Source organism: Achromobacter pulmonis, from assembly GCF_021733725.1.
GTDB classification, from domain to species: Bacteria; Pseudomonadota; Gammaproteobacteria; order Burkholderiales; family Burkholderiaceae_B; genus Achromobacter; species Achromobacter pulmonis.
Window position 1 is genome coordinate 5,314,068 of record NZ_JAIFOT010000001.1, and the last position, 114,251, is coordinate 5,428,318.

The window sequence follows — 114,251 nt, forward strand, 5'->3', positions numbered from 1 at the left end:
AGTGCAGTTGGCGCGTGGCAACGCCCAGGCCGCTGCCACCGCCATCAGCAGCGGCGCTGCCGTGGTGCAGGCGGCGCTGACCGCCAACGACGCCATCGCCACTGCCCGCGCGCCGGTGGCCGCCACCGCGCTGCAGGCCGAAGCCGCCGCCGCCAAGGCCAGCCGCGATGCGCAGGCCGCGCAACCGGTGGTCACCGCCGCCATCAAGCCCGGCTCGACGCCCGCCGTGGCCGCCGTGCCCGCCCAGGCCGCGCCCGCCGCCGAACTGCCGCGTCCGGCGCCCGAGGCCGCCGCCCCGCGCGCCGTCAACGCGCGCGCGGCCACGGCAGAAGCCGCGCCAGCCCTGCCGCAGCATGCACATGCCGAGGAAGACCCGGCCGCGCCGCTGCTCAGCACCGCACAGCAATTCCAGGTGCCGCAGCACGCCGCCAATGCCCAGGATCACCTGGCGCAGGCGATCGCCGCCGCCAGCCAGCGCCAGCAGCCGGCCCCCATCTCCAACCCGGCCAGCGTCGCCGTGCCCAATGTGCCGGTGATGCTGCAGGTCGCCACGCCCGTCGGCGGCACCCACTGGGGCACCGAATTGGGCCAGCAGATGGTCGTCATGAGCAACAACGCGCGCCAAGGCACCCAGACCGCCGAACTGCGCCTGGACCCGCCCGACCTGGGTCCGCTGCGCGTCAGCATCAACCTGGCTGACGGGGTCGCGAGCGCCTCGTTCGTCTCGGCTCATGCCTCGGTGCGCCAGGCCATCGAAACCGCGATTCCGCAACTGCAGCAGGCGTTGGCCCAGGCCGGCATCTCGCTGGGCCAGACCAGCGTCGGCGAACAGGCCGCGCAGCAGGAATTCGCCCAGCAGAACGGTGGCGGTTCGCAACGCCAGGGCGGTGGCAATGGCGCCGCGGTGGCCGACGGCGCGATCGATGGCCAGACGGCCACTGTGACGGCCTCGCGCAACGCCAATGCGCTGGTCGACACCTTCGCGTAACAATCCCGCGGCCCGCGGCCGGTAACGGTTGCGGGCGGTGCAGCAATAGCTTGAGATACGCGGCTTTCGCCCTGTTTTTCGCCTCCAAGCGGGGGCGTGATTTCGGGCAGAATGCTTTCATCCACTAAGAATCCGTTTTCATCAGCGGCAAAACACGCATCGACACCGAGATGGCGACTTCCAAACCCACAACCATGCCGCCGCGCGGCCCGCTTCCGACACGCTCCGGCGGCATTGGCCGCATCCTTCGTCCGTTGCTCATGATCTTGGTGCTGCTGCTGGTGGCTGCCGCCAGCGCCGGCGCCACCTGGTTCATCAGCCAGCGCATGCAGCCGCAGGGCGGCGCGCCGGTGCAACTGGGCGTGGGCCAGACCGGCAACCAGCCGGGCCAGCCCGGCGCCGCCGGCCCGCAAGCCACGCCGACCACCTTCGTCGCTCCGCCCGCCACGCCGGCCGCGGTGCCCGCGCCGATCTTCGTGCCGATCGAGGCCTTCACCGTCACGCTGCAAAATGCCGACACCGAGCGCATCATGCACGTCGGCCTGACCCTGCGCGTCAGCGATGAGCAGACCCGCATCCGCCTGGAAAAATACATGCCTGAAGTGCGCAGCCGCATCCTCATGGTGCTGTCCGCGCAATCGCCCATTGCAGTGCAGACGCAGCAGGGCAAGACCGACATGGCCAACGCCATCAAGCAAGCCGTCAACCGCCCGTTCGCGCCCCTGCCGGACGGCCAGTATGTCACCGACGTACTGTATACGGCGTTCGTGGTGCAATAAGCATGGCCTACGAGGCGTTTCTTTCGCAGGACGAAGTCGACGCGCTGCTGGCCGGCGTCACGGGCGAGAGCGACAGCAAAAAGGAATCCGCGGGCCCCAACGACGGCGCCCGCGCCTATGACCTGAGCTCGCCCGACCGCGTGGTGCGCCGGCGCATGCAGACGCTGGAGCTCATCAACGAGCGTTTCGCGCGCCAGATGCGCAGCGTGCTGTTGAACTTCATGCGCCGCAGCGCCGACATCACCGTCGGCTCCATCAAGATCCAGAAGTACGCGGATTTCGAACGCAACCTGCCGGTGCCCAGCAACCTGAACATGGTGCAGATGAAGCCGCTGCGCGGCACCGCCCTGTTCACCTACGACCCGAACCTGGTGTTCCTGGTCATCGACAGCCTGTTCGGCGGCGATGGCCGCTACCACACCCGGGTCGAGGGCCGTGACTTCACCACCACCGAACAGCGCATCATCCGGCGCCTGCTCAACCTGACCCTGGAAAGCTACGGCAAGTCCTGGGATCCGGTGTATCCGATCGAGTTCGACTACGTGCGCTCGGAGATGCACACCAAGTTCGCCAGCATCACCGGCAACAATGAAGTGGTGGTCGTCACGTCGTTCCATATCGAATTCGGCGCGACCGGCGGCGACCTCAACATCTGCCTGCCCTACTCCATGATCGAGCCGGTGCGCGACCTGCTCACGCGGCCGCTGCAGGAGACCACGCTCGAGGAAGTCGACCAGCGTTGGTCGCAGCAGCTCTCGCGCCAGGTGCGTAGCGCCGACATCGACGTGGTCGCCGAATTCGCGCGCATTCCGTCCAGCATCCGCGAGCTGATGCGCATGAAAGTCGGCGACATCCTGCCCGTGGACGTGCCGCAGACCGTCATCGCCCATGTCGACGGCGTGCCGCTGATGGAATGCGGCTACGGCGTCTTTAACGGCCAGTACGCCCTGCGCGTGCAAAACATGTTTACCTACGATACCGATTCAAACGAGGCCCCCGACCATGACTGACAAGAACGAGCCCGGCTCCGGCTCGTCCCCGGCCGACGACTGGGCCGACGCGCTCGCCGAACAATCCCGCGCCAATCCGCCCACCCAGGCGGACGGCCTGAAGCCCGCCCAGGACGACTGGGCCGCCGCCATGGCCGAGCAGACCGCCGCCACGCCGCCCGAGGCGCCCGCGCCCTCTCCCGCAGCCGCCGCGCCGTCGCCGGCCGCCGCGCCGGCCGCCACCGCCGCGCCCGCCCAATCGGCGGCGCAGTCGGTGTTCAAGCCCCTGGCCGGCTCCGCTTCCGGCGCCGGCACCGACATCGACCTGATCATGGACGTGCCCGTCCAGCTGACGGTCGAGCTGGGCCGCACCCGCCTGACCATCAAGAACCTGCTGCAACTGGGCCAGGGCTCGGTGGTGGAGCTGGACGGCCTGGCCGGCGAACCGATGGACATCTTCGTCAACGGCTACCTGATCGCCCAGGGCGAAGTGGTGGTGGTGGAGGACAAGTACGGCATCCGCCTGACCGACATCATCACCCCGTCCGAACGCATCAATCGCCTCAACAACCGCCGTTGAAGACGCGCACGTGATGAACGAGTCCGCCCTGCTGCGCGTCGTCATCGGCCTGGTGCTGGTGCTGGCGGCCATCCTGGCCGCGGCTTGGCTGGCGCGCCGCGCCGGCCTGACGCAGCGCGGCGGCGGCAACCTGCTCAAGCAGGTCGCCAGCCTGCCGCTAGGCGCACGGCAGAGCATCGTCGTCGTCGAAATCGAGAACACCTGGGTGGTCGTGGGCGTCAGCCCCGGCCAGCTCACCCCTCTGCATACCCTGCCCGCCGGCGAATTGCCGCAGGCCGCGCCCTTGCCCACCGCCGCCTTCGCCGCCAAGCTGGGCCAGGCGCTCAAGCGCCGCTAGGCGGCGCGCGTTTCCCCACCATGAGCTTGCCCATCTCTCCTCGCGCCCGTCGCAGCGCGCTGCCCCTGCTGGGCGCCGCCGCATTGCTGGGCCTGGCCCTGTTCCCCGCTGGCGTGGTCGCCCAGGCCACCTTGCCGGCGCTGACCGCGACCCCGGGTCCGGGCGGCTCGGAAACCTATTCGCTCAGCATGCAGACGCTGCTGCTGATGACGTCGCTGTCGTTCCTGCCGGCGGCGTTGCTGATGATGACCGGTTTCACCCGCATCATTATCGTGCTCGGCCTGCTGCGCAGCGCCATGGGCACCGCCATGTCGCCGCCCAACCACGTGCTGATCGGCCTGGCGCTGTTCCTGACCTTCTATACGATGTCGCCGGTGTTCGACAAGATCTACACCGACGCCTACAAGCCCTTGTCCGAAGGCTCGATCCAGTTCGAGGCCGCGGTCGAGCGCGCCGCGGGGCCGCTGCGCACCTTCATGCTGCACCAGACCCGCGAGAACGACCTGGCGCTGTTCGCCAACCTGGCCAAGCAGCCGGCGCTGGAAGATCCGTCGCAGGTGCCGCTGCGCATCCTGGTGCCGGCCTTCATCACCAGCGAACTCAAGACCGCTTTCCAGATCGGCTTCACCATCTTCATTCCGTTCCTGATCATCGACCTGGTGGTCGCCAGCGTGCTGATGGCGCTGGGCATGATGATGGTGCCCCCGGTCACCGTGGCGCTGCCGTTCAAGCTGATGCTGTTCGTGCTGGCCGACGGCTGGAACCTGCTGATGGGCTCGCTGGCCCAGAGCTTCTACCAATAGGGAATCGCCATGACCGCCGAAACCGTCATGACCATGACCTACCAGGCGATGAAAGTCGCGCTGGCGATGGCCGGCCCGCTGCTGGTCATCACCCTGATCGTCGGTCTGGTGATCAGCATCTTCCAGGCCGCCACCCAGATCAACGAAATGACGCTGTCGTTCATCCCCAAGCTGCTGGCCATGTGCGGCGTGCTGGTGCTGCTGGGCCCGTGGCTGATCGGCATCATGGTCGACTATATCCGCCAGCTCATCGGCCAGATCCCCGGCCTGGTGTCATAGCGGCGCGCGCCGCCATCCGGGACGCGCCGCCATGTTTTCCTTTACCCTCGAACAGCTCAATGGCTGGGTCGGCCAGTTCCTCTGGCCGTTCGTGCGCATCCTTGCGCTGGTGGGTACCGCGCCTCTCTTTTCCGAATCCACCGTGCCGGTCAAGGTCAAGATCGGCCTGGCATTCGTGCTGGCCGTCGCCATCGGTCCGGCGCTCGATCCCGCGCCGCCCATCGCCCCGGGCTCGTTCGCCGGGCTGTGGATGGTGATGCAGCAGGTGCTGATCGGCATCGCCATGGGCTTCACCATGCGCCTGGTTTTCGCGGCGGTGCAGACCGCCGGCGAATTTGTCGGCCTGCAGATGGGCCTGTCGTTCGCTTCGTTCTTCGATCCCGGCACGGGCGCCAATACCGCGGTGCTGTCGCGCCTGTTCAATATCGTGGCGATGCTGACCTTCCTGGCGCTGGACGGCCACCTACTGGTGCTGGCGGCGCTGGTGCGCTCGTTCGACACCTTGCCGGTGGCCGCGATCCAGCTGCATCAGAACGGCTGGGGCGTGATCGTGGAATGGGGCAAGACCGTGTTCGTGTCCGGCCTGCTGCTGGCCCTGCCGCTGATCTGCGCGCTCTTGACCATCAATCTGGCGATGGGCATCCTGAATCGCGCCGCGCCGCAGCTATCCGTGTTCTCGGTCGGCTTCCCGGTCAGCCTGATCGTCGGCGTGGTGCTACTGACCGTGGTGCTGCCCAACTCCGGCCCGTTCCTGGAATCGCTGTTCGAATCCGGCCTGTCGGCGATGAGCCGCGTGGCCGACGCGCTCGCCGGCAGATAGCCGGCCGCCACCCACGCTCCGCACAGCCGCGGCGCAAAAAAAGCCGGCTCACTGAACTGACCCGGCGCATGCTGGCGGCCCGGTCCGTGACGCAGCGCATGTCACGCAGGGCAACTGCCTGGACAATGCCGCCATGGAAAGCTTCTTCGGCACGCTCAAGGCCGAGCGCTTCCCCCTGAACCGCTTCGAAAGTCTCGACCCGTTGCAGGCCGGCATCCGGCGGTACATCCGTTACTACGATCACGACCGCATCAAGCTCAAGCTAAAAGGCCTGAGCCCGGTGCAATACCGAACTCAGGCCTTCGGGCTTTAGCTGAACGTCCAACTTCTGTGGGGCAGTTCAGCCAGACCGGGTTTTTTCACGTTCAGGCGCAAGCCTATTGCTGCCCCGTCAACCGGAACACCCGGATGGTCTCGCGCAGCGTGCCGGACTGGTTGCCCAGCTGCATGACGGCACCGCCCAATTCCTGCACCAGCGCCGTGTTCTGCACCGTCATCACATCCATCTGCGAAACGGCGCTGTCGACTTGCTCGATCCCGCTGGACTGCTCCTGCGAGGCCTGCGAAATCTCGCCAATGATGTCGGTGACGCGATGCACCGCCGCGACGATCTCTTCCATCGTCGCACCGGCCTGCTCGGCCTGGGCCGAGCCTTCGGACACGCGCTCGACCGAATCCTCGATCAAGCCCTTGATCTCCTTGGCTGCCTGGGCGCTCTTTTGGGCCAGGCTGCGCACCTCGCCCGCGACCACTGCGAAACCCTTGCCGGATTCGCCGGCACGGGCCGCTTCCACCGCCGCGTTCAGCGCCAGGATATTGGTCTGGAAGGCGATGCCCTCGATGATGCTGACGATGTCGACGATCTTGCGCGAGCTCTCGGAAATACCGTGCATGGTGTTGACCACTTGGCCCACCGCCACGCCGCCGCGGCGCGCCACGTCCATGCTGCTGGCGGCCAACTGGTTGGCCTGACGCGCATTATCGGCATTCTGCCGCACGGTGGACGTCAGCTGTTCCATGCTCGCCGCGGTCTGCTGCAACGATGCGGCCTGTCCTTCGGTGCGCCCGGCCAGTTCCTGGTTGCCGCGCGCGATATGAACCGCCGCCTGGGTCGTGCCTTCGATACCGCGGTATACGTCCTGGGCAATGCCGACCAGGCTCTTGCGCATGACTTCCAGCGAGAAATTCAGGCTGCCGACCTCATCATCCGATTCGGCCACGATCTGCGTGGTCAGGTTGCCGGCGGCCACTTGCCGCGCCATGTTGGCGGCCTCGACCATCGGATCCAGCAGCGAACGGCTCAGATGCCAGCCCAACGCGAAAATCGCGACCACGCCCAGGCCCAACAGCCCGCATGCCAGGCCGGCGCCGGCCGTGCCCAGCGTGTCCCAATTGGCGCTCAGCCCATACACGCCCGCCGCCACCACAATACTCGCCGACAAAGCGGCATGGCGGAACATGCGGCCACGCAGGTTGCGCCGGAATGGAAATGCCAGCAGATCCAGGCCGCGTCGCCAGCCCGCCCGCACCGGCCGGCCCTGCCGGATGCGTACGCCACGGGCGCGGCCTTCGCGCATGCGGGCATAGAGCGCCTCGGCCATCTCGACCTGCTCATCGCTCGGGCGCACGCGCACCGACGAATACGCCACCACTTCGCCGTTCTCGACGATCGGCGTGGCATTGGCCAGTACCCAGTAATAGCTGCCGTCCTTGCGGCGGTTCTTGACCAGGCCCAGCCATGACTCACCTGCCTGCAGCGTGCGCCACAGATCCTCGTAGGCCTCGGGCGGCATGTCGGGGTGGCGCACGATGTTGTGGGCCTTGCCGATCAGCTCCTCGCGCGAGAATCCACTGACCTCGATAAATGCCGGGTTCGCGTAGAGGATGCGGCCCTTGGTATCGGTGCGCGAGATCAGGTATTGATCCTCGCGCAGCTTGATTTCCAAATCATTGACTGGAAGGTTTACGCGCACAGCTTGTCTCCGGTTGCATCATAGGTCGCGGCGAACGATTGATAGCGGTCTGTCCGAGGTCCTGGCGCCCCGCAGCAGCCCGTCCCCCCCGCCCGGTGCTCGCAGGCGCGCGCATGATGCGCGCCGCCGCCGGAACCGGTTCGCCCCGATGTGGGACGTTACGCCCAATAACGGTAATATTTTCGAAAACTTAACCCGTTCACTAATCGAGATCACGGATGGCAATCGACCCGGCGGCCGCGAAGGGGCGCCGGGTCGGCTGGAGCCGTGGCCAGTGACTGGCCACGCTCCACTGGCGAACGGGGGCCGGCCCCGCGCCGATCAGTCCTGCGTCAGCGTCGGTGCCTGATAGCCACCCAACTGTTGTGCCGGCACCTCGATCACTTCGCCGGCATTGATCTTGAACACCGCCACCGCTTCGGCCAGGCGCTGCGCCTGCTCCTGCAGCGAACCGGCCGCGGCCGCCGCCTCTTCCACCAGCGCCGCGTTCTGCTGCGTCACTTCGTCCATCTGCGACACCGCGCGGTTGACCTGGTCGATACCGCTGGACTGCTCTTCCGAGGCCGCCGAGATCTCGCCCATGATGTCCGTCACGCGCTTGACCGAGGACACGATCTCCTGCATCGTCGCGCCCGCGCGCTCGACCTGCTGCGAACCGGCGCCCACCTTGCTCACCGAGTCCTCGATCAGGCCCTTGATTTCCTTGGCCGCCTGGGCGCTACGCTGCGCCAGCGAGCGCACTTCGCCCGCCACCACCGCGAAACCCTTGCCCTGCTCGCCCGCGCGCGCCGCTTCCACCGCCGCGTTCAGCGCCAGGATGTTGGTCTGGAACGCAATCCCGTCGATCACCGACACGATCTCGGAAATCTTGCGCGAGCTGGCAGAAATGCCCTGCATCGTGTTGACCACCTCGGCCACCGCCGAACCGCCGCGCTCGGCCACGTCCGAGGCGCTGGCCGCCAGCTGGTTCGCCTGGCGCGCGTTGTCCGCATTCTGCTTGACCGTCGAGGCCAGCTCTTCCATCGACGCCGCCGTTTCCTCCAGCGAGGCCGCCTGTTCTTCCGTACGGCTGGACAGGTCGGTGTTGCCGGCCGAAATCTCGCGCGAACCCACCGTGATCTCATCGACCCCGCGACGCACCGTGGCCACCGTGCGGGTCAGGCTTTCCTGCATGCGCTTGAGTGCGGCGAACAACTGGCCGATCTCGTTGTGCGAACGCACTTCGACGCGGCTGGTCAGGTCGCCCGCGGCGATCTTGTCAAAGTGCTGGCCAGCCTCGACCAGCGGACGCACCACCAGGCGGCCAAACAGCACGCGGCAGAACACCATCAGGAGCAACGCCAGGGCCACGGCCACGCCCACCGCCACCAGGGCGCGATTGAAATTGGACTCGGCCTGGTCGATCGTGGCCCGCTGCTGATCGTCAATGTACTTGCTGAACTCGGAAATGGCCTCAATGAAGGCCGCGCTGCGAGGCGTACCGTATTCGTTGTTCACCATGTAGAAGGTGGAATAATCCTCGCTGCGCAGCGCTTCGACCATGGTGTCGACGCCGTCATCGATATAGGAGCGGTAGCGGCGCACCAGATTCATCGACAGTTGGCGGCCGGTATCGTCCTGCAGCATGTTTTTCTGGAAGTCAGAGAAACGGCTGCGCACGCCCGTCAGCAGGTCGGTGGCCGCCTTCAGGGCGGCGGCGGCGTCGCGCGCCGAATTCTCGCCACTGCCCCAACCGGATTCCTGCAGATGGCGCGCGGCCACCATCAGGCTGACGCGGGCGCGCAGCATGTCGGTGTTGATCACTTCCACCTGCTTGGCGCGCTCGGTCAACGCGTTGACCTCGCGGATGGATTCGTAATTGTGCTGCAGGAAGAAGGCGGCCATGCCACCCACCGCCGCGATCAGCACGGCGAAGAATGCCATGACCCACAGCAGCATCGTGCCGACGCGGGCATCGCGCAGCCGCAGCTTGCGCTTCACCTTCGGCGCGCGCGCGGCCTTTTTCTTACCGACCCTGCCTGATTTCGCTCCGGATTCCAGACTCGCTTCCATATTCTTTCCCCATCCCTCAGGTACAGCCCTGACCAAATGAAAACCCACCCCGGCAAACCGTCCATGCGGACCGCGTTCGCATCGGGGCGACGTACATGGCGGTCCAGGGACCGCCGCGCATTCCGCGGGAACCGGGGCCTACCGCCCCTGGCCCATCGGCTCGGGCGGCGCAGCCGGCACCGGTATGACGATGGTTTCCACCTGGGGCGGCGGCGCGGGCTGCGGCGCCCATTCCTGACCGGGGTCGGGTATGGGTGCAGGGCCCAGCAATTTCTGGCGTTCCCAGGGTTCCAGCAGAATATTGGTGCTGTCGACGAGGCGCATCAGCCGGCCGTCCGGGCCGAACTGCAGCAACGCCTCTTTGCGGCTGTAAAGGCCGTCCGCGACAAACGTGATCTTGAAGGACCAGAGGGCCAGAAAAGTGCCGTCGGTCTGTTTGTAGAATTTGTCAGGCGGGGCCGTGAGCGCCCGCGAGGCTTCTTCCAGCGTGGTCTGGCCCGGGGTCAGGGTCGACAGCTTGCTGGGGTCGAAATTGTGGCCCGTCGCCGCGCAGCCCGCGATCAGCGCCGCAAACGCCGCCATGACCAGAAGTTTTAGATAGCCTCGCATACCTGCCCATTTACCGGTCGGAACCGGCGTCAAAAAGATTCCCAATCATCGTCCGCCGGCGCCTGGCGGCGAGAGGCCGCCGGCGCCGGCTTGACGTCCTTCACTGGCGCGGCCGCGCGGGGCGCAGGCCGGCGCAGCGGTCGCGCCGCGCTGGCGCCTTCGGTCGGCGCCGACGACGACGTGGCCCGAGCAGCATGCGTCAGGCGCGCCGCTGGCGCGGCCGGCGCCACGGGTGCGACGGCCTTTTGCTGTGCCGGCGGCGTCTCTTCGGCCCTGGGCGGGCTGACGCGCGGCGCACTGCGTTGCTGCGCCAGCTGACGCGCCGGCACCTCGATCACTTCGCCGGCATTGATCTTGAACACCGCCACCGCTTCAGCCAGGCGCTGCGCCTGCTCCTGCAGCGAACCGGCCGCGGCCGCCGCCTCTTCCACCAGCGCCGCGTTCTGCTGCGTCACTTCGTCCATCTGCGACACCGCGCGGTTGACCTGGTCAATACCGCTGGACTGCTCTTCCGAGGCTGCCGAGATCTCGCCCATGATGTCCGTCACGCGCTTGACCGAGGCCACGATCTCTTGCATCGTCGCGCCCGCGCGCTCGACCTGCTGCGAACCAGCGCCCACCTTGCCCACCGAGTCCTCGATCAGGCCCTTGATTTCCTTGGCCGCCTGGGCGCTGCGCTGCGCCAGCGAGCGCACTTCGCCCGCCACCACCGCGAAACCCTTGCCCTGCTCGCCCGCGCGCGCCGCTTCCACCGCCGCGTTCAGCGCCAGGATGTTGGTCTGGAACGCAATCCCGTCGATCACCGACACGATCTCGGAGATCTTGCGCGAGCTGGCAGAAATGCCCTGCATCGTGTTGACCACCTCGGCCACCGCCGAACCGCCGCGCTCGGCCACGTCCGAGGCGCTGGCCGCCAGCTGGTTCGCCTGGCGCGCGTTGTCCGCGTTCTGCTTGACCGTCGAGGCCAGCTCTTCCATCGACGCCGCCGTTTCCTCCAGCGAGGCCGCCTGTTCTTCCGTGCGGCTGGACAGGTCGGTGTTGCCGGCCGAAATCTCGCGCGAACCCACCGTAATCTCATCGACGCCGCGACGCACCGTGGCCACCGTGCGGGCCAGGCTTTCCTGCATGCGCTTGACGGCGGCCATCAGGGTCCCGATCTCATTGGTCGAGTGCACCTCGACGCGGGTGGTCAGGTCGCCGCCGGCGATGCGATCGAAGCTCTCGCCGACCACGCGCAGCGGACGCAGCACGGCGCGGTTCACGAACAGGAACGCGCCCAGCGAAACCGCCAGAATGACCAGCAGCAAGCCCAGATAGACATAGGTCATCACCGCGCTCTGCGAGCGCGACGTGGCGACCTGCTGTGCGCTGAATGTATTGATGGTGTGCGCGAATTCGGTCAATTGCTTGGAGAATGCGCCACTGGCCGCGGCGGCCCGGGTGTTCTTGAGGTTCAGGTACTCCGCATTGTCACCCCGGTCCAGCGCGGCGAGCATGGCCTGCAACCCCTCGGAAAAGCCATTGAATGAAGCCAGCAACTGACCTTCCGCGGCACGGCCGATATCGGTGTTTTTCGGAACTTCCTTGAAGCGCTCCAGCTTGGCTCGGCCATCGCTCAGCAGTTGCTGCACGATGCGCGACGTTTCGGCAGCGCCGGCCTTGTCACCGGCCGCGCGCTGCGCCGCGGCAATATCGGCGCGGATGGTGGCGCGCAGCATCTGCACATAGGCGTCCTTGACCAGACTGCTCTGCTGGACGCTCAAATTATCCAAGGCATCGATCGCTTCGGCGTTGGATCGCATGCTGCTCCAACCGAATGCAATGGCAACCAGCGCAGCCACGGCGACAGCCAATTGGGCAAGCATCAAGCCCGTGCGCACCTTCAGATTGCTTAACATTTTCCGATATTTCCAGTAACCGTCGAGGCGACATGCGGGCCGCCTCGACGTAAAAGAGAGGGGTTTGTTACTGCGACTACCTGTTCAATGCGGCGGCTTGCGTGGTCAGAAGGACTCCCAGTCATCATCCGCCGGCGGCGCGCGCCGCGCGGCGGCCGGTGCGGGCTTGATCGGTTTGGCATCGGTCGCATCGCTGGTCCGGACCACCGGACGGCGCGGCGAACGGGCTGCGGTGGCGCCACTGTTGGCCGTGGGCCGGGCACGGGCCGGCTGGGCCAGGCGCGCGGCGGCGACCGGAGGCTTCGCCGGCGCCTGGGCCGGCTGGGCCACGCCTTCCGGGGCAGGTGCCGACACGGCGGCCTCGGCGGACGCTTCCTCGACCTTTGGCGGGCTGACGCGCGGCGCACTGCGTTGCTGCGCCAGCTGGCGCGCCGGCACTTCGATCACTTCGCCGGCATTGATCTTGAACACCGCCACCGCTTCGGCCAGGCGCTGCGCCTGTTCCTGCAGCGAACCGGCCGCGGCCGCCGCCTCTTCCACCAGCGCCGCGTTCTGCTGCGTCACTTCGTCCATCTGCGACACCGCGCGGTTGACCTGGTCGATGCCGCTGGACTGCTCTTCCGAGGCCGCCGAGATCTCGCCCATGATGTCCGTCACGCGCTTGACCGAGGCCACGATCTCTTGCATCGTCGCGCCCGCGCGCTCGACCTGCTGCGAACCAGCGCCCACCTTGCCCACCGAGTCCTCGATCAGGCCCTTGATTTCCTTGGCCGCCTGCGCGCTGCGCTGCGCCAGCGAGCGCACTTCGCCCGCCACCACTGCGAAACCCTTGCCCTGCTCGCCCGCGCGCGCCGCTTCCACTGCCGCGTTCAGCGCCAGGATGTTGGTCTGGAACGCAATCCCGTCGATCACCGACACGATCTCGGAGATCTTGCGCGAGCTGGCAGAAATGCCCTGCATCGTGTTGACCACCTCGGCCACCGCCGAACCGCCGCGCTCGGCCACGTCCGAGGCGCTGGCCGCCAGCTGGTTCGCCTGGCGCGCGTTGTCCGCATTCTGTTTGACCGTCGAGGCCAGCTCTTCCATCGACGCCGCGGTTTCCTCCAGCGAGGCCGCCTGCTGCTCGGTGCGGCTGGACAGGTCGGTATTGCCGGCCGCGATTTCACGCGAACCGACGTTGATTTCGTCCACGCCTCGGCGCACCGTGGCCACCGTGCGGGTCAGGCTTTCCTGCATGCGCTTGACGGCGCCGAACAGTTGGCCGATCTCGTTGTTGCTGCGCACGTCGATGCGTCCGGTGAAGTCACCGCCGGCGATCTTCTCGAAATGATCGCCCGCCTCATGCAAGGGGCGCAGCACCGTGCGGCTGATGAAAATCCAACAGCCGATCGCCAGCAGCGCGGCAATCACCAGCAGCGCGATCGTGACGGCGCGCGAGAAGTCGTGGTCCGCCTGCGCCTGTGCCGCCAGCTCATCGGTGCGCTTGTCGACGAAATCCAGGTAGCCGTCGATCGCTTCACGGAACTTGGTGTTGGCGCGACTGGCGGCGTCATTGAGATTCAGATAGTCCTGGATCGCCAGGTTAGACAGTGCCGTCGCCTGGGCCCTGAGGACCGAGTCGTATTCCTTCTGCGCCGTGTCCAGGGCCTGGCTCAGGGCTTGCGCGCCGGACAGCTGCGGCGCCTTGTTGAAGTCCTCCATCATCTTGAGCGCTTCCTGCTTCAGGTCCGCGGAACGCTTGGCCTGCTCGGCCGCCTGTTCGGTCTTGCCCTGTTGCATGTCCATCAGCGAGGTGGAAAGCAGCAGACGGGAGCGCAGGAATACCGTGTAAGCGCGGTTCAGCGGTACCCCTTGGTCGGTGTAGATGGCGTTGATCTGGTCCAGCTTGTTGTTGCTGGAATTCAATCCCATCCATGCCACGCCGTTCGATACGAACATGGCACCGGTGAATAGGAAAAGCACCAGGATGATGCAGGTGCGAACTTTCAAATTGACAAGCATGAAATATCCGAGCGTTATTGAAACGACAAAATTCCTACCCTGTACGCACACACGGACGCTCCGGCGTGTCACCGGAAGCGTCCGTAAGGGCGCAACATGCCGCGCCCCTGCGGAGCACGGCCTATGGACTCACCGTATTACTTGCGGCTGAAAAGACTCGACCCCTGGATGGTCATGAACGCCGCGGACGCCGCCTGCAAGGCCACCTGGCGCAAAGCCAGCTGGCTGGCGCCCGAGTAGTAGTCCAGGTCTTCGAGATCCGACAAGGACTTGGAATAGCCCAGGCCCTTCTGGGTGCCCGTGGCGTCCAGCGCCTCCAGTTCGTTCATGCGGGCGCCCACCGAGGCGGAGACGGTCTGCACGTTGTCGTAGTTGGTCGACAGCTTCTTGTTGGCCGTCGCCAATTCGTTGTTCAGCTTGGCCAGCGCCACCGGATCGCCGGCGATCGGCGAGTCGAGCGTCTTGATGAGGCTGTCCAGCGTATTGAAAATGTCGACGTCGGCGGACTGCACGCTTTCCACGTCGATCACGTCGCCGTTCTGCGGCGTGCCCTTGACGACCACCGACACCCCGCCAAAATCAATGGAGGCGTCGGGCGTATAGACCGAGGGCGCGGCCGGCGGCGCCGGGTTGATGACCGGCGGTACCGGCGGGTTGGCGTTGGGGTCGGTCGTGATGACCCGATAACCCATGTTGCCGGTGGCCGGGTCGGATTCGAATTGCAACTTGAAGTTCTTGCCGATGTTGGGGCTGCCCGGCGTCACCGAGACCGTGCTGAACTGGGCGGTGCCGGTATTGGCCTCGGCGGCGGTGCTGACATAAGCCTGCGAACCGGGGTTGGCGCGGTTGAAGATGTCGCTGCCGATGTCGCTGGTGGACATCTGGCGCGACTGGTCGACCTGCACCGTGCGATCGCCGGTGGCGCCGCTATAGACGATCTTGCCGTTGGCGTCCTGGGCATAAGGCACCACGCCGCCCTGGTAGCCCGAGAACAGGTATTGGCCGTTGCCGTCGGTGCTGTTCGCCAGACCGAGCAGCGCTTCCCGGGCGTTCTTCAGCGCGGTCGACAGGGCCTGGCGGTCGCTGTCGGCAAACGTGCCGTTACCGGCCTGCACCACGCGGGTACGCACGTCCGCCAACGCCGTGGTGACGGAGTCGAGGATGTTGCTTTCCTGGCCCAGGTTGGTCTTGGCGGTGTTGCGGTTGAGCAGGTACGTGGCGTTCATGCTCTGGGTCTGCGCCACATTGATCGCCAGCGATGCCGACAGCGGATCATCGGCCGGCGTCAGGAACTTCTTGCCACTGCCCACCTGTTCCACCAGGCGGTTCATGTCGGATTCCTGAGAGAGAACGCCCTTCAGGCCGTTCGAATACATCATCGAGGTGCTCAGGCGCATGGGGAAGCTCCAAATAGGTCTTGATAGGTCACGATTTCAGCGATCCGGATCAGCCGCGCAGGCCAAGCAGCGTATCGAACAGCGTGCTGGCGACGTCGATGATGCGGGCGCTGGCCTGGTATTGCTCCTGGTAGAGCGACAGGCTCACGTATTCTTCGTTCAGGTTCACGCCCGACACCGACTGCTGGGCCGCGGTCTTCTGGGCAACGAGATTCTTCTGGGCGGTGTTGGCCGACGCGATCTGCGCGGTCTGCACGCCGACGGTGTTGACCACCTGGCCGAACATCTCGGTGATGCTCATGGTGCCGTGGCCCAGCACCTTGGTGTGCTGCAATTGCGCCAGCAGCAGCGCGTTCTTGCCGTTGGCATCGCCGCCGTCGGCGTCGGCCGCCGCAACCTTTTCCGGGTCGGTGATCAGCACGTTGATGTCGCGGGCGGCATCGCGCGTCGGCGACAGCGACCACTTGTCGCCGGCTTGCGGCGGCGCGTCGATCGTCAGCGACACGCCCATCTCGTCGGTCAGGTCCAGCGTGGCGGTGGGCGGCGTGCCGGTGGCCGGGCCGTTATATACCTGGGTGCCTTCCGGCTGGCGCGTCACGCGGTAATTGGCGCCGTCGAAACTGATTTCGTAGTCCTTGGCGTTGATGTTGTCCACGTTCGTGAACGTACCGCTGAGCTGCGCGCCGCTCTTGTTGTTGGCATTCGGCACGCCCTGGGGGCTGCCGATGCTGAAGAAATCGGTGCCGGGGTTGCCGGCGGAGTCCAGGCCCTGGCGGTGCTGTTCGTTGAACGACATGGCCAGCCCGACCGCCATCTGGCCCAGTTGGGCCTGCATGAAGTCCAGCGAACTGGCGCGGAACTGCAACAAGCCGCCCAGCTTGCCGCCGGTGACTTCGGCGTCGTTCAATTCGACCGAGACGGTCTTGCCGCCGGAACCGGCCGGCAAGGTGTAGGCGATGACGGTGCGGCTGACGTCCTTGGCGGACGACACGGCCTGCAACGGGTAGACGGTTTCGCCGGACAGCAGGGCCTGGCCACCCGAGGCCAGCGAGATGTTGAGCTTGTCGCCCTGCTCGTAGGTGGTGATGCCGATCAGCTGGTTCAGCTCGGAGACGGCCTGGTCGCGCTGGTCCATCAGGTCGTTCGGCGGATTGCCGGCGCCCTTGCCGCGCGCGATGGCGATCTGGCTGTTCAGGTCGTTGATGCGGGACAAATAGCTGTTGACCTGCTCGACGGTGGTGGTGATCTGCGTATTCAGGCCCAGGCGCTGGTTCTGCATTTCCTGGTAGGCCGAGCGGATCTGGGTGGAAAGGCTGTTGGCCTTGCCCAGCAGATCCTGGCGCGCGGCGGGATCCGCCGGCTTGCTGGCCACGGTGTTCATGCTGGTGAAGAAATTGTTCAGGCCCGGCGCAATGCCCACGGTGCGGTCGGCGAACAAGTTGTTGATCTGCGAGACCTGATCCAGCTGGGTCTGCAACTGGGCGCTGCTGCCCTGGGCGCCGACCAGTTGCTTGTACAGGAAGCTGTCGTAGCTGCGCACGACGGTGTCGACCTGCACGCCGCGGCCGATGAACCCGTTGCTGGTGGCCTGGGCGCCGGCGGTCGAGATCATGACGCGCTGGCGGTTGTAACCGACCGTGGTGGCATTGTTGATGTTGTGACCGGTGGTGGCCAGTCCCGCCTGGGATGCGTTCAACCCGCCCAACGCCATTTTGTACAGATTCATGCTGACAGTGCCCCGTATGTAACCGTGACTGATATTTCTGGATACCCGATTAACGGCACCAGGTAATCCAAATTTAGAGTCCTTCCAACATCTGGCGCGAAATATCCACCTTGGCGGCCGCCCCGCGCAGCTGGCCCATGACGCCGATGAGTTTTTGCGCGTACTGCGGATCGGTGGCGTAACCGGCGCTCTGGATGCGATGCGCCGCCTCGATCTCGTTGCGCGCCTGCGTCACGGCCTCGTAGCGCGGGCTGTTGCCGATCAGGCGGGCATAGTCGGCGAACGATTCCTCGTAGGACGAATAGGCCCGGAAAGGCTGCGTCACCTTTTTCGCGACGCCGTCTTCGTACTCGGTGGTCAAGACATTGACGACCTTGCCCTTCCAGCTCGGGCCGGCCTTGATGCCGAACAGGTTGTAGCTGGTGCGGCCGTCCTCGTGCTTGATCTCGCGCTGGCCCCAGCCCGATTCCAGGGCCGCCTGACCCATGATCAGGCGCGCCGGCACACCGCTCTGTTGCGAGGCCAGCATGGCCGCGCGCGACATCTTGGACACGAAATTGATGACATGCTCGGGCGCGCCTTCGGCCGCGGCCAGGGCGCGATCGCTGGCGCGGTTGTTGCGCATCACGTCCATCAGCGCCGACACCTGGCGCGACCCGCCGGTCTGGAAATCCAGGTCGGTGCCCTGCCCCAGCCGCTGCACGGCCTCGGTCGGCAGGTCGCCCGGCTTGCCCTGCTGCATCTGCGCCAGGATCGACTGCGACAGGCCGATGCCTGGCGTGGCCAGGTGCAGCGCCAATTGCTCGTCGGCCATCGATTGCAGCATCTGGGTCTGCTGCGAGTCGAACAGGCCCTCTTTGGGCGTGGCTTCGCGCATCCGCTTGAGCATCATCTGCAGGAACAGGGCCTCGAACTGCTTGGCGACCTGCTTTTGCTGCTCGGTGCCGGGGTGGGCCGGATCCTTGGTCACTTCCCGCTTCAGGTCCGACAGGCGCCCCATGTCGAACACGGAGTCCTGGCGGCTGCCCAGGCGCGTGGAGGGGCTGGTGTAGGCCATGGCGGTCAGATGATTTCCAGTTCGGCGCGCAATGCGCCAGCGCTCTTCATGGCCTGCAGGATCGCCAGCAGGTCCTGGGGCGTGGCCCCCAGTGCGTTCAGCCCCTTGACCACGTCGGCCAGGTTGGCGCTGGTGGTCACGCGTTGCAGCGAGCCGTTGTCCTGCCGCACTTCGATCTGGGTATTGGGCACTACCACCGTCTGCCCCTCGGTGAAGGGCGTGTCCGGCTGCGACACCTGGTTCTGGCGGTTGATGACGACCGACAGGTTGCCGTGCGCCACGGCGGCCTCTTCGATCATGACCGTACGGTTCATGACCACCGACCCGGTGCGGGCATTGATGATGACCTTGGCCACGGTCGGCGCGCGCGTCACCTGCAGGTCTTCGACCTGCGACAGGAAGCGCGCCTGGGCCGACAACTCCATGGGGCTGCGCACTTGCACCACGCGGCCATCCAGGGCGGTGGCGGTGCCCTGCCCGAACTTGCGGTTCAACGCCGTCACCACGTTCTGGGCGGTGCCGAAGTCGGTATTGTTCATTTCCAGATAGATGTAACCATCGCGCGCGAAGGTGGTGGGCACGCCGCGCTCGACGATCGCGCCGCCGCTGATGCGGCCGCCGTTGAGCTGGTTGATCTGCACGCTGGAGCCGCCGGCGGAGGCGCCCGCGCCGCCGACCAGGATGTTGCCCTGGGCGATCGCGTAGACCTGGCTGTCGGCGCCCTTGAGCGGCGTCATCAGCAGCGTGCCGCCGCGCAGGCTCTTGGCGTTGCCCATGGAGGACACCACCACGTCCAGGGTCTGGCCGGGCCGCGCGAAGGCAGGCAGGGTGGTCGTCACCATGACCGCGGCCACGTTCTTGAGCTGCATGTTGCTGCCGGCGGGCACGGTGATGCCCAGCTGCGACAGCATGTTGGTCAGGCTCTGCTGCGTGAACGGCGTCTGGCGCACCTGGTCGCCGCTGCCGTCCAGGCCCACCACCAGGCCGTAACCGATCAGCTGGTTGCCACGCACGCCCTGGATGGATGCCAGATCCTTGAGCCGCTCGGCATGCGCCGCCGAGGCGCCGGCCAGCAGCCCCGCCACGACACAGACACGCGCCAGCAGGGACAGCAAGGCGGAAATCGGAGTGGGATGTTTCATGATCAGAACGGCGAAACGAGCAGGAAGAAGCGTTGCAGCCAGCCCATGGTCTGGACCTCGTCCATGACGCCCTTGCTGCGGTATTCGATGCGGGCGTCGGCCACCTGGGTCGAGGACACGGTGTTGGTCCCGGTGATCGAACGCGGATCGACCACGCCCGAGAAGCGCACGTATTCACTGCCCCGGTTGATGGCGATCTGCTTTTCGCCCGCCACCTGCAGGTTGCCGTTGGACATCACGCCCACCACCGTGGTGGTGATGGTGCCGGTGAAGGCGTTGTTGGCGGTGCTGTCGCCCTTGCCCTGCGCCACGTTGCCGCCCTTGGCGTCGGTGTTCAGGTTGGCGTTGGCCCAGCTGTTCATGAAGGACGGCGCCGCGGCGATGCCCAGGCTGGCGCTGCCGCTGCGGTTGGTATTGGTAGCGACGTTCTTGGAGGCGTTCGTCTTCTCGTTCAGCACGATGGTGACGATATCGCCGACGTTGCGCGGCCGGCGGTCCTCGAACAACGGGTAGTTGCCGTAAGTCGTGGGCTGGTAGATCGAGCCCGAGGGCTGCGCCGCCGGCATCGGCGGCGGCGGCGGCGGCGCCGTCGTCGGCCCGGTCACGATGGGCTCGGGCGGAATCATGGCGCAACCGGCCACCAGCAACGCCAGGGCCGCGCTCGAAACCAGACGCAAGACAGGCATAGGCATCACAGTTGGGTCAGGCGGGCCAGCATTTCGTCCGAGGTCTTGACGGCTTTGCTGTTCATTTCGTAGGCGCGTTGGGTCGTGATCATGTTGACCAGTTCCTCGGCCACGTTCACGTTGGAAGTCTCCACGTAGTTCTGCATGAACGTACCCGCGCCATCGATGCCGGGCTGCAACAGGTTGGCCGGGCCCGAGGCGTCGGTTTCCAGGTACAGGTTCTCGCCCACGCTCTGCAAGCCGGTGGGGTTGATGAAGGTGGCGATCTGCAACTGGCCGATCTGCACATTGACGCCGGCGGCGCCCGGCTGCGTCACCGAGACGATGCCATCCTTGCCGATGGAGATCGACAGGGCGTTGTCGGGCACGTTCATGGGCGGCTGGATCACGTAGCCGCTGACCGTGGTCAACTGGCCGTTCTGGTCGCGCTGCAGCGCGCCGTCGCGGGTGTAGGCCTGGGTGCCGTCCGGCAGCTCGACCTGCAGGAAGCCGCGGCCGTTGATCGCCACGTCCAGTTCACCGCCGGTGTTGTTCAGGCCGCCGGTGGTGTGGATGCGCTCGGTGGCGGCCACGCGGGCGCCGGTGCCCAGCTGCAGGCCCGACGGCAATTGCGCGGCGTCGCCCACCTGCGCACCGGGTTGGCGCAGGGTCTGGTACATCAGGTCCTGGAACACGGCACGGCCGCGCTTGAAGCCGTTGGTCGAGACGTTGGCCAAGTTGTTGGAAATCACGTCCATCGAGGTCTGTTGACCTTCCAGGCCCGTCTTGGCAATCCACAGTGAACGCATCATGATGAAGTACTCCTGGTGCCGCGGCCCGGCCGCGCGCGAAAAATATTGTTCGGATCAGCCAACCGGATCAGGCCACCGACAGGATGCCGTTGGCGCGCTCGGCGTTGCGGTCCGCCTGCTGCACCACCTGCATCTGTTGCTCGAAGCGGCGGGCATTTTCGATCATGCCCACCATCGACGCCATGGGATTGGTGTTGCTGCCTTCCAGCACGCCCGACAGCACCCGCAGGCTGGGGTCGGCGGGCTGCGGGGGGGCCGGCTGGCCATTGACCGGCGCCAGGCGGAAAACGCCGTCGTCACCATGCACCAACTGCGTCTCCGGCGGATTGACGAGCTTGATGCGGCCCAGGTTGAGAATATTGTTGGGGGCATCGCCGGCACCGATGGCGGTAATCGTGCCATCCGAGGTGATAGTCAGCGATGCCTGGTCCGGCACGTCGATGATGCCGTTCTGGTCGGACATCACCGGCTGGCCCAGCGACGTCTGCAGCAGGCCGTTGACCCCCACCTGCAGGCTGCCGGCGCGGGTGTAGGCCTCGCCCTGCGGGGTCTGCAGGGCGATCCAGCCATTGGAACTGGCCAGGGCCACGTCCAGGTCGCGCCCGGTGGTCTGCATGTTGCCCATTTCGAAGTTGTTGCGGGGCGTCGACGCCACCGTCGAAACACGCGTCGGCAGGCTCACGCCGTCGTTCACCGGAACCGACCGGTACAGCGCGATCTGCTCGCGAAAACCCGGCGTGTTCACGTTGGCCATGTTGTTGGAGAGCGCGGCCTGGTGCTCCGTGATCCGCGCTGCGCCATTCATGGCGGTGTAGATGATTCGATCCATTGCCTATTCCGTCGGTGTCGTCGCGTGCCCGTCAGGCATTACTTCAGGTTCATCAGGACTTGCATGATCTCGTCCTGGGTCTTGATGGTCTGCGAGTTGGCCTGGTAGGTGCGCTGGGCAATGATCATGTTGACCAGCTCCTTGCTCATGTCGACGTTGGACGACTCGGTCGCCTGGCCCACCACCTTGGACAGGCCGTTGCTGCCCGGCTGGCCGAGAATCGGCTGGCCCGACGAGGCGGTTTCCTTCCAGGCGTTGTTGCCCACCGGCTGCAGGCCTTGCAGGTTGGCGAAGTCGGCCAGCACGATGGTGCCGACGATCGAAGTTTCGCCGTTGGTGTATTGGGCCACCAGGCTGCCGTCGGAACCGATGTTGATGCCGCTGAATTCGCCCGAGGTGTAGCCGTCCGGCTGGTTCTTGAGCGCATAGGCGCTGCCGTACTGCGTGGTGCCGGTGTAGTTGATGGCGATGGCCAGGGGATCGGCCGGCGTGGTGTTGCCGCCGGGCGTGGCGAACGACAGGTTGACCGTGTTGGCGCTGGTCATGGCGCCGGCCTTGTTGAACGTGAACTGCGTCGGGTTGCCCCACACGCCGGCCGCCTCGGTGGTGGGCGCCATGGCCTGGCCATCGATCGTGTAGTAGACGTCGTAGACGCTGTTGCCCGCGGCGTCGGCAGCGCGCTTGACGAAATACTGCATCACCTGGTGCGAGTTGCCCAGCGAGTCGTACACCGTCATGGGCGAGGCGTTGGTGTAGCTGGAGGTGACCTTGGGGTCGAACGGCTTGCCGACTTCGGTCACGGCGGCGGTGTAGTCGACGAAACCGGGGATGACGTTGAGGTTGCCAGCGGTGACCTGGCCGGCGCCGTCGATCGTCACGGTGTCGGGCGCGGTGCCGTAGACGCCGGCGGGCGGGTTGCCCGGGGTCCAGGTGATGACGCCGCCCCCTGCCCTGGTGAAGGTGTACGGAACGCCACCCAACGTCACCGAGCCGGGCACTTCCGGCGAGGTGACGGTGTCGACCTGGTAGATGACCTTGGCGTTGGCGTCCAGGTTGGCAACCGTGGTGGCCGTGGTGGTGGCCTTGGGCGCGACGTTGGCGGTGGGCAGTTGCAGTTCGACCGGGTTGGCGCCGATGCCGCCGGCGGGGTAGCCCGTCAGGCGGTAGCCCTGCGCATTGACGATGAAGTTGTTCTTGTCGACCAGGAATTCGCCATTGCGGCTGTACATGACCGCGCCGCTCTGGTCGGTGACGCGGAACATGCCCTTGGCGCCGTCGATGGCGATATCGTATTCACCGCCGCCGCCGTTGACCGTGCCCACCGTGAAGCGCTGGGTGATGCCGGCCACCTTGGTGCCCAGGCCGACCCGCGAGCTGGCGTAGACGTCGGCGAACGAGGCGGTCGACGATTTGAAGCCGACCGTGCCCGAGTTGGCAATGTTGTTGCCGATGACGTCCAGGTTCTGCGCCGCGGCGTTCAAGCCGCTCAATCCTTGTCCGAAGCCCATGTGTTCTCTCGCTAATCTCTAAATTTGGAAACCGCCGCCGTGGCGCCGGCTGATCATCAAACCGGCTGGCCTCAGCCGATCACCTTGCGCACGTCCAGCATGCTGGTCTGGCCATCCAGGCCCATGTCCAGGCGCAGGCCGTTGGTGGAATAGGCCACGCTCTTGACCTTGCCGTACTTCAGCACTTCGGCTGCCACCTTCTTGTCGTCGCCGTCGGTGGCCAGCACGGAAACCGTGTACGCGCCCGCATCCAGCGCCACACCGGCGTCGTTCTTGCCGTCCCAATCCAGGGTGTAGACACCGGCTTTCTGCTCGCCCAGTTCGATGGTGCGCACCACCGCGCCGTTGCTGTCGGAAATGCGCACCTGGACCTTGGCCGCATCATTCTGCAGGTCCAGGCCGTAGGGCGTGACCACGCGCTCGGCGGGGTTCTCGGCATCCACGCCGACCTTGACGCCAGAGCCCGGCACCAGCACCCCCTTGCCGATCATCGCCACGGCATTCATCGACTGCGACACATCGATCTGGCCGCTGATGGCCAGCATGGTGTTCTTCAGGTTGGTGATGCCTTCCACCGTGGAAATCTGCGCCAGTTGCGAGGTCAGCTCGGCGTTCTGCATCGGGTTCAGCGGATCCTGGTTCTGGAGCTGCGTCACCAGCAGCTTCAGGAACTGGTCCTGCAGGCCCTGCGCGGTGCTCGAGCCGCTGGCGCCGACTTGCGCCAGGCCCAGGCCGGTCTTGCTTGTGGTTTGATCGACGGTGGTCATGAGTTCACTTCTTCAAAAACTTCCGCGCGGGCGGCGCGGCGCGCGGAATCAGGAGAATCAGGATTGGCCGATGGTGAGGGTCTTCTGCATCAGGCTCTTGGCGGTGTTCAGCACCTCGACGTTGGCCTGGTACGACCGCGACGCCGCGATCATGTTGACCGTCTCGGCCACCGGGTCGACGTTGGGCATGCTGACGTAGCCCTGGGCGTCGGCCAGCGGATGCTTGGGGTCGTAGACCATCTTGAGCGGCGACTGGTCCACCACCACGCCCGCCACCCGCACGCCACCGATCTCCCGGCCCAGCGCCTGGCCGGCCGGCGGGTTGACCTGGAACACTACCTGGCGGGCCCGGTACGGCTGGCCGTCGGGGCCGACCACGCTGTCGGCGTTGGCCATGTTGCTGGCCGCCACGTTCATGCGCTGCGACTGCGCGCTCAGCGCCGAACCGGCGATATCGAAAATACTCAACAAGGACATTGCCTGCAGTTCCCTATGAAAATCAATCCTGGATGGCGGACATCATGGAGCGGATGCGCCCCGACAGCAGTTGCATCGTGCTCTGGTAGTGCAAGGTGTTATCAGCGAACTGCACGCGCTCGACGTCCATGTCGACCGTGTTGCCGTCCAGGCTGGGCTGATACGGCAGGCGATACAGCATCTGGGTGGGGCCTTCGGATACGGCCTTGGCCGGGATGTGGCGCGCCGAGGTCAGCGTCAGCGACGTGTCGGGCAGGCGCATGGAGCCTTCGATGGCGTTCTGCATCGCCGCCTTGAAATCGAAATCGCGCGCCTTGTAGTTAGGCGTGTCGGCATTGGCGATGTTGGAGGACAGCACTTCCTGGCGCTGCGCGCGCAGCGCCAGTGACTGCTGGAAGAAGCGGAAATCTTCATTAAGCCGGTCTAACATCGGATCGCCTTCAGTACGGATGAAACCCGGGACGACGGACACACCGCTATCCCATTGGATGACGGCATCATAGGGTTCGGCGGCACAACACAATCAACCAAATAACCCATCATTTCTCATCCAATTCACGTATTGCCGAGTGGCGCGGGCTTCTACAATCCAGTCATCATGAAATGCCTCGCTACCCACCGCGCGCGCGCCGCCTGCCTGGCCGCCCTGCTGCTGCCCCCCGTCGGGGCGGCTTGGGCGCAGGACACCCCGACGCAGGCGCCTGAAGCCATCATCGCCGCCGCGCAGACATATCTGCTGGAACAACTGGCCGCCCTGCCCGGCCAGCCTTCGGTGGCGATCGACCCGCCGCGGGTCGAGCGGCTGGCGCCCTGCGATGTCATGTCCCCATTTATGCCGTCCGGCATGAGACTGCGCTCGCGCATGACCGTGGGCGTGCGCTGCAACGCCCCCAAGGCCTGGACCACCTACCTGCAGGCCACGGTCAGCGTGCCGGGCCACTACTATGTTGCGTCGCGCATGATCGCGGCTGGCCAGGCGCTCACCCCGGCCGACCTGATCCCGCGCGACGGCGATCTGGTGGCCCTGCCGCCGGGCGCGATCACCCGCCCCGAAGCCGTGATCGGCATGACGGCGGCCTACCGCATCCACGCCGGCCAACCGGTCAAGAGTACGGCGCTGCGCAACGCCCAGTCGGTGCTGCGTGGCTCGAATGTGCGCATTAACGCCCGTGGCAACGGCTTCGTGGTCAGCAGCGAAGGACAGGCCCTGGACAACGCGGCGCCCGGCGCCACCGTGCAGGTCCGCACCGCCAGCGGCCAGGTGGTGAGCGGCGTGGTGCGTAACGCCGGTCTGGTCGAAATACAACTTTAGGTCATGTTACATATCGCGTTGCGGCAACCGCCCGTCTGCCCTAAAGTTCTTTCCGGCCCTGTCGTTACAGAGGCATAAGTAGGCGGACCCGTCGCAAACCGACCCAGGACGCCCTGCGGAGAAAACCTTGAAAATCAATTCGACCACCAACCGGCCCATCTCGCCCGACGCCGTCAGTCCTCGCGCCGAGTCCGCGGTCGCTCAGGCCTACGGCGCCGGCGGCGCCAGCGGCGCCAGCAGCTCGCAAGTCGCGCTGAGTTCGGCTTCGCGCAAAATGCTCGCGCTGCAGGACGGCTCGAACGACATCAACGTCGAGCGTGTCGCCGCCATCCGCGCCGCCATCGCTTCCGGCCAGCTCAAGATCGATACCAGCCGCATCGCCGACGGCCTGATCGCCAGCGCCCGCGACCTGCTGAAGTAATCCGCCGTTTTCGCGACTTTCGCTTCCCGACCCGTTCCCGCATGACCATGAGCCCTGTCGAGTCCCTGCAAGCCTGCCTGAAACAGGAAGACGTCCTGATCACCGAATTCTCTTCCATCCTGGAGGAAGAAACCAAGGTGCTGGTCGGGCCTGGCAACGTCGACGCGCTGCATGACATCACCGAGCGCAAGGGCAGTGTCGCCCGGCAACTGGTCGACCTGAGCAACACCCGCGATGACCTGCTGGCCGAGATCGGCTTGCCCGCCGGCCACGCCGGGACCGAGCAGGCCGCCGTGCTGCATCCGCAATTGTCCGGCGTGTGGCAGGCCCTGCTGTCCAAATCGGCCTCGGCCAACGAGATCAACATGCGCAACGGCGCCCTGATCGACGTGCACCTGCGCTATACCCAGCAATCGCTGGACGCCCTGCGCCAGATCGGCGGCCTGGGCGGCACTTCCACCTATGACGCCCACGGCCGCGGCGCCCGCAGCGCGCCGGGCCGCAAGCCCATCGTCGCCGGCTAGGCCGCCCCGCCCTCCCCACCCGCGCCAACAAAGCAAACAGCCCGCGATACGCGGGCTGTTTGCTTTGTCATGCCGGGGTTTCGCGCCGGCTCCGCTAGACGCCGCCGGCCATCTCCAGCATCGCGAACATCTTCAGCAGTGCCACCGGCAACAGGCGCCCGGACAGCTTGCGCTCGGGGCTGACAACGCCGGCCAGCGTCGCCCGCACGGCATCGGCCGTCGGCGCATGCGCCAGTTGCCAGCAAGCCGCGCCCAATTGGCCGGCCATGAGCGATTGCCGCGCCAGCGTATGCGAGCCGTCGACCGCGGGCAGCGCCTGCCAGGCATTAGCCATGTAGCGGAATCCGGCGCGCGCTTCGTCCTGCAGCACCAACCAGCGCGCCACCGTCGCGGCGTCGGCCTGACTGGCCGCCAGGTTGGTCAAACCGAACAACTGACCGGCGACCTGGCCACTGACCGTGTCGATCAGGCGCGCGCATACCAGCCGCAGCCGGGCCTCATCGCCGCGCCCGGGCAGACCGATCTCGGTGCCCGAGGCCCACAGGGCCAGCGGCGCCGGCCGGGAGCCGGGCACCGCGCGCAAGCCCGGCATGTCGCCCGGCTGGCCGACCGGCAGATAGCCGACGCTCTTGCCGACCGCATTCAGGTTGGTCGGGCAATCATCCTGGATGACACGCATGCCGCCCGGACTGCGCGCCACCCACGATACGCCCTGCTCGCTGAGACTTTGCCACAGCGCCGAGGTGCCGGCCTCCAGCATGTGCACGGCTGGCACGCCCGACAACTGCTGCCCCAGCCAGCGCACCCGTTCCTCCAGCGCCAGCGCCGTATCCGGCTGGGCCGCGGCGGCCGGGGCGAACGAGGACAGCATGCCGTGCGGCAACACCAGTTGCTGCGCCGGCGCGGCCAGGGCCGCGCCGCGATCGCTCATCAGCACCGCGCTGAGCAGCGTGCCGCCCGGCAGCGCCTCGCCCTTCATGCTGGTCTTGCCATGCATCACCAGCAGATTGCGGCTGCAGGCGCGGGAAAATTCACGCCGCACCATCGCCAGCGGCGTCTCGCCCAACGCCGCCAGGCTCGAACCGGCGCCGTCGCTGACATACTCGCGCCACGAGGCGCGCGCCTGCACGCTGGCCGGATCGGTATCGAGCCAGCCCAGGGTGTCATCCAGATTCTGCGCGGCCTCGATCGAGCCGGCGCCGCCTTGCGGGCGCAGGATGGCCGAGGCCAGCAGCTGGCGACGGCGGGCCGGGTCGGCCGCCTCGGCTTCGCGCGGTGTCGACCACAAGGACGCCATGTCGGCCTCGCTCGGCGAGTACAGGGCGCGGGCGCGCTCCACCATGGCGAAGGCGCGATCGATCAGCGCATCGGCGCGCGCCAGCTCCAGATGCTCCGGCACCTTCTGGCCAATCGACGAATAATGAATCGGCAGCCGATGGCGGATCGCCGTGTCCAGCGCCGCCCCCAGGCGCGAGGCCTCGTCGAGCTTGGTGATGATGCAGCCGGCCACATCTTCGCCCACGCCGTTGCGATAGGCGTGCGCCACTTCGTCCAGCGTATCGCCCTGGCTGGCGGCATTGAGCACCAGCAGCCGGCGCACCGGCTTGCCGGCGTTGCACAGCATTGCGGCCTGCTCGGCGACCTGGCGGTCGCGCTGGCTGATGCCGGTAGTGTCGATCAGCACGATCTTGCGGTTGCCCAGCTCCCCCAGGATGCGGCGCAGCTCGCCGGCATCGCGCACCGAGTGCGCCGGCACGCCCATCAGGCGGCCGTAGATCTGCAACTGCTCGAGCGCCCCGATCCGGAAATTATCGGTGGTCAGCATCGCCACCTGCTCGCGCCCCTCGCGGGCCACGCAACGCGCCGCCAGCTTGGCCAGCGTGGTGGTCTTGCCGACACCAGTGGGGCCGACCAGCGCATACACGCCGCCGCCCAGGAATTCATCTTCCGAGCCCAGCACCGGCAGATGCGTGACCAGTTCATTGCGGGCCCAGGCCAGCGCCGCGTCGGACGTGATGCCTGCCGGCATGCGCTCGACCAGTGTGCGGACCAGCTTGGTGCTGAAGCCCGCATCCAGCAGGCTGCGGAACAATGCCGCGCCCGCCGGTTCGCGCCCAGGCCCCTGGCGCCCGCCCCAGAGCAGGCCGTCCATGCGGCTTTCGAGCGCGCCACGCAAGGCGCTGATGGCGTCCTGCAGCCCGGCCGCGGCATCCCCGGGCAATGCTGCCGGCGGCACCACCGGACCATTGCGCAACGGCGCATCGGGCATGCGCGCCATCGTCGGCGCCGCCGGCGCCAGTTCGCGTGCCGGCGGCAAGGCCGGCATTTCCATGCGTACGGGCGCTGCCGGCGCGGCGGGCGCAGCCACGGCCGCCGCCACGCCCATGGGCGGCGGCGCCACCGCCGGCGCCGGGCTGGCCGCGGGCGGCGCCGGGCGAACGGCGGGCTCGACCAGCGCCTCATGCGCCGGCGTGGCCGGCGCGGCGTAGGCCGACTGATAGGCGGCAATGGAGCGCGACGGCACGGCATAGGCCGGCGGCGGCGTCATGGGCGGCGGCGAGGCCGGCTGCGCGGCGGTGCCACCGTCATAATGCGGCGCGACGCCCGCGCCATGAGCCGGTCGCGGCGCGGGCGCTCCATAGGCAGGCTGCGGCGCCGCCTGCGCCTCGTGCGCCAGCGGTGCGCGGGGCGCCTGCGCGTGACCGTCGGCATAGGCACGCGGCGCGTGCTCCTGCGCATGCCCGGGCGCGTCGTCGAACGCGCCATCGACCGTGGCCAGCACCTCGATACCCCCATCCACGCTGCGGTTCGACACGATCAGCGCGTCCGGACCGAGTATCTGGCGCACCTGGCGCATGACCTCGCGGCTATTGGCTCCAAAGAAGCGGCTTATTTTCATTGACCATTACCTCCGCCGATGAGGGCGGTCACGCGGACCATGCGCTCATCCGGAATCTCCGTATTCGACAACACCCCCAACTGCGGCAGATGGTGGCGCAGGAAGCGCGACAGCGGCGCGCGCAGCACCGGCGACACCAGCAGCACCGGGGCATTGCCCTGCGACTCCTGGCGCTCGACCGCCGCCTGGGTTTCGCGCAGCAGTGTATCCGCCAGACCCGGTTCCAGACCGCCGCTAGTGGTCAGCGCCTGCGACAGCACCCGCTCGAGTTTGACGTCCAGGCCGATCACGCGCAGCTCGCCCTCGCCCGGGAACCATTGCTGGGTGATGGCGCGGCCCAGCGAACGGCGGGTCAGCGCGATCAGTTCGTTGATATCGGGCTGGCCGCCAGTGCCGGCCGCCAGCGCCGCCAGACGCGGGCCGTGTTCGGACAGCGTATCGATGATGGTGCGCATGTCGCGGATCGGCACTTCCTCGGCCAGCAAGCCCTGCAGCACCTTCTGCAGCGCGGTGAGCGACAGCGTCTTGGGCACCAGGTCCTCGACCAGCTTGGGCGCGTCGCGGCCGATGCGGTCCAGCAACTGCTGCACTTCCTGGCGGCCGAGCAGGTTGGAACCATGGCGGTGCATCAGGTGGTTCAGGTGGGTCGCCACCACGGTGCCGGCATCGACCACGGTGTAGCCCACCACCTGGGCCTGGTCGCGCAGGCTGCCGTCGATCCACAGCGCCGGCAGGCCAAAGGCCGGATCGGTGGTGGGCGTGCCCTTGATCTGCATGGTCACGCCGCCCGGATCGATCGCCAGCCACTGCCCCGGCATGGCCACCCCGTGGCCGATCTCCACGCCCGACAAGAGGATGCGGTAGTCGTTGGGCTTGAGCTCCAGGTTGTCGCGGATGTGCACCACCGGCGGCAGGAAGCCGACGTCCTGGGCGAATTTCTTGCGCAGGCTCCGGATGCGGTGCAGCAGCTCGCCGTTCTGGGCATGGTCGACCAGCGGAATCAGGCGGTAGCCGACCTCCAGGCCTAGCTGGTCCACCATCGACACGTCGTCCCAGCTGGCTTCGGCGGCGGCGGCCTGCGCCTGCGTCACAGCCTGCTGCGGCGCCTCGGCGGCGGCCTCCTCGGCCGCCTTGCGCCGCTGGAGCATGGCCCAGCCGCCCCAGGCCAGGGCGCCGGCCAGGGTCAGAAAGGCCACGTGCGGCATGTTCGGGATCAGGCCCATGATGCCAATGATGCCGGCCGTCAGGAACATCACACTGGGATTGGAGAACAGCTGGCTGATGATCTGCTGGCCGATGTCCTGGTCGGTCGACACGCGCGACACCACCACGCCGGCGGCGGTCGAGATCACCAGCGCCGGGATCTGCGCCACCAGGCCGTCGCCGATGGTCAGCAGCGTATAGACGCGAGCCGATTCGCTCATCGACATATCGTGCTGGGCCACGCCCACGATCAGGCCGCCGATGACGTTGATCACCATGATCAGCAGGCCGGCGATGGCGTCACCGCGCACGAATTTGCTGGCGCCGTCCATCGAGCCGAAGAAGTCGGATTCCTGCGACACCTCGGCGCGGCGCTTGCGGGCCTCGTCCTCGCCGATCAGGCCGGCATTCAGGTCGGCGTCGATGGCCATCTGCTTGCCCGGCATTGCGTCCAGGGTGAAGCGCGCGCCGACTTCGGCGATGCGCCCCGCGCCCTTGGTGATGACGATGAAGTTGATGATGGTCAGGATGACGAAGACGATGATGCCGACGGCGAAGTTGCCGCCCACCAGGAAGTGGCCGAAGGCCTCGATCACCTTGCCCGCGGCGTCCGGACCGCTGTGGCCGTTCAGCAGCACCACGCGGGTCGAGGCGACGTTCAGCGACAGGCGCAGCAGCGTGGCGAACAGCAGCACCGCCGGGAATGCGGCGAAATCCAGCGGCTTGCGGGTGAACATGGCCACCAGCAGGATCATCACCGACAGCGCGATGTTGAAGGTGAACAGCAGGTCGAGCAGGAAAGTGGGCAGCGGCAGCACCATCATGCCCAGCACCATCACGATCAGGATGGGGCCGGCCAGCAGGCGCGCATGCGTGCCTCCAGTGCTTTTCAACATGGTGAGCAGAGCGCTCATTCCTTAAACTCCTTGTGCTGCGGATTTGGCCTGCGGGTCCAGCTCGGCCGGCACGGCCAGGGAGGTGGGCGCCGAGGGTTCGGCGCCCCATCCCGAGCGCCACGAGCGCAACTGGAAGACCCACGCCAGCACTTCCGCGACGGCGGTATATAGCTCGGCCGGGATTTCGTGCCCCAGCTCGACGTGTTGATACAAGGCGCGCGCCAGCGGCGGCGCCTCAAGGGTGGGAATGCGGTGTTCGGCGGCCAGCTCGCGGATCTTGGCGGCAACCAGCCCGGTGCCCTTGGCCAGCACCCGCGGCGCGCCGTTCCTGTCTTCCTCGTACTTCAGCGCAACGGCGTAGTGGGTCGGGTTGGTCACCACCACGTCGGCCTTGGGAACCTCGGACATCATGCGCCGGCGCGCCGCCTGGCGCTGCTGCTGGCGGATGCGGGCCTTGGTGTGCGGATCCCCTTCGCTTTCCTTGTGCTCCTGGCGCACGTCTTCCTTGGACATGCGCAATTTCTTCAGATGGCTCCAGATCTGCCACGGCACGTCCAGCAGCACCACGATCAGCAGCGAGGCGACGATGAAGGCGCAGCACATCGCCACCAGGCTCAAAGCCTTGGTCAGCGCCGCCGACGGCGCCACGTGCATCAGGCTGAGCATGTCGTCGTGATAGCGCCACAGCACCCACACCGCGACCCCGCCCACCAGCAGGGCCTTGGCCAGCGCCTTGATCAGTTCGACCACGGTCTGCGACGAGAACATGCGCTTGAGCCCGGCGAACAGGCTCAGCTTCGAGAAATTCGGCGACAACGGCTTGCCGGAGATGACGATCCCGCCCAGCAACACGCTGGACAGCACCGCGACCACCGCCAGCAGGCCGAAGATCGGCAACACCACCAGCAGCGCGTGGCCAAAGCCATCGACGGCCTGCTCGACCATGACGCCCGGATCGGACACCACGCGCTGGTCGAACGCCAAGCCATTGCGCAGCACGCCGTTCAGTCCCTGATAAATCGAAGCCCCGGTGGCCCAGATCGTCCCGACCCCGACGGCCAGCATCATGAACGTGCCCAGCTCCCGGGAACGCGCAATCTGCCCCTCCTCGCGCGCCTTTTCCAGGCGCCTGGGAGAGGCGGCTTCGGTTTTCTCGAGGTCGCTTTCTTCGGCCATGCTCTGCGGTGTCGTTGCGGCTCGCGGATTGACGGATTACGAGCTGCCCGCCGAGATTCTAGGAGGCATGGCCATTTGGCGATAAGCCAAGAAACGGGGGGAAAGCGGCGCTATTCCCGGATGCGCCCGTGCCCTGCCGGCCACCGGCATGCCCGGGAGCGGCCGCCAGGGCCGGCCGGCGCGCCCGCCGGCTGAGGGGCCGCCGCCCCGCCCCGCGGTCTTTCACCCTGCCACGGCCGCCGTCCTGGCAGCCTGTCCGGCGTCCTCAAGCGCGGCCTGGAAACGCACATAGTCCAGGCCGATACGCACCGCGCCCCAGTGCTCGCCATCCAGGAACAACGGCACGGAAATGTCATTGACGATCTCGCCGGTGTCCCGCGAATAGGTCTGGAACAGCAGGGTTTCGGTGTTCGCGGCCAGGCGCGCGCCCACCGGGTCGTCGAAAATCCGCTTGTGGCGCACCCGCGCGATGTCCTGCGCCGGGTCGCCGCTGGGCGCATGTGAATACCGGCTGTTGTGCGCCGGGGCGTAGCCACGCGCGTCCACCAGCAGCGCATAACTGCCGCCCGGCACCGCCGCCAGCACACCGTCCAGCAGCCGCGTCAGGGACTCGTCAATGGCCCGGTCGTAGGCCGTGTGATAGCGCGGCGGCTCGCTGCCCGCGATGCGCTGGTAATGGCGGTCGAACACGTCCAGGCCGCGCGCGCGGGCATGCCCCAGCAGCCGCGCCGCCGCCGCACGGAAGGCCTCCAGCGTCTCCGACAGCCGGTCGAACGCGGTATTGCCGGTGCGCATGTCCGACAGAACCTCCTGCACGCTCTCGGTCTGGCGCCGGATGCGGTCGATCTCGCCCGACATGCTGGCCACCCGTTCGCGCACGTCGGCGCTGAGCGCCGCGATCCGGCTCACGTCCTGGCTCATGCCGTGGTTGGTGGCATCGACTTCGCCGATCGCCTGCACCACTTCGCCCACCTGGCGGTTCATGCTGTCGAAATCCCGCACAAAATGCTGGAAATCCTGGCGGGTCTTGTCCAATACCGCGCCGGAGGCGTCCACGTCCTCGCGCAATGTTCCCGTCTGTCGCTGGGTCGAATCGACCAGTTCCAGCATCTCGCCGGTATGGCGGCCGATGTCGCTGGTGGCGGCATTGACCCGCTCGGCCAGCCGGCCGACCTCGCTGGCGACCACCGCGAACCCGCGCCCCGCATCGCCAGCGCGCGCCGCCTCGACGCCGGCATTCAGCGCCAGCAGTTGCGTCTGCAGTGCGATGTCCTTGATCAGCTTGCTGATGTCGCCCACCGAACGCGCCCGGTCCGTCAACTGGCCCACCACGTCGCTGAAGACCGCCATCTCACGGGTCATGCGATCGACCCGCTCCTTGACCTCGCACAGCTCCGCCAGCGCCTGTTCGGCCGCACGCAGGTTCTGCCCCGACACCTCGGCGATGTCGCGCACGTGGGTCGACGTGGAAGCGGACAGCGCCGCGATCTGGGCGCCACTGGCCGCCAGCGCCTCGGCCGCGCGCGCCTGCTCCTGCGCCATCTGCGCGCAACGCCCGGCCTGGAACTGGGTACGGGCCGCGTTCAGGGCGATTTCGATGCTGGATTGCCGCACCGTGGCGATGCGGCCACGGATACCCGCCAGGAAGCGGTAAAGCGGCCAGGCGGCCGGGCTGAGGGACAAGGGGCGTTCGGACAACGTCGCGCGGCCGCGATTGAGCCGGCGCAGCAAACCCCAGATGCCTCCGAATCGGAATACGGATCTGGCCAAGATAGCACCTCCTTGTGCGGCCCGGATCGCCTTCTGCGGGCATCCGTTGCCTTGGGCGCGTGGCCGCGCCCTGTCTCCTGCTGCTGGCCCCGATTCTTATTGTTGCAGTCTACCCAAGGGCAGGCTTTCACACCCTTAGGGAATACGACCATGCCCGGCGGCCGGGCATGGTCGCGTGCGATTGCCGCCGGTTCAAAAGCCCAGGCTGGCGAGCAGGTCGTCGACCTGATCCTGGCTGGTGACCACGTCGGCCTTGCCCTGCGGACTGACCTGCGGACCATTGAGCAGGCTGTTGGCTTCGTCGCGGCGTTCCTGCGGCACGTTGTCCAGCAGCACCTGCAGCAGTTCGCGCTCGATCGCGCCGACCACATCCATCATGCGCATGATGACCTGGCCGGTGAGATCCTGGAAGTCCTGCGCCATGATGATTTCCATCAGCTTGGACTGGGTCTGCTGCGTCTGCTTGGGCACATCCTGCAGGAACGCGCGCGTATCCTTGACCAGCTCGCGGGCCTCAGGCAATTCCAGCGGCTGGTCGTACCATTGCTGCCAGCGGCTATCCAGCGCCTGGGCCGAGCGCGACATGCCGTCCTGGATCGGGCCGGCGGCCTCGGTCGCGTTCAGCACGCGATTGGCGGCCTGTTCGGTCATCTGGGCCACGTAGCGCAGGCGGTCGCGGGCATCGGGGATGGCGTTGGCCGCATCCTTGATCGCCTGGTCCAGCCCCAGCTCACGCATGCTGTCGCGCAGCATGCGCGTCAGCGAGGCGATGCGGTGAATCAGGTCAGGCGAATCAGTCGGGTCTTCATTCTGCGTCGAACTCATTGCACACCTCAGCCGCCGAGTTTTTCGAAGATCTTGACCAGCTTCTCTTCCAGCGTCGCCGCGGTAAAGGGCTTGACCACGTAGCCATTGGCGCCGGCCTGGGCCGCCGCCACGATGTTCTCTTTCTTGGCCTCGGCGGTCACCATCAATACCGGCAGCGAGGCCAGGCTGGCGTCGGCGCGGATCTGCTTGAGCATTTCCAGGCCGTCCAGGTTGGGCATGTTCCAGTCGGACACGACGAACTGGAAGCCGCCGTTGCGCAACTTCTCCAGCCCGATCGCGCCGTCTTCGGCTTCATCCACGTTCTCGAAACCCAACTCCTTGAGCAGGTTGCGGATGATCCGCCGCATGGTGGGGAAATCATCCACCACCAGAATCTTGATGCCCTTGTCTACCATCTTTTACTCCAGAAGAAATTTGCTTGGGACCGATCGGGACGACATCCGCGTCAAACGCGGTGTCCCCGGTCGCCCAGGCGAGTCAGAATGCGCTCACTCATCGCCGACAGCGGCACCACTTCATCAGCCGCGCCGAGCGCAATGGCCTCCCGGGGCATGCCAAAAACCACGCAACTGGCCTCATCCTGCGCAATGGTATGAGCGCCGGCGCGATGCATGGCCAGCATGCCGGCCGCCCCGTCCTTGCCCATTCCGGTCAGGATGACACCGATGGCGTTCTTGCCCGCCGCCACGGCCGCGGAATTAAACAACACATCCACCGACGGGCGGTGGCGATTGACCGGCTCGCTGGCTTCCAGCTCGATCACGTAGTTGGCGCCGCTGCGGCCCAGGCGCATGTGCATCTCGCCGCCCGGCGCCAGGTACACGTGGCCCGGCAGCACGCGCTCGCCGTGCACGGCCTCGCGCACCGTCACCGCGCACAGGGCATCCAGGCGCTGCGCGAACGAACGCGTGAAGCCAGCCGGCATGTGCTGCGTGATCAGGATCGCCGGGCTGTCCGGCGGCAAAGGCTGCAACACTTCACGAATGGCTTCCGTGCCGCCCGTGGAGGCGCCTACGATCACCAGCTTTTCCGAGCTCGCCAGCGGCCGGCGCAACATCGGCGCCGGCGCCGCCGGCGGCGCATGCGGGCTGGGCGCGCGCAACTTGGCACGCGAGGCGGCGCGGATCTTGTCGGCGATGATCTCGGTGTATTCCAACAGACCGTCACGAATGCCCAGCTTGGGTTTGGTGACGAAGTCGATGGCGCCCAGTTCCAGCGCGCGCAACGTGATTTCACCGCCCCGCTCGGTCAGCGAAGACACCATCACCACCGGCATCGGCCGCAGGCGCATCAGCTTTTCGAGGAAGTCCAGGCCGTCCATGCGCGGCATTTCCACGTCCAGCGTCAGCACGTCGGGATTGTGCTTTTTGATCAACTCGCGCGCCACCAGCGGATCGGGCGCGGTCGCAACCACTTCCATATCCGGCTGGCTGTTGATGATTTCGGTCATCAGTCCGCGCACCAGCGCGGAATCATCCACACATAAGACTCTGATTTTCTGCATTGTTTATCGCCTCGGTCCGACCGCAAGCTTGCCGCGAGGGCCCGCCTAGGCCCTGCCCGCGCATTCGTACACTGTCTGCCCGCGCAGACGGAAATCCCGACTGATATAGGTGAAGTTCTCGGAATGGCCCGCGAACAGCAGGCCGCCCGGCTTGAGCAGCGGCACGAACCGCTCAAGGATCTTCGCCTGGGTCGGCTTATCGAAATAAATCATGACGTTGCGGCAGAAGATCACGTCGAACTTCTCGCTGATCGGCCACGTTGGCGCCAGCAGGTTCAAGGTTTCATACCGCACCATATCGGCGATCTCGGGGCGCACCCTGACCTGCCCGGCGTTGGCGCCGCGGCCTTTCAGGAAGAAGCGCTTGAGCCGGCTTTCTTCCATCTTGGCCACGCGCTCGGCGGGGTAGACCGCGCTGCGCGCCCGGTTCAGTACGTTGGTGTCGATGTCGGTGGCCAGCACCGTGCAGCCGCTGGCGCGCGGGCCCAGGGCTTCGGCCAGCGTGATGGCGATGGAATAGGGTTCCTCGCCGGTGGAAGCCGCACAGCACCAGACCGACACGGGACCGCCCCGCTGCTGCGCGAAGTCCGCCAGGATCGGGAAATGGTGCGATTCTCGGAAAAACGCGGTCAGGTTGGTCGTCAACGCATTGACGAAATCTTCCCATTCCGGCGCATCCGGCTCGTTCTCGAGCTGGTCCAGATAGCTGGCGAAGTCCTGCCGGCCCAGCGCGCGCAGGCGCCGCGCCAGGCGGCTATAGACCATCTCGCGCTTGTGCGCGCCCAGCGAAATGCCGGCACGCGCGTGGATCATCTTGCGGACGCGGGAAAAATCCGCGTCCCGGAAATCGAATTGGCGGTCCACCGGAATGGACGGCGCCATGTTTGCTGCTGTCGCCACTGCCGCCCTCAATGTCCAAGCGCAAGCGCATCAGGCGCTTGCAACCGCGAATCGTCGGCAGCGGGCCGGCCCGAGGACAGGCGCTGAGCCGGCACCTCGATCACTTCGCCGGCATTGATCTTGAACACCGCCACCGCTTCGGCCAGGCGCTGCGCCTGTTCCTGCAGCGAACCGGCCGCGGCCGCCGCCTCTTCCACCAACGCCGCGTTCTGCTGCGTCACTTCGTCCATCTGCGACACCGCGCGGTTGACCTGGTCAATACCGCTGGACTGCTCTTCCGAGGCCGCCGAGATCTCGCCCATGATGTCCGTCACGCGCTTGACCGAGGCCACGATCTCTTGCATCGTCGCGCCCGCGCGCTCGACCTGCTGCGAACCGGCGCCCACCTTGCCCACCGAGTCCTCGATCAGGCCCTTGATTTCCTTGGCCGCCTGCGCGCTGCGCTGCGCCAGCGAGCGCACTTCGCCCGCCACCACCGCGAAACCCTTGCCCTGCTCGCCCGCGCGCGCCGCTTCCACCGCCGCGTTCAGCGCCAGGATGTTGGTCTGGAACGCAATCCCGTCGATCACCGACACGATCTCGGAGATCTTGCGCGAGCTGGCAGAAATGCCCTGCATCGTATTGACCACCTCGGCCACCGCCGAACCGCCGCGCTCAGCCACGTCCGAGGCGCTGGCCGCCAGCTGGTTCGCCTGGCGCGCGTTGTCCGCATTCTGCTTGACCGTCGAGGCCAGCTCTTCCATCGACGCCGCCGTTTCCTCCAGCGAAGCCGCCTGCTGCTCGGTGCGGCTGGACAGGTCGGTATTGCCGGCCGCGATTTCGTGCGAGCCGGTATTGATTTCATCGACGCCACGGCGCACCGTGGCCACCGTGCGCGTCAGGCTTTCCTGCATGCGCTTGAGCGCGGCGAACAACTGGCCGATTTCATTGGTGTTGCGGACCTCGACACGGGCGGTCAGGTCGCCGCCGGCGATGCGGTCGAAATGATGGCCCGCTTCCTTGAGTGGCTGCAGCACGCGGCGGCGCAGGAACACATAGGTCGCGAACACCAGCAGCGCCGCGATCACGCCGCCGGCGCCGACCGCCATCAAGACAAACTGGTAGCGCACCTGGGCCACCTCGAAGGCATCCAGCATCTTGCTGGCGCGCCAGAAATCGAATCCCTCGACGGCACGCGCGAAGCGGCCTTCGAGCGCGTCCTGCACTTTCTGCACCTGGGTCTGGTAGGCCGGCATGTCGGCCTTCTCGAGCGCGGCGGTCAGCGGCAGCACACCCTGCTGTATCAGGATGCCATAGGCATCCTCGACTTCCTTGAGGGACTCGGCCGCCTCGGCCGGCCGCGGCAGCGTCTTGAAATACTCGAATTCGGCCTGCCCTTTGTTCTGGGCCGCTTTGGCGCGCTCCAGCAGGCCCACGGCCTCGGTCGACAGGCCCTGGCTCAAGAGCGTGGGCTGGCCGACGTTGCGCACGATGTCGGCATAATTGGCCGACGCGGTACGTCCCAGCCCATTCAGGGTGTCCTTATAGCTGGAAACGACACGGCCAAGCGCGTCGTTCAATTCCTGCGATTGCTTGATCTCCGCCAGGGTCATGTTGCTGATACGCAACGACAGTACGCCCAGCGCCGCTCCGATCACCAACATGAATGAAAAGAACGCCAGCACCCACAACAGGCTGCTGCGTATCGTCATGTTCGCGAAAAACTTGCGCATCACAAGCACCACTCCCGAATGCAATCGTTAAGGAAAAGCGCCATATCGATTCCACAATATGGCGCGCCCATCTCCCTGGGAAGTCTCGGCCATCGCGCGCTTGCCACGGTGGCCGCTGTCCGGGTCCAGCCGTTCCGATCAGGAAGCGACTTTCTCCACCAGGGCCATTTCATCGCTGGTCATCATCTTTTCGATATCGACCAGGATCAGCATGCGTTCATCGACCGTGCCCAGGCCCGTCAGGTATTCCGTGGACAGGGTGGCGCCGAATTCCGGCGCCGGGCGGATCTGGCCGGCGTTGAGCATCAGCACGTCCGACACGCCATCGACCACGATGCCGACCACGCGGCGGTCGAGGTTCAGGATGATGACGACGGTCTGCTCGTTGTATTCGACGCTGCCGAGGTTGAACTTGATGCGCAGGTCGACGATCGGCACGATGATGCCGCGCAGGTTGGTCACGCCCTTGATGAACGGCGGGACGTTGGCGATGCGGGTCACGGTGTCGGCGTCATAGCCGCGGATTTCCTGCACCTTCAGGATGTCGATGCCGTACTCTTCATCGCCCAGCGTGAAGACCAGGAACTCGTTGCCGACATCTTCATTGCGCGCGGCTTGCGCTTGCGGTTTGGCTGCCATGGGGCTATTTCTCCATCAATTCAGAATGGCTTCGGGCTGCGACCAACGCTCACGGTTGGCGCGCGCAAGCGCAAATACGTCGACGATCAGCGCCACGCTGCCATCGCCCAGGATGGTGGCGGCGGAGATGCCGGGGACCTTGCGGTAATTCGACTCGAGATTCTTGACCACCACCTGATGCTGGCCGATCAGGTGATCCACCAACAGCGCGAAACGGCGGTCCTCGGCCTGCATGATGACCGCGATGGCCTGGGTCGGGTCGGTCTGGGCCTCGCCGACCGAGAATACGCGGTGCATTTCCACCAGCGGCAGGTATTCGCCGCGCACGTGCATGACGCGCTCGTTGCCGGCCACGGAATAGATCTGGTCGTTGGTCGGCTGCAGCGATTCGGTCACGTGATTCAGCGGCAGGATGAAGGTTTCCTCGCCGACCCGCACCGACATGCCATCCAGGATCGCCAGCGTCAGCGGCAACACGATGCGCGTGGTGGTGCCGTTGCCCGGCTCGCACGACAATTGCACATGACCGCCCATGTCCTGGATATTGCGGCGCACCACGTCCATGCCGACGCCGCGGCCGGAAATGTCGGTGACCTTTTCGGCCGTGGAGAAGCCCGGCGCGAAGATCAGTTGCCAGATTTCGTCGTCCGGCGAATTCTCGTTGACAGGCAGCCCCTGGGCCATGGCCTTCTTGAGGATCTTCTCGCGGTTCAGGCCGGCACCGTCATCGCTGACTTCGATCACGATGTTGCCGCCGTTGTGCTGAGCCGACAATACCAGCTGGCCCACCGGATCCTTGCCGGCGGCGACACGTTTTTCGGGCGTCTCGATACCGTGGTCCAGGCTGTTGCGCACCAAGTGCGTGAGCGGGTCGATGATACGTTCGATCAGGCTCTTGTCGAGTTCGGTGGCGCGGCCGTAGGTCTGCAATTCGATCTGCTTGCCCATCTTGCCGGCGATGTCGCGCACCAGACGCGGGAAGCGGCTGAAAACGTAGTCCATCGGCATCATGCGGATCGACATGACGGCTTCCTGCAGGTCGCGCGCATTGCGCTCGAGCTGCTCCATGCCATTGAGCAGGCGGTCGTGCAGCACCGGGTCCAGCGTCGACGCGGTCTGCGCCAACATGGCCTGGGTGATGACCAGTTCGCCCACCAGGTTGATGACCTGGTCGACCTTCTCCACGCCGACGCGGATCGAGGTCGATTCCTTGTCGACGTGGGCCGGCGCAGCGGCGCGGCTGGTGCGCGCCGCTTGCGAGATGGCCTCGGCGGCGGCGGCGGATTCGGCCATGGCGGGCGCGGCGGCGGGCGGCGCGGCCTCGAGCGCTGCGGCGGCCGGCTCGGCGGCCACAACGGGCGCCGCCACGGTTGGCTCGGCAGCAGTCGCCGGCGGCGCTTCGCGGGCAATGTTCAGTTGGTCGGCATCGACAATGAAGCAGCAGACGGCCTCGATGTCGTCCGGTGTGCAGGTGCTGTCGACCCAGACGGTCAACACGCCGTTGGCGCGCTGGCTGGCCTTGACCTGGCCGAGGTTGCCCATTTCTTCGAGCAGCGCCTCGGCGTCCTTGTCCGACACCTTGGTGATGCGCACGCGCAGCGGCAGACCGGCAGCGTCGGCGGGCTCGGCCGCCGGAGCCGCCTCGACCGCAGGCGCGGGGGCCGCCTCGACCACGGGCGCGGGAGCGGGCGCGGCCTGAACCACCGGAGCGGGAGCGGGAGCAGGCGCCGAGGCAGCCGCCGCGGGATCCTTGTGCTCCAGGGCGAGCTGCCTCAATACCGCGCAGATACGCTCAAACACGGCTTCATCGGGCTCTTCGGAGGCCCGGTAGGCATCCAGTTGGCTTTTGAGCACGTCTTTCGTTTCCAAGAAAATATCAATCATGTCCGTGCGCAGCGCCATTTCGCCGCGACGGATCGCGTCCAGAAGGTTTTCGAGCAAGTGGGTGGTGCCCGCCAGCTGGTTGAAACAGCCAAACGTCGCGGCGCCGCCCTTGATCGAGTGGGCTGCGCGGAAGATGGCGTTGAGCTGCTCGATGTCCGGCGCGCCCACGTCGAGCTCGAGCAACAACTGCTCCATTTGCGCGAGCAGCTCGTCCGCCTCGTCGAAAAAGGTCTCGTAAAACTGACTGAGGTCCAATCCAGAACTCATGACCCGTACGCCTTCATAAATGAACTTGCCTACGCGCCGGACTGCTCATCGAGCAGCTCGGACGCCAATTCCACCAGCACATCGGGATCGACCGGCTTCGAGAGCCAGCCGCATACACCGAGGTCCCGGGCGGCCATTTTGCTGTCCACGTCATCCTCGGTGGTCAGCACCAGTACCGGCACATCCAGGTACTGTTCCTGTTCGCGCAAGCCCTGGATCAGTTGCAGCCCGCCCATCACGGGCATGTTCCAGTCGCTCACCACCAGGTCCACCGGATGGCTCCTGGCCACCTCCAGCGCTTCCTGGCCGTTGCCGGCCGTCAAAACCTTCCATCCCGCGCCCGTCAGCGTCGCCTGGACGATCATTCTCATCGTCGCCGAATCGTCCGCCACCAGAATCGTTGCCGCCATTGCTATCGAGCCCCTTCAGCGGGCGGCGTTGCCGCCGCGTCGCCATGCTTAGTTGCCGTCGTGGCCTTGGCTGCGGCATTCGCCGCCTCCACGGCCGTCCCAACCTCGCGGGCATCCTTGGCGCTGACGTCCGCTGCCGCGGCGTTCTCGCTTTCGATGCGCCGCTGGGTGCTCTGGTTGAGCACCACTAGGCTGATACGCCTATTAACGGCCGCATACGGATCATCTTTAACCAGACTCATGCTCGAGGACAGGCCCTGGATGCGCATGACCTTGCTTTCGTTCATGCCACCGGCCACCAATTCCTGGCGCGATGCGTTGGCCCGGTCGGCCGAGAGTTCCCAATTGCTGTAGGCGCGTTCGCCGCGGGCATACTGCGACGCATCGGTATGCCCGGAGATGCTGACCTTGTTAGGCAGTTCGTTCAGAACCGGCCCCAATTCCCGCAGGATGTCGCGCATATAGGGCTGCACTTCGGCGCGCCCGGTGGCGAACATGGGGCGGTTCTGGTTGTCGATGATCTGGATGCGCAGGCCTTCGGTGGTCATGTCGAGCAACAGCTGGGGCCGGAAGCTCTTGAGCACCGGACTGTTCTCGATGACGTTTTCCAGCCGCCGCTTGAGGTTTTCGAGGCGATGCTGGTCGCGGCGCTCGGCGTCGCCCATCGGCTGGGCCTCGACCCGGTTGCCCTGGCCGCGACGCTCGTCGCCGTCGCTGCGCAGGGGATCGCGGCCGCCGCCGGGAACCGCGCTGGTCTCGGCCGAGCTGCTGGGGCCGCCGGTCAGGGCCACGCGCAGGGGCATGCGGAAGTACTCGGCGATACCTTTCAGTTCCTCGCGTGGCACGATGCTGATCAGCCACATCACCAGGAAGAACGCCATCATGGCCGTGATGAAGTCGGCGTAGGCGATTTTCCAGCTGCCGCCGTGGTGTCCGCCGCCATGGACCTTCTTGCGGCGGATCACCACGCGGTGGTTGTTTACGGTGCTCATGGCCCGCTCCGTCAGGCCTTGGCGGTGGACTTGGTCTGCCGGACGTGCTCTTCCAGCTCACCGAAGGTCGGACGCACCGACGAATACAGCACCTTGCGACCGAATTCCACCGCCAATTGCGGCGGGTAGCCGTTCATGCTGGCCAGCAGCGTGGTCTTGATACATTCCAGCACCTTCATCGCCTCGTCCGTGCGCCGCTCGATGCGCGAGGCCAGCGGACCGACGAAGCCGTAGGCCAGCAAAATGCCCAGGAAGGTGCCGACCATGGCCTTGGAGATCAGGTCGCCGAGGATGGCGGGAGGCTGGTCGACGGCGGCCAGCGCCTTGATCACGCCCAGCACCGCGGCCACGATACCGAACGCCGGCAGGCCGTCGGCCATCTGCCGGATCATGCTGGCGGGCACTTCGCGCTCGTGGCGGTAGGTTTCGATTTCCTCGTCCATCAGCGTTTCGATCTCGAACGAGCTCATGTTGCCGCTGATCATGATGCGCAGGTAGTCCGTGATGAACTCCATGAGCTTGTCGTCTTTGGCGATGCGCGGGTACTCGCTGAAGATCGGGCTGGAGGCCGGATCCTCGATGTGCGATTCGATGGCCATCAGGCCCTCGCGGCGCGCCTTGTTCAGCAGCACGTACAGGAGCGCCATGAGCTCCATGTAGACGTCCTTGCCGTAGCGCGAGCTTTTCAGCGTGTCAGGCAGTGCCTTCTTGACCAGCATCAGCGACTTCTTGCTGTTGCCGGCCAGGAACGCGCCGAAGGCCGCGCCGAAGATCAGCGTCAGCTCGAACGGCTGGTAAAGCGCGCCGAGATGACCGCCGAGCGCTACGAAGCTGCCGACGACCGACACGATCACCACGAGAAAACCGATAACAATCAACACATCAGGCCCCTGCCAACGAAGTCTAAAACCGGCGTCAATGATCCCCTGTTCCCCCCGTCCCAAAAAGGCGGGTTACGGGGAGTTTTCCAGGGCTTTTGATGTATTTGGACGCACCGCTCAGGAACGGGCGGCGTCTACGGCTGGCGCGGAACGGGTGCCCGCCCGCGCCTTGGCGGCGGCGCGAGTCTTGCCGGCGCGGGGGGGCGGACGGCAGATCGCGCACACGAAATCCGACTGCGGGTCATGCGCATGGGCAATGAAATGCCCGCCGCACTGGCGGCAGGCGGAGAGCTGCAGCATGCCGCTGTCGAAGAACCGCACCAGCATCCAGGCGCGGGTGAAGCTCAGGACGGGTTCGGCGGACTCGGCGTTGTCGACGCCGGCGTTCTCGAGATAGAGCCGGTAGGCGTCGATGATGGCGCGGATGCCCTTGCTGCTGGTACGCGCATTCAGGAACGAATACACGTTGTAGAAAAGCGAGGAGTGGATGTTCGGCAACCAGGTCATGAACCAGTCGACCGAAAAAGGCAGCATGCCCTTCGGTGGCGAGCAGCCGCGGATCTCGCGGTACAGACGTGCCAGGCGGTCGTGGCTGAGACTGGTTTCAGCCTCCAGCACCTGCAACCGCGCCCCCAGGGTAATCATGGAGCTGGCGAGCAGGATGTCATCCGCTTCCTGCGAAACGCTCTTGGTGGCCATTACACGTGTCCGAAGTGGGCGTCGACCGGCCGTCAGGCCAGTTCTTCGACAGGTTGCTTGGCCAGCAGGATCGTCGCATGCGCTTGCTGCAGCGCACCACCGAGCACGTCGTGCGTCAGCGCCGACAGCAGGCTGTAGTCATCGAAACGGAAACGGCACAGGAGCGAGCTGGAACTGGCCAGCTTGACCAGCTGGGCCGGGGAAAGCCGCATCAGGATGTCGGCAACTTCGTTGCTGAATCCCAGGCGGAACATCGATGCGGCATAGTCATCGCGCAGCATGCGCTGGGCGAGAAGTAGATAAGACAGATTCACTTCGCGGATATCTGCCAGCAAAGAATTTTCGACTTGTTGCACGCCCGACTCCCTATTCCCTATCCCACCGAAGGGGCTTGATAACCAATGACATGCGCAACATTGTTGCGCCCGCCCGCTGCATCCTGTTTTAATGCGAAATGTATCATTTGTTCGCAATTTAAGTAAAATTTACCACAGGTCATGTCATTTTCTATGACTTATATGACAAATCTTTGTTGATATTGCGCAACGTGATGCTATAGACACACCTTGACATATAAATTCCTGACAAATGTACGTCAATTTGGCAAATAAGCATTCAAAACATTGCGTGCTTTAGCGAATGAAATGCCGTCTTTTGCCGACAATGGCGCCTTGCCGATCACAAAATCTTGCTAGCCTTAGCGTAGCCGCGCGTTTGTCGACAATGTCGTAAATTGACAACAACCGACAATGCGTCACGATGGACACCGCCCGACATTTCCGCAATGCCCCACGCAGATGACAGCTTGGTCGAATATGCCCCGCTAGTGCGGAAGCTGGCCCTGCAATTGCTCGCCCGGCTGCCGGCCAGCGTCGAGCTCGACGACCTGATCCAGGCCGGCATGATCGGACTGCTGGACGCCGTGCGGCGTTACCAGGAAACCGCCGACGCGCAGTTCGAGACCTACGCCACCACCCGCATCCGCGGCGCCATGCTCGACGAGCTGCGCGGCCAGGACTGGCTGCCGCGCAGCGTGCGCGCCAAGGCCCGCAAGATCGAACAGGCCATCCAGCAGTTGGAGCAGCGCCTGATGCGCGCCCCCAGCGAAGCCGAGATCGCGCAGCAGATGGAAATGCCGCTGAGCGAATATCAGACGCTTCTGCATGACGCCCAAGGCGTGCAGATCGTTCATTACGAAGATTTCGCCACCGAGCCGGACACCGCCTCGGGCCAGTCCGACTGGGCCGCCACGCTGAACCACGGCGCCGCCGGCGGCAATCCGCTGGACTCGCTGCTGGCCGGTGACTTCCGTCAGGCCCTGATCCACGCCATCGACACCCTGCCCGACCGCGAAAAGCTGCTGCTGTCGCTGTGCTACGAGCAGGGCCTGAACCTCAAGGAAATCGGCGCGATCATGAACGTGACCGAGGCCCGTGTCTGCCAGCTGCGTTCACAGGCCACCGCCCGCATCCGCGCCAAGCTGCGCGAACAGGCCTGGCAGCACCTGCCCCAGGACGGGCAGATCGCGCAGATCATCTGAAGCACAGGGCCGCAGCCTTGCGGCCCGCGCCCGACCCGCCATGCCGTCGGGCGGGAATTCCAGGGAAATCCAACGCTATTCGCGCCATTGCGCCCCGCCCATCCTTGTTAGCCTAGCAAGCTGACCCAATGAGGTGCGCAGGGCGATCCGTCGCCAGATACGCACCGCGACCCCTGGAATTTCGCCATGAGCGCACCCGACCTCCTGACGCAGGCCATTTCCGACGCCTACGACGAAACCCCGTATATCTCCCTGCCGTTTTCCTACACCTCGCCCGGCCATCTGCGCGCGGTCGCGCACCTTTACCGGCTCGAGGCGCCCGCGCTGGAGCAGGCGCGGGTATTGGAACTGGGCTGCGCGGCGGGAGGCAATCTGTTGCCGTTCGCGCTGGCCCACCCGGGAGCCCAGGTCGTGGGTATCGACCTGTCGCCCGAGCAGATCAACGCCGGCCGGCAGGTTGCCGAAGCGGTCGGCGCGCGCAATCTGGATCTGCGCGCCATGAGTCTGACGGATATCACCGCCGCGTTCGGCACGTTCGACTACATCATTTGCCACGGCGTGTTCAGCTGGGTGCCGCCGGACGTGCGCGACGCCATCCTGCGCGTCTGCCGCGAGAACCTGGCGCCGCAAGGCATCGCCTACGTCAGCTACAACACCTACCCGGGCTGGAAGGCGGCGGATGTGATCCGCGACGCGATGATACTCAACAGCTTCGGCGCCCAGACGCCGCAGGAGAAAATCGCCCGCGCCAAGGACATGCTGACGCTGATCGAGAGCGGCCTGTGGCATAACAATCCGCTACGCACGGCACTGCAGCCAGCGGCGCAGAAACTGCGCGGCCAGACCGACCACTACCTGCTGCACGAGTACCTGGAAGCCATCAACACGCCCTGCTATTTCCTGGAATTTGCCGCCGCCGCGCAGCAAGCCGGGCTGGCCTATGTCACGGACGCCGAACCCCAGCAGACGTTTCCCTCGACTTACGGCGGCACCGTGGCGCTGGGCCTGAACGGCTTGTCGGTCAACGCCAACCGGGAAATGCGCGAGCAATACCTCGACTTCGCGGTGGGCCGCCAGTTCCGCAAGAGCCTGCTGGTGCATGCCGAACGGGCCGGCGAGATCCTGGAGCAGCCGCAGGGCGATGCCTTCACCACCATGCACTTTGCCGCCGACCTGACGCCTCTTCCGGCGCCGGCGGGCGCGCCCGCGGGCCAGCGCCAGTTCCGCACCGCGGCCAATACCAGCATCACCACCCAGGACCCGGCGATGGCCGCCCTGATGGAGGGGTTGGCGCGGACCTGGCCGCAATCGCACAGCTTCGATGCGCTGTGCGACAGCGTGCGCCACGTGGCGGGCGACCAAGAGGCCGGCGCCCTCTCCGACGCGCTGATCGGAAATCTGGTCACGCTGCTACAGGCGGGCGCCCTTCACTACCGGCGCGAGCCCGCGCCTTATGACACGCCGCAGTCGCGGCCGCAATTGCTGCCGGGCGCCGTCCAGTTGCTACAACAAGTAACAAAAATAGGGTGCCAGGTCGGCATGCACAACGCTTGGCATCACCCCGTCACGCCACCGACCGCCCCGCTGCACGGCTACCTCCTGAGCCAGATCGATGGCCAGCGCAGCATCAGCGATCTGCGCACGCTGGCCCGCGATGCCCTCACGGCCGGGCGCTTCCCGCATCCTGACGGCAAGTCCTATAAAGGTGCGCGCAACCTCGACCCGGTAGCCCAGGATATCGTCACCAGCCTGCTCGCCGGCCTGCGCCACGCGGGCCTGTTACTGCATTGAGCGACCTCCGCGGCGGTTGCGCCGCGGCCCCGGATTGGTCTGAATCTGCGTCAAACAACATTTTGCGAATGCCAAAAAAAGCCCTAAAGATTGATTTGCGACTGCCGTAATCCTTGCAACGGAGAAATTCGAAGACGCAAGAAATCGAATTCTTCCCGTTACAACGATGGGCGGCCCAGCTGCCCGGTTTGAAGAAGCCTTTCTCTCTTGGGAGCCTAAACATGGCTGCAGTTATCAACACCAACTACTTGTCGCTGGTTGCTCAGAACAACCTGAACAAGTCGCAATCCGCCCTGGGTACCGCCATCGAGCGTCTGTCGTCCGGCCTGCGCATCAACAGCGCCAAGGATGACGCCGCCGGTATGGCCATTGCCAACCGCTTCACCGCGAACGTCAAGGGCCTGACCCAAGCCGCCCGTAACGCCAACGACGGCATCTCGCTGGCCCAGACGACGGAAGGCGCCGCCTCCGAAATCAACACCCACCTGCAGCGCGTTCGCGAACTGTCGGTGCAAGCCGGTAACGGCAGCTACTCGCAAGAGCAGCTGAACTCGATGCAAGACGAAATCAACCAACGTCTGTCGGACATCGACCGCATCTCGCAACAAACCGACTTCAACGGCGTGAAGGTCCTGTCCTCCAACGCCAAGCCCCTGACGCTGCAAGTCGGCGCCAACGACGGCGAAACCATCACCCTGAACCTGACCGAAATCAGCGTCAAGACCCTGGGTCTGGACGGCTTCAACGTCAACGGCTCGGGCGTGACCCAGAACCGCACGGCCACCGTGTCCGACCTGCAAGCTGCCGGCGGCACCTCTGTTGGCAACGACTGGACCGTGACCACGAACCACGCCAGCGCCACCGCTGACCAAGTGTTCGGCAAGCTCGAAGGCGGCAACAAGGTCACCGTGGGCACCGGCGCCGGCGCCACCGTCTACACCTACGACGCCAGCAACAAGAACTTCACGTTCACCGACAAGTCGGCGTCGAACGCCGCTGCCGTGACCGCCCTGGCCAACTCGCTGCGTCCGGCCACCGGCACCACCACCGCCACCTACACCCACAGCAACGGCTCCGCTTCGACCTCGTTCGAAGTCGACGCCACGGGCAAGGTCACCGTCGGCGGTCAAGCCGCCTACCTGGATGCCGCCGGCAACCTGACCACCAACAGCGCCAGCGCCACCGCTGCCACGCTCGACTCCGTGATGACGGCTGCTTCGAACAACACCGGCGCCGCCGGTTCGTCGTCGGTCGCCATCGGTGGCAAGACGTACTCCAACACGGGCACCGCCAACCAACTGACGTTCACCAACACCATCGCCTCCGATGCGCTGCTGGCCAACGTCAAGGCCGCCGCCAACTCGTCGATCCAACTGGGCCAGGGCATCACCAGCGCCACGGTTACGCTGGTCAACGGCACCTCGACCGACACGTACGTCGACGACAAGGGCTCGTTCACGACCACCAAGACCTTCGACACCGTGTACACGGTTGATCCCAACACGGGCAAGGCCACGGTCAAGAGCGGCACGGGCACGGGCGACTACGCTCCCCAAGTGGGCGCCACCGCCTACGTCAGCGCCTCGGGCAAGCTGACCACGGACACCACCAGCAAGGGTACGCTGACGACCGATCCGCTGAAGACGCTGGACGCCGCCTTCACCAAGCTGGACAAGCTGACCGGTGAACTGGGTGCCGTGCAGAACCGTCTGGAATCGACCATCGCCAACCTGAACAACGTGGTCAACAACCTGTCCAACGCCCGTTCGCGTATCCAGGACGCCGACTACGCCACGGAAGTGTCGAACATGTCGAAGGCCCAGATCCTGCAACAGGCTGGCACCTCGGTTCTGGCGCAAGCCAACCAAGTGCCGCAAACCGTGCTGTCGCTGCTGCGTTAATTCGCGGCTCGCAGCCCGGACGGGCGGGGAAGCCCTGGTTTCCCCGCCTGGCCAGCCGGCCACGGCCCTTCGCACCGTGGCCTACCATCCAAAACCCGCCTCCTGGCGGGTTTTTTCATTCCCGCCGGCTTCGCGCGGTTTCATCCAAACTGGCGGCGAATTGGCATGCTGATTCGCTGAATGAGCCGGTGCCCGCCTCCCTAGAATTACCGCAATCATTCCCCGGGGCCCGCCCCTCCTTCGCACGCCACATGTCTTATCCGGCCCACACCCAACGACAGACCGCCGCTGATCCCGGCCCCCTCGCCCCCAGCCATTCCCCCGAACGGCTGCGCGCCACCGCCCACCTGTATGGGGTCGAGACAGTCCCTCTGGACAGCGCCCGGGTGCTGGCCATCGGCTGTGGCGACGGCGCCGGGCTGCTGCCCTTCGCCCTCGCCCACCCGCAGGCGCAGGCGGTCGGTCTCGACGGGTCCGAGGCCCTGGTGGCACAAGGCACCGAGACCGCCCGGCGGCTGGGCGCGGCCAACCTCACGCTGTATGTGGGCGAGGCGGCCGACATCGGCACCCAGCTGGGCCTGTTCGACTATGTCATCGTCACCGGCCTGTACAGCTACTTGCCCGCGCCTGCCCAGCAGGCATTGCTGCAGGCTTGCGCGCAATTGCTGAGTCCGCGCGGCATCCTGTATCTGGATTGCCATGTCTATCCCGGCGCCAAATCGCTGGAAGTGGTGCGCGATGCCATCCTGCTGCACGGTCACGCCGCCCAGAACGGCGACGAATTGCGCCAGAGCGCCCGGGCGGCGCTGTCCCTGTTCAAGGACGGCATGGCGGCGGCCAATCCGCATGCCGCGTCCCTGGCGGCCGCGGCGGATCAGTTCGCCCGGGCCCTAGACAACGCCAGCGGCGCCGATCCGCTGGCCTGCAATCCCAGCTATTTCGTGGAATTGGCCGGCGCGGCCGGCCAGGCCGGCCTGGCCTACCTGGGCGACGTGCAGCCCCTGAGTGAATTGCCGCTCTCGTTCGGCCAAGGCGTTTCCCTGAACCATAGCCTGGTGGCAATGGGACAACCCGCCACCGTGCGCCAGCAGTATCTCGATTTCGCCACGGGTCGCGCGTTCCGCCAATGCCTTTGGCTGCGGGAGGAACGGGCGGGTGAAGTCCAGCGCCCGGACCTGGCCCGGCTGCATGACCTGCGCTTCGCCGCCGGGCCGATCCGGCTGGCCGCCAATGGCCAGGAAGAGGGAGCGACCTATGTGAACCACCTTGGCCGCGCCCTGGTCACGCACGACCCCGACACGGTGACCGTGGTGGATACGCTGGCGCATGCCTGGCCCCGCTCGCTCCCCTACAGCACCCTGCTGGCCGTCCTGCTCTATCGCAACCAGATCGACAATGACGCGGCCGCCAAGATCCTGCAACGCACGCTGCAAACCTTGCTCGAGCATGATCTGGTGCACTATTGCCTCGACCCCGGCCCCTACGAAACCGAGGGCGACGACAGCTTGCGCCTGCTGCCCTTCCTGAGCACCGCGGCGGCGGACGACGAACCCGCGCTACCGCGCTTCAACCTGTGGCACGAAACCGTCAATTACGTGCCGCCTGCGCAGCAGGCGGCCATCCTGGCCAACCTGGCGGCGGGCCGCCTGCCCAGCGCCGCGGCCGGCGATGCCCCGCCGCCCCTGCCCGCGGACGTGGCGGAAACCCTCTCGCTGGTCAAGCGCTATGCGCTGGCCCAGGGTAGCGCCAAGGCCTGGGCCGACCTGCTGCGCCGCACGCTCGAGGCAGCCGGAGAGGACTACATGCCGCTGGCCGGCATGTATGCCAGCGCGCTGGCCTGCCTGAGCCTGAATTCGCGTGTGCTGCAGGCCAGCGGACACCAGTCCGTCCCGCCTGCCGGCCTCACGGCTCAGGTCAAGCGCATGCACGAACTGATGATGCGCAAGGCCTACCTCGAGGCCGAGCCGGTCGCTCGGCAGCTGACCAAGCTGGCGCCGCGTTTCTGGGACGCCTGGGAAGCGCTGAGCATCGCCCTGTTCAGCACCTTTCGCAGCCCCCAGGCGCTGCAGCCCACGCTCACCATGATGAATCTGGCGCCGGCCGATGCCCAGAGCCACATCGTGCTCGCCGCCGTCCTGACCCAGCTCGGACGCACCGCCGAGGCGATCGGCGTGGCCCGCCGCGCGATCGAGCTGGACCCGCGCAGCCCCGAAACCCATTCCGCCCTGGCCGATGCGCTGGCCGCCGAGCGCCGCTACAAGGAAGCCGAAGCCTGCAACCTGACGGCGCTGACGCTCGATCCGACCCACCGCAAGGCGCTCATCAACCTGAGCAAGATCTACATCGACTCGGGCGAGGTGACTCAGGCCGAGGCAATGACCCGCAGGACCCTGGCCCACTACCCGACCGCTGCGGTGGCGCGCAACAACCTGCTGTTCGCCATGAACTATTCGGACGACCGCACGGCCGAAGAAGTGTTCCAGGCCTATCGCGATTACGACACCGACCTCTGCCTGCCGCTGCGTTCGACCTGGAAGCCGCACAACAACAACCGTGATCCGCAGCGCAGGCTCAGGATCGGCTACGTGTCGCCCGACTTCCGCCAGCACTCCGGCAATTACTTCATCGAGCCGGTGTTCGCGCACCATGATCGCGAGCGCTTCGAACTGACCGCCTACGCGGAACTGGTCGCCGAAGACGCCACCACGCCGAGGCTGAAGGCCTACTTCGACCACTGGGTCCCCACGGCGTCGATGAGCGATGCGCAGCTGGCCGAACGCATCCGCGCCGACGGCATCGACATCCTGATCGACGTCGCCGGCCACACCGCGGGCAACCGGCTGGGCGCGTTCGCGCGCAAACCCGCGCCGGTATCGCTGACGTGGCTGGGCTTTGGCTACACCACCGGGCTGTCGGCCATCGACTACATCATGACCGACGACGTGATGCTGCCGGCGGGCTATGAGCACCTGTTCTCGGAAAAGCCCTGGCGCCTGGCACAAAGCAATTTCATCTACCGGCCGGGCACCACCATGGGCGACCCCGGCCCGCTGCCGGCGCTGACCAACGGCTACGTGACGCTGGGAACGCTGACCCGCGCCATCCGCATGAACGACCGCACCGTCAAGGTGTGGTCCGAGATCCTCCGGCGCCTGCCGCAGGCGCATCTGGTGGTAAACAGCACCAGCTACCGCGACGGGCCCATGCGCGAACAGCTGATCCGCCGCTTCGAGGCGCACGGCATCGAACGCCAGCGGCTCGAAGTCGGTTGCACCAGCCCCCCCTGGGACGTGCTGCGCGGCATGGACATCGGGTTGGACTGCTTCCCGCACAATTCCGGCGTGACGCTGGTCGAAACGCTGTACATGGGCGTGCCTTATGTAACGCTGGCCGATCGTCCCAGCGTCGGCCGTATTGGCGCTTCCGTTCTGCACGGCATCGGTCGTCCCGAATGGGTGGCCGATGACGAAGACGCCTACATCCGCAAGGTGGTGGAACTGGCCAGCGATCTCCCCGCCCTGCAGGCAGTACGCAACACGCTGCGCGATGAAATGCGCGCCAGCCCCTTGATGGACGAACCCGCGTTCGCCCGCAAGTTCGAAGCCGCCCTGCGCGGCATGTTCACGAATTGGTGCGAGAACCAAGCATGAAAGCAATCATCCTGGCCGGTGGCCTGGGCACCCGTATTTCCGAAGAAACGCATACCCGGCCCAAGCCGATGATCGAAATCGGCGGCCGGCCCATCCTGTGGCACATCATGAAGACCTACTCCGCCCATGGCGTGAACGACTTCGTGATCTGCTGCGGGTACAAGGGCTACATGATCAAGGAGTACTTCGCCAACTACTTCCTGCACATGTCCGACGTCACCTTCGACATGGCCGACAACCGCATGGAAGTCCATCAGCGCAAGGCCGAGCCGTGGCGCGTGACGCTGGTGGATACCGGCGAGAACACCATGACCGGGGGCCGTCTCAAGCGCGTGGCCGATTACGTCAAGGAAGAGGAAGCGTTCTGCTTCACGTACGGCGACGGGGTGGCCGATATCGACATCAGCGCGCTGATCGCGTTCCACCGCCGCCATGGCGGCAAGGCCACGGTCACCGCGGTGCAGCCGCCCGGCCGTTATGGCGCGCTGCGCCGAGAAGGCGACCGCGTCACCGGTTTCACCGAGAAACCGCGCGGCGACGGCGGACTGATCAACGGCGGCTTTTTCGTGCTGTCGCCCAGCGTGCTGCCCCTGATCGCCGGAGACGACACCAGCTGGGAAGCCGAACCGCTCGAAACCCTCAGCCGCGAAGGGCACCTGCACGCCTACGAACACCTGGGTTTCTGGCAGCCGATGGACACGCTGCGAGAAAAGAACCTGCTCGAATCGCTGTGGAACGCGGGACAGGCGCCCTGGAAGGTCTGGTGAAGCCGATCGCGCTATTTGATCAGCAGGCCCTGCCCGGTGGGTAATTCCAATACCCGATAGCCGCGTCGCGCAAACCACGGGTCCTCTGCCTCTTTCTGGGCGCGATACGCCAGCCAGCCATAGTCATCCAGGATCAGCACCGCCCCCGGCACCATGCGATCGAACAGTGTTTCCAGCGCGCCGATTTCCGCATCCGCGTTGTTCAGGTCGAGATGCATGAAGGCGATCTTGGCGGGCGCGACATCCTGCAGCACCTGCGGCACCTGGCCTTGTGTGACGGTGACGTTGGGCAGATCGGAGAACCGCTGCCTGACCTGGAGATACAGCTCCTTGCCGTGCTCCGGCATGGCGTGATGCGGCTGGGAGGGATCGTGATCGAACAGGTCATACAGATAGTAGTGGCGGTCCGGGTGGGATGAAAACTCGACCGCATCGCAAACGATCCGCGCCGTCGTGCCCTTGTAACAAGCACACTCGACGAAATCGCCCTCCAGGCGCAGGCCCTGGCGCACGCCCCAAAGGACCACCGAAATCCGCCACAGCACGGCCTGCTCGATCTCGGTGCCCGCGTGGTCGCCGAACGCCTTCATCAGGGCCGGGTCGTCCAGAAAGCCCAGATTGCGATGATAGGTAAAGAGATTGTCGCCCGCGTAGGCGCCTGCGATGCCCTCGATTGCATCGAGGGCGGTCTGGAGCCCTTCGTAGAACATTGTGGGGTTCCGCAGTCCGAAAAACACCGTTTTCAGATGATTCTTGCTCATTTTCGATGGCTTCCCGACGGATATGAAACGCGATCACGCCATCATCCGCGAGGCGAGAGGCCGCGGGCCGGCGTTTCCGCCCACGGATATCTCAAAAAGCGCCACGTCCCACCACACTCCGACCTTGCCCGAAAACTAGGGGTCGATCTCCGGACTGATCCCCCTATTGCGATGCAGGCAAGTCTTTAGAATCCTCCGTGTCACGGACATTACCCCCTCCCGAAACGCCTCCCGCCCCGAACGCCGCCGATCCCATTTGGAACTCATGACCGGGTCCTTCCTGCCATCCCCCGCCTTCTGGCGCCACAAGCGCGTTCTGTTGACCGGCCACACGGGCTTCAAGGGCGGCTGGCTGGCGCTATGGCTGCACCGGCTGGGCGCGCATGTCACGGGCATCGCGTTGCCGGCGGACACGACGCCGGCCCTCCACCAGGCGGCCCGCATCGACGAGCTGGTCGAAGGCCGCCATTGCGATATCCGTGACGCAGCGGCATTGCGCCAGCTCGTCCTGGCGGCGCGGCCTGAAATCGTGCTGCACCTGGCCGCGCAGGCCCTGGTGCGCCCCAGCTACGCCGAGCCGGTCGCCACCTTCGCCACCAACATCATGGGCACCGCGCACCTGCTCGATGCCCTGCGGTCGGCGCCGGACACCCGGGTGGCGGTCATGGTCACGACCGACAAGGTCTATCGCAACAATGAATGGCCTTATCCGTACCGCGAAAACGACGCGCTCGGCGGGCACGACCCCTACAGCGCCAGCAAGGCGGCCAGTGAACTGGTCATTGCCTCGTATCGCGACGCGTTCCTGAAAGAACAGGGCCTGGCGGTCGCCAGCGCCCGCGCCGGCAATGTGATCGGCGGCGGCGACTGGTCGGTCGACCGCCTGTTGCCTGACGCCGTACGCGCCTGGCGCGACGAAGGCGAACTGCAGGTGCGGCGGCCGCAATCGGTGCGGCCATGGCAGCACGTGCTGGAACCGCTGGCCGGCTACCTGGCGCTGGCGCAGGCGCTATGGCACGACCCCGCCCTGGCGGATGCCTACAACTTCGGACCGGATGCCGCCGAGGCGGCGCCGGTGCGCACGGTGATCGACCTGGCGCAGGCGGCCTATGGCCGTGGCCGCGTCGCCTACGCCGCGCAGCCCGAAGGGCCGCACGAGGCTGGCCTGCTGATGCTGGACACCGCCAAGACGCGCGCGGTGCTCGGCGCGACGCCGCGCTGGCCATTGGCCATGGCGGTCGCCCGCAGCATGGATTGGTACCGCCGTTTCGATGCGGGCGAGGATGCGCGGACGCTGTGCCATGCCGATATCGACCGCTACTCGGAACCGCAATGAGCCTTGAGATCCACGACACCCCTCTGGCCGGGCTGAAACGGGTGCAACGGCGCCCGCGCGGTGACGCGCGCGGATTCCTGGCGCGCCTGTTCGACGCCGAGGCCCTGCGCGCCGCGGGTTGGGAAGGCGCCATCGCCCAGGTCAACCACACCCATACCGCCACACGCGGCACGGTGCGCGGCATGCACTACCAATTGCCTCCCCATGCCGAGATGAAGCTGGTCAGTTGCATCCGCGGCGAAGTCTGGGATGTCGCGGTGGATCTGCGTCGCGGCTCGCCCACTTTCCTGCGTTGGCACGCCGAGCGGCTGTCCGCCGACAACGGCTGCGCCCTGCTGATCCCGCAGGGCTTCGCGCATGGCTTCCAGACCCTGTGCGACGACGTGCAAATGCTGTATTGCCATTCCGCCGCCTACGCCCCGCAGGCCGAGGCAGGCCTGCATTTCCAGGATGCCCGCCTGGGCATTGCCTGGCCCTTGCCCCCTACCCTGGTATCCGAGCGCGACCTGCAGCATCCGCGCCTGGACGCCGCTTTCCCCGGAGTCGCGCCGTGAAGTGCCGCCACTGCCAGGCCGACCTGCGCCTGCCGTTCCTCGACCTGGGCCATGCCCCGCCGTCCAATGCCTATCTGACCGCCGACGCGCTGCGCGGGCCCGAGACCTGGTTTCCGCTGCGCCTGCTTGTCTGCGAATCGTGCTGGCTGGTCCAGACCGAAGACCACGCGGGCCGCGAAGCGCTGTTCACCGACGATTACGCCTACTTCAGCTCGTTCTCTTCGTCATGGCTGGCGCATTCGCGCCGCTACGTCGACGCCATGGTTGCCCGCTTCGGGCTCGGCCCCCAGAGCATGGTGTGCGAGATCGCCGCCAATGACGGCTATCTGCTGCAATACGTCAAGGCCGCCGGCATTCCCTGCTATGGCGTGGAACCCACCGCCAGCACGGCCCAGGCCGCGCGCGAGCGCGGCATCGACATCGTGCAGCGCTTCTTCGGCGTGGCGCTGGGCGACGAACTGGCCAGCACCGGCCGCGCCGCCGACCTGATCGCCGCCAACAATGTGCTGGCGCACGTGCCGGACATCAATGATTTCGTCTCCGGTTTCGCAGCGCTGCTCAAGCCGCAGGGCGTGGCCACTTTCGAATTTCCGCACCTGCTGCGCATGGTGCGCGAAAACCAGTTCGACACCGCCTACCACGAACACTATTCCTATCTGTCGCTGACCGCCGTCTCGCGCATCTTCCAGGCCAATGGCCTGCGCGTTTTCGATGTCGAGCCCCTGCCCACGCACGGCGGCAGCCTGCGCGTGTATGCGCAGCGGCTCGATACCGGCAATCACGAGGCCACGGCGGCGGTGACGCGCACGCTCGACGAAGAGCGGCAGGCCGGCATGACCGGCGCGGCGTTCTATTCCCGTTTCCAGGAACAGGCCGAGCGCATCAAGAACGACCTGCTGGCGCTGCTGCTGGAGTTGCGCCGCAATGGCAAGCGCGTGGCCGCGTACGGCGCGGCAGCCAAGGGCAATACCCTGCTGAACTTCGCTGGCGTGCGGCCCGACCTGCTGCCCTATGTGGTGGACCTGAATCCGGCCAAACAGGGCAAGCACCTGCCGGGCAGTCACATTCCCATCGTCGCCGAAGACGTGCTGCGCCAGGACCGGCCCGAATACATCGTGGTGCTGCCCTGGAACCTGAAGGCCGAAGTGTCGCAGCAACTGGCCTATGCCCGCGAGGGCTGGCATGCCAAGCTGGTCACCGCGGTGCCGGCCCTGGCGATCGACGGCGGCCAGGACGCATGAACACCCCAACGGTCACGGTCCTCGGGGCGACGGGCTTCATCGGCCGCCACCTGCTGGCGCGCCTGCGCGCCGACGGCGCGGACTGCGCCGGGCCGGCGCGCGACGAGCCCGGCTTGTTCGAGCGCCCGCTGGGCCACGTGATCTACGCCATCGGCCTGACCTCGGACTTCCGCAGCCGGCCGCTCGATACCGTGGAGGCGCATGTCTGCCTGTTGCGGCGCCTGATCGCCGCCGGCAATTTCGACAGCCTGACCTACCTGTCCAGCACCCGGGTTTACGCCGGCTCGCACGACACCCGCGAGCAGGCGGCGCTGACGGTCAATCCGAACGCGCCTGGCGACCTCTACAACCTGTCCAAGCTGATGGGCGAGTCGCTGTGCCTGCATGGCGGACATCCGCTGGCGCGGGTGGCCCGCCTGTCCAACGTCGTGGGGCTGCGCGATTCCGCCGACAGCTTCATCGATCAGCTGCTGGAGGAAGGCGCCAGCAGCGGCCGCATTGCCCTGAAAACCACGCTGTCCTCCCGCAAGGACTACCTGTATATCGACGACGCCGTCGCCCAGATCCTGGCGCTGGCCCGATCTGACGCCACCGGCATCTTCAACCTGGCCCAGGGCCATGGCGTCGAGAACCGCGCCATCGCCGAATGCCTGCGCTCGGAACTTGGCTACGTCGTCACCGAAGCCGCCGACGCTCAGCAGTGGGCCTTTGCCGATATCGATACGCAGCGCTTCCAGACCCGTTTTGGCCTCACGCCACGCGCATTCTCCGATTATTTCCCGCATTTTCTGGCGCAGTTCCGCCAACGCAAAGGAATCTGAATGTCCTACCTTGAAACCACGCCCGACGCGCATCCCGAATACCGCCAGGAAAAAGCCGCCCGTATCGGCGCATTCGCGACCGACCAGGAATTCCGCGAGCTGTCGATCGCCTGGCGCCAGATGGCGCTGGAACGCAAGTACATGAACAACTTCTCGTGGGCCGGTCGGCCGCTGATCCAGCTGCCCATGGACGCCATGGCCATGCAGGAACTGATCTGGGCGGTCAAGCCTGACCTGATCATCGAGACCGGCATCGCCCATGGCGGTTCGCTGATGCTGTCGGCCTCGATGCTGCAACTGCTGGGCGCCGGCGAGGTGGTGGGCGTGGACATCGAGATCCGCGAACACAACCGCCGCGCCATCGAGGCCCATCCGCTGGCCAGCCGCATCCACCTGATCGAGGGTTCCAGCATCGACCCGGCCACCATCGCCCAGGTACGCGCGCACGCCCAGGGTAAGAAGAACATCATGGTGTGCCTGGACTCGAACCACACGCACGACCACGTGCTGGCCGAGCTGAACGCCTATGCCGACCTGGTCAGCGTGGGCAGCTACTGCGTGGTGTTCGACACCTTCGTCGAAGACATGCCGGCCGACTACGAGTGGCCGGGCCGCCACTGGGGCAAGGGCAACAACCCCAAGACCGCAGTCTGGGAATGGATCAAGAGCCATCCGGAATTCGAGATCGACCGCTCGGTCGAAGACCGCTTGCTGGTGACCTCGGCGCCCGACGGCTTCCTGCGCCGCAAGGCCTGACCACGCCAAGGGCCGCACCATGATCGAGATCGCCCCGAGCGCCCGCGTCTCGTCGCTGGCCGACATCGAGGATTCCACCCGCGGCACCCGGATCGTGATCGGCCCGGGCGCCGTGGTGGACGCCTTCGTCAAGATCAAGCCTGCCGGCGGCGCGGGCGACGTCATCATCGGCCCTGATTGCGTCATCAATTCCGGCTGCGTGCTCTATACCGGCAACGGCATCCGCATGGGCGCGCGCGTGGCGGTCGCCGCCAATTGCACCTTCGCGCCCGCCAACCACGAGTTCCGCCGGCGCGACCTGCCGATCCGGCAACAGGGGTTCCGCCCCAGCAAGGGCGGCATCCTCATCGAAGACGACGTCTGGATCGGCGCCAACTGCGTGCTGCTGGACGGCGCCATTCTGCGCGAAGGCTGCGTCATCGCCGCTGGCAGCATCGTGCGCGGCGAAATCGCCGCCTTCTCGATCCAGGGCGGCAACCCCATGAAAGTGCTGGGCTGGCGCGAAGAGACCGGCGGCTGAGCCGCGCCGACGCCAGGCAATCCCTCCGTACAAACTGAAACAGAAAAGCGAACGGACTTATATGCGCGAAAGATTCGAAGCCGACGGCTATCTGGTCCTGAAGAACTTCTGGAAGCACGGCGAACTCGACGAGCTGGAAGACCAGTTGGGCGAGCTGGGGCGGCGCATCGTCGGGCCGCAATTCGATGTGCACGATTTCAGCCGCTATACGCTGGACGCGGCCACGCAGTCGCTGCTGTATGACCGCCTCAAATACCTGCCCGCGCTGTCGCGCCTGTCGGGCAGCGCGGCCGTGGACCGGCTGTGCCGCGAACTGGGCCTGGCCCACCCCGGCCTGATGGGCTGCTGCAACATGCGCCTGGACAAGCCGGCCGATGCCCGCCACCTGTTCGCCTGGCATCAGGACACGCTTTACCTGCTGGGCTCCGAAAACGCGGTGACGCTCTGGATACCGTTCCAGGACGTCAGCCTGGCGTCCGGCACGATCCAGGTCATTCCCGGCAGCCACAAGCGCGGCCTATATCCCTTCAAGCGCATCAGCGACAAGGTGATCGCGCCTTACGTGCCATTCCTGCAGCGCGACCTGAGCCTGGACTATGACGTGACGGAACCCCCCGAAACCGTCACCGCCGCTCGCGGCGACGTGGTCATCTTCAAGCAATTGCTGCTCCACCGCAGCACGCCCAATCTGGGCGACCAGATCCGCTGGACCACGCAACTGCGCATCACGGACCTGGCCGACGCCGAATACCGCCGCCAGCGCTACCCCACCGGCGACCGCAGCAACATCTTCTATGTCGACTACCCCGGGCACAATGCCCAACGCCGTCGCGAACAGGAATCCGAGAGAACCGCAACATGAACGACACCACCGATCCCTCCCGCTTCCGCCAGGATGGCCGCAGCACCACCCGCGAAGTGGGCTACCGTGCGGAACTGGGCGCGTTCTTCGATGCGGCCGGCGGCAGCACCGTCGAAAAGCTCGAGAACTTCGCCAGTTTCGTGCCGCGCCAGAGCCTGGCGCGCTTCCTGTGCCTGACGGAACTGTTCAAAATGGCCTTGCACGTGCAGGGCGACATCATGGAATGCGGCGTCAACTGGGGCGGCGGCCTGATGACCTTCGCCCAGTTGAGCGCCACGCTCGAGCCGGTCAACCTGCAACGCCGCATCGTCGGCTTCGACACCTTTTCCGGGTTCACCGGCATTGCCGACGAGGATCGCCATGCCGTCGTGCAGACCACCGAGCGCCGCGAGCACGGCTACCAGGCCGACAGCTACGCCGATCTGCAGCGCGCCATTGCGCTGTTCGATGCCAACCGCTTCATCGGCCACATCCAGAAGGTCGAGCTGGTCAAGGGCGATGTCGCCCACAGCGTGCCGGAATACCTGGCGCGCGAACCGCAGACCGTGGTGTCGCTGCTGCACCTGGACCTGGATCTGTACGCGCCCACCAAGATCTGCCTGGAGCATTTCCTGCCGCGCATGCCCAAGGGCGGCGTCATCGTCTTCGACGAACTGAACAACCGGACCTGGCCGGGTGAAACCCTGGCCGTGATGGAGAAGCTGGGCCTGAATCGGTTGAGAATCCAGCGTTTCACCTACGAACCGCACATCAGCTATGCCATCCTGGAGTAACCAAGCCGCCCGAGCCACGGCATGATTGAGCGGAAGCCGGCATTTTTGCCGGCTTATTCCTTTTTTGCCCGCTCTGGCAGGCGGTCATAATTGCGTTCGTACAATTTTGTATCTATATTTTTCGCAACATGACCACCACGCCTCCCGATCCACTCGCTACGCGGCATGACGGCACCCCGGATCCAGACGACCAGGCGCCGGTGGATGCGCAGACCCAACGCCTGCGCGACGAAAACCGTGCCCTGCGCGAGTTGCTGGCCGCGCAGGTCCAGGCCTCCTTACCGCGCCCCGGCCCGCTCAAGCGCCTGGCCTGGTGGCTGATCAGTGCGCCCGGCGCCGCGCTGGTCGGCTGGCGCAGCCTGGTGAACCGCGAGGACGCCACGCCGATCACCGGCAAGCGGGTCGGTTACGCCACGCTGACCGTGCTCTACACGCTGGCGATCTATGGCGCATTGGTACTGCTGGTGGTGTCGTGGAGCACGCCGAATGCGGGCCATTCGGACGTCTCCGCCGCCGGCCCCGTGCGCGTGCCGTTGACCCCGCCGCCCGGCGCAAACCCCGGCCCCACGCCCGCGCCGGTGCAGGGCGATGCGGACGCCGCGCAGGCCACCGATCCGGCAGCCAATCCGCCCTCCTCCCCGGCCGACGCGCCGGCGAGGTCCGCGCCCTTGCCAGGATTGCCCGATGTGTCCGGCCCCGCCGAGTCGGAGCCAGCCGCCAACCCGCCGCCCGCGGCGGCCGACAAGAACGCCGCCGCAAACGCCGACCCGGCCAACGATCCAGACACCGTCAGCGCCGCGCCGTCTGGCGACGCGGCCGCGACCGCCATGCCTGAGCCGACGCTGCGCATCACAGAAATCCCGGCTGAAAACCCGCACGCCTGGGTCGACAGTCTGAAAGCCGAACTGGCACGCTGCGCGACGCTGGGATTTTTCGAGCGCCCCAACTGCGCCTGGGCCGCCCGCAGGCAATACTGCGGCCCAAACCAGGGTTGGGGGGCGATCAAGGAATGTCCGTCACAACCTTGAAGCTGGGGCGGCAGGTGTCCGAGAATTTCGCCATGTCCCGGGAAACTGCGCGATAATCCCTCACAATCCTCTCGTTCCGGACACCGCTCCGGCATGTCTTGCCACAGGACCCCGCCCCATGGATCTTTCCGTCAGCAACACCGTGAACACCGGCCTGGCCATGCGCGATGCGCAATTGATGCAGGAAGTCCAGGCCCGCGTCACCAAGAAGGCCATCAACGCCCAGGCCGACACCGTCGCCACCTTGATGCAATCGCTGCCGGTGGTGGCCATCGACGGCAAGATCGGCACCCGCATCAACACCCAGGCGTAGCGCGGCGCCACACGCGCGGCACCAGGCTCCGCCATGCGGCAGGCCGTCAGGCCGTCAGGCCTCCAGGTGCCTGCGCATCAATTCCTCGAACCATTCCAGGAACACCGCCAGCCGGCGCGAGCGCTGCCGCCGGTGCGGATACAACAATGCCACGGGCATGGGCGCGGCGCGTTGCGCCGGCATGACTTCCACCAGTTCACCCGCTTCCAGCAGATCCTGCACGTCGAAACGCGGAATCTGGATCAAGCCCAGGCCGGCCAGGCAACAGGCGATGTAGCTCTCGGCATTGTTCACCACCACCCGGCTGGGCACCGCGACAGACCGGCGGCCGTCGCCGGCAGCCACCTCCCAGGGCAGTTCGCGACCCGTGGTCGGCGAGGCGTATCCCACCATCCAATGGCCTTTCGGCAACTCGTCCGGCGCATGAGGCAGGCCGTGCTCACGCAGATAGGCCGGACTGGCGCAATTGACCAGCGCAATACTGCCCAGCGGGCGCGACACCAGACTGCTGTCGTGCAAGGCGCCGACGCGCACCGCGCAGTCGACGCCTTCCTGGATCAGGTCGATGGCGCGGTCGCTCGACCCCAGCGCCAGTTGCAAGCGGGGATGGCGGCGCAGCAGGCCCGGCAATGCCGGAGCCACCAGGCGCCGGGCGATGCGGCTGGGAACATCCACGTTCAAGCGCCCCGCCACCTGGCGCTGGCTCTGCTGGAACAATTGGTCGATGTCCTCGACATCGGCCAGCAAGGGGCGCACCCGCTCGAGCAATTGCGCGCCATCGGCGGTCAGGCGCACCTGGCGCGTGGTCCGGTGCAGCAGCCGCGCGCCCAGTTGGGTTTCGAGCTGCTGCACCGCGGCGGACACGGAAGCGCGCGGCAATTCCAGCGCATTGGCGGCCTTGATGAAACTGCCCATCTCGGCCACTTGCGCGAAGACGCGGTACTGTTCGAATCTGTCCATGCTTGCTGGTTCCCGGTATCACCGGCGGTACCCTTCCGCCAGTGACAGCATAGCCGCTCGATCGGTACCTGCGCCTGGCGCGGGCCAGCGCGCCAGCGCCATGGCGGCCGACCGCGGCCCCCCCCCGCGGCGCCTACTTGGTGGTGTAGCCGCCGTTGATCAGGATGGTCTGGCCAGTGATCCACCAACCGTCGCTGACCAGGTGGCGGATGAACGGCACCACGTCCTCGATGTCGGTCAGGCCGGTCTTGGAGAACGGCGACAGCGCGGCGGCGGTCTTGTGGTACGCCACGGCGTCGGCGCCTTCGGCCGGATAGAAGAACGGCGTATCCATCGGGCCCGGCCCGACCGCCGTCACCGAGATGCCGCGCGCGCCGAATTCCTTGGCGGCCGCGCGGGTGTAGTGCTCGACCGGCGCCTTGGTGCCGGCATAGGCGGCGTAGAACGGCGTGAACGCGCCCAGCAGCGAGGTCACCAGGGTGCAGACCTTGCCGTTGTCATTGACGTGGCGGCCGGCCTCTTTCAGGAAGAAGAACGCCGTCTTGGCGTTGACCGCGCTCATCTCGTCGTACTCGGCTTCGCTGATCTCGGTCAGCGGCTTCTTGAGCACCTTGCCGACGGTGTTGATGGCGATGTCGGGCCGCCCCACCGCCGCCGCCGCGTCGGCGAACAGCTTCTCGACTGCGCCAGCGGTGGTCAAGTCGGCCTGCAGCGCCACCGCCTTGGCGCCGGCGGCCTCGATCGCGGCCACGGTGGCGTCGGCGTCAGCCTTGGACGCCGCGCTGTTGTAGTGGATGGCGATGGCCTTGGCGCCCTGCTGCGCCAGGTCGCGGGCGATCAGTCCGCCCAGGTTCTTGGCGCCGCCGGCGATGAGCACAACCTTGCCCTTGATGGAATGGTCTGCCATGGAAAGTCTCCCGCATGTGTGTCGATGGAGATTCGATTCTAGGCAGCGGCGTGGCCGGGATCAGCCGGGTGTAGCCGGATAGATTATCCAGAAAAACGCCCCAATGCCCACGGCTGTCGGGCGCCGGCCGCGCAAACGCCCTTGATGAACCGGCGGGATCGGATAGCTGCCGAAAGCGGGCCGCAATGAAAACAGCCCGAAGGCCGGGAGGCGCTTCGGGCTGCGATGCCTGCGTCCGGATGCGTACATCCGGTCATCCAGGGCGATTTACTTCTTCTTCATCGGCGGCAGGTCGGTGCAGACGCCCTCGGCCACCTCGGCCGCCATGCCCACCGATTCACCCAGGGTCGGGTGCGGGTGGATGGTCTTGGCGATGTCGATGACGTCCGCGCCCATTTCCACGGCCAGCGCCACTTCGCTGATCAGGTCGCCGGCATGGGTGCCGACGATGCCGCCGCCCAGGATGCGGTGCGACTCGGCGTCGAACAGCAGCTTGGTGAAGCCTTCGTCGCGGCCGTTGGCGATGGCGCGGCCGGAGGCGGCCCAGGGGAACACGCCCTTCTCGACCTTGATGCCCTGCTTCTTGGCTTCGTCTTCGGTCAGGCCGACCCACGCCACTTCCGGATCGGTGTAGGCCACCGACGGAATCACGCGGGCGTCGAAGAACGACTTCTGGCCAGCCGCGGCTTCGGCCGCCACGTGGCCTTCATGCACGGCCTTGTGCGCCAGCATCGGCTGGCCGACGATGTCGCCGATGGCGAAGATGTGCGGCACGTTGGTGCGCATCTGGCGATCGACCTCGATGAAACCGCGGTCGGTCACGGCCACGCCCGCCTTGTCGGCGCCGATCTTCTTGCCGTTGGGGCTGCGGCCCACGGCCTGCAGCACCAGGTCGTAGCGTTGCGGCTCCTTCGGCGCGCCCTCGCCCTCGAAGGTGACGTAGATGCCGTCCTTTTTGGCTTCGGCGCCGACCGTCTTGGTCTTGAGCATGATGTTGTCGAAGCGGCCGGCGTTCTTCTTCTGCCAGACCTTGACCAGGTCGCGGTCGGCGCCTTGCATCAGGCCGTCCAGCATTTCCACCACGTCCAGGCGCGCGCCCAGCGTGGAGTACACCGTGCCCATTTCCAGGCCGATGATGCCGCCGCCGATGATCAGCATTTTCTTGGGGATTTCACGCAGCAGCAAGGCGCCGGTGGAATCGACGATGCGCTCGTCCTGCGGCAGGAACGGCAGCTTCACCGACTGGCTGCCGGCGGCGATGATGGCCTGCTTGAAGCGGATGGTCTGCGACTTGCCGTCGGCGCCCTTGACCGCCAGGTGGTTGGCATCGGCAAATTCGCCCACGCCCGTCACCACGGTGACCTTGCGCGCGCGGGCCATACCGGCCAGGCCGCCGGTCAGTTTGGCGACCACGCTGTCCTTGTAGCCGCGCAGCTTGTCCAGGTCGATCTTGGGCTCGCCGAAGCTGATGCCGTGGGCGGCCAGCTCGCGGGCCTCGTCGATGATGGCGGCGTTGTGCAGCAGCGCCTTGGACGGGATGCAGCCCACGTTCAGGCAGACGCCGCCCAGCGTGGCGTAGCGTTCGACCAGCACCACGGACAGGCCGAGGTCGGCGGCGCGGAAGGCAGCCGAATAGCCGCCGGGGCCGGCGCCCAGCACCAGCATGTCGTATTCGGCATCGGCCGAGCCCTTGAAGGTCGCGGCGGCGGGGGCGGCCGCGGCCGGCTTGGCATCGGCCTTGGGGGCTTCGGCCTGCGGCGCGTCGGCCTTGGGCGCTTCCTTGGCGGCCGGGGCGCCGGCCGCTTCGACTTCCAGCACCACCGAGCCTTCGGCGACCTTGTCGCCGACCTTCACGCTGATCGACTTGACCACCCCGCCGGTGGAGGCGGGAATTTCCATCGAGGCCTTGTCGGACTCGACCGTGATCAGGCTCTGCTCGGCCTTGATGGTGTCGCCCACGGCGACCAGCACCTCGATGACTTCGACTTCCTTGAAGTCACCGATGTCCGGCACTTTGATTTGAACGGTATTGCTCATAGGGCTCCCCGTTTACAGCGCGATGCGGCGGAAGTCGGCCAGCAAGGCGCCCAGATAGGCGTTGAAGCGGGCAGCGGCGGCGCCGTCGATGACGCGGTGGTCATAGGACAGCGACAGCGGCACGATCAGGCGCGGCACGAACTGCTTGCCGTCCCACACGGGCTTGTGCGAGGAGCGCGACACACCCAGGATGGCCACTTCGGGCGCATTGATGATAGGCGTGAACGAGGTGCCGCCGATGCCGCCGAGCGACGAGATCGAGAAGCAGCCGCCCTGCATGTCGGCCGGCGAGATCTTGCCTTCGCGCGCCTTCTTGGACAGGTCGGTCATTTCCTGGGCGATCTGCAGAATGCCCTTCTTGTCGGCATCGCGGATCACCGGCACCACCAGTCCGTTGGGCGTGTCGGCGGCGAAGCCGATGTGGTAGTACTGCTTGAGCACCAGGTTGTCGCCGTCCAGCGAGGCGTTGAACTCGGGGAACTTCTTCAGGGCCGCGACCACGGCCTTGATCAGGAAGGCCAGCATCGTGACCTTGATGCCCGACTTCTCGTTTTCCTTGTTCAGCGTGACGCGCAACGCTTCCAGGTCGGTGATGTCCGCTTCGTCGTTGTTGGTGACGTGCGGGATCATGACCCAGTTGCGGTGCAGGTTGGCGCCGGAGATCTTCTTGATGCGCGACAGCGGCTTGGCTTCGACCGGGCCGAACTTGGTGAAGTCCACCTTGGGCCACGGCAACAGGCCGAGCGCGGCGCCATCGGCCGAACCGCCGGCGGCGGCCACGGGGCCGGCGGCCAGCGCCTGCTTGACGAAAGCGCGCACGTCATCGGCGGTGATGCGGTCCTTGGGACCGGTGCCCTTGACCTTGCTCAGGTTCACGCCCAGTTCGCGCGCGAACTTGCGCACCGACGGCGAGGCGTGCGGCAGTTGGCCGGGCTTGAGGTTGGCGTCTTCCAGGGCGGCGGCCGGGGCCGGGCGCGAGCCGACGGCGGGCGCGGCCGGGGCCGCGGGCGCTTGCGCCTTGGCGGCCGGCGCTTCCGACCTGGCCGGCGCGGCGTCGGCCTGGGCGGCCGGGGCGGCGGCAGGCGCGCTGCCTTCCACCACGACCACGACCGAACCCTTGGCGACCTTGTCGCCGACCTTGACCTTCACTTCCTTGACCACGCCGCCCTGCGATGCCGGGATCTCCATCGAGGCCTTGTCGGACTCGACCGTGATCAGGCTCTGCTCGGCCTTGATGGTGTCGCCCACGGCGACCATGACTTCGATGACTTCCACTTCCTTGAAGTCGCCGATGTCCGGCACTTCGATCTCGACCGGGCCGCTGCGGGCGGCCGGCGCGGCGGCCTCGGCCTTGGCGGCGGGCGCGGCGGCGGCCTGCTTGGGCGCTTCGGCCTGCGGCGCCTCGGCCTTGGGCGCTTCCTTGGCAGCCGGCGCGGCGTCGGCCGCTTCGACTTCCAGCACCACCGAGCCTTCGGCGACCTTGTCGCCGACCTTCACGCTGATCGACTTGACCACCCCGCCGGTGGAGGCGGGAATTTCCATCGAGGCCTTGTCGGACTCGACGGTAATCAGGCTCTGCTCGGCCTTGATCGTGTCGCCCACCGCCACCAGCACTTCAATGACTTCCACTTCCTTGAAGTCGCCGATGTCGGGAACCTTGATTTGCACGACGTTGCTCATGTCTCTTTACCCTCAGGCGTATTGCGGGTTGGCTTTGTTCGGGTTGATGCCGTACTTCTTGATGGCTTCGGCCACCTTGGCCACCGGCACCTTGCCTTCGTCGGCCAGCGCGCGCAGCGCGGCGACCACGACGAAGTGGCGGTCCACTTCGAAGTGCTCGCGCAGCTTGGCGCGGAAATCCGAACGGCCGAAACCGTCGGTGCCCAGCACCTTGTATTCGCGGCCCTTGGGCACGAACGGACGGATCTGGTCCGCAAACAGCTTCATGTAGTCGGTCGAGGCGATGATCGGGCCGTCCGTCTTGGCCAACTGCTCCGTGACGTAGGCGACCTGCGGCGTCTTCTCTTCGGGGTGCAGCATGTTGTGGCGCTCGACATCCAGGCCGTTGCGGCGCAGTTCGGTGAAGCTGGTGACGCTCCACAGGTCCGAGGCCACGCCCCAATCGGCTTCCAGCAGTTCCTGCGCCGCCATGACTTCGCGCAGGATCGTGCCCGAGCCCATCAGCTGCACGCGGTTCTTGCCCTTGCCGTGCGACTTGAGCTTGTACATGCCCTTGATGATGCCTTCCTCGTCGCCGGCGCTCAGGCCAGGCTGCGGGTAGTTCTCGTTCATCACCGTCAGGTAGTAGTAGACGTTTTCCTGGTCTTCCACCATGCGCTTGAGGCCATGCTGGATGATCACGGCCAGTTCGTGGCCGAAGGTCGGGTCGTACGAGACGCAGTTGGGGATGGTCGAGGCCAGGATGTGGCTGTGGCCGTCTTCGTGCTGCAGGCCTTCGCCATTGAGCGTGGTGCGCCCGGCGGTGCCGCCCAGCAGGAAACCGCGCGCCTGCATGTCGCCAGCCGCCCAGGCCAGGTCACCGATGCGCTGGAACCCGAACATCGAGTAGTAGATGAAGAACGGGATCATGATGCGATTGTTCGAGGAGTACGACGTGGCCGCCGCGATCCACGAGCTCATCGCGCCCGCCTCGTTGATGCCTTCCTGCAGGAGCTGGCCGTCGGCCGACTCCTTGTAGTACATGACCTGGTCCTTGTCGACCGGCACGTACTTCTGGCCTTCCGGCGCGTAGATGCCGATCTGGCGGAACAGGCCTTCCATGCCGAAGGTGCGCGATTCGTCGGCCAGGATCGGCACGACGCGCGGGCCCAGTTCCTTGTCGCGCAGCACCTGGTTCAGGATGCGCACGAAGGCCTGGGTAGTGGAGATCTCACGGCCTTCGGCGGTGGGTTCCAGCACGGCCTTGAAGGCGTCCAGGGCCGGGGCCTTGAGCTGCTCGTCGGCCTTGGCGCGGCGGCGCGGCAGGTAGCCGCCCAGCGCGGCGCGGCGCTCGTGCAGGTACTTCATTTCGGGCGAATCTTCCGCCGGCTTGAAGTACGGCAGGTCGGCCAGTTGGTCGTCCGGGATGGGGATGCCGAAGCGGTCGCGGAATTCGCGGATCGAGTCCAGCTCCAGCTTCTTCTGTTGGTGGGTCGGGTTCTTGGCCTGGCCCACGTGGCCCATGCCGTAGCCCTTGATGGTCTTGGCCAGGATAACGGTCGGCTGGCCTTCGTGCTTGGCGGCGGCGTCGAACGCGGCATAGACCTTGTGCGGATCGTGGCCGCCACGGTTCAGGCGCCAGATGTCCTCGTCGCTCATGCGCGACACGGCTTCCAGCAGCTTGGGATGCTTGCCGAAGAAATGCTCGCGCACGAACTTGCCGTCGTTGGCCTTGTACGCCTGGTACTCGCCGTCGACGGTTTCCTCCATGATCTTGCGCAGGATGCCTTCCTTGTCGTGCGCCAGCAGCGGATCCCAGTAGCCGCCCCAGATCAGCTTGATCACGTTCCAGCCGGAACCGCGGAAGTCGCCTTCCAGTTCCTGGATGATCTTGCCGTTGCCGCGCACCGGACCGTCCAGGCGCTGCAGGTTGCAGTTGATGACGAAGATCAGGTTGTCGAGCTTTTCACGCGCGGCCAGGGCGATGGCGCCAAGCGACTCGGGTTCATCCATTTCGCCGTCGCCGCAGAACACCCAGACTTTGCGCTTGCTGGTGTCGGCGATGCCGCGGGCGTGCAGGTACTTGAGGAAGCGGGCCTGATAGATGGCCATCAGGGGGCCCAGGCCCATCGACACGGTGGGGAACTGCCAGAATTCCGGCATCAGCTTCGGATGCGGGTAAGAGGACAGGCCCTTGCCGTCCACTTCCTGGCGGAAATGGTTCAGCTGTTCTTCGGTCAGACGGCCTTCGAGGTAGGCGCGGCCGTACATGCCAGGCGAGGTGTGGCCCTGGAAGTAGACCAGGTCGCCGCCGTGGTCTTCGGTCTCGGCGTGCCAGAAGTGGTTCTGGCCGCAGCCGATCATGGTGGCCAGCGAAGCGAACGAGGCGATGTGGCCGCCCAGGTCGCCGCCATCCGGCGGGTTGTGCTTGTTGGCCTTGACCACCATGGCCATGGCGTTCCAGCGCACGTACGAGCGGATGCGCGATTCCAGTTCCAGGTTGCCCGGGTGCGCCGGCTCCAGGCCGGGCGGAATCGTGTTGACGTAGGCGGTATTGGGCGAGAACGGGATGTGGGCGCCGGAACGGCGGGCCTCATCGATCAGGCGTTCCAGCAGGTAGTGCGCGCGCTGCGGTCCTTCGCGATCAAGGACTGCCGCCAGGGCTTCGAGCCACTCCTGGGTTTCTAGGGTGTCTTCGTCGTTGGCAGCCTGTGCGGCGCCAGCCTGGGCGAAAGAGGACATCGTGTGTCTCCTGTTGGGGTTCGTTCGTGACCACACCCGCTTATTTGTATGCTCGCGGACACGCCATGGTAGTCGGGATCATCCGGGCTACCATGCCATGCATGGGTCGGGGTGTTGTGCTGGATGGCGGGGGTGGCCCCCTGTCAGCCGGCATTCTAAAAAGGAAGATTAACCGCTCGCAAGGAAAATTTCATGTTGCGGTACGGCATTTCATAATATGAAATTATGAACAGAAGCTGAAAAGGATATCGCCCACTTTTTTAGCCGATCTCCCTGCCCGCGGGCTTGATTCCCGGCAATTCCGCGCCGACACGCACTAAAATGCCCGGTCTATCCGACCCGAATTCCATGTCCAGCGCGCCCAAGTCCAATATACCCACGCCGTTCCATGACCACGCCCGCACGCGACGACGCGGGGTGTACTGGGTCACGCCCGCGATGGTGCTGATCCTCTATATCTGTGTGATGGCGGTGTTCTTCTGGTTGCAGCGCATCCATGACGACAGCGTCATGTTCGTGACCATCGACCAGGAAATGCGGCAGCAGCGCCTGATCTGGGTGGTGCTGGCGCTGTCGTGCGTGATCGTCATCAGCCTGCTGATGCTGTGGCGCTATACCCGTTTCCGCTCGGCCGCCGAGGCCGCGCTGATCGCCGAGACCGGATTTCGCCGCGCCATGGAGAACTCCATGTCCACCGGCATGCGCGTGCTGGATATGGAAGGCCGCATCGCCTACGTCAATCCGGCCTTCTGCCGCATGATCGGCTGGAACGAGGCCGACCTGATCGGCCGCAGCCCGCCCTTCCCCTATTGGGTGCCGGGCCGCCATGAACAGCACCAGCACACCCTGGACGTGCTGATGTCCGGCAAGACGCCCAGCAGCGGCCTGGAAGTCGAGGCCCAGCGCCGCGACGGCTCGCGCTTCACGGCGCGCATGTACGTGTCGCCGCTGCTGGACCCGAACGGCAACCAGATCGGCTGGATGACGTCGATGACCGACATCACCGAGCCCAAGCGCATCCGCGAGGCCCTGACCGCCGCGCACGAGCGCTTCATGACAGTGCTGGAAGGCCTGGACGACGCCATTTCGGTCACCGCCGACACCCACGACGGCCTGGAACTGCTGTTCGCCAACCGCACCTACCGGCGCGTGTTCGGCGCCCAGACCGGCGGCCACGACGAACTGCTGGCCGGCCGCCGCGGCCGCTTCACCGACGAATCGGTGGAAGTGTTCGCGCCCTCGGTGCAGCGCTGGTTCGAAGTGCACCACCGCATGCTGGCCTGGACCGACGGCCGCCGCGTGCGCATGCAGGTGGCGCGCGACATCACCGAGCGCCGCACCCATGAAGAAGCCTCGCGCGTGCAGCAGGAGAAGATCCAGCTCACCAGCCGCCTGACCACCATGGGCGAGATGGCCTCGTCGCTGGCGCACGAACTGAACCAGCCGCTGACCGCCATCGCCAACTACAGCATGGGCGCGGTGGCCCTGGTCAAGGCCGGCCACACCAGCCCCAACATGCTGCTGCCGGCCCTGGAAAAGGCCGCCTCGCAGGCCGAGCGCGCCGGCAAGATCATCAGCCGCATCCGCGAATTCGTGAAGCGCAGCGAGCCGCGCCGCCAGCGCGTGGCGATCGGCCGCATCGTCGACAACGCCATCGGTTTTGCCGAGATCGACGCCCGCAAGCGCCGCATCCGCATCGACAGCTTCGTGCCGTCGAACGCGCCGGACGTGCTGGCCGACCCGATCCTGATCGAGCAGGTGCTGCTGAACCTGCTCAAGAACGGTCTGGAAGCCATGGAAAACAGCGAGTCCGACGAGCTGAAGGTGGCCGTGATCCTGCACGAGCAGCACATCGAGGTCGCGGTGGTCGACCGCGGCCACGGCCTGGCCGAGCCCGAACGCCTGTTCGAACCCTTCTTCAGCACCAAGACCCAGGGCCTGGGCATGGGCCTGAATATCTGCCGTACCATTATCGAATCGCACCACGGCCGCCTGTGGGCGGACCCGAACCCCGCCGGCGGTACTATTTTCCGCTTTACCCTGCCCTGCGCTGCGTCTCAGACGCAGGCTCAGAATGATCAGTCCGAGGAGTTGCACGCATGAACACGCCCCACCTGTCGAGCACGGTATTCATTGTTGACGACGACGAAGCGGTCCGCGATTCGCTGCGCTGGCTGCTTGAGGCCAACGGCTACCGCGTCCGCGCCTACGCCAGCGGCGAATCGTTCCTGGAAGATTACGACCCCGGCCAGGTCGGCGTGCTGATCGCCGACGTGCGCATGCCCGGCATGAGCGGCCTGGAACTGCAGGAACAGCTGATCGCCCGCAACGCCCCCCTGCCCATCGTCTTCATCACCGGCCACGGCGACGTGCCGATGGCCGTGTCGACCATGAAGAAGGGCGCGGTGGACTTCCTGGAAAAGCCGTTCAACGAATCCGATCTGCGCGAAATCGTGGCGCGCATGCTGGAGCAGGCCACGCAACGCGTGAGCAAGCACCAGGCCCAGAAAGACCACGAAGCCATGCTGGCGCGCCTGACCGCGCGCGAGCAGCAGGTGCTCGAGCGCATCGTCGCCGGCCGCTTGAACAAGCAGATCGCCGACGACCTGGGCATCAGCATCAAGACCGTCGAGGCGCACCGCGCCAACATCATGGAAAAACTAGAAGTGACTACCGTTGCCGATCTGATGAAAGTGGCCTTGGCCAAACCGGAGGCGCATGCATGAGCCGCCGGGCCGTTCCCAAGGCGAATACCGTAGCGCGCCGCGCGGAGGTTGCCTAATGTCCGCAAGAATTATTGACGGCGCCGCCCTGTCGCAGCGCATCCGCGAAGAAGTCGCCCAACGCGTTGCCGCCCTGGCCGCCAAGGGCACCCGCCCCGGCCTGGCCGTGGTGCTGGTGGGGGAAGACCCCGCCTCCCAGGTGTACGTGCGCAACAAGGTCGCGGCCTGCGAGAAGGCCGGCCTGCACTCCGTCAAGGAGCAGTACCCCGCCGACATGACCGAGGCCGAACTGCTGGCCCGCATCGACAAGCTGAACCGCGATCCGTCCATCCACGGCATCCTGGTGCAACTGCCGCTGCCCAAGCACATGGACGCGCACAAGGTCATCGAGGCCATCGCCGCCGAGAAGGACGTGGACGGCTTCCACGTCAGCAACGCCGGCCTGCTGATGACCGGCCAGCCGCTGTTCCGCCCCTGCACGCCCTATGGCGTCATGAAGATGCTGGAATCGGAAGGCGTGGCCCTGCGCGGCGCCGAGGCCGTGATCGTCGGCGCCAGCAATATCGTCGGCAAGCCCATGGCCATGCTGCTGCTGGCCGCCGGCGCCACCATCACCCTCTGCAACTCCAAGACGCGCGACCTGGCGGCCCAGACCCGCCGCGCCGACGTGCTGGTGGTGGCCACCGGCAAGCCCGGCATGATCGACGGCTCGATGATCAAGCCCGGCGCCGTCGTCATCGACGTGGGCATCAACCGCGGCGCCGACGGCAAGCTGTGCGGCGACGTCGATTTCGCCTCCGCCAGCCAGGTGGCCGGCGCCATCACCCCCGTGCCGGGCGGTGTCGGCCCCATGACCATCGCCATGCTGCTGGTCAATACCGTCGAAGCGGCGGAACGGGCCGCGGCCTGAAGCCGGCCGTCCGCCCCGCCGCAGCGCCCCTGTGGGTTTGCCCCGCGCCCTTTCCGGGGGACGGGGGGGCAAACCCACAGTCGTCTCTGGGCGCCGCGCGCGGAATCCGGCGCCTCTTCCGCGGGGCGCGCCTCCCGCGCCCGCGGGCGGCGGCCCCGCCCTTGCTTTTCAGCGGGCCGCCCCAACCTGAACCTTATGCCTGCCGGCGCGCTCGCATGCCGCCCGCCCCTTTCACGCACTTGGTAACACCATGACCCAGAATCCCCTGCTCGCCCCCGTCTCCGACCTGGTCGACTACCAGGCGGTCAAACCCGCCCACGTCGTGCCCGCCATCGAGGAGCTGCTGGGCATCGCCCGCCAGGCCGTGGACCGCGCCGCCGATCCGGCGCTGGCGCCCACCTGGGAAGCCGTGGTCGAGCCGCTGGATACCGCATCCGAACGGCTGTGGCGCGCGTGGTCGGTGGCCGGCCACCTGAACGCCGTGGTCAACACCCCCGAACTGCGCGAGGCCTACAACGCCGCCCTGCCGCTGGTCACCGAGTTCTCGACCTGGGTCGGCCTGCACGAAGGCCTGTACCAGCAATACCAGCGCCTGGCCGCCGCGCCCGATTTCGCCGCGTGGCCGCCGGTGCGCCGCCGCATCGTCGAGATGGCCCTGCGCGACTTCCGCCTGAGCGGCGTCGAGCTGCGCGGCGCCGACCGCGAACGCTATGCCGCGATTTCCGACCGCGAGGCGCAGGCCTCGCAGAAATTCTCCGAGAACGTGCTGGACGCCATCGACGCCTGGTCGCTGCTGATCGACGACGAGGCGCGCCTGGCGGGCATTCCGGCCGACGTGCGCGCCGCCGCCCGCGCCGCCGCCGAGGAAGACGGCCAGCCGGGCTGGAAGCTGACGCTGAAGATGCCGTGCTACCTGCCCGTCATGCAGTACGCGCAGGACCGCGCGCTGCGCGAGGCGCTGTACCGCGGCTATGGCACGGTGGCGTCCGAACAGGGCGACGCGCAATTCGACAACTCGCCCCTGATCGAGGAACTGCTGGCGCTGCGCGCCGAGGAATCGGCCCTGCTGGGCCTGGGCACCTTCGCCGCGCTGCGCCTGCAGACGCGCATGGCGCGCGACGCCAAGGAGGTCACCACCTTCCTGCGCGACCTGGCCGCGCGCGCCAAGCCCTACGCCGAGCGCGACCTGGCCGAACTGCGCGCCTACGCCGCCGCCGAACTCGGCCTGGCCGAGCTGCAGCCGTGGGACGTGGCCTATGCCTCCGAGCGCCTGCGCGAGTCGCGCTACGCCTACTCCGAGGACGAGGTCAAGCAGTACTTCACCGAGCCGCGCGTGCTGTCCGGCCTGTTCGAAGTCATCGAGACGCTGTTCGACGTGCGCCTGGCGCAGACGCCGGTGTCATCGTGGCATGCCGACGTGCGCGGCGTGCGCGTCGAGAGCCCCAAGGGCGAGCTGATCGGCTACCTCTATCTGGACCTGTACGCCCGCGCCGGCAAGCAGAGCGGCGCCTGGGTCGACAGCGAACGCACCCGCCGCGTGGTCGCCGGCCGCGTGCAGACGCCGATCGCCTACCTGACCTGCAATTTCTCGCGCCCCAACGGCGACCGCGCCGCCGTGCTGACGCACGATGATGTCATCACGCTGTTCCACGAAACCGGCCACGCCCTGCACGCACTGCTGTCGGAAGTGGACGAGCCCGGCGCCGCCGCCTTCGCCAGCGTCGAATGGGATGCCATCGAACTGCCCTCGCAGTTCATGGAGAACTTCTGCTGGGAATGGGCCGTGGTGCAGAAGCTGTCGGCCCACGTCGACAGCGGCGAACCGCTGCCGCGCGCGCTCTACGACCGCCTGGTCGCGGCCCGCAACTACCAGAGCGGCATGCAGACCGTGCGCCAGATCGAGTTCGCGCTGTTCGACATGCTGATGCACGACCGCGCCAAGGGCGCCAGCATCGCTGAAGTGCTGGCGCTGCTGCAGGAAGTGCGCGCCGAGGTCGCGGTGCTGTTCCCGCCGGCCTGGCACCGCCTGCCGCATGCCTTCTCGCACCTGTTCGCTGGCGGCTACGGCGCCGGCTACTACAGCTACAAGTGGGCCGAGGTGTTGTCGGCCGATGCCTACGAGGCCTTCGAAGAAGCCGCCGCCCGCCAAGCCGGCAACGCCCTGGGCACGCTCGATCCGGCCACCGGCGCGCGCTTTCGCCGCGAAGTGCTGGCTGTGGGCGGTTCGCGTCCCGCGGCCGAATCGTTCGCGGCCTTCCGCGGCCGCGCGCCGCGCATCGACGCGCTGCTGCGGCATAGCGGCATGAGCCCGGCCTGAACGGCCAGGCGCGAAACGCGGCCCGCCCTGCGCGGGCCGTTTTTCATGGCGCCGTTGCGCCATTGGCGCATCGTGGCGGGCGACGCGCCGACACCACCAGCCAGCGACCGAACACCGCCGCGTCCGAGCCGGCCTGGCGCCAGAAATGGCGGCGGTCTTCGTCCTGCGCCTGCGCCAGGCGGGCCTGGCAATAGCGCCGCGCCGGCCAGGCCAGCAGCCGATCGAGCGCGCCGGGCCGGCCCGGCTCTGCCACGGCATGCAGGGTGATGTCACGCAGGCCGTGATGCGCCAGCAGCTGGTGCACCTGCGCAAAACCCAATGGAAACAGCGCGCCTTCCGCATGCGCCGCGCCGGACCACGGGTCGGCATGGACGCCGCGCGCCAGCGTCCGCAGACGGGTCCGAACGTGGCCCGCATTGGGCGCGGTCAGTACCAGCGTGCCGCCCGGCCGCAACGCGTCATGCAAGCCGCGCACCAGCGAACCCGGACTGGGCGCCCGGTGCAGCGCTTCGCTACAGACCACCGCGTCATAGGGCGCGGCCACGGGCAGCGGCGCTTCCAGGTCGTGGGCGGTCAGGCGCCGGTAGCCGCTGGCCGGCGCCATCAACGCGGCCGGGCCGATGCCATCCACCTGGACTTCGCGCCCGATGGCGCGGCGCGCCATGTCGCCCAGCCAGCCTGGGCCGCACGGCGCATCCAGCACATTGTCCGCCAGGCGGCTGCGCAGGATCTCGAGCACCACGGGGTAGTACGGAAAATAGGGATAGCCCAAGGCATGACGGGCCGCGGGATGCATGATGGCCACCTCGACGGTTACTGACACGGCCCTGAATGTAGCGGGCGCGGCCCCTCTGCGTATGCTGTTTTGCCAGATCTCCAACAATATTCCGACAAAGCTTCACAACCGGGTCCGCGCGCGGCGTCGCGCAAGGACCTGCATGCGTCTTGCGCCAGGACAACTCCGGCCCGGCTGCCCTGCCCGGCCACCTTGCCGCCTGCGGGTAGAATCGATGGGTTTATCCCTGCAACCGGCGATGAAACCCATGCGACACCTGCTTACCGGCCGCGCCTGGCGCGGCCTCTTCCTGGCCTTGTGCATGCTGCTTGCCGCCTGCGGCGAACGCAATGTCGATTGGACCCTCTACAACATCAAGGGCCACCTGCCCGACCTGAAATTCTCGCTGCCGGGCGCGGGCGGCAAGACGGTCAGCAGCGACGACCTCAAGGGCAAGACCGTGCTGCTGTTCTTCGGCTATGCCAGTTGCCCCGACATCTGCCCCACCACCATGGCGCAGCTGACGGCGGTGTTGCACAACCTGGGCGAGAAAGCGCGCGACGTGCGTATCGTGTTCGTCAGCGTCGATCCGCATCGCGACACGCCGGACATCCTGCAGGCCTACGTCAACGCCTTCAACAGCCAGGCCATCGGCGTGACCGGCAACGAAAAGCAGGTGGCCGACCTGGCGCGCCGCTATCGCGTGGCCTACCAGATCGAAAAACCCCGGCCCGGCGACGATGCCGATCAGTACGACGTGACGCACAGCCGTGGCGTGTATATTTTCGACAATCAGGGCCGCGCCCGCCTGCTGGCCTCGGACACCGACAGCATCGAGGCCATGACCAAGGATCTGCGCCAGCTGATCGACCTGACCTCGTAAGGCCGCTTGCAACATTGCTGCATCGGCGATGCACCGCAGCATGTTGCGCGCTTGCGCCACACACCAGTTGTTACAGTGCGCCCGCCGCGCGCATGGGTAATATCAGGGCACTTCGCCCTTTACCCTCGCAAGGAGTATGCGCATGAGCATCATCATCATGATCATCGTCGGTTTCGTCGTCGGGCTGATTGCCCGCGCGATCATGCCGGGAGACCAGAACATGGGGATCATCATGACCACCATCCTGGGCATCGTCGGGTCGGTGGTGGCCGGCTTCCTCGGCCAGACCCTGGGTTGGTACGCCCCGGGCGAACCGGCGGGCTGGATCGGCTCGGTGGTGGGAGCGATCATCGTGCTGTTCGTCGTCGGCATGATCGCCAAGAAGCGCGGCTGACTCGCAGCGCGCCTCATGCAAAGCGGGCCGATCTTTCGATCGGCCCGCTTTTTTCATGCCCGGCGCGGTGACGTTCAGCCCGGCTGGCCGGCCGTCGCGGGAGCCGCCGTGACGGTGCGCTCGGTCCAGCCGCCCCCGAGCACCTTGTACAAGGTGACCAGGTTAGACAGGCGCGACAGGCGGGCGTCGATCAGCGCCTGCTGCGCGCTGTAGAGCGAACGTTGCGAATCGAGCACCGTCAGGTAGTCGTCGATGCCCTGGCGGAAGCGCTGCTCGGACAGGTCATAGGCGCGCTGGTTGGCGGCCACCAGCAGCTGCTGCGCCTGGATCTGCTCGTCCAGCGTGCCGCGGCCGGCAAGCGCGTCGGCCACTTCGCGGAAACCGGTCTGGATGGTTTTCTCGTACTGCGCGACCTGGATGTTCTTCTGCACCTTGGCCAGGTCCAGGCCGGCCAGCAGCGAGCCGCCGGCGAAGATCGGCACCGTGATCTGCGGCACGAAGCTCCAGGCGCCGGAGCCCGCGTTGAACAGGCCGCCCAGGCTGGCGCTGGCGGTGCCGGCGCTGCCCGTCAGGCTGATGGTCGGGAAGAACGCCGCGCGCGCCGCGCCGATGTTGGCATTGGCGCCCTTGAGCTGGTGTTCGGCCGCGCGGATGTCGGGGCGGCGCGCCAGCAGTTCGGACGGCAGGCCGGCCGGCAGCGCGGTCGGCAACATGGCGTCGTCAAGCTTGACGGCGTTGTCCAGCGCCGCCGAGATGTCCGGCGACAGCGGCTGGCCCACCAGCAGCACCAGCGCGTTGCGGTCCTGCGCGGCCTGGCGCGTGTACTGCGACAGGTTGCGCTGGGCCGTGCGCAGCGACACTTCGGCCTGGCTCAGGTCGAGCGCGGTTGCCACGCCCTGGTCATAGCTCTGCTTGGTCAGTTGGTAAGAATCGTCCTGGCTCTTGAGCGTATCGCGCGTCAGGCTCAGCAGTTCCTGGTCGGCGCGCAGCGTCAGGTAGGCGTTGGCCACCTCGGCGATCAGCGTCAGCTGGGTCGCGGTGCGGGTCTCATCCAGCGCCAGGTACGATTCCAGCGCCTTGTCGCTCAGGCTGCGGATGCGGCCGAACAGATCCAGTTCCCAGGAGGACAGCGCGGCGCCGACCTGATAGTTGTGGCTGGTGGTGGCCTGTCCGCTGGGCGACAGGTCGGCCGGCGTGCGTTGCGCGGTCTCCTTGCCGGCGATGCCGACGCTGGGCAGCAGGTCGGCGCGCTGGATACGGTACTGAGCGCGCGCGGCCTCGACGTTCAGCGCCGCCACGCGCAGGTCGCGGTTGTTGGCCAGCGACAGCCCGATCAGCTGCTGCAGCAGCGGGTCGGTGAAGAAGTCGCGCCAGCCGATGTCGGCCGTGGCCACCGCGCCGGCGGGATCGGCCTTGTAGGCCGGACCGCTCGGATAGGCCGGGGACACCGGCGCGTCGGGCCGCTCGTAGGTCGGGGCCAGCGAGCAGCCCGCCAGGGCCGCCGCCAGGGAAAGGGAAACCAGGGTTCTCATCTGCAGCTTCATTGCGGTTTTCCTTCGGCGGTCACGTCCTGCGCCTCATTGGCGCTGGGGTCGTGCTTGTCGCGCCGCGCGCTCATGCGTTCCACCTTGAACAGGCGCAGCATGATCACGAAGAACGCGGGGACGAAGAAGATGGCCAGGAAGGTCGCGGTCAGCATGCCGCCGATCACGCCCGTGCCGATGGCGTTCTGGCTGCCCGAACCGGCGCCCGAGGAGATCGCGAGCGGTACCACGCCCAGGATGAACGCCAGCGACGTCATCAGGATCGGGCGCAGGCGCTGGCGGGCGGCGTGGATCGCCGATTCCGTCAGGCTCGCGCCGGCCTCGTAGTGTTCCTTGGCGAACTCCACGATCAGGATGGCGTTCTTGGCCGCCAGGCCGATGGTCGTCAACAGGCCCACCTGGAAGTACACGTCATTGGACAGGCCGCGCAGCATCGTCGCCCCCAGCGCCCCGATGATGCCCAGCGGCACCACCAGCATGACCGCGGACGGGATGGTCCAGCTTTCATACAACGCGGCCAGGCAGAGGAACACCACGATCAGCGAGATCGCGTACAGCGCCGGCGCCTGGGCGCCCGACAGGCGTTCTTCGTACGACATGCCGGTCCATTCGAAGCCCACCCCGGCGGGCAGCTTGCTGGCGATGCGTTCCATTTCGTCCATGGCGGCGCCCGAGCTGTAGCCCGGCGCCGCCTGGCCCTGGATGTTGTACGACGGCACGCCGTTGTAGCGGTTCAGCTTCTGCGGACCGAAGCTCCAGGTGGCCTTGGCGAACGCCGAGAACGGCACCATGTCGCCATCCTTGTTGCGCACGTACCATTTCTCCAGGTCTTCGGGCAGCATACGCGCCGAGGCCTCGCCCTGCGCGAACACCTTCTTGACGCGGCCGCGGTCGATGAAGTCGTTGACGTACGACGAGCCCCAGGCGGTCGACAGCGTGCTGTTGATGTCCGACACCGCCACGCCGAGCGCGCGCGCCTTTTCGCGGTCGATGTCGAGCTGGTATTGGGGCGCATCCTCGATGCCGTTGGGGCGCACGCCCTGCAGGATCTTGCTTTGCGCCGCCTCGCCCAGCAACTGGTTGCGCGCGGCCAGCAGTTTTTCGTGGCCCACGCCGGCGCGGTCCATCAACTGGAAGTCGAAACCGTCGACGTTGCCCAGTTCCATCACCGAGGGCGGCGGCACCACGAACAGCATGGCGTCGCGCTCAGTCTTGCGGAAATGGGCGTTGGCGCGCGCCGCCACGGCGGCCGCCTTGAGCCTCGCGGCGCCACGGTCTTCCCAGTCGCGCAGCTTGATGAACAGGATCGAGGCATTCTGGCCGCGGCCGCCGAAATTGAAGCCGTTGACCGCGAACACCGACGTGACCGCGTCCTTCTCTTCGGTCAGCAGGTAGTGGGTGGCCTCGTCGATGACGGCCTTGGTGCGTTCGGCGGTGGCGCCGGCGGGCGTCTGGATCTGGGCGAACAGGATGCCCTGGTCTTCGGCCGGCAGGAACGCGGTCGGGATGCGGGTGAACATCCAGCCCATGGCGATGACGATGGCCAGGTACACCACCATCAGGCGCTTGGTGCGGCCCAGGCCGCGCGCCACGGTATTGGCGTAGCCGTGGCTGCTGCGGTCGAAGGCGCGGTTGAACCAGCCGAAAAAGCCGCGCTTGGTGCCGTGGTGGCCCTTGGGAATCGGCTTGAGCAGCGTGGCGCACAGCGCCGGCGTGAAGACAATGGCGACGATCACCGACAGCACCATCGAGGACACGATGGTGATGGAGAACTGGCGATAGATCACGCCGGTCGAGCCGCCGAAGAACGCCATCGGGATGAACACCGCCGCCAGCACCATGGCGATGCCGATCAGCGCGCCGGTGATCTGACTCATGGACTTGCGCGTGGCCTGCTTGGGCGTCAGGCCCTCCTCGGCCATCACGCGTTCGACGTTTTCCACCACCACGATGGCGTCGTCCACCAGCAGGCCGATGGCCAGCACCATGCCGAACATTGTCAGCGTGTTGATGGAATAGCCGAACGCCGCCAGCACGCCGAAGGTGCCCAGCAGCACCACCGGCACCGCCAGGGTCGGGATCAGCGTGGCGCGGAAGTTCTGCAGGAACAGGTACATCACCAGGAACACCAGGATGATGGCTTCCACCAGCGTCTTGAACACTTCCTCGATCGACAGGCTGACGAACGGCGTGGTGTCGTACGGATAGACCACGTCCATGCCCGGCGGGAAATACGGCTTGAGGTTGTTGATGGTGTCGCGCACCGCCTGCGCCGTGTCGAGCGCGTTGGCGCCCGGGGCCAGCTTGATCGCCAGGCCGGCGGCGGGCTTGCCGTTGTAGTAGCTGTCGATGGCGTAGGTCTGGCCGCCCAGCTCGATGCGGGCGACGTTGGCCAGGCGCACCTGCGACCCGTCGGAGTTGACCTTGAGCAGGATGCGGCCGAAGTCTTCCGGCTTCTCCAGGCGCGACGGGCCGATGATGGTGGCATTGAGCTGCTGCCCGCGCACCGCCGGCAGGCCGCCCAACTGGCCGGACGAGACCTGGACGTTCTGTTCCTTGATGGCGTTGACCACGTCGACCGTGGTCAGGCCGTAGTTCAACAGCTTGGCCGGGTCCAGCCAGATGCGCATGGCGTACTGCGAGCCGAACAGCTGGAAGTCGCCCACGCCCTGCGTGCGGCTGATGGGATCCTGCACGTACGAGGCGACATAGTCGGCCAGGTCGTCCTTGGTCATCGTGCCGTCGGTGGACACGAAGCCCGCCACGATCAGGAAGTTCTTGGTGGCCTTGGTGACGCGGATGCCCTGCTGCTGCACTTCCTGCGGCAGCAGCGGCTGCGCCAGCGACAGCTTGTTCTGCACCTGCACCTGGGCGGTGTCGGGGTTGGTGCCCTGGCGGAACGTCAGCGTGATCGACATGCTGCCGTCGGAGTTGCTTTCCGAGGAGATGTATTCCAGGCCGTCAAGGCCGTTCATCTGCTGCTCGATCACCTGCACCACGGTGTCCTGCACCGTCTGCGCCGAGGCGCCCGGATAGGTCACCGCGATGCCGATGGCCGGCGGCGCGATGTTCGGATACTGCGACACCGGCAGCTTCAGGATGGACAGCGCGCCGGCCATCATCAGCACGATCGCGATCACCCAGGCGAAAACCGGTCTATCGATAAAAAACTTTGCCATGCAAGGCTCCCTGACTACTGCTTGGCCGCCGCGGCGCCCGCTTGCGGTTGCTGCGCCGGCTTGGCGCCGGCTTCGGTGGCAACCACCTCGACACCCGGCCGCACCATCTGCAAGCCTTCCACGATGACCTTGTCGCCGGCTTTCAGGCCGTCCGTCACCAGCCACTGGTCGCCAATGGCGCGGTCGGTCTTGAGTTGCCGCAGTTCGACTTTGTTCTCGGCATTGACCACCAGCGCCGTCGGCTGGCCGCGCTGGTTGCGCGTCACGCCGCGCTGCGGCACCAGCAGGCCGTCGACGGCCACGCCGTCGATCAGGCGGGCGCGCACGAACATGCCCGGCAGCAGGCGGCGGTCCGGGTTGGGGAACACCGCGCGCAAGGTGACCGAGCCCGTGCCGGGGTCGACCGTGACTTCGGAGAATTGCAGCTTGCCCTGCTGGGCATACTGCGAGCCGTCCTCCAGCGTCAGCGATACCAGCGCGGCCTGCTCGCCCTCGGCCTTCTGCAACTGGCCGCTGGCCAGGGCGCTCTGCAGGCGCAGCAGTTGCACGCTGGACTGGGTCACGTCGACGTAGATCGGATCGATCTGCTGTACGGCGGCGAGCGCGCTGGCCTGGTTGGCGGTGACCAGGGCGCCCTCGGTGACCGAGGAACGGCCGATGATGCCGCTGATCGGCGACAGCACCTTGGTGTAGACCAGGTTGATGCGCGCGGTGTCGAGCGCGGCCTTGGCCGAGAGCACGTCGGCGGCGGCCTGGTCGCGCGCGGCCACGGCGTTGTCATAGGTCTGCTGGCTGACGGCGCGGGTGGCCACCAGCGGCTTGTAGCGCTCGGCCAGCAGCGCGGCGGTCTTCTGCTGCGCCTGCGCGCGCGCCAGGGCGGCCTTCTGGCTGTCGAGGCTGGCCTGGTAGAGCGCGGGATCGATCTGGTAGAGCTGCTGGCCCGCCTTGACCTCGCCGCCTTCGGTGAACAGGCGCTTCTGCACGATGCCATTGACCTGCGGCCGCACTTCGGCGACACGGAACGATGCGGTGCGGCCCGGCAATTCAGTGGTCAGGGAAACCGGTTTGGTGGTCAGGGTGACCACCGTCACCTGAGGCTTGCCCGCCTGAGGCGCTTCCTGTTTCTTGCCGCAAGCGGCCAACGTCAGGGCCGATGCCGTCAGCGTGAGCACCGCGGCACCGCGCCACATCGCGCTTTTCTTGTTCATAGATTGCATTCCCGATTTCCAACTAAAAAGGTAGCCCTCGCGCCCGCCCACCGGGCCGGCGCCCGCAGCGAGACCGCGGTTGCCGCCGGAAACCCGGCGGCAACCGCGGCGTGAGCCGAACCACGCATCGGTTCGGCTCGTGAGGATTGACTGGGGTGTGGTTTCGCCTCAGACATTCAGGCAGGGCTTCGACGCTATGCTGCAATGCAGAATCGGCATTTTGCGTTATCCCGCCCGAGAAACAAAGAGGCATATTGAGAAAACATCATTCCAGAAATGGGACAATAATTCGGCCCATCGTGTGACAGAATCCCTGTCATGAAACGCTTACAAGGCATGGAACTCTTCGTGGAGGTGGCCAAGACGCACAGTTTCAGCCGTGCGGCCGCCGCCCTGGGGGTGCCCAAATCGACACTGTCCCGCCAGGTGGCCGAACTGGAACGTTCGGTCGGCCTGCGCCTGCTCAGCCGCACCACCCGCAAGGTGGAGCTGACCGACGCCGGCCGGCTGTACTTCGAACGCTGCCAGCGCATCGTGGCCGAAGCCCAGATCGCCCACGAAGAACTGCAGAAGCTGGTCGACACGCCGTCGGGCCCGCTGCGGGTGAACATGCCGGCGGATTTCGGCACGGATTTCCTGGCTGAATCGTTCATGGAATTTTCGCGCCGCTATCCCGACGTCACCTTTTTCCTGGATCTTGCCAATCCCGACCACGCGCAACGCGTGTTCCAGACCTGCGATATTTCCATCGAGATCGGCGAACTGCCCGACTCGACGCAGATTGCCAGGCTGCTGGGCATGCTGCCGGCCCACCTGTACGCCTCGCGCGAATACCTGGAGAAGCACGGGGAACCAAGGCACCCCAGCGATCTGACCCGCCACGAGTGCATCGAATTCCGCGCCGAAGGCGCCGGGCGCGTGACGCGCTGGCCGCTCAACAGCGGTGACCAGCACATCGAATTCACGCCCGGCAACCGCTTTTCCGTCAACGGCGTGGCGATGGCCCGGCGCCTGGCGATGCTGGGCGCGGGCATCACCGTGCTGGTCGGCGGCCAGACCGCCGAGCAGAAGTCGGGCCAGCTGCGCCGCGTCCTGCCGGACTGGCAACTGGGCCCGTTCCCGGTCTATGCCGTCACCGAGACCCGGCTGCTGCCCGCCAAGACCCGGATCTTCATCGAGTTTCTGATGGAGCGTCTGTGCGGCGGCGGGCAGGCGAAGGATACCGCGCCATTCATGAAATGAAGGGCGGCCGGAAACAGACTGAAAAATTTGTGTATGGCCGGCGGCCGCCGCTGCGCCGGGCGGGTGGCGCATCGCGCCCGCCCCGGTCAGAAGCGTTCGTCGTCGCGCAGATAGCGCCACTGTCCCAGCGGCAGGTCGCCCAGGGCCACGCGGCCAATGCGCACACGCTTCAGGCCGACCACTTTCAGGCCCACCAGTTCGCACATGCGGCGGATCTGGCGCTTCTTGCCCTCGCGCAACACGAAACGCAACTGGTCGTGATTCTGCCAGCGCACCTGGGCCGGCTTGAGCGCCTTGCCGTCCAGCGACAGGCCATGGTTGAGCAGCGCCAGGCCGTTCTCGGACAGCTCGCCCTGCACCCGCACCAGGTATTCCTTGTCGATGCTGGAGTCCTCGCCGATCAGCAGCTTGGCCACGCGGCCGTCCTGCGTCAGCACCAGCAGGCCCTGCGAATCGATGTCCAGCCGTCCGGCCACGGCCAGGCCGTCCAGATGGCCGCGCTCGAAGCGCTGCGGACTGCGGTCGCCGGCAAAGCGCGAACGCGCGTCGATCAGGGCGACCGCGGGCGTGTAGCCCTTTTCGGCCTGGCCCGAGACATAGCCCACCGGCTTGTTGATGAGGATGGTGACGCGCGAGGTCTGGCGCGCCTGCGCGGCGCGTTCCAGGGTGATGACCTGGTTCGGGAAGGCGCGCGCGCCCAGTTCGGACACCACTTCGCCGTCGACCCGCACCCAGCCGCGCTCGATATAGCTGTCGGCCTCGCGGCGCGAACAGAGTCCACGCTCGGACATGAGCTTGGAGATTCGTACTTTTTCCATGGGCGGTATTGTATGCGCAGGCCCTGGCGCCGGCCTTGGCATAATACGCAGCCATGATGACCTCAGCAGCAGCACATCGCCCTCCCCTGGCCGCCGGCTGGCTGGCCAGCGCTCCGCCCGTCCTGACCCTTTCCCAGCGCCATTGGCTGTTCCGCCCCGGCGCCCTGACCGCCGGCCTGCGCCAGGTCGGCCAGGTGCGCCTGCGGGTGCTGGCCGAATACGCCGACGGCGCCCCCGCCGACGAGGCGCGGGCCATGCGCATCGCGCCTGGCGCGCCCGTCTGGGTGCGCGAGGTGCTGATGTCGGTGGACGGCGTCGACAGCGTGCCGGCGCGCAGCCTGACACCGCTGCGCGCCTCGCATGGGGCCTGGCAGGGCATGCGGCGGCTTCTCACGCGGCCTCTGGCGGACATGCTGTATCACGACAGCACCGTGATCCGGTCGCCGTTCGCCTGCCGGCGGCTGGCCTGGCCGGTGCCATTTCACGCCACGGCAGCCGCCGCGCTGGCCGCCCATGGCCGCGCGCGCGACGCCGACCGGGTCTGGGCGCGGCGCTCGGTGTTCTGGCGCCAGGGCCAGCCGCTGCTGGTGGCCGAGTGCTTCCTGCCCGATTTCTGGGATCTGGTGAGCGGCCGCGCGGCGCCGCCGCTGGTGCCGCACCAACGCACGCCGCGCTAGCCACGAGGCGGCGGCCGGCCGCGCGCCGCACCCCAGCGCCCCCTCGCGCGCCGCGCCGACGCTCAAGCATGGGCGGGCCTCGGCCGCGTATCGACCGCCAGGCACAGCACGCCCGTCAACAGCGCCAGGCCGACATGGCCGATGTACACCGGATCGAAGTCCGCGTGGCTCAATGTGCCCTTGCCCAGCAGCAGCACCGTCAACGCCACCCCCAGCACCGCGCCGATCTGGCGCGTAGCCTGGTTCACGGCGCTGCCCACCGCGTAGTGCTGCGGCGGCAGGCGGTTGACCGCGGCGCCGGCCAGCGACGGCAGCACCATGCCCACGCCCAGCCCGCTCAACAACAGCCCCGGCAGCCAATGCGCCAGATAGGCCGGTTCGACGCCCGGCACCAGCAGAAACCACAGGCCGCTGGCGGCATAGACCAGGGCGCCTCCCACCAGGAACGGGCGATGCCCCATGCGGGCCGCGAGCCTGCCGGTGATGATCGCCGTCGGCATCACCAACAGAGGCCCCGGCGTGACGGCTAGTCCGGCGCGCGGCAGGCTGTAGTGCCAGACGCCGGTCATGTAGAAGAAGAAGGCGAAGAACATCATGGCGAAGGCGATGCCAAAGCTGAACGTCGCCAGGTTCACGTAGCGATAGGTGCGGTGCTTGAACAGCGCCAGGTCCACGAGCGGGTGCGGTGTGGCGCGCGCCCAGCCGACGAACGCCGCCAGCGATGCCAGCCCCAACGCCGCCACCATCCACAGCTCGCCGGGACTCCAGTGCGGCGATTCCGACTGCACGATCGACAGCGCCACCGCGCCCACGCCCGCCATCAGCAGCGCCATGCCAACGCCATCGACGCGCCGCCGCGCTTCGGGCCGCACCGACTCCTTGAGCCGGCCGGCGCCGAACCACAGCGACAGCGCCCCCAGCGGCAGGTTGATGTAGAACGCCCACGGCCAGCCGGCGGCATCGACCACGAACGCGCCCAGACTGGGGCCGACCGCCGCCGCCAGCGCGGCCACCGCGCCCCACAGGCTCACCGCCACCGAGCGCTGCGAGGCCGGGAACGCCGCCAGCACAATCGACAGCGAGGCCGGCGTCAGCAGCGCCGCGCCGACCGCCTGCGCCACGCGCGCCGCTATCAGCCCGCCCACGCTGCCGGCCAGGCCACAGGCGGCCGAGGCCGCCAGGAACAGCAATACGCCGAGCATGAACATGCGCTTGCGACCATGCGTGTCGGCCAGTCCGCCGGAGGGGATCAGCATGGCGGCGTAGACCACCGTGTAGGCGTTCAACACCCACGACATGTCGGCCGCCGAGGCCTGGGGAAAGCCGGCGCGCATGGCGCCGAACGCGGCATAGAGCATGGTGGCGTCCAGCGAGACCAGGAACACGGCCACGCTGGCGATCCAGAAGACCGGCCAGGGGGATGCGGCCGCGGGGCGCGCGGCGGCGGCATGGATCGCCGCGGGAGGGGTATTGGAATGCATGTCGATCGAACTCGGAGATGAAGTCAGGAAGGCCGCAAAGGCGTGGCGTGCGCGGCTCAAGCCTGCAGGTAGACGGCCGGCTCGGCCGCCAGGCCCTGCTTGACCTGGCGCGTGGCGTCGTCGGCCAGCACTTCCTCGGCGCCGGCCTCGAGGGCATCGAAGGCCTGGCGCGCCACGGATTCAGGGGTGATCTTGGGCGCGTCCAGGCCGCGCGTCAGATCGGTATCGACAAAGCCCATGTGCAGGCCCAGCACCTGCGTGCCCTGCTCGCGCAGTTCGTGGCGCAGGCCATTGGTCAGCGCCCAGGCGGCCGATTTGCTCATGCCGTACACGCCCAGCAACGGCCGGTTGATCCAACTGGCGATCGACAGCACGTTCAGCAGCGCGCCGCCGCCATTGGCCGCCAGCACCGGCGCGAACGCCTGCGCCACGCGCAGCGGGCCCAGCAGATTGGTTTCCAGGTGGCGGCGCGCCGACTCGATGCTGCCGTCGGCCAGGAAGCCGCCGGTCGCGGCGATGCCGGCGTTGTTGATGACCAGTGTCACGTCCTTGGCCAGCGCGGCCGCGGCGGCCACGTCCTGGTCGCGGGTGACGTCGAGCCTGATAGCCTGCACGCCCGGCAGCGAGAGGCTGGCCGGATGGCGCGCGCCGGCATAGACCTTGCGGGCGCCACGGGCCAGCGCCTCGCGGGCGAAAGCCAGGCCGATGCCGCGGTTGGCGCCGGTGATGAGGACGGTTGCGTTGTTCAGTTCCATGATGTCTTTCCTTGGGGTGCTGCGTTCAGACGGCGGCCGGCCATGCCGGTCGGGGTGACAAAAATATGATGATCATCATATTTTTAGAATGAAGAAAGGCCGCGCACAGCGGCCCGAAAAAGCGATGCTCAACGGATGGCCGGACGCCCCTCGCTGTCGTATTGCTCCAGGATGGACTGGCGCGCGGCCGCCAGCATGGCCCGGCCCTGCGCATTGTCGCCGAGCGCGCGAGCCAGTTGCATGGCGCCCACCAGGCTGCTGGTGATCGCCATCGCGGCGTGCGGACCCGCGCCGGCTGGCAGCGCCTGCTGTACCACGCCCACCAGACCCGTCACCCGGCTGGCCGATATGTCACGGACCTCGGGCGACTGGCGCGGTATCTCCGAGGCCAGCGCCGAGACCGGGCAGCCGGCTTCGCAATTGAGCAGGTGGGCCTCGGACAGATAGCTTTCGACCAGGGCGCGCAACGGACTGGCGCCCTCGGCCTGGCGCCGCGCCACGCCCTGCGCCATGCGCGCCGCGCCGTCCCGGCCGGCGCGCTCCATCGCCGCCACCAGCATGGCATCGCGCGACGGGAAATGCGCGTAGAAGCCGCCGTGCGTGAGCCCGGCTTCCTTCATGACGTCGGCCACGCCGACGCCAGCGTAACCGACCCGCCGGATCGCGCGCGCGGCCGCTTCCACGATACGGTCGTGGGAAATCTCTTTACGGGAAGCGGGGCCGGCCATGGTCTGGGCTCCTGAATATGATGATCATAATATAAACCCGCCGAAACCGCTTTGCACGTTTTTTTTGTTGCGGCGCACGATCCGTCCCGGGGATGCCTGTCGGCGCGGCCGGAACGCCCCCGTTTCAGGGCGCGCTGAAGCTGTCCAGCACCTTGCGGAACGTTCCGGCCATACGGTCGAAGCCCTCCCTGGCCACGCCAGGATGGTAGGCCCCGGCCGAACACATGAGGGACCAGGTGTAGTCGTCCGCCATCCGCAGCCGCACCAGCGCCACCTGCCGGTCGTCACCCTGGGTCAAGGCCAGCAGCGCCTGGTGCGCCGGCAGCCCGGCCAGGGTGGACACCCCGTTCTCGAGCACGTTCACCTGCTGGTTGGAATAGATCAGGGCCCAGTCGGCTTCAGGCAGGATGGCGGCCTGCTCACCCATCGGCGCCGGCGGATCGATGCTGCGCAGCGTGACCGAACACGTCTGATTGTCGGCCGCGGTGGCGCCTGGCCTGGCGATCATGATCATTTCCCGGCCTGCCTGCGCCGGCCCCTGCACCAATTCCCATCCCGCCGGAATCAGCACCTTCTGCCCGCCGGCGAACGCGTGCATGCGGTCCGTGGCGGGCTCCTCGGCCCACACCACGGCCGACCGCAACGAAAACACCATCAGCGGCAATGCCGCCCATGCCAGTGCCCGTGCTTTTCTCACGCCTACGCCTCCAGGAAATGGCCTGGCGGCATCAGCGCCAGACTTCGGGTTCGATGCTGACCTCGCCCTTGTCAGCGGAGAAATACACCACGCCGTCGGAAATGTTGGCGTTCAGCTGCATAGTGCGTTCGGCCAGCCCGGCCAGCGCGCGGGTCTGCTCGGACGGCAGGTTGATGACCTTGAGATTGCGGGTGCGTTCGAGTTTGTTGCGCACGCCGTCCCACCAGATCTTGCTGGCCGAGCCGCCGTAGCAGTAGACGATGACCTGCTCGGCGCGGCCGCAGGCGCGCAGGATGCGGCGCTCTTCGGGCTGGCCGACCTCGATCCACAGGGTGATGGCGCCGGTCAGATCCTTGACCCACAGGTCCGGCTCGTCGGTGTCGCTCAGGCCCTTGGTGAAGGCCAGTTCTTCCTGCGCGTTCAAGGCGTGGGCCACCAGCCGCACCATCATGCGCTCGTCGGTCTCCGAGGGATGGCGGGCGACGGTCAGCGAATGGCTGCCGTAGTAGTGGCGATCGGTGTCGGCGACGTTGAGCTCGGCCTTGTAGATGGTGGCGCGCAGGGCCATGGCGAAAAATCCGTTGAATGGGGGCAAATGACTGAAGCCCGCCATGATACCGCCTGCGGCGCCAACCGCGTGTCCGTCCACCCGCGAGGCGGGCGGACACGCCGTGCTTCAGTACACGCCGACCGAATGGCGCGCAACGAAGTGCCCTTCCCCGACCTGCACCAGCGGCTCGACCAGCGGATCGTCGCCCAGCTTGCGCATCGGGCTGGGGATCTCGTCGACCAGCAGCGAGCGCTCGCGGTGGCGGCGCTGCGGATCGGCGATCGGCACCGCCGCCATCAGCTTCCTGGTGTAGGGATGCTGCGGATTCTCGAAGATGGCGCGGCGCGGGCCGATCTCGACGATCTGCCCCAGGTACATCACCGCCACGCGATGGCTGACGCGCTCGACCACCGCCATGTCGTGCGAAATGAACAGGAACGACACGCCCAGCTCGCGCTGCAGGTCCAGCAGCAGGTTGACGATCTGCGCCTGGATCGACACGTCCAGCGCCGACACCGATTCGTCGGCGATCACCACTTTCGGGTTCAGGGCCAGGGCGCGCGCGATGCAGATGCGCTGGCGCTGGCCGCCGGAGAACTCGTGCGGATAGCGGTCGATCATCTCGGGCGCCAGGCCACACTTGTCCATCAGCCAGCGCACCCGTTCCTCGGCCTTCGCGCCGCTGGCGACGCGGTGGATCAACAGCGGCTCCATGATGGAGTAGCCGACCGTCATGCGCGGATCGAGCGAGGCGAACGGGTCCTGGAAGATGAACTGGATATGGCGGCGCAGCGTCTGCATGGCGCTGCCGCGCAGCGCGCCGATGTTCTGGCCGTCGAACTCGATCGAACCGCTCTTGCTCTTGACCAGTTGCAGCAGCGAACGGCCGGTGGTGGTCTTGCCGCAGCCGGACTCGCCCACCAGCGACAGCGTTTCGCCAGGGTAAAGATCGAAGCTGACCTTTTCGACCGCGTGCACGCGCTTTTGCACCCGCCCGAAAATACCGCCGGTGATATCGAAGCTGGTGGTCAAGTCACGCACCTTCAGCACCGGGCCATTGTCGCGGCGCACGGTGGAAGGCAAGGCCATCGGCGCGGGCGTCGGCTCGGCCTGGCGCGCGGCGTCCTCGACCTTGAGCAGCGGGAATGGGGCCGGCTCGTCGGTGCCGTGCATGGCGCCCAGGCGCGGCACGGCCGACAGCAGGGCGCGGGTGTAGGCATGCCGCGGCTGTGCGAAGAGTTCGTCGGAACCGCCCTCCTCGACCTTGTCGCCGCGGTACATCACCAGAACGCGGTCGGCCACTTCGGCCACCACGCCCATGTCGTGGGTGATGAAGATGACGCCCATGTCCATTTCTTCCTGCAGCTGGCGGATCAGTTGCAGGATCTGGGCCTGGATGGTGACGTCCAGGGCCGTGGTGGGTTCGTCGGCGATCAGCAGCTGCGGCTTGCATGACAGCGCCATGGCGATCATGACGCGCTGGCGCATGCCGCCGGACAGCTGGTGCGGATAGCGGTCGAGAATGGCGCGGGCCTCGGGGATGCGCACACGCTCGAGCATGCGCAGCGTCTCGGCGCGCGCCGCGGACGCATCCAGTCCCTGGTGCAGTTGCAGCGCCTCGGCGATCTGGCTGCCAGCCGTGAAGCTGGGGTTGAGCGAGGTCATCGGCTCCTGGAAGATCATGGCCACGTCGGCGCCGCGCACGCGTTGCAGCGTGCTGTCGGGCGCGTTGACCAGATCCAGCACCTCGCCGTTGCGCCGGCGCAGCAACATGCCGCCGTTGACGATGCGGCCGCCGCCGTATTCCACCAGGCGCATCAGCGCCAGCGAAGTGACCGACTTGCCCGAGCCGGACTCGCCCACGATCGCCAGGGTTTCGCCGCGATCGACGTGGAACGACACGTTGCGCACCGCTTCGACGACACGCTCGGGGGTTTTGAAGCGCACGGTCAGGTCATTGACCTGGACGACGCGTTTGGGGTCCATGGTTGCCATGATGATTACTTGTCCTGACGGGGATCCAGCGCATCGCGCAGCCCGTCGCCCAGCAGATTGAAGCCCAGCACCACCAGGAAAATGGCCGATCCGGGGAAGATCGACATCCAGGGCGCCTGGGTCATGAAGTTCTTGGCGGTGTTCAGCATCGAGCCCCAGGACGGGTTCGGCGGCTGCAGGCCCAGACCCAGGAACGACAGGCTGGCCTCGGCGATGATGGCCGTGGCGATGGTGATGGTGGCCTGGACGATCAGCGGCGGCATCACGTTCGGGAACACGTGGCGGCAGATGATGCGCAGGTCGGAGGCGCCTAGCGCGCGCGCGCTCTGCACGTAATCCTCGCTCTTGACCGCCAGCACCTGGCCGCGCGTGAGCCGGATGAACTTGGGCGCGGCGGATACGCCGATGGCGATCATGGCGTTGGTCAGGCTGGGCCCCAGGAAAGCGGCCAGCGCGATCGCCAGGATCAGGAACGGAATCGCCAGCAGCGCCTCGGTGGCGCGGGAAATGCAGCTGTCGGTCCAGCCGCCGAAATAGCCGGCCGCCAAACCGAACGGCACGCCGACCACCAGCGCGATCAGTACCGACACCAGGCCGGCCATGAGCGAGGCGCGCGCGCCATGCACCATGCGGCTGAAGATGTCGCGGCCGAGTTCATCGGTGCCCAGCCAGTGGGCGGCCGATGGCGCCTTGCGGATGGTGGTGAAGCTGGTCTGGAACGGATCCTGGCTGGCGATCAGCGGCGCCAGCAGCGCCACCAGCACGAAAAACAACACGATACCCAGGCCCAGCATGGCGACGTGGTTGCGTTTGAACTTGCCCCAGGCGCGGTTGCGGCTGCGGGGCGGCGTGACGGCGGCGGCCGTTGCGGGAAGTGCGCTCATGCGTGCCTCAGGCGGGGATTGACCAGGATGTACAGGATGTCGGCCAGCAGGTTCATCAGGATGAAGCCCACCGCGACGCAGAGCACCACGCCCTGCACCACCGCATAGTCGCGCGTGAAGACGGCGTCGACCACCAGCTTGCCGAAGCCGGGGATGGTGAAGACCTGCTCGGTCAGCACCGCGCCGGCCAGCAATTCACCGAACAGCAGCGTCACCAGCGTGACGATCGGCATCAGCGCGTTGCGCAGCGCGTGCCGCAGCACCACCTGGCGCGGCGACACGCCCTTGGCGCGGGCGGTGCGCACGTAATCGGCCGACAGCGCCTCGAGCATGGCCGAACGGGTGTGGCGCATGAGATAGGCGGCAATCGCGGTGGACAGCACCAGCGACGGCATCAGCATGGTCTTGATCGAGAGCCAGAAATCCTCGGCCGGCGACACGTAGCCCGAGGCCGGCAGCAGTTTCCATTGCACCGACACCACCATGATGAGGATGATGCCGAGCCAGAAGTTGGGAATCGACATGCCGGACAGCGCGGCGATATTGGCCCCCATCTCGACCGGCTTGCCCTTGCGCACGGCCGCCACGATGCCCATGGGAATGCCCACCAGCAGCGCGAAGAACATCGCCATCGCCGCCAACTGCAGCGTCACCGGCAGTTTCTGGGCGATCAGCGTGGTCACCGGCACGTCGGTGCGCAGCGACTTGCCCAGGTCGCCCTGCAGCACCTGGCCGGCCCAGGCGGCGTACTGCATCGGCAGCGGATCATTGAGGCGGTACTTGTCGCGCAGGTAATCCAGCACGGCCGGATCGCGCTCTTCGCCGGCCAGCGTCAGCACCGGATCGCCGGGCAGGATTTTCTGCAGCATGAAGACGATCATCGATACCAGTATCAGGGTCGGTATCGCGACGATCACACGGCGCAAGATGAGTTTGAGCATAAGGGAAAAACCGTAGAACGAAAGCGGCGGACGGAACCGGCCCCGAAGGGCACGGCGCGCGGCCGCCGCGGGAAACGGCCGGCCGCGAGGGCGCGGCCGGCGGGCGCGGCGGCGAACCGCCGCCCCCGGTCACTTCTGCGCGAACGTCACGCCCTTCAGGCGGATCATGCCGTCCGGATAGGGAACGAAGCCCTTGACCTTCTTGGCCAGCGCGAACGGCCACGGCTGGTAGTAGTCGTACACGCCAGGCAGTTCGTCCTGGATAATGGCCTGCACCTGGTCATAGAGGGCGCGGCGCTTGGCTTCGTCCGGCACCGTGCGGGCCTCCTTGAGCAGCTTGTCGACCTCGGGGTTGCAGTAATGGCCATCGTTCAACGCGCCCTTGCAGGTCACGAAGCTGTAGATGTTGCCATCCGGATCGACCCGGCCCGACCAGCCCAGCATCACCACCTGGAAGTTGCCGCCGGCCGACTCCTTCTGCAGCGCGGCGTATTCGGTGGGACGCAGCGACAGGTCGAAACCGGCCTCGGCAGCCATGGCCTGGACCATCTCGGCCACCGACGAGGTGGTGGTGTTGTTGCCGAACATGACCTCGGCCTTGACGCGGTCGAAGCCGGCCTGCTTGAGCAGCGCGCGGGCCTTGGCGACGTCGCGCTTGGTCACGGGGAACTTGTCGCTGTGATACGGGCTGGCGGGCGGGAACGGCTGCTGCGCCGGTTCGAAGATGCCGCCGCCGGCCACTTCGTTGATGGCGTCGCGGTCGATGGACAATTGGAACGCCTGGCGCACCAGCTTGTTCTTGAAGGGATTGTCTTCGGCGCGCTTGCCGTTGGCGACGTTGAACATGAACTGCTGGAAGCCCAACCCGGCAATCGGGGCGAAGGTCAGGCTGGCGTCATTCTTGACCTGGGGCGCATCGGAAGGATTCAGGCGCTCGAGCATGTCCAGGTCGCCAGCGCGCAGGTTCGACAGGCGCACGGTGGTGTCCGGGATCGGCAGGAAGGTGATGCGCTTGAAGGCGTAATCCTTGGCATCGTAGTACTGGTCGAATTTCTCCAGCACGATGCGGTCGTTCTGGATGCGTTCGACGAATTTGTACGGACCCGAGCAGATCGGCTTGCGGCCGACCGCGGCCACGTCGGCATCGGCGAAGGACTTGGGCGACAGCATCATGCCGGCGCGGTCGGACAACTGCGCCAGCAGCGTGGCGTCGGGCTGCTTGAGCGTCAGCACCAGCGTGGCGGCGTCGGGCGCCTCGACCTTATCGACCGAGGCCAGCTCGCCCTTGCGCAGGCTGTCCGGCAGCGTCTTGGCGCGCTCCAGGTTGGCCTTGGCGGCGGCGGCGTCGAACTTGCTGCCATCGTGGAACAGCACGTCCTGGCGCAGCTTGAAGGTCAGCACCTTGTTGTCGGGGCTGAACGACCACGAGGTGGCCAGCTGCGGCACAAAATGCAGCTTGGGATCGATGTCCACCAGCTTGTCGCACAGCGAGGTGAAGACGATGCGGCCGACGTAGGTGCGCGCGCGGTGCGGATCGAGCACGTCGGGATCTTCCTGCAGGCCGATGCGCAGGTTCTGGGCGCATGCCGCGCCCGCGGCCAGCGCCAGCATGCTGGCGCCGAAAGTGATGGTCAAGCGTTTCATTGTGTTTATTCCCCTTGTGGCTGCAATGCGCGGGTCAGAAGCCGACGGCCTGGCCGTCGCGCCGGCTGTCGCTGGCGGCGACGTAACCCAGTTCGTTGTCGCTTTCGGACATGCGCCAGATGAATTGGCCGGCGCCGAAATCCATGTACGGGTCGTCCACGGACTTCAAAGCATGCCCGAGGTCTTTGAGGCCCGCAATAGTGGAAGCCTTCATATTGGTCTCGATATCCAGCGTGAAATCGCGGTTGACCTTCCAGCGGGGCGCGCAGCAGGCGGCCTGCGGATTCTGGTGGTAATCGATCATGCGCACCACGGTCTGCAGGTGGCCCTGAGGCTGCATGTCGCCGCCCATCACGCCGAAGCTCATGACCGGCTTGCCGCCGCGCGTCAGGAAGCCCGGGATGATGGTATGGAACGGCCGCTTGCCGCCTTCGACCACGTTGGCCGACTTGGGATCCATCGAGAAGCCGACGCCACGGTTCTGCAGGCTGATGCCGGTGCCCGGCACCACCACGCCCGAGCCGAAGCCCATGTAGTTGGACTGGATGAACGAGATCATCATGCCGTTCTCGTCGGCGGCGGTCAGGTAGATGGTGCCGCCTGCGGCCGGACGGCCGGCGCTGAAATGGGTCGCGCCGTCCAGGCGGATCAGCTTGGCGCGGCTGTCCAGGTAGGCGTCCGACAGCATCTGCTCGGGCGTGACTTCCATCGAGCGCGGGTCGGCCACGTACTTGTAGAGGTCGGCGAAGGCCAGCTTCATGGCCTCGATCTGCACGTGCTGCGACTGCACCGAATCGACCGGCATGTCGGCGATGTTGAAGCGCTCGACAATACCCAGCGCGATCAGCGCGGCGATGCCCTGCCCGTTCGGCGGGATTTCGTGCAGCTCGTAGCCGCGGTAGGACTTGGAGATCGGCTTGACCCATTGCGGGCGGTAGCCGCGCAGGTCTTCCAGGGTCATGGCGCCGCCGCATTCCTGGCTGAAGGCGGCGATGCGCTCGGCCAGCTCGCCTTCGTAGAAGTCGCGGCCCTTGGAAGCGGCGATGCGGCGCAGCGTGTTGGCCGCGTCCGGGAAGCGGAAGTGCTCGCCGACCTTGGGCGCGCGGCCCTGCGGCATAAAGGCCTGGGCGTAGCCTGGCTGGTCGCGCAGTTCATCGGCGGCGGCGGCCCACTTGTGCGCCACCACCGGCGGCACCGCATAGCCACGCTCGGCAATCTCGATGGCGGGCTCGAACAGTTGCTCGAACGGCAGCTTGCCCAGTTTTTCGTGCAGCGCGGCCCAGCCGGCCACCACGCCCGGCACCGTCACCGCGTCCCAGCCGCGCTTGGGCTGGATCGCCAGGCCGTCGGCGCCGACGCCGTACTTGCGCTTGAAGTATTCGACATTCCAGGCGGCCGGCGCCACGCCGGAGGAATTCAGGCCATGCAGTTCCTGGCCGTCCCAGACGATGGCGAAACAGTCGCCCCCCAGGCCGCAGGAGACCGGCTCGACCAGCACGATGGTGGCGGCCGCGGCGATCGCGGCGTCGACCGCGTTGCCTCCCTTGAGCAGCATGCGCAGGCCGGCCTGGGCCGCCAGCGGGTGCGAGGTGGACACCACGTTGCGCGCGAACAGCGGGATGCGGATGGAGGGATAAGGATTGACCCAGTCGAAGGATTTCATGGCGCCTGTCTCATATGTAAGCGGTAAGCAGGCGAAATTACTCCCGTGGTCTAATTAAATCAATTTGATTTTTTGTTCAGTCATGAAAGAAATTTTTGTGATTTATTCCCCATGAGCACCCTCCGATTCCTGCGTACTTTTCTGGCCGTGGCCCACCACGGTTCGTTCTCCGAAGCGGCCGAGCAAGTGGCCCTGACGCAGGCCGCGGTCAGTTTCCAGATGCGCTCCCTGGAGGCGGAATTGGGGCGCGAGCTGTTCGACCGCAGCGGGCGCCTGGCCATCCTCAACGCGGCCGGCCGGGAATTGCTTCCGGAAATCAAGCACTTGCTGGATTCCTACGACCGTTTGCGGCTGCCGCGCACGGTGCCGGGCGAACTGGCCGGCTCGGTCTCGGTCGGCAGTATCGTCTCGTGCATGGGCACCCTGTCCAAGGTGGTGTCGGGCATGAAGAAGGCGCATCCGCGGCTGGATGTGCGCATTCTGTCGGGCAAGGCCAGCGAGCTGGCCGGCAAGGTGGAAGACGGCGAGCTGGACGCCGCCTTCCTGGTCGAGGCCGGCCGCAAGATGGCCAGCACGCGCTGGACCCCGCTCTATGAAGAACCGCTGGTCGTGATCGCGCCGCCCTCGGCCATCGGCCATGACGCGCGCCAGGTGCTGGCCAGCAATCCCTTCCTGCGCTTTGACCGCACCCAGCGCACCGGCCTGCAGATCGACCGGCTGCTGCGGCGCATGGCGGTGCCGCTGGACGAATTCCTGGAACTGAACGCGATCGAGACACTGGTCGAGCTGGTGCGCCAGGAAGTGGGCGTGACGCTGCTGCCGCTGATCAACGGCTCGAATTGGCGCACCAGCGTCCGGCTGCGCATCCTGCCGCTACCCGCCGACCTGGGGCCGACGGCGCGGGCCATCGGCATGCTGGAGCGGCGCGAGCACGCCCGCCAGAACATTACCGCCGCCATCTGCGAGGCCTGCGCCACGGCGTTCCGCACGCGCGACGCGCTGGCCATCGCCTGAGCCGCCTGCCGACCCGGCGCCGCAGCCCCCGGCCGGCAAGATGCCGCGCCTGGGCCCGGGCGCGGCCGGGACCGGCCGCGCCGCGGTGGGCGCGCCTTACAGACCCATCGCCGGATCGGTGACCGAGGGCTTGCCGGTTTCCACCCGGCCGGCAAAGCGGCGGATGTAGGCCGGGTCCTCGTTCAGGCGCGCGGTGAAGTCATACCAGGCGCCGCTGGCCTTGAGCGACCACGACTGCTCGACCTGGCTGCCCGCTGGCACCGTGATCGTCCATTTCTCGTTATTGGTGTAGTAGGCGTTCGGCGTGATGACGAAGGTGCAGGGCTGCTTGCCGCTGTTGATGAAGCTGGTGTAGACGTCGCCGTTGGCAATGTCGTAGCAGACCCGGATTTCGGCATCCAGCCCGGCGCTGCGGGCCAGCGCCAAGTCGCCGGCGAAATGGCGCAGATAGCCGTTCGGACCCATCACCCACAGGTCGTACTTGCCGCCGTCGGCGGCCGCGTCCCAGCTGCCTTCCAGCTGCTTGTCCGGTTCGACCGCGTAGCGGCGCGGCAGGCGATCCAGATGCAGCTGGTCATACACATGGAACACGCCGGCGGCGCTGCCGGTGTTGGCGAACACCAGCCACATGGCGCTGGTGCCCGGCTGGGCGCGGCCGCTGGTGTGCAGCTCATAGGGCAGCGCGCGCGAGAAGCGCACCCCGGTCTCCTGACTGGGCTTGGCTTGGGTGGCGGTGTCCGGCAGCGGCACCTGGGCCAGCGCCTGCTGGTCGGCGCGGGTCTGGTCGGCCTGGGCTTTGGTCAGCAGGGTCAGGTCGGGCAGTTGCTCGTTGTTGGGCGTGGCAAAGTTGAAGGCCGAAGTCAGGTCGCCGAGCACGGCGCGGCGGTAATCGCTGATGTTGGGTTCCTTGACGCCGAACCGCGCCTCCAGGAAACGCAGCACCGAGGTGTGGTCGAACGACTGCGAGTTGATCCAGCCGCCGCGGCTCCAGGGCGAGACGATGTACATCGGCACGCGCGGGCCGGGGCCGTACACGCGGTTGTCGGCGGCGTCCTGCAGCGACGGCTTGACGTGGCGCTCCAGGTCGGTGTTGATGGTGGATGCGCCCGCCGTCGAACCGTCCGGATTGATCGACGGCGCGGCCGGCGGCGGCACGTGGTCGAAGAAGCCGTCGTTCTCGTCGAAGTTGATCAGCAGCACCGTCTTGCTCCAGACGTCCGGATTGGCCGTCAGGGCATTGAGCGTTTCCTGGATGTACCAGGCGCCCTGCACCGGGCTGGACGGCCCGGGGTGCTCCGAATAGGCCGCCGGCGCCACGATCCACGACACCTGCGGCAGCGCGCCGTTCAATACATCGTCGCGGAATGCCTGCAGCAGGCCGCCGTCGGGCATGGTGTTGGCCACGCCCTTGTACAGCGGGTTGGTGGCGTCGGCCGCGGGCGTCCAAGCCGGCGGGCTGGGATTGCCGGCGGTGGGATCATTGCCGGACAGTTCATAGGCCTTGCGGAATTGCCGGAAGCCCGCCAGCGGATTGTCGGTGAAGTTGTCCGGCAGGTTCTGGTAGACCTTCCAGCTCACGCCGTTTTCCTGCAACCGCTCGGGATAGGTCTTCCAGGTCCAGCCGATGGTGGACGCGCCCAGGCCGTCCCACTGGTTGCGGGTCGACGGGCCATTGCCCTGCGCCAGCGGGTCATTGGTGCCGGTCCAGTGAAACAGGCGGTTGGTATTGGTGCCGCCGTGCGAGGAACAGTGGTAGGCATCGCACAGCGTGAAGGCCTCGGCCAGCGCGTACTGGAACGCCAGTTCCTGGCGCGTGTAGTAGCCCATCGACTGGTTCTGCTTGTAGCGCGGCCACTGGTACAGGCGGCCGCCGTCCCAGGCATTCTGCGCGTCGGGGAAGTCGTGCGGCGTGCCGGACACGCGCTGCGCGTTGCCCTTGGTGCTGTCCAGGTGGTACGGCAACACCACGCGGGTGCCGTTGGTCTGTTCCCAGACCGAGCGGTTCTGCGGCAGCGGCACGGTGATGCGGTCGCCAAAGCCGCGCACGCCCTTGAAGGTGCCGAAGTACATGTCGAACGAGCGGTTTTCCTGCATCAGGATGACCACATGCTCGACGTCGTTGATGGTGCCGGTGCGGTTGTTGGCGGGAATGGCCAGCGCGCGGCGGATGGCCGGCGGGAACATCGACAAGGCGGTCAGGCCGGCGGTCGAGGCGGCGGCGTTACGCAGGAAGCGGCGCTTGCCGGCGTGGATCGGGTCTTGGTGGGACGTCACGGATGCGATTCCTTGGATTCTGAAAATGGCGCGGCGTCAGGGCGCGCAACGCAGTTGGGGCTTGGCCGGCTGGGTCGGCGTTTCAGGCTGGGCGCCGGTATCGCCGTCGTCATCCTTGTCGCCGCCGCAGGCGGTCAGGACGGCGGCCACCATCAGGGCGGCGCCCATGCGCAGGCAAGCGCGCAAGATCGGGGAAGCAGTGTTCATGTCGTATCTATCCTCGGACATCAGGGGAGCAATTCGGAAACGGACTTGCCGGACATGGCCAGCGACTTGACCTCGGTTTCGGTCAGGGCGCGCGACCAGAAGGCCAGGTCGTCGAAGTACATGGTGTAGGGGCCTTTGGTGCCGGCGCAGCACACGCCGTAGGTGCCCTTGCCGTCTTCGTTCAGGCCCAGGTGCGGACCGAACAGGCCAGCGATCTGGGCGAAGTTGACGCTGCCGGTCGAGATCGAGCGGCTGAACCAGCCCATCTCGCTGTCGTACACATAGGCGGCCATGGTCTTGGCGGTCTTGTCGATGACCATGGCCACGTAGACCGGCTTGTTGGGCGTGAACCTGACGCCATTGATGTCGACGCGGCTGCCGCCGGCCAGGTTGAAGCGCAGCTCGGGGCCGGCCCACTGGGCGATGGTGATGCCGGGATTGCCGCCGGAGTTGTAGTCCTTGTTGCCCAGGATGGAGCGATCGTTGGCGGTGCCGTCCGACTGGTACCAGAAGCCGATGGTGAAGGCCTGGACGCTGTCGAGCAGGCCCGCCGGATAGTCCAGCTTGAAGGCGCCTGTCGGATCGCCGCTGCGTTCGTTCTGGAACATCTTGCCGAACACGCCGTTATCGGCGAAGGCCGGCGCCTGCGTGCCGTCATAGGGCGTGATCGCCCCGCCGCCGGCGGCCTTGTCGGTCAGGTCGCCCTCGAACGGGAACATCATGGTCAGGCCGCTGCCCAGCGATGCCAGCAGCGGCACCGGCGCGGTATAGACCACGGTGGCGCGCACCGCCGTCACGGCGTTGCCGACCGAGACGGCGTAGTTCAGTTCGTGCACGCCTTCGGTGGTGAAAACAAAGCCCGTATCGACATAGTCGGTGGCGGTGCCCGGCAGGCGCGCGATTTCCTGGCCGTCGCGGGTAATCACGATGTCGCCGGTGGGCGTGCCCACGCGGCTCCAGCTCAACGCCACGCTCTTGTTGTCCATCGAGGTGCGGCTGGCGCCCCGGCGCAGCGCGACGGATTCGGACAACGCAGTGCCCGCCATGTCGTACTGGCCCGAAGGCGGCAATGCGCCCAAATGCGCCAGCAGCGTCGGCGCGGCGTCGGCTGCGCTCGGCAGGCTGTACCAGGCGTTGTTCCAGGCGCCGTCGACGGCCTCGTCATCGGCGCTGCCGCCCAGCAGCGAAGAGCGGTTCATCGCCAGCAGCGTGGTCTTGTTGAGCGAGAGCGGCAGGCCATCGCTGCCGCCGGTGCGGTCCAGGCCGTGGCTGGATGCCACCAGCACCAGCCAGTTCTCGTCCGGATGGGCGGCGCGGCGCTCGGCCACCTGCTTGAGCAGCGCGCCGATGGCGTCATCGGTCTGGCGCAACGTGGCGCGATAGCCGTCGCCAAAACCGGCAGTGGCGGCCGCGCGCTCGGCCGCGCCGAACTGCGCCACCACCAGATCGTAGCCCTCGGTGATGCGGTCGCGCGCCTGGCTGGCGACGCACGCATCGACCCCGGCGCAATCCGTCAGGCTCTGCAGATAGCCGGCGTCGCGGTCGGCGCCGACCAGGCCGGCCAACAGCGGCGAGTTGAAGGCCGCCGCGGCGCGCATCGCCGGCCTGGCGGCCTTGACGCGCTGGAACAGGGTCGCGGTTTTGGCCGACTGTCCCGGCGCGTTGCTGCGCACGCCGTGCTGATCGGCCCATTGTCCGGTCAGCAGCGTGGCCCAGCCCGGCGCCAGCAACGTCGGCTGCTGCGTCACGCCGCCGGTCACGCCGCCGGTCCAGGAACGGGTGGCCGTCAGTTGCGCCAGATTCGGCAACGACTTGTCCGCCACGCTCTGGCGATAGGCGTCATACGTCAATCCATCGACACCGATGAACAGCACCTTGGCATGAGCGCCGCTGCCCGGCTGCGCCGCAGGCGCCGCGTCATCGTCACTGCCACCATCGCCGCCGCAACCGGCCAGCGCGCCCAGGGCCGCCAACGCGGCGCACCAGCGCTTCCACTTCAATACCTGCATGTTCTTTCCCTCTCGAAACCCGCTTTGTGGGTGGTCCACATAGTGGCTTCGCAAGGTGAAAGCCCGATGAAGCGAAGAAAGGAATCGCTGATCGACGGATCAGTTTTTTTTCTGCTGCGACATAGATGGCAATAAAAGCAAGGGACCGGCTTGCCGGTCCCTTGCCTGGCGCCGGGCCGCGGTCCGCGGCCCGTGGATCAGGCGCCGATCTTGACGCCGGTCAGGTAGCCGACCGCAGCGCCGAAGCCGTCCTTGTAGTTGGCCTTGACCAGCGGCTCCAGCGTCGGCCGCACCACCGCGTGCACAGCCCCCCAATCGGCCGCGTGCTGGAAGTTGCTGGTGATATAGGTCCAGCCGTTGAGCTCGTCGACCGCCTGCAGGCCGGTCGATTCGGCCGCCACCGGGCACGACAGCAGACGCGAGAGCTGCTTGGTGTCGACGTTGTAGGCCCACAGGAAGTTGTTGACGTGGCCGCCGCTGTCCTCGCCCACGAACAGCGTGCGCAGCTTCTCCGAGAACTTGAGATTGTCCGGATTGGAGATCCGGTCGGCGTTGTGGGTGTTGCCCAACGCGTCGGCCGGCGAGATCGGCGCGCCCACCAGTTCGGGCACCGCGGCCATGTCGACCGGCACCCATTCGCTGTCGATGGCCTGGCCGTCGGTATCGACCTGGCCAGCCTTCAGGTGCAGCTGATAGACGGCGCCGGCCGAATTGGCCTGTACCTGCATGCCGGCCACGGTGCCGTCGATCATCGACTTCTCGATGCGCGACATGGCGCTGTAGGCGATCTTGTCCTTGGCGTTGACCGTGGTGCCTTCCATCTTGGTGAAACCCAGCGAGCCGCCGACCAGCGCGGCATAGCGGTGCGTTTCCAGGAAGGCGGCGGCCTGGCGGCGGCCCGGCAGCAGCTTGACCCAATTGTTGCCGCCGCTGTAGCGGATCCGGGTGAAGCTGTTGTCGGCCGGGTCGGTGGTGCGCACGTCCATGATGTCGGCGGCGGTCAGTTGGTCGGCCAGTTCCTTCACTTCGGCGCTGGTGGCGTGGCCCAGTTTGATCCAGGTCAGCGTGGCCGCGCCCGGGCCGGTTCCCGAGGTCTGGGTCCACTTGGCCACGTACAGCGTGCCGGACGACAGGTCGGCCTTGCGGTCGGCCACGAACATGAACAGGCCGCCATTGGTGGCGTCATCGCCCATCAGCGCGGTGCGCTGGTCGGGCATGATCTGCACCAGTTCGTGCGAGATCCGGCCCATGCAATAGTGCTTCTTGATGCTGCCGGTGCCGTCCGGGTTCACCGTCACTTCGGGTAGATGGCCGTAGTGGTACGGGTTGGCCTTGTTGGGGTCGCCGAACAGATTCTGGCTATAGGCCTGGAACTGCGCGTCGGCGCTGGCGACGGTGGCGTCGGGCTCGTACTCTTCGCTGGACAGGTGCGTGTTCCAGGGCGACAGGCTGGCGCCGCAGGTGATCCACAGGCCGTTGACCGACGACGTATCGACGTTGCTGTACTTGACCAGGCTGAGCTTGCCGGTGGCGGGGTCCTGCGCCAGCGTCAGCACCGCAATGGGCGACGGCAGGCGGCCATACATGTCGGCGCCGGACTGGTCCATCGACTGGTATTCGAACTGCACCACGGCGAACAGGGTATTGCCATTGACGCCAGGCACCGTCGGCGCTTCCAGCTTCAGCAGCGACATGCCGTCCGGACAGTTCGAGAAGAACTGGCGGGCCTGGGCGGGCACCGAATTGTCCATGATCGGCGCGCCGTTGTGATCGAAATAGCCGCCGGCGATGATGCTGCCGCCCTTGCCGTCCGGCACCGAATCGCCCGTCATGAAGAACGACTCGTAGCCCAGCTCGATCTTGCGCGTCGAGCCATCGCTGAACGTCAGCACCATTGCCGAGCCCACGGTGGTGCGCGCCATCAGCTCGGGGGTGGCCAGCGTGGGCGCGGCCATCGAAGTGAAGGCGGCAGAGGTGAACGTCACGCCCGGCGCCGGCGTGGAGGGGCTGTCGTCATCATCGTCACTCGAGTTACAGCCCGCCAGCAGGGCGGTCATGCCGACGCCGCCCAGCGGCAGCATCGGCGCACCGCCCAGCATCTTCAGGAGGCGGCGGCGATTGGCGTGTGTCATGTCTTGCATCGTGGTTTCCTGTGCGAGGGGATCAATGCCGCGAAGCCAGGGCGGGTCGGCGGCCGGACACCATTGCCAGGCGCCTGTGCGTGCCGATACGCGCTGAACCGCGACGTGCCGGCATGCTAGATAGGCGCGATGTAAGCTTGATGACAGTGCGCTGCGCGCCTTCTGAAAGAGGCGCTGCCGCACGATCGCGCAGTTGTCATGATGCGCTGCTAGAGTCGGCCACATTTCCGCCGTGCCGTTTCACGTTTCAGCCATGCCCTTGTCCTTGCGCCTGTCGCCGCCTTCGCCCCCCGCCGCGTGCCGTGTCCTTGCTCTGCTGGCGCTGGCCGCCGGCCTGGGCGTGTGGGGCGCGGTGCTGTTGGCGCCCGCGCCCGCCGCCCTGCCCGCCGCCATCGCGGCGCCCGCGCCGCGCGCCGCCGACAACACGCCGGTGGCCCTATGGTTTGGCCGCGACGAAGTGCTGCGCACGCAAATCAGCGTGCTCGGCGTCATCGCCGCCGGCCCCGACGGCGCCGCGGTCTTCAGCGTCGACGGCGGCCCGCCGGCGGCCTGGCGCGTCGGCGACGAAATCGCGCCCGGCATCGTGCTCCAGGACATCGGCGCCGAAGCCGTCACGGTCGAGCAAGGCGGACGCGCCAATCGCCTGGCCGCGCCGGTTGCGCCGGCGCCCGCGGGCGCCATCACGCGTGCCGCGCCATGACGCGCGCGCCTCATATTGCTGTCATATTTCATGTCCACAATCGCACGCTTCTCACTGCAATACCGGAGTCGTGAAGTGCGCCAGTCATCGCGCGGGCTCGCCCGCCAGCAAGGTTTCACCCTGATCGAGATCATGGTGGTCATCGTGATCATGGGGATTCTGGCCGCCCTGATCGTGCCGCGCGTGCTGGATCGTCCCGACCAGGCGCGCCAGGTCGCCGCGCGCCAGGACATCGGCGGCATCATGCAGGCGCTCAAGCTCTATCGCCTGGACAACGGCCGCTACCCGACCACCGCGCAAGGCCTGCGCGCGCTGGTTGAAAAACCCGAGGGCGCGTCCAGTTGGCGCGGCTACCTGGACAAGCTGCCCAACGATCCCTGGGGCCATCCCTATCAATACCTGAGCCCTGGCGTCAAAAGCGAAATCGATGTGTTCTCGTTCGGCGCCGACAACAAGCCCGGGGGAGAAGGCGGCGATGCCGACATCGGTTCGTGGGAACTCTGAGCGCGGTTTCACGCTAGTCGAAGTCCTGGTGGTGCTGGTGATCGTGGCCATCGCCGCCAGCATGGTCAGCCTGTCCATCGGCAAAGGCGCCGATCCGTTGCGCGCGGACGCGCAGCGTCTGGCCGACGCCTTCACCGTGGCCGAGGGCGAGGCGCGCAGCGACGGCCGCCCGATCCGCTGGCTGCCCGCCAGCGGCGGCTGGTCGTTCGAGCGCCAGGGGCGCTCGGCCGCGCCCACCGCCCAGGACGATACCCCCCTGCCGATGGACACGCTGGAACGCGACCCGGCGCTGCGGCCGCAGACCTGGCGCGCCGGCCCGGTGCGGTGGCGCCTGACACCCGAGCGGCCGCTGGTCTTCAACACCGAATGGGTGGCCGACCCATTCAGCGTGCAGTTGCGCGCGGGCGATTCGCGCGTGACGCTGACGCGCGATGCCGCCGGACACTATGACATCCACTGACTTTCCCTCCCGCCAGCGCCAGCGCGGCTTCACCTTGATCGAGGTGCTGGTGGCCCTGGCCATCATCGCGGTGGCGATGGGCGCGGCGCTGCGCGCCACCGGTGTCATGGCGGCCAATAATCGCGCGCTGCAGGACAAGACCCTGGCGCTGCTGGCCGCGCAGAACGCGCTGACCCAATTGCGGCTGGAACAGACCCTGCCGCGCGCCGGCACCCGCGTCGTGCCCTGTCCGCAGGGCGCCCTGGCGCTGCAATGCGAACTGGTGTTTACCAATTCGCTCAACCGCAGCTTCCGTCAGGTCGCGGTCAAGGTGCGCGACAGCGCCAATGGCGCCGCCCTGCTGCAGCTGGACGGCCTGCTGTCGGGCCTGCGATGATGCCGCCCCACGCCCGCCCCCGCCGCCAGGCCGGCTTCACCCTGATCGAAGTGCTGGTGGCCCTGGCGCTGATGGCGCTGGTCAGCCTGATGGCCTGGCGCGGCCTGGAGAGCGTTTCCCAAGCGCGCGACTGGATCGCGCGCCAATCCGACGATACCGACGCCATCGTCCGCGCCCTCGGCCAGATGGGACGCGATGTGGAGCTGGCCTACAACGGCCCGTCGTTTGCCGCGCCCGGCCTCGACGACCGCGTCTTCACCTCGGGCGTACGGCTGCTGCGCGGCGCCGCCGGGGCGCAGACCCTGGAGATCCTGCGCCCCGACCCGGACGGCGACGGCCGCTGGCAGCGGGTGCAATGGTCGGTGCGCAAGGACGGCCTGTGGCGCGCCAGCGGCCTCGCGGCCGAACAGGGACCGCTGCCGCCGGTCAACGACGGCGTATTGCTGCTGCCCGGCGTGCGCGTGCTGGCGGTGCGCGGCTGGGTGCCGGGGATGGGCTGGACGGACACGCGCTCGCCCTTCTCCGCCACGCCCGCCGGCATCGAGATCACGCTGGAGCGCGCAGCGGCCGGCGGTGCCCGGCGCTACAGCCGCATCCTGGAGCTGCCGTGAAGCCCCGCCCGCCTCGCCAGCGCGGCGCCGCGGTGGTCAGCGCGCTGATCATCGTGGCCATCGTGGCCGCGCTGACCACCAGCCTGTTCCAGCGCCAGACCGCCAGTACCCGCCGCATCGAGAACGAGATGGCGCGCGTGCAGGCGCGCATGCTGCTGGCTGGCGGCATCGACTGGGCCCGCCTGGTGATCCGCGACCATGGCCGGCGCGAATCGACCACGCGCGGCGACCAGATCTGGGCCACGCCGGTGCTCGACACCCGCATCGAACGCCCCGGCGACGACCGCGTCGCGGTGTTCTCCGGCCAGGTGCAGGACGAACAGGGCAAGTACAACCTCAGCAACCTGGCCAGCCATGGCGTGCCGCAACCGGAACAGGAACAGGTGCTGCGGCGCCTGCTGGCGCTGCAGCGCCTGCCGGACACGCTGGCCACGCGCATCATCGGGATCATCGCCGCCAGCCAGCCACCGGCGCAGCCGGCCGACGCCCCCACCCCGGCGCAGGGCGGCCAGACGCCGCAGGCGCGCGCGCCCCTGCCGCGCGGCATTGACGACGTCAGCGCACTGCTTGGCCTGGAACCGGCCCCGCGCAACGCCCTGCGCCGCACGATGACGGTGCTGCCGGTGGCCACCAACGTCAACGTCAATACCGCGCCGCCCGAGGTCATCGCGGCGCTGGTGCCCGGCCTGTCGCTCAGCCAGGCGCGCGCCTTGACCGGCGAGCGCGATCGCGGCAATTGGTTCAACAACAACGGCGACTTCGCCAACCGCCTGGCCGCCACCGGCGTCAAGACCCCGGCGCCGGCCGTAACTACGGCCAGCGGCTGGTTCCTGGCCAGCGGCGCGGTCGTTTACGAACGGGCCCGCGTCTCGATGCAGGCGCTGATCCGCAGCGCGCCGCCGGCCGCGCCCGACACCCTCTGGACGAGAGAGAATCCTTGAAGAACTCCCTGCGCATCGCGCTGGTCCCCCTGGCCGAACTCGGCCCCGGTTCCCTGCTGCCCTATGCCTGGTTCGACCGCCGCGGCCGTTGCGCGCGCCAGGGCGAACTGAGCCTGCAGGCCCTGGGGCAGGCCTATCCGCAAGCCGCCTGCGAGGCCGTGCTGCATCCTGGCGACGTCATCACCGCCACAGTGCAGGTGCCCGCCGTGGCCAAGGCCCGCTTCGCCGCCGCCGTGCGCGGCGCGCTCGAACCGCTGGTGCTGAGCGACCTGGACGACCTGGCCATCGGCCACGGCCCGCGCGCCGCCGACGGCCTGGTGCCGCTGGCCTGGGCGCCGCGCGCCGCGGTGCGCCACGCCTGGCACCTGCTGAACGCGCAGGGCCTGCGCACCCGCGCCCTGATCGCGCCGCAGACGCTGGCGCCGGACGAGACGGCGCCGCTGCGAGACCCGGCCGACCCACGCTGGCTCGCGCCCTCGCCATCGTGGTCGCTGGCCATGCCGCAACTGGCGCCCGCGCGTGTCTCGCGCTGGCGGCCGGTCTGGCGCTGGGGCGCGGCCGCCGCGGTGGTATGGATCGGCGGCTTGAACCTGCATGCCGCGCAACTGCGCGGCGAGGCCCAGACGCTGCGCGACGACATGCGCCGCCAGGTGCAGGCGGCGTTTCCCGCGATCCCCGTGATCCTGGACCCGGCGCGCCAGGCGCAGCAGGGGCTGGACGCGCTGCGCAGCCGCCGCGGCGGCGCCAACACCGGCGACTTCCTGCCCCTGGCGCGCGCCGCTGCCCAGACACTACCGTTTGCCGCCGACAACGTCGCGCGGCTGTCGTACAGCGACCAGGCGCTGACCCTGCAACTGGCCGACACCGGCGCCCAGGCGCAGCGCGTGGCCGAAACCCCGGCGCTGATCCAGCAGGCCGCCACACAGGGCCTGAAGCTGGAACGGGGCGATACCGACAACACCTGGCGCATCACGCGCAGCCAACCATGACACTGATCGAACGCCTGGGCGCCCGCTGGCGCGCCACCTGCAAACCCCTGGCCCCGGCCGCCGACCGCGCGCGCCAGCGCTACCAGGCGCTGGCGCCGCGAGAACGGCGGCTGGTCACCGGCGCCGGCCTCCTGCTGGCGCTGGCGCTGGTCTTCACGCTGCTGGTCGAACCCGCGCTCGATACGGCGCGCACGCTGCGCGAGGAGCTGCCGCGCCTGCGTGGCCAGGCCGCCCTCGTGGCCGACCTGACCACCCAGGCGGCGGCCCTGCGCAAACATGCCGCCGCGCCCGCCACCGCCCTGCCGACCGCGGCCGATCTCGGCGCCAGCCTGGCACGCGCCGGCCTGCCGGCCGATCACTGGACGCTGGAACCGCCCGGCCAGGGCGACAGCGTCACGCTGGCCGTGACCGAACTGCCGGCATCGGCGTTGCTGCGCTGGCTGGAAGACAGCACCGCCGACTGGGGGCTGGCGGTCAGGCAGGTCGCCTTGACGCGCGCCACCAATGCCAATGGCCGGCCGCTGCCGGGCCTGGTCAATGGCCGCGTCACGCTGGCCCTGCCGGCGCGCTCCTGATGCGCTGGCCTCGTCTGCCCAAGCACAGCGGCCTGGCGCTGGCCTGCGCCGCCAGCGCCGCGATTGGCGCGATCGCCGTCTTGCCGGCGCGCTGGCTGCTGGCCTGGCTACCCGCCGATGCTCCGGTAGCGCTGGCCGATGCCGGCGGCACGATCTGGAACGGCAGCGCCTGGATCGCGCTGGGTCCGCCCGGCGCGCGCCGCATGCTGCCGCAGGCCGTGCATTGGCAATGGCATTGGTCTTCCTTGACGCTGGAACTGTCGCATCCCTGGCTGCAGGGTCCGCTGCGCGCCAGCCTGGACGGCGGCGGGGTCAGCCTGTCGGCGCAATCGCTGCGCCTGCCGGCCACGGTATTGCCGGCGCTGGGCGCGCCCTGGAACACACTCGCCCCCGAAGGCACGGTCGAAGTCCGGTGGCAGGCGCTGCGCCTGGGCGCGGCGCTGCCCGATGCGCCGCTGGCCGAATTGCGCTGGCGCGATGCCGCCACCGCCCTGTCGCCGCTGGCCCCGATCGGCACCTATGTGTTGCGGCTGCGGGGCAATGGCCGCGCCGGCGCCACCTTGGCGCTCAGCACCGAAAGCGGTCCGCTGGCAGTCACCGGCCAGGGCAGCCTCACCGCGCGCGGCGTGCGCTTCCAGGGCCAGGCGAGCTTTGCCGCCTCGGCCAGTCCAGCCGACCGCGCGGCGCTCGATGGCCTCATGTCGACCCTGGGCCGGCGCAGCCGCGACACGGTGGTATTCGGCACCGGCAAGTAACGCCGCCAAGGCCGGCGCCGCGGACCGCGTGTTGCACACCAGCCACGCGCATGCCTTTGCCAGACCGATTCACACACCCTCGCGCGCGGCGGTTGCACGGAATCTCGGACCGGCTCTCGATTGACGCAAAAATTCATAAAACATAACGTTTTGAATGATTTTTGCAGCCGTGGTTTTCCGCCTTTCCTTCATGCCGTACCGCCCCGTTTCCCTCCGGCGCCCTGCGCGCCAACCCCAGCCGGCCGCGCCCGCCGGATCGATGGCGCGCGGCCAGGCGGCCCGCGGTTCCTGTCCCTTCTGAACACGCCATGACCGGGGCAATGCCCCGCGTGCCTGGCGGTGCCTGCCTCCTGGAACCCGCCC

The 114,251-nt window shown here is 66.9% G+C and carries 101 protein-coding genes and 1 pseudogene (1 of these 102 only partly in view); 45 read left to right on the forward strand and 57 right to left on the reverse strand.

The genetic code is table 11. From position 1 onward, the window contains the following. The 9 genes and pseudogenes from K2W61_RS27775 to K2W61_RS24555 all read left to right on the forward strand — a co-directional run. Positions 1–988, forward strand: partial view of a flagellar hook-length control protein FliK gene (locus K2W61_RS27775; protein ID WP_175140088.1) — the 3' portion only. Its footprint begins 383 nt before the window's first position; the window shows 988 of its 1,371 coding nt (coding positions 384–1,371); its start codon lies off the left edge, out of view; it ends in the stop codon at positions 986–988. A 170-nt stretch (positions 989–1,158) separates the two neighbouring features. Beyond that, the gene (locus K2W61_RS24520; RefSeq protein WP_175135937.1) at positions 1,159–1,767 is read left to right on the forward strand and encodes a flagellar basal body-associated FliL family protein; all 609 of its coding nucleotides are present in this window, start codon (positions 1,159–1,161) and stop codon (positions 1,765–1,767) included. Positions 1,768–1,769: 2 nt separating this feature from the next. Further along, positions 1,770–2,777: a flagellar motor switch protein FliM gene (fliM, locus tag K2W61_RS24525; RefSeq protein WP_175135938.1), complete on the forward strand. Its 1,008-nt coding sequence runs from the start codon at positions 1,770–1,772 to the stop codon at positions 2,775–2,777. Further along, a complete protein-coding gene (gene fliN, locus K2W61_RS24530) occupies positions 2,770–3,336 on the forward strand; it encodes a flagellar motor switch protein FliN (RefSeq protein ID WP_175135939.1) in 567 nt (188 codons plus the stop codon). Before fliM ends, fliN begins: the two co-directional genes overlap by 8 nt. Before the next feature lie 13 nt (positions 3,337–3,349). Next, positions 3,350–3,673, forward strand: a complete 324-nt coding sequence (gene fliO, locus K2W61_RS24535) for a flagellar biosynthetic protein FliO (RefSeq protein ID WP_175135940.1) — start codon at positions 3,350–3,352, stop codon at positions 3,671–3,673. Between the two features lie 20 nt (positions 3,674–3,693). After that, complete coding sequence (gene fliP, locus K2W61_RS24540; RefSeq protein WP_236756743.1) at positions 3,694–4,476, forward strand: flagellar type III secretion system pore protein FliP; 783 nt, start codon at positions 3,694–3,696, stop codon at positions 4,474–4,476. A 9-nt stretch (positions 4,477–4,485) separates the two neighbouring features. After that, positions 4,486–4,755 carry a flagellar biosynthesis protein FliQ gene (gene fliQ, locus K2W61_RS24545; protein ID WP_175135941.1) on the forward strand — a complete coding sequence of 90 codons (270 nt, stop codon included), beginning with the start codon at positions 4,486–4,488 and terminating at the stop codon, positions 4,753–4,755. A gap of 31 nt (positions 4,756–4,786) precedes the next feature. Continuing rightward, complete coding sequence (gene fliR / locus K2W61_RS24550; protein WP_175135942.1) at positions 4,787–5,575, forward strand: flagellar biosynthetic protein FliR; 789 nt, start codon at positions 4,787–4,789, stop codon at positions 5,573–5,575. Positions 5,576–5,637: 62 nt separating this feature from the next. After that, positions 5,638–5,888: pseudogene (locus K2W61_RS24555) on the forward strand (IS3 family transposase); the annotation flags it as partial. 64 nt (positions 5,889–5,952) lie between these two features. Here K2W61_RS24555 and K2W61_RS24560 read toward each other — a convergent pair. From K2W61_RS24560 to flgB, 16 genes are all read right to left on the reverse strand, one after another. Beyond that, entirely contained in the window at positions 5,953–7,548 is a 1,596-nt protein-coding gene (locus tag K2W61_RS24560; RefSeq protein WP_236756744.1) for a methyl-accepting chemotaxis protein, read from the reverse strand. A gap of 321 nt (positions 7,549–7,869) precedes the next feature. Next, on the reverse strand, positions 7,870–9,600 hold the full coding sequence (locus K2W61_RS24565) for a methyl-accepting chemotaxis protein (RefSeq protein ID WP_175140089.1): 1,731 nt from the start codon (positions 9,598–9,600) through the stop codon (positions 7,870–7,872). A gap of 138 nt (positions 9,601–9,738) precedes the next feature. After that, entirely contained in the window at positions 9,739–10,209 is a 471-nt protein-coding gene (locus K2W61_RS24570) for a hypothetical protein (protein ID WP_175135970.1), read from the reverse strand. A 29-nt stretch (positions 10,210–10,238) separates the two neighbouring features. Beyond that, complete coding sequence (locus K2W61_RS24575) at positions 10,239–12,107, reverse strand: methyl-accepting chemotaxis protein (RefSeq protein ID WP_236756745.1); 1,869 nt, start codon at positions 12,105–12,107, stop codon at positions 10,239–10,241. A gap of 105 nt (positions 12,108–12,212) precedes the next feature. After that, complete coding sequence (locus tag K2W61_RS24580; protein WP_236756746.1) at positions 12,213–14,108, reverse strand: methyl-accepting chemotaxis protein; 1,896 nt, start codon at positions 14,106–14,108, stop codon at positions 12,213–12,215. A 137-nt stretch (positions 14,109–14,245) separates the two neighbouring features. Further along, complete coding sequence (flgL, locus tag K2W61_RS24585) at positions 14,246–15,505, reverse strand: flagellar hook-associated protein FlgL (protein ID WP_175135817.1); 1,260 nt, start codon at positions 15,503–15,505, stop codon at positions 14,246–14,248. A gap of 49 nt (positions 15,506–15,554) precedes the next feature. Next, on the reverse strand, positions 15,555–17,231 hold the full coding sequence (gene flgK, locus K2W61_RS24590; protein ID WP_175135818.1) for a flagellar hook-associated protein FlgK: 1,677 nt from the start codon (positions 17,229–17,231) through the stop codon (positions 15,555–15,557). A gap of 73 nt (positions 17,232–17,304) precedes the next feature. Then, positions 17,305–18,288, reverse strand: coding sequence for a flagellar assembly peptidoglycan hydrolase FlgJ (flgJ, locus tag K2W61_RS24595; protein WP_175135819.1), 984 nt, complete (start codon positions 18,286–18,288; stop codon positions 17,305–17,307). 5 nt (positions 18,289–18,293) lie between these two features. Then, positions 18,294–19,430, reverse strand: coding sequence for a flagellar basal body P-ring protein FlgI (locus tag K2W61_RS24600; RefSeq protein WP_175135820.1), 1,137 nt, complete (start codon positions 19,428–19,430; stop codon positions 18,294–18,296). A 2-nt stretch (positions 19,431–19,432) separates the two neighbouring features. Then, complete coding sequence (locus K2W61_RS24605) at positions 19,433–20,122, reverse strand: flagellar basal body L-ring protein FlgH (RefSeq protein WP_175135821.1); 690 nt, start codon at positions 20,120–20,122, stop codon at positions 19,433–19,435. Further along, positions 20,122–20,907 (reverse strand): flagellar basal-body rod protein FlgG, encoded by a 786-nt coding sequence (gene flgG, locus K2W61_RS24610; RefSeq protein ID WP_175135822.1) that lies wholly within the window; start codon positions 20,905–20,907, stop codon positions 20,122–20,124. Before flgG ends, K2W61_RS24605 begins: the two co-directional genes overlap by 1 nt. Positions 20,908–20,974: 67 nt before the next feature. Then, positions 20,975–21,736 carry a flagellar basal body rod protein FlgF gene (locus K2W61_RS24615; RefSeq protein WP_175135823.1) on the reverse strand — a complete coding sequence of 254 codons (762 nt, stop codon included), beginning with the start codon at positions 21,734–21,736 and terminating at the stop codon, positions 20,975–20,977. 38 nt (positions 21,737–21,774) lie between these two features. Beyond that, on the reverse strand, positions 21,775–23,244 hold the full coding sequence (locus K2W61_RS24620; protein ID WP_236756747.1) for a flagellar hook-basal body complex protein: 1,470 nt from the start codon (positions 23,242–23,244) through the stop codon (positions 21,775–21,777). 71 nt (positions 23,245–23,315) lie between these two features. After that, a complete protein-coding gene (locus tag K2W61_RS24625) occupies positions 23,316–24,011 on the reverse strand; it encodes a flagellar hook capping FlgD N-terminal domain-containing protein (RefSeq protein WP_175135825.1) in 696 nt (231 codons plus the stop codon). Positions 24,012–24,068: 57 nt separating this feature from the next. Next, positions 24,069–24,488, reverse strand: a complete 420-nt coding sequence (gene flgC, locus K2W61_RS24630) for a flagellar basal body rod protein FlgC (protein WP_175135826.1) — start codon at positions 24,486–24,488, stop codon at positions 24,069–24,071. A 22-nt stretch (positions 24,489–24,510) separates the two neighbouring features. Further along, on the reverse strand, positions 24,511–24,918 hold the full coding sequence (gene flgB, locus K2W61_RS24635) for a flagellar basal body rod protein FlgB (RefSeq protein ID WP_175135827.1): 408 nt from the start codon (positions 24,916–24,918) through the stop codon (positions 24,511–24,513). 168 nt (positions 24,919–25,086) lie between these two features. On the opposite strand from flgB, the gene flgA reads away from it, so the two are divergent. The 3 genes from flgA to K2W61_RS24650 all read left to right on the forward strand — a co-directional run bounded on the left by flgA (position 25,087) and on the right by K2W61_RS24650 (position 26,745). Next, positions 25,087–25,800 carry a flagellar basal body P-ring formation chaperone FlgA gene (gene flgA, locus K2W61_RS24640; protein ID WP_175141979.1) on the forward strand — a complete coding sequence of 238 codons (714 nt, stop codon included), beginning with the start codon at positions 25,087–25,089 and terminating at the stop codon, positions 25,798–25,800. Positions 25,801–25,927: 127 nt separating this feature from the next. Beyond that, entirely contained in the window at positions 25,928–26,221 is a 294-nt protein-coding gene (flgM, locus tag K2W61_RS24645) for a flagellar biosynthesis anti-sigma factor FlgM (protein ID WP_175135829.1), read from the forward strand. Positions 26,222–26,268: 47 nt separating this feature from the next. After that, positions 26,269–26,745 (forward strand): flagella synthesis protein FlgN, encoded by a 477-nt coding sequence (locus K2W61_RS24650; RefSeq protein ID WP_236757081.1) that lies wholly within the window; start codon positions 26,269–26,271, stop codon positions 26,743–26,745. A 94-nt stretch (positions 26,746–26,839) separates the two neighbouring features. Here K2W61_RS24650 and flhF read toward each other — a convergent pair whose 3' ends face one another. The 16 genes from flhF to flhD form a co-directional block, all read right to left on the reverse strand. After that, positions 26,840–29,644: a flagellar biosynthesis GTPase FlhF gene (flhF, locus tag K2W61_RS24655; protein ID WP_236756748.1), complete on the reverse strand. Its 2,805-nt coding sequence runs from the start codon at positions 29,642–29,644 to the stop codon at positions 26,840–26,842. Continuing rightward, on the reverse strand, positions 29,641–31,761 hold the full coding sequence (gene flhA, locus K2W61_RS24660) for a flagellar biosynthesis protein FlhA (protein ID WP_175135903.1): 2,121 nt from the start codon (positions 31,759–31,761) through the stop codon (positions 29,641–29,643). Before flhA ends, flhF begins: the two co-directional genes overlap by 4 nt. A 3-nt stretch (positions 31,762–31,764) precedes the next feature. Then, entirely contained in the window at positions 31,765–32,919 is a 1,155-nt protein-coding gene (gene flhB, locus K2W61_RS24665; protein WP_175135904.1) for a flagellar biosynthesis protein FlhB, read from the reverse strand. A 222-nt stretch (positions 32,920–33,141) separates the two neighbouring features. Beyond that, on the reverse strand, positions 33,142–34,689 hold the full coding sequence (locus tag K2W61_RS24670; protein WP_236756749.1) for a methyl-accepting chemotaxis protein: 1,548 nt from the start codon (positions 34,687–34,689) through the stop codon (positions 33,142–33,144). A 192-nt stretch (positions 34,690–34,881) separates the two neighbouring features. Then, on the reverse strand, positions 34,882–35,514 hold the full coding sequence (gene cheZ, locus K2W61_RS24675) for a protein phosphatase CheZ (RefSeq protein WP_175135905.1): 633 nt from the start codon (positions 35,512–35,514) through the stop codon (positions 34,882–34,884). An 8-nt stretch (positions 35,515–35,522) separates the two neighbouring features. Beyond that, positions 35,523–35,912, reverse strand: a complete 390-nt coding sequence (gene cheY / locus K2W61_RS24680; protein WP_175135906.1) for a chemotaxis response regulator CheY — start codon at positions 35,910–35,912, stop codon at positions 35,523–35,525. Positions 35,913–35,962: 50 nt separating this feature from the next. Next, complete coding sequence (locus K2W61_RS24685; RefSeq protein ID WP_175135907.1) at positions 35,963–37,021, reverse strand: protein-glutamate methylesterase/protein-glutamine glutaminase; 1,059 nt, start codon at positions 37,019–37,021, stop codon at positions 35,963–35,965. A gap of 45 nt (positions 37,022–37,066) precedes the next feature. Next, positions 37,067–37,903, reverse strand: a complete 837-nt coding sequence (locus tag K2W61_RS24690; RefSeq protein ID WP_175135908.1) for a CheR family methyltransferase — start codon at positions 37,901–37,903, stop codon at positions 37,067–37,069. 26 nt (positions 37,904–37,929) lie between these two features. Beyond that, positions 37,930–39,633, reverse strand: a complete 1,704-nt coding sequence (locus K2W61_RS24695) for a methyl-accepting chemotaxis protein (protein ID WP_236756750.1) — start codon at positions 39,631–39,633, stop codon at positions 37,930–37,932. Positions 39,634–39,771: 138 nt separating this feature from the next. Continuing rightward, a complete protein-coding gene (cheW, locus tag K2W61_RS24700; RefSeq protein WP_006387513.1) occupies positions 39,772–40,272 on the reverse strand; it encodes a chemotaxis protein CheW in 501 nt (166 codons plus the stop codon). Between the two features lie 15 nt (positions 40,273–40,287). Next, on the reverse strand, positions 40,288–42,423 hold the full coding sequence (cheA, locus tag K2W61_RS24705; protein ID WP_236756751.1) for a chemotaxis protein CheA: 2,136 nt from the start codon (positions 42,421–42,423) through the stop codon (positions 40,288–40,290). Positions 42,424–42,452: 29 nt separating this feature from the next. Next, positions 42,453–42,833: a response regulator gene (locus K2W61_RS24710; protein WP_175134616.1), complete on the reverse strand. Its 381-nt coding sequence runs from the start codon at positions 42,831–42,833 to the stop codon at positions 42,453–42,455. Positions 42,834–42,835: 2 nt separating this feature from the next. Next, complete coding sequence (gene motB, locus K2W61_RS24715; RefSeq protein ID WP_175134615.1) at positions 42,836–43,825, reverse strand: flagellar motor protein MotB; 990 nt, start codon at positions 43,823–43,825, stop codon at positions 42,836–42,838. 11 nt (positions 43,826–43,836) lie between these two features. Next, positions 43,837–44,706: a flagellar motor stator protein MotA gene (gene motA, locus K2W61_RS24720; RefSeq protein ID WP_175134614.1), complete on the reverse strand. Its 870-nt coding sequence runs from the start codon at positions 44,704–44,706 to the stop codon at positions 43,837–43,839. A 117-nt stretch (positions 44,707–44,823) separates the two neighbouring features. Continuing rightward, positions 44,824–45,405 (reverse strand): flagellar transcriptional regulator FlhC, encoded by a 582-nt coding sequence (gene flhC / locus K2W61_RS24725; RefSeq protein WP_175134613.1) that lies wholly within the window; start codon positions 45,403–45,405, stop codon positions 44,824–44,826. A gap of 32 nt (positions 45,406–45,437) precedes the next feature. Then, entirely contained in the window at positions 45,438–45,761 is a 324-nt protein-coding gene (gene flhD / locus K2W61_RS24730) for a flagellar transcriptional regulator FlhD (protein WP_006219025.1), read from the reverse strand. Between the two features lie 428 nt (positions 45,762–46,189). Here flhD and K2W61_RS24735 point away from each other — a divergent pair, with 428 nt between their 5' ends. The 5 genes from K2W61_RS24735 (at position 46,190) to rfbF (ending at position 55,054) form a co-directional block, all read left to right on the forward strand. Continuing rightward, a complete protein-coding gene (locus K2W61_RS24735; protein ID WP_175134612.1) occupies positions 46,190–46,945 on the forward strand; it encodes an RNA polymerase sigma factor FliA in 756 nt (251 codons plus the stop codon). Between the two features lie 186 nt (positions 46,946–47,131). Further along, a complete protein-coding gene (locus K2W61_RS24740; protein WP_175134611.1) occupies positions 47,132–48,736 on the forward strand; it encodes a methyltransferase regulatory domain-containing protein in 1,605 nt (534 codons plus the stop codon). A 221-nt stretch (positions 48,737–48,957) separates the two neighbouring features. Then, positions 48,958–50,637 (forward strand): flagellin N-terminal helical domain-containing protein, encoded by a 1,680-nt coding sequence (locus K2W61_RS24745; protein ID WP_175134610.1) that lies wholly within the window; start codon positions 48,958–48,960, stop codon positions 50,635–50,637. 251 nt (positions 50,638–50,888) lie between these two features. Then, positions 50,889–54,287: an O-linked N-acetylglucosamine transferase family protein gene (locus tag K2W61_RS24750; RefSeq protein WP_236756752.1), complete on the forward strand. Its 3,399-nt coding sequence runs from the start codon at positions 50,889–50,891 to the stop codon at positions 54,285–54,287. Then, complete coding sequence (gene rfbF, locus K2W61_RS24755) at positions 54,284–55,054, forward strand: glucose-1-phosphate cytidylyltransferase (RefSeq protein WP_175134608.1); 771 nt, start codon at positions 54,284–54,286, stop codon at positions 55,052–55,054. The genes K2W61_RS24750 and rfbF overlap by 4 nt, the downstream gene beginning before the upstream one ends. An 11-nt stretch (positions 55,055–55,065) precedes the next feature. On the opposite strand, the gene K2W61_RS24760 is transcribed toward rfbF, so the two are convergent. Further along, a complete protein-coding gene (locus tag K2W61_RS24760) occupies positions 55,066–55,815 on the reverse strand; it encodes a class I SAM-dependent methyltransferase (RefSeq protein ID WP_236756753.1) in 750 nt (249 codons plus the stop codon). 265 nt (positions 55,816–56,080) lie between these two features. On the opposite strand from K2W61_RS24760, the gene rfbG reads away from it, so the two are divergent. The 10 genes from rfbG (at position 56,081) to K2W61_RS24810 (ending at position 64,019) form a co-directional block, all read left to right on the forward strand. Then, positions 56,081–57,151, forward strand: a complete 1,071-nt coding sequence (gene rfbG / locus K2W61_RS24765; RefSeq protein WP_175134606.1) for a CDP-glucose 4,6-dehydratase — start codon at positions 56,081–56,083, stop codon at positions 57,149–57,151. Then, positions 57,148–57,705, forward strand: a complete 558-nt coding sequence (rfbC, locus tag K2W61_RS24770; RefSeq protein WP_175134605.1) for a dTDP-4-dehydrorhamnose 3,5-epimerase — start codon at positions 57,148–57,150, stop codon at positions 57,703–57,705. The genes rfbG and rfbC overlap by 4 nt, the downstream gene beginning before the upstream one ends. Then, a complete protein-coding gene (locus tag K2W61_RS24775) occupies positions 57,702–58,946 on the forward strand; it encodes a class I SAM-dependent methyltransferase (RefSeq protein WP_175134604.1) in 1,245 nt (414 codons plus the stop codon). Before rfbC ends, K2W61_RS24775 begins: the two co-directional genes overlap by 4 nt. Beyond that, positions 58,943–59,767 carry an NAD-dependent epimerase/dehydratase family protein gene (locus K2W61_RS24780; protein WP_236756754.1) on the forward strand — a complete coding sequence of 275 codons (825 nt, stop codon included), beginning with the start codon at positions 58,943–58,945 and terminating at the stop codon, positions 59,765–59,767. The genes K2W61_RS24775 and K2W61_RS24780 overlap by 4 nt, the downstream gene beginning before the upstream one ends. Beyond that, positions 59,768–60,523 carry a cephalosporin hydroxylase family protein gene (locus K2W61_RS24785; protein ID WP_175134602.1) on the forward strand — a complete coding sequence of 252 codons (756 nt, stop codon included), beginning with the start codon at positions 59,768–59,770 and terminating at the stop codon, positions 60,521–60,523. Positions 60,524–60,542: 19 nt separating this feature from the next. Then, a complete protein-coding gene (locus K2W61_RS24790; protein ID WP_175134601.1) occupies positions 60,543–61,043 on the forward strand; it encodes an acyltransferase in 501 nt (166 codons plus the stop codon). Positions 61,044–61,104: 61 nt separating this feature from the next. Then, a complete protein-coding gene (locus K2W61_RS24795) occupies positions 61,105–61,905 on the forward strand; it encodes a phytanoyl-CoA dioxygenase family protein (protein ID WP_175134600.1) in 801 nt (266 codons plus the stop codon). Next, positions 61,902–62,678: a TylF/MycF/NovP-related O-methyltransferase gene (locus K2W61_RS24800; RefSeq protein WP_175134599.1), complete on the forward strand. Its 777-nt coding sequence runs from the start codon at positions 61,902–61,904 to the stop codon at positions 62,676–62,678. Before K2W61_RS24795 ends, K2W61_RS24800 begins: the two co-directional genes overlap by 4 nt. Positions 62,679–62,806: 128 nt before the next feature. Then, on the forward strand, positions 62,807–63,706 hold the full coding sequence (locus tag K2W61_RS24805) for a hypothetical protein (protein WP_236756755.1): 900 nt from the start codon (positions 62,807–62,809) through the stop codon (positions 63,704–63,706). 118 nt (positions 63,707–63,824) lie between these two features. After that, a complete protein-coding gene (locus tag K2W61_RS24810; protein ID WP_006387491.1) occupies positions 63,825–64,019 on the forward strand; it encodes a putative motility protein in 195 nt (64 codons plus the stop codon). A gap of 54 nt (positions 64,020–64,073) precedes the next feature. On the opposite strand, the gene K2W61_RS24815 is transcribed toward K2W61_RS24810, so the two are convergent. The 5 genes from K2W61_RS24815 to aceE all read right to left on the reverse strand — a co-directional run bounded on the left by K2W61_RS24815 (position 64,074) and on the right by aceE (position 72,324). Beyond that, positions 64,074–64,979 carry a LysR family transcriptional regulator gene (locus K2W61_RS24815; protein WP_175134597.1) on the reverse strand — a complete coding sequence of 302 codons (906 nt, stop codon included), beginning with the start codon at positions 64,977–64,979 and terminating at the stop codon, positions 64,074–64,076. Positions 64,980–65,112: 133 nt separating this feature from the next. Further along, positions 65,113–65,886 (reverse strand): SDR family oxidoreductase, encoded by a 774-nt coding sequence (locus K2W61_RS24820; RefSeq protein WP_175134596.1) that lies wholly within the window; start codon positions 65,884–65,886, stop codon positions 65,113–65,115. 267 nt (positions 65,887–66,153) lie between these two features. Continuing rightward, positions 66,154–67,923: a dihydrolipoyl dehydrogenase gene (lpdA, locus tag K2W61_RS24825; RefSeq protein ID WP_272909347.1), complete on the reverse strand. Its 1,770-nt coding sequence runs from the start codon at positions 67,921–67,923 to the stop codon at positions 66,154–66,156. Positions 67,924–67,935: 12 nt separating this feature from the next. Continuing rightward, positions 67,936–69,603, reverse strand: a complete 1,668-nt coding sequence (gene aceF / locus K2W61_RS24840) for a dihydrolipoyllysine-residue acetyltransferase (RefSeq protein ID WP_236756756.1) — start codon at positions 69,601–69,603, stop codon at positions 67,936–67,938. A gap of 12 nt (positions 69,604–69,615) precedes the next feature. Further along, positions 69,616–72,324 (reverse strand): pyruvate dehydrogenase (acetyl-transferring), homodimeric type, encoded by a 2,709-nt coding sequence (gene aceE / locus K2W61_RS24845; protein WP_175134594.1) that lies wholly within the window; start codon positions 72,322–72,324, stop codon positions 69,616–69,618. Between the two features lie 348 nt (positions 72,325–72,672). Between aceE and K2W61_RS24850 the strand changes: the two genes are divergently transcribed. The 4 genes from K2W61_RS24850 to K2W61_RS24865 all read left to right on the forward strand — a co-directional run bounded on the left by K2W61_RS24850 (position 72,673) and on the right by K2W61_RS24865 (position 78,274). Then, positions 72,673–74,427 carry a PAS domain-containing sensor histidine kinase gene (locus K2W61_RS24850; protein WP_175134593.1) on the forward strand — a complete coding sequence of 585 codons (1,755 nt, stop codon included), beginning with the start codon at positions 72,673–72,675 and terminating at the stop codon, positions 74,425–74,427. Continuing rightward, a complete protein-coding gene (locus K2W61_RS24855) occupies positions 74,424–75,050 on the forward strand; it encodes a response regulator transcription factor (protein ID WP_175134592.1) in 627 nt (208 codons plus the stop codon). The genes K2W61_RS24850 and K2W61_RS24855 overlap by 4 nt, the downstream gene beginning before the upstream one ends. A gap of 55 nt (positions 75,051–75,105) precedes the next feature. Further along, positions 75,106–75,957 (forward strand): bifunctional methylenetetrahydrofolate dehydrogenase/methenyltetrahydrofolate cyclohydrolase FolD, encoded by an 852-nt coding sequence (gene folD, locus K2W61_RS24860; RefSeq protein WP_175134591.1) that lies wholly within the window; start codon positions 75,106–75,108, stop codon positions 75,955–75,957. A 250-nt stretch (positions 75,958–76,207) separates the two neighbouring features. Then, the gene (locus K2W61_RS24865) at positions 76,208–78,274 is read left to right on the forward strand and encodes a M3 family metallopeptidase (protein WP_175134590.1); all 2,067 of its coding nucleotides are present in this window, start codon (positions 76,208–76,210) and stop codon (positions 78,272–78,274) included. Positions 78,275–78,317: 43 nt separating this feature from the next. On the opposite strand, the gene K2W61_RS24870 is transcribed toward K2W61_RS24865, so the two are convergent. After that, positions 78,318–79,097 (reverse strand): class I SAM-dependent methyltransferase, encoded by a 780-nt coding sequence (locus K2W61_RS24870; RefSeq protein WP_236756757.1) that lies wholly within the window; start codon positions 79,095–79,097, stop codon positions 78,318–78,320. Positions 79,098–79,317: 220 nt separating this feature from the next. Between K2W61_RS24870 and K2W61_RS24875 the strand changes: the two genes are divergently transcribed. Together K2W61_RS24875 and K2W61_RS24880 are read left to right on the forward strand one after the other, a co-directional pair. Further along, complete coding sequence (locus tag K2W61_RS24875) at positions 79,318–79,932, forward strand: SCO family protein (RefSeq protein ID WP_175134588.1); 615 nt, start codon at positions 79,318–79,320, stop codon at positions 79,930–79,932. A 142-nt stretch (positions 79,933–80,074) separates the two neighbouring features. Further along, entirely contained in the window at positions 80,075–80,326 is a 252-nt protein-coding gene (locus K2W61_RS24880; protein ID WP_175134587.1) for a GlsB/YeaQ/YmgE family stress response membrane protein, read from the forward strand. Positions 80,327–80,400: 74 nt separating this feature from the next. Here K2W61_RS24880 and adeC read toward each other — a convergent pair whose 3' ends face one another. Genes adeC through K2W61_RS24895 form a run of 3 tightly spaced genes read right to left on the reverse strand, consistent with a single transcriptional unit; the run spans position 80,401 to position 86,257 of the window. Further along, entirely contained in the window at positions 80,401–81,870 is a 1,470-nt protein-coding gene (gene adeC, locus K2W61_RS24885) for an AdeC/AdeK/OprM family multidrug efflux complex outer membrane factor (RefSeq protein WP_236756758.1), read from the reverse strand. Beyond that, positions 81,867–85,049 (reverse strand): efflux RND transporter permease subunit, encoded by a 3,183-nt coding sequence (locus K2W61_RS24890; RefSeq protein WP_175141193.1) that lies wholly within the window; start codon positions 85,047–85,049, stop codon positions 81,867–81,869. The genes adeC and K2W61_RS24890 overlap by 4 nt, the downstream gene beginning before the upstream one ends. Before the next feature lie 14 nt (positions 85,050–85,063). After that, on the reverse strand, positions 85,064–86,257 hold the full coding sequence (locus K2W61_RS24895; protein WP_236756759.1) for an efflux RND transporter periplasmic adaptor subunit: 1,194 nt from the start codon (positions 86,255–86,257) through the stop codon (positions 85,064–85,066). 336 nt (positions 86,258–86,593) lie between these two features. On the opposite strand from K2W61_RS24895, the gene K2W61_RS24900 reads away from it, so the two are divergent. Further along, a complete protein-coding gene (locus K2W61_RS24900) occupies positions 86,594–87,499 on the forward strand; it encodes a LysR family transcriptional regulator (RefSeq protein WP_175134619.1) in 906 nt (301 codons plus the stop codon). A gap of 86 nt (positions 87,500–87,585) precedes the next feature. On the opposite strand, the gene K2W61_RS24905 is transcribed toward K2W61_RS24900, so the two are convergent. Beyond that, complete coding sequence (locus K2W61_RS24905) at positions 87,586–88,317, reverse strand: pseudouridine synthase (protein WP_049074441.1); 732 nt, start codon at positions 88,315–88,317, stop codon at positions 87,586–87,588. Positions 88,318–88,373: 56 nt separating this feature from the next. Here K2W61_RS24905 and K2W61_RS24910 point away from each other — a divergent pair, with 56 nt between their 5' ends. After that, positions 88,374–88,994, forward strand: coding sequence for a chorismate--pyruvate lyase family protein (locus K2W61_RS24910; RefSeq protein WP_175134618.1), 621 nt, complete (start codon positions 88,374–88,376; stop codon positions 88,992–88,994). Between the two features lie 62 nt (positions 88,995–89,056). Here K2W61_RS24910 and K2W61_RS24915 read toward each other — a convergent pair whose 3' ends face one another. From K2W61_RS24915 to ggt, 10 genes are all read right to left on the reverse strand, one after another. Beyond that, complete coding sequence (locus K2W61_RS24915) at positions 89,057–90,475, reverse strand: MFS transporter (protein ID WP_175141192.1); 1,419 nt, start codon at positions 90,473–90,475, stop codon at positions 89,057–89,059. Positions 90,476–90,531: 56 nt separating this feature from the next. Next, positions 90,532–91,230, reverse strand: coding sequence for an SDR family oxidoreductase (locus K2W61_RS24920; RefSeq protein WP_236756760.1), 699 nt, complete (start codon positions 91,228–91,230; stop codon positions 90,532–90,534). 128 nt (positions 91,231–91,358) lie between these two features. After that, on the reverse strand, positions 91,359–91,958 hold the full coding sequence (locus K2W61_RS24925; RefSeq protein WP_175134582.1) for a TetR/AcrR family transcriptional regulator: 600 nt from the start codon (positions 91,956–91,958) through the stop codon (positions 91,359–91,361). 124 nt (positions 91,959–92,082) lie between these two features. Further along, positions 92,083–92,655: a hypothetical protein gene (locus K2W61_RS24930; RefSeq protein WP_236756761.1), complete on the reverse strand. Its 573-nt coding sequence runs from the start codon at positions 92,653–92,655 to the stop codon at positions 92,083–92,085. 31 nt (positions 92,656–92,686) lie between these two features. Next, a complete protein-coding gene (locus K2W61_RS24935; RefSeq protein ID WP_175134580.1) occupies positions 92,687–93,223 on the reverse strand; it encodes a YaeQ family protein in 537 nt (178 codons plus the stop codon). 108 nt (positions 93,224–93,331) lie between these two features. Continuing rightward, positions 93,332–95,191: a dipeptide ABC transporter ATP-binding protein gene (locus K2W61_RS24940; protein ID WP_236757082.1), complete on the reverse strand. Its 1,860-nt coding sequence runs from the start codon at positions 95,189–95,191 to the stop codon at positions 93,332–93,334. Between the two features lie 14 nt (positions 95,192–95,205). Further along, the gene (locus K2W61_RS24945) at positions 95,206–96,084 is read right to left on the reverse strand and encodes an ABC transporter permease (protein ID WP_175134578.1); all 879 of its coding nucleotides are present in this window, start codon (positions 96,082–96,084) and stop codon (positions 95,206–95,208) included. After that, positions 96,081–97,025, reverse strand: a complete 945-nt coding sequence (locus K2W61_RS24950) for an ABC transporter permease (protein ID WP_175134577.1) — start codon at positions 97,023–97,025, stop codon at positions 96,081–96,083. Before K2W61_RS24950 ends, K2W61_RS24945 begins: the two co-directional genes overlap by 4 nt. A 129-nt stretch (positions 97,026–97,154) precedes the next feature. Continuing rightward, entirely contained in the window at positions 97,155–98,669 is a 1,515-nt protein-coding gene (locus tag K2W61_RS24955; protein WP_236756762.1) for an ABC transporter substrate-binding protein, read from the reverse strand. A 34-nt stretch (positions 98,670–98,703) separates the two neighbouring features. Beyond that, the gene (gene ggt, locus K2W61_RS24960; RefSeq protein ID WP_175134575.1) at positions 98,704–100,332 is read right to left on the reverse strand and encodes a gamma-glutamyltransferase; all 1,629 of its coding nucleotides are present in this window, start codon (positions 100,330–100,332) and stop codon (positions 98,704–98,706) included. A gap of 111 nt (positions 100,333–100,443) precedes the next feature. On the opposite strand from ggt, the gene K2W61_RS24965 reads away from it, so the two are divergent. Next, on the forward strand, positions 100,444–101,346 hold the full coding sequence (locus K2W61_RS24965) for a LysR family transcriptional regulator (protein WP_175134574.1): 903 nt from the start codon (positions 100,444–100,446) through the stop codon (positions 101,344–101,346). 96 nt (positions 101,347–101,442) lie between these two features. Here K2W61_RS24965 and K2W61_RS24970 read toward each other — a convergent pair whose 3' ends face one another. The 4 genes from K2W61_RS24970 to K2W61_RS24985 all read right to left on the reverse strand — a co-directional run bounded on the left by K2W61_RS24970 (position 101,443) and on the right by K2W61_RS24985 (position 107,977). Continuing rightward, positions 101,443–103,620 (reverse strand): phosphocholine-specific phospholipase C, encoded by a 2,178-nt coding sequence (locus K2W61_RS24970; protein WP_175141189.1) that lies wholly within the window; start codon positions 103,618–103,620, stop codon positions 101,443–101,445. Positions 103,621–103,656: 36 nt separating this feature from the next. Beyond that, positions 103,657–103,827 carry a hypothetical protein gene (locus tag K2W61_RS24975; RefSeq protein WP_175134572.1) on the reverse strand — a complete coding sequence of 57 codons (171 nt, stop codon included), beginning with the start codon at positions 103,825–103,827 and terminating at the stop codon, positions 103,657–103,659. A gap of 20 nt (positions 103,828–103,847) precedes the next feature. After that, positions 103,848–105,836 (reverse strand): alkaline phosphatase family protein, encoded by a 1,989-nt coding sequence (locus K2W61_RS24980; protein WP_175141188.1) that lies wholly within the window; start codon positions 105,834–105,836, stop codon positions 103,848–103,850. A 197-nt stretch (positions 105,837–106,033) separates the two neighbouring features. Beyond that, positions 106,034–107,977 (reverse strand): PhoX family protein, encoded by a 1,944-nt coding sequence (locus tag K2W61_RS24985; RefSeq protein ID WP_175134570.1) that lies wholly within the window; start codon positions 107,975–107,977, stop codon positions 106,034–106,036. Positions 107,978–108,230: 253 nt separating this feature from the next. Here K2W61_RS24985 and K2W61_RS24990 point away from each other — a divergent pair, with 253 nt between their 5' ends. From K2W61_RS24990 to gspN, 9 genes are all read left to right on the forward strand, one after another. Further along, on the forward strand, positions 108,231–108,677 hold the full coding sequence (locus K2W61_RS24990) for a general secretion pathway protein GspC (protein WP_175141186.1): 447 nt from the start codon (positions 108,231–108,233) through the stop codon (positions 108,675–108,677). 75 nt (positions 108,678–108,752) lie between these two features. Further along, positions 108,753–109,181, forward strand: coding sequence for a type II secretion system major pseudopilin GspG (gene gspG / locus K2W61_RS24995; protein ID WP_336885408.1), 429 nt, complete (start codon positions 108,753–108,755; stop codon positions 109,179–109,181). After that, on the forward strand, positions 109,153–109,641 hold the full coding sequence (gene gspH, locus K2W61_RS25000) for a type II secretion system minor pseudopilin GspH (protein WP_175134567.1): 489 nt from the start codon (positions 109,153–109,155) through the stop codon (positions 109,639–109,641). The genes gspG and gspH overlap by 29 nt, the downstream gene beginning before the upstream one ends. Beyond that, positions 109,628–110,017 (forward strand): type II secretion system minor pseudopilin GspI, encoded by a 390-nt coding sequence (gspI, locus tag K2W61_RS25005; RefSeq protein WP_175134566.1) that lies wholly within the window; start codon positions 109,628–109,630, stop codon positions 110,015–110,017. Before gspH ends, gspI begins: the two co-directional genes overlap by 14 nt. Then, positions 110,014–110,628 carry a prepilin-type N-terminal cleavage/methylation domain-containing protein gene (locus tag K2W61_RS25010; protein WP_175134565.1) on the forward strand — a complete coding sequence of 205 codons (615 nt, stop codon included), beginning with the start codon at positions 110,014–110,016 and terminating at the stop codon, positions 110,626–110,628. Before gspI ends, K2W61_RS25010 begins: the two co-directional genes overlap by 4 nt. After that, positions 110,625–111,569, forward strand: coding sequence for a type II secretion system minor pseudopilin GspK (gspK, locus tag K2W61_RS25015; protein ID WP_175141184.1), 945 nt, complete (start codon positions 110,625–110,627; stop codon positions 111,567–111,569). The genes K2W61_RS25010 and gspK overlap by 4 nt, the downstream gene beginning before the upstream one ends. Continuing rightward, a complete protein-coding gene (gene gspL / locus K2W61_RS25020) occupies positions 111,566–112,558 on the forward strand; it encodes a type II secretion system protein GspL (RefSeq protein WP_175141183.1) in 993 nt (330 codons plus the stop codon). The genes gspK and gspL overlap by 4 nt, the downstream gene beginning before the upstream one ends. Beyond that, a complete protein-coding gene (gene gspM, locus K2W61_RS25025) occupies positions 112,555–113,133 on the forward strand; it encodes a type II secretion system protein GspM (protein ID WP_175134562.1) in 579 nt (192 codons plus the stop codon). The genes gspL and gspM overlap by 4 nt, the downstream gene beginning before the upstream one ends. After that, positions 113,133–113,888, forward strand: coding sequence for a type II secretion system protein N (gene gspN / locus K2W61_RS25030; protein WP_236756763.1), 756 nt, complete (start codon positions 113,133–113,135; stop codon positions 113,886–113,888). Before gspM ends, gspN begins: the two co-directional genes overlap by 1 nt. Positions 113,889–114,251: the final 363 nt, after the last annotated feature.

What these genes read in the sequence shown, in the direction of transcription:
- gspI (WP_175134566.1), top strand. Translation starts at nt 109,628, where the DNA reads ATGACATCCACTGACTTTCCCTCCCGCCAGCGCCAGCGCGGCTTCACC.
- K2W61_RS24955 (WP_236756762.1), bottom strand. Translation starts at nt 98,669, where the DNA reads ATGAAACGCTTGACCATCACTTTCGGCGCCAGCATGCTGGCGCTGGCC.
- K2W61_RS24820 (WP_175134596.1), bottom strand. Translation starts at nt 65,886, where the DNA reads ATGGCAGACCATTCCATCAAGGGCAAGGTTGTGCTCATCGCCGGCGGC.
- ggt (WP_175134575.1), bottom strand. Translation starts at nt 100,332, where the DNA reads ATGAAATCCTTCGACTGGGTCAATCCTTATCCCTCCATCCGCATCCCG.
- flhA (WP_175135903.1), bottom strand. Translation starts at nt 31,761, where the DNA reads ATGAGCGCTCTGCTCACCATGTTGAAAAGCACTGGAGGCACGCATGCG.
- K2W61_RS24935 (WP_175134580.1), bottom strand. Translation starts at nt 93,223, where the DNA reads ATGGCCCTGCGCGCCACCATCTACAAGGCCGAGCTCAACGTCGCCGAC.
- K2W61_RS24565 (WP_175140089.1), bottom strand. Translation starts at nt 9,600, where the DNA reads ATGGAAGCGAGTCTGGAATCCGGAGCGAAATCAGGCAGGGTCGGTAAG.
- K2W61_RS24895 (WP_236756759.1), bottom strand. Translation starts at nt 86,257, where the DNA reads ATGAACAAGAAAAGCGCGATGTGGCGCGGTGCCGCGGTGCTCACGCTG.
- K2W61_RS24625 (WP_175135825.1), bottom strand. Translation starts at nt 24,011, where the DNA reads ATGACCACCGTCGATCAAACCACAAGCAAGACCGGCCTGGGCCTGGCG.
- K2W61_RS24575 (WP_236756745.1), bottom strand. Translation starts at nt 12,107, where the DNA reads ATGTTAAGCAATCTGAAGGTGCGCACGGGCTTGATGCTTGCCCAATTG.
- K2W61_RS24850 (WP_175134593.1), top strand. Translation starts at nt 72,673, where the DNA reads ATGTCCAGCGCGCCCAAGTCCAATATACCCACGCCGTTCCATGACCAC.
- cheY (WP_175135906.1), bottom strand. Translation starts at nt 35,912, where the DNA reads ATGGTAGACAAGGGCATCAAGATTCTGGTGGTGGATGATTTCCCCACC.
- flhC (WP_175134613.1), bottom strand. Translation starts at nt 45,405, where the DNA reads ATGGCCACCAAGAGCGTTTCGCAGGAAGCGGATGACATCCTGCTCGCC.
- fliM (WP_175135938.1), top strand. Translation starts at nt 1,770, where the DNA reads ATGGCCTACGAGGCGTTTCTTTCGCAGGACGAAGTCGACGCGCTGCTG.
- folD (WP_175134591.1), top strand. Translation starts at nt 75,106, where the DNA reads ATGTCCGCAAGAATTATTGACGGCGCCGCCCTGTCGCAGCGCATCCGC.
- K2W61_RS24695 (WP_236756750.1), bottom strand. Translation starts at nt 39,633, where the DNA reads ATGCGCAAGTTTTTCGCGAACATGACGATACGCAGCAGCCTGTTGTGG.
- aceF (WP_236756756.1), bottom strand. Translation starts at nt 69,603, where the DNA reads ATGAGCAACGTCGTGCAAATCAAGGTTCCCGACATCGGCGACTTCAAG.
- K2W61_RS24920 (WP_236756760.1), bottom strand. Translation starts at nt 91,230, where the DNA reads ATGGAACTGAACAACGCAACCGTCCTCATCACCGGCGCCAACCGCGGC.
- K2W61_RS24940 (WP_236757082.1), bottom strand. Translation starts at nt 95,191, where the DNA reads ATGGACCCCAAACGCGTCGTCCAGGTCAATGACCTGACCGTGCGCTTC.
- lpdA (WP_272909347.1), bottom strand. Translation starts at nt 67,923, where the DNA reads ATGAGCAATACCGTTCAAATCAAAGTGCCGGACATCGGTGACTTCAAG.
- flgC (WP_175135826.1), bottom strand. Translation starts at nt 24,488, where the DNA reads ATGTCCTTGTTGAGTATTTTCGATATCGCCGGTTCGGCGCTGAGCGCG.
- flgL (WP_175135817.1), bottom strand. Translation starts at nt 15,505, where the DNA reads ATGCGCCTGAGCACCTCGATGATGTATTCGAACGGCCTGAAGGGCGTT.
- flhB (WP_175135904.1), bottom strand. Translation starts at nt 32,919, where the DNA reads ATGGCCGAAGAAAGCGACCTCGAGAAAACCGAAGCCGCCTCTCCCAGG.
- flgB (WP_175135827.1), bottom strand. Translation starts at nt 24,918, where the DNA reads ATGTTAGACCGGCTTAATGAAGATTTCCGCTTCTTCCAGCAGTCACTG.
- K2W61_RS24915 (WP_175141192.1), bottom strand. Translation starts at nt 90,475, where the DNA reads ATGCATTCCAATACCCCTCCCGCGGCGATCCATGCCGCCGCCGCGCGC.
- K2W61_RS24905 (WP_049074441.1), bottom strand. Translation starts at nt 88,317, where the DNA reads ATGGAAAAAGTACGAATCTCCAAGCTCATGTCCGAGCGTGGACTCTGT.
- fliN (WP_175135939.1), top strand. Translation starts at nt 2,770, where the DNA reads ATGACTGACAAGAACGAGCCCGGCTCCGGCTCGTCCCCGGCCGACGAC.
- K2W61_RS24605 (WP_175135821.1), bottom strand. Translation starts at nt 20,122, where the DNA reads ATGCCTATGCCTGTCTTGCGTCTGGTTTCGAGCGCGGCCCTGGCGTTG.
- K2W61_RS24880 (WP_175134587.1), top strand. Translation starts at nt 80,075, where the DNA reads ATGAGCATCATCATCATGATCATCGTCGGTTTCGTCGTCGGGCTGATT.
- K2W61_RS24815 (WP_175134597.1), bottom strand. Translation starts at nt 64,979, where the DNA reads ATGGACAGATTCGAACAGTACCGCGTCTTCGCGCAAGTGGCCGAGATG.
- K2W61_RS24710 (WP_175134616.1), bottom strand. Translation starts at nt 42,833, where the DNA reads ATGGCGGCAACGATTCTGGTGGCGGACGATTCGGCGACGATGAGAATG.
- cheZ (WP_175135905.1), bottom strand. Translation starts at nt 35,514, where the DNA reads ATGAGTTCGACGCAGAATGAAGACCCGACTGATTCGCCTGACCTGATT.
- aceE (WP_175134594.1), bottom strand. Translation starts at nt 72,324, where the DNA reads ATGTCCTCTTTCGCCCAGGCTGGCGCCGCACAGGCTGCCAACGACGAA.
- K2W61_RS24745 (WP_175134610.1), top strand. Translation starts at nt 48,958, where the DNA reads ATGGCTGCAGTTATCAACACCAACTACTTGTCGCTGGTTGCTCAGAAC.
- K2W61_RS24900 (WP_175134619.1), top strand. Translation starts at nt 86,594, where the DNA reads ATGGAACTCTTCGTGGAGGTGGCCAAGACGCACAGTTTCAGCCGTGCG.
- fliO (WP_175135940.1), top strand. Translation starts at nt 3,350, where the DNA reads ATGAACGAGTCCGCCCTGCTGCGCGTCGTCATCGGCCTGGTGCTGGTG.
- K2W61_RS24805 (WP_236756755.1), top strand. Translation starts at nt 62,807, where the DNA reads ATGACCACCACGCCTCCCGATCCACTCGCTACGCGGCATGACGGCACC.
- K2W61_RS24855 (WP_175134592.1), top strand. Translation starts at nt 74,424, where the DNA reads ATGAACACGCCCCACCTGTCGAGCACGGTATTCATTGTTGACGACGAC.
- K2W61_RS24735 (WP_175134612.1), top strand. Translation starts at nt 46,190, where the DNA reads ATGCCCCACGCAGATGACAGCTTGGTCGAATATGCCCCGCTAGTGCGG.
- gspM (WP_175134562.1), top strand. Translation starts at nt 112,555, where the DNA reads ATGACACTGATCGAACGCCTGGGCGCCCGCTGGCGCGCCACCTGCAAA.
- K2W61_RS24740 (WP_175134611.1), top strand. Translation starts at nt 47,132, where the DNA reads ATGAGCGCACCCGACCTCCTGACGCAGGCCATTTCCGACGCCTACGAC.
- flhF (WP_236756748.1), bottom strand. Translation starts at nt 29,644, where the DNA reads ATGAAAATAAGCCGCTTCTTTGGAGCCAATAGCCGCGAGGTCATGCGC.
- K2W61_RS24650 (WP_236757081.1), top strand. Translation starts at nt 26,269, where the DNA reads ATGAGCCCTGTCGAGTCCCTGCAAGCCTGCCTGAAACAGGAAGACGTC.
- K2W61_RS24925 (WP_175134582.1), bottom strand. Translation starts at nt 91,958, where the DNA reads ATGGCCGGCCCCGCTTCCCGTAAAGAGATTTCCCACGACCGTATCGTG.
- K2W61_RS24615 (WP_175135823.1), bottom strand. Translation starts at nt 21,736, where the DNA reads ATGGATCGAATCATCTACACCGCCATGAATGGCGCAGCGCGGATCACG.
- K2W61_RS25010 (WP_175134565.1), top strand. Translation starts at nt 110,014, where the DNA reads ATGATGCCGCCCCACGCCCGCCCCCGCCGCCAGGCCGGCTTCACCCTG.
- fliQ (WP_175135941.1), top strand. Translation starts at nt 4,486, where the DNA reads ATGACCGCCGAAACCGTCATGACCATGACCTACCAGGCGATGAAAGTC.
- K2W61_RS24890 (WP_175141193.1), bottom strand. Translation starts at nt 85,049, where the DNA reads ATGGCAAAGTTTTTTATCGATAGACCGGTTTTCGCCTGGGTGATCGCG.
- gspH (WP_175134567.1), top strand. Translation starts at nt 109,153, where the DNA reads ATGCCGACATCGGTTCGTGGGAACTCTGAGCGCGGTTTCACGCTAGTC.
- fliP (WP_236756743.1), top strand. Translation starts at nt 3,694, where the DNA reads ATGAGCTTGCCCATCTCTCCTCGCGCCCGTCGCAGCGCGCTGCCCCTG.
- flgA (WP_175141979.1), top strand. Translation starts at nt 25,087, where the DNA reads ATGAAATGCCTCGCTACCCACCGCGCGCGCGCCGCCTGCCTGGCCGCC.
- rfbF (WP_175134608.1), top strand. Translation starts at nt 54,284, where the DNA reads ATGAAAGCAATCATCCTGGCCGGTGGCCTGGGCACCCGTATTTCCGAA.
- rfbC (WP_175134605.1), top strand. Translation starts at nt 57,148, where the DNA reads ATGAGCCTTGAGATCCACGACACCCCTCTGGCCGGGCTGAAACGGGTG.
- fliR (WP_175135942.1), top strand. Translation starts at nt 4,787, where the DNA reads ATGTTTTCCTTTACCCTCGAACAGCTCAATGGCTGGGTCGGCCAGTTC.
- K2W61_RS24685 (WP_175135907.1), bottom strand. Translation starts at nt 37,021, where the DNA reads ATGCAGAAAATCAGAGTCTTATGTGTGGATGATTCCGCGCTGGTGCGC.
- K2W61_RS24570 (WP_175135970.1), bottom strand. Translation starts at nt 10,209, where the DNA reads ATGCGAGGCTATCTAAAACTTCTGGTCATGGCGGCGTTTGCGGCGCTG.
- motB (WP_175134615.1), bottom strand. Translation starts at nt 43,825, where the DNA reads ATGAGCACCGTAAACAACCACCGCGTGGTGATCCGCCGCAAGAAGGTC.
- cheA (WP_236756751.1), bottom strand. Translation starts at nt 42,423, where the DNA reads ATGAGTTCTGGATTGGACCTCAGTCAGTTTTACGAGACCTTTTTCGAC.
- K2W61_RS24760 (WP_236756753.1), bottom strand. Translation starts at nt 55,815, where the DNA reads ATGAGCAAGAATCATCTGAAAACGGTGTTTTTCGGACTGCGGAACCCC.
- K2W61_RS24965 (WP_175134574.1), top strand. Translation starts at nt 100,444, where the DNA reads ATGAGCACCCTCCGATTCCTGCGTACTTTTCTGGCCGTGGCCCACCAC.
- K2W61_RS24990 (WP_175141186.1), top strand. Translation starts at nt 108,231, where the DNA reads ATGCCCTTGTCCTTGCGCCTGTCGCCGCCTTCGCCCCCCGCCGCGTGC.
- K2W61_RS24620 (WP_236756747.1), bottom strand. Translation starts at nt 23,244, where the DNA reads ATGGGCTTCGGACAAGGATTGAGCGGCTTGAACGCCGCGGCGCAGAAC.
- K2W61_RS24785 (WP_175134602.1), top strand. Translation starts at nt 59,768, where the DNA reads ATGTCCTACCTTGAAACCACGCCCGACGCGCATCCCGAATACCGCCAG.
- rfbG (WP_175134606.1), top strand. Translation starts at nt 56,081, where the DNA reads ATGACCGGGTCCTTCCTGCCATCCCCCGCCTTCTGGCGCCACAAGCGC.
- K2W61_RS24780 (WP_236756754.1), top strand. Translation starts at nt 58,943, where the DNA reads ATGAACACCCCAACGGTCACGGTCCTCGGGGCGACGGGCTTCATCGGC.
- K2W61_RS24690 (WP_175135908.1), bottom strand. Translation starts at nt 37,903, where the DNA reads ATGGCGCCGTCCATTCCGGTGGACCGCCAATTCGATTTCCGGGACGCG.
- K2W61_RS24580 (WP_236756746.1), bottom strand. Translation starts at nt 14,108, where the DNA reads ATGCTTGTCAATTTGAAAGTTCGCACCTGCATCATCCTGGTGCTTTTC.
- flgK (WP_175135818.1), bottom strand. Translation starts at nt 17,231, where the DNA reads ATGAATCTGTACAAAATGGCGTTGGGCGGGTTGAACGCATCCCAGGCG.
- K2W61_RS24980 (WP_175141188.1), bottom strand. Translation starts at nt 105,836, where the DNA reads ATGCAGGTATTGAAGTGGAAGCGCTGGTGCGCCGCGTTGGCGGCCCTG.
- K2W61_RS24985 (WP_175134570.1), bottom strand. Translation starts at nt 107,977, where the DNA reads ATGCAAGACATGACACACGCCAATCGCCGCCGCCTCCTGAAGATGCTG.
- adeC (WP_236756758.1), bottom strand. Translation starts at nt 81,870, where the DNA reads ATGAAGCTGCAGATGAGAACCCTGGTTTCCCTTTCCCTGGCGGCGGCC.
- K2W61_RS24910 (WP_175134618.1), top strand. Translation starts at nt 88,374, where the DNA reads ATGACCTCAGCAGCAGCACATCGCCCTCCCCTGGCCGCCGGCTGGCTG.
- K2W61_RS24790 (WP_175134601.1), top strand. Translation starts at nt 60,543, where the DNA reads ATGATCGAGATCGCCCCGAGCGCCCGCGTCTCGTCGCTGGCCGACATC.
- gspN (WP_236756763.1), top strand. Translation starts at nt 113,133, where the DNA reads ATGCGCTGGCCTCGTCTGCCCAAGCACAGCGGCCTGGCGCTGGCCTGC.
- flgJ (WP_175135819.1), bottom strand. Translation starts at nt 18,288, where the DNA reads ATGGCCTACACCAGCCCCTCCACGCGCCTGGGCAGCCGCCAGGACTCC.
- K2W61_RS24810 (WP_006387491.1), top strand. Translation starts at nt 63,825, where the DNA reads ATGGATCTTTCCGTCAGCAACACCGTGAACACCGGCCTGGCCATGCGC.
- K2W61_RS24520 (WP_175135937.1), top strand. Translation starts at nt 1,159, where the DNA reads ATGGCGACTTCCAAACCCACAACCATGCCGCCGCGCGGCCCGCTTCCG.
- cheW (WP_006387513.1), bottom strand. Translation starts at nt 40,272, where the DNA reads ATGGCAGCCAAACCGCAAGCGCAAGCCGCGCGCAATGAAGATGTCGGC.
- K2W61_RS24795 (WP_175134600.1), top strand. Translation starts at nt 61,105, where the DNA reads ATGCGCGAAAGATTCGAAGCCGACGGCTATCTGGTCCTGAAGAACTTC.
- K2W61_RS24800 (WP_175134599.1), top strand. Translation starts at nt 61,902, where the DNA reads ATGAACGACACCACCGATCCCTCCCGCTTCCGCCAGGATGGCCGCAGC.
- K2W61_RS24750 (WP_236756752.1), top strand. Translation starts at nt 50,889, where the DNA reads ATGTCTTATCCGGCCCACACCCAACGACAGACCGCCGCTGATCCCGGC.
- K2W61_RS24950 (WP_175134577.1), bottom strand. Translation starts at nt 97,025, where the DNA reads ATGCTCAAACTCATCTTGCGCCGTGTGATCGTCGCGATACCGACCCTG.
- K2W61_RS24865 (WP_175134590.1), top strand. Translation starts at nt 76,208, where the DNA reads ATGACCCAGAATCCCCTGCTCGCCCCCGTCTCCGACCTGGTCGACTAC.
- K2W61_RS24875 (WP_175134588.1), top strand. Translation starts at nt 79,318, where the DNA reads ATGCGACACCTGCTTACCGGCCGCGCCTGGCGCGGCCTCTTCCTGGCC.
- flgG (WP_175135822.1), bottom strand. Translation starts at nt 20,907, where the DNA reads ATGATGCGTTCACTGTGGATTGCCAAGACGGGCCTGGAAGGTCAACAG.
- K2W61_RS24975 (WP_175134572.1), bottom strand. Translation starts at nt 103,827, where the DNA reads ATGAACACTGCTTCCCCGATCTTGCGCGCTTGCCTGCGCATGGGCGCC.
- K2W61_RS24600 (WP_175135820.1), bottom strand. Translation starts at nt 19,430, where the DNA reads ATGAAACATCCCACTCCGATTTCCGCCTTGCTGTCCCTGCTGGCGCGT.
- K2W61_RS24945 (WP_175134578.1), bottom strand. Translation starts at nt 96,084, where the DNA reads ATGAGCGCACTTCCCGCAACGGCCGCCGCCGTCACGCCGCCCCGCAGC.